Annotated in this window: 107 protein-coding genes, 1 tRNA gene, 3 pseudogenes and 1 riboswitch (2 of these 112 only partly in view); of the genes and pseudogenes, 30 read left to right on the forward strand and 81 right to left on the reverse strand. The window is 46.3% G+C overall.

What is annotated here, in order from left to right; translation table 11 throughout:
• The 8 genes from MKY48_RS25180 to MKY48_RS25215 all read right to left on the reverse strand — a co-directional run.
• A protein-coding gene (locus MKY48_RS25180; protein ID WP_339291504.1) for a TetR/AcrR family transcriptional regulator crosses the window boundary here: on the reverse strand, window positions 1–345 show its 5' portion. It extends 336 nt beyond the left edge of the window; the window shows 345 of its 681 coding nt (coding positions 1–345); its start codon is at window positions 343–345; its stop codon lies off the left edge, out of view.
• Window positions 346–595: 250 nt separating this feature from the next.
• A complete protein-coding gene (locus MKY48_RS25185) occupies window positions 596–2053 on the reverse strand; it encodes an ABC transporter substrate-binding protein (protein ID WP_339291506.1) in 1458 nt (485 codons plus the stop codon).
• 70 nt (window positions 2054–2123) lie between these two features.
• Window positions 2124–3020: a carbohydrate ABC transporter permease gene (locus MKY48_RS25190; protein ID WP_339291507.1), complete on the reverse strand. Its 897-nt coding sequence runs from the start codon at window positions 3018–3020 to the stop codon at window positions 2124–2126.
• The gene (locus MKY48_RS25195) at window positions 3020–3946 is read right to left on the reverse strand and encodes an ABC transporter permease subunit (RefSeq protein ID WP_339291509.1); all 927 of its coding nucleotides are present in this window, start codon (window positions 3944–3946) and stop codon (window positions 3020–3022) included. Before MKY48_RS25195 ends, MKY48_RS25190 begins: the two co-directional genes overlap by 1 nt.
• A gap of 30 nt (window positions 3947–3976) precedes the next feature.
• Window positions 3977–5236 (reverse strand): Gfo/Idh/MocA family oxidoreductase, encoded by a 1260-nt coding sequence (locus tag MKY48_RS25200; RefSeq protein ID WP_076324240.1) that lies wholly within the window; start codon window positions 5234–5236, stop codon window positions 3977–3979.
• Window positions 5237–5276: 40 nt separating this feature from the next.
• Window positions 5277–6368: a DUF4832 domain-containing protein gene (locus tag MKY48_RS25205; RefSeq protein ID WP_339291511.1), complete on the reverse strand. Its 1092-nt coding sequence runs from the start codon at window positions 6366–6368 to the stop codon at window positions 5277–5279.
• Window positions 6331–7674: an acyltransferase domain-containing protein gene (locus MKY48_RS25210; protein WP_339291513.1), complete on the reverse strand. Its 1344-nt coding sequence runs from the start codon at window positions 7672–7674 to the stop codon at window positions 6331–6333. The genes MKY48_RS25205 and MKY48_RS25210 overlap by 38 nt, the downstream gene beginning before the upstream one ends.
• Window positions 7652–9016: a DUF4832 domain-containing protein gene (locus tag MKY48_RS25215; RefSeq protein WP_339291515.1), complete on the reverse strand. Its 1365-nt coding sequence runs from the start codon at window positions 9014–9016 to the stop codon at window positions 7652–7654. Before MKY48_RS25215 ends, MKY48_RS25210 begins: the two co-directional genes overlap by 23 nt.
• A 350-nt stretch (window positions 9017–9366) precedes the next feature.
• On the opposite strand from MKY48_RS25215, the gene MKY48_RS25220 reads away from it, so the two are divergent.
• The 6 genes from MKY48_RS25220 (at window position 9367) to MKY48_RS25245 (ending at window position 18349) form a co-directional block, all read left to right on the forward strand.
• Complete coding sequence (locus tag MKY48_RS25220) at window positions 9367–10389, forward strand: LacI family DNA-binding transcriptional regulator (protein WP_339291517.1); 1023 nt, start codon at window positions 9367–9369, stop codon at window positions 10387–10389.
• Window positions 10390–10603: 214 nt separating this feature from the next.
• Complete coding sequence (locus MKY48_RS25225; RefSeq protein WP_339291518.1) at window positions 10604–12586, forward strand: DUF4832 domain-containing protein; 1983 nt, start codon at window positions 10604–10606, stop codon at window positions 12584–12586.
• 348 nt (window positions 12587–12934) lie between these two features.
• Complete coding sequence (locus MKY48_RS25230) at window positions 12935–13642, forward strand: response regulator transcription factor (RefSeq protein ID WP_339267130.1); 708 nt, start codon at window positions 12935–12937, stop codon at window positions 13640–13642.
• A gap of 5 nt (window positions 13643–13647) precedes the next feature.
• Window positions 13648–15096, forward strand: a complete 1449-nt coding sequence (locus tag MKY48_RS25235) for a HAMP domain-containing sensor histidine kinase (RefSeq protein WP_339291520.1) — start codon at window positions 13648–13650, stop codon at window positions 15094–15096.
• Window positions 15097–15196: 100 nt separating this feature from the next.
• On the forward strand, window positions 15197–15961 hold the full coding sequence (locus MKY48_RS25240; protein WP_339291522.1) for an ABC transporter ATP-binding protein: 765 nt from the start codon (window positions 15197–15199) through the stop codon (window positions 15959–15961).
• Between the two features lie 6 nt (window positions 15962–15967).
• A complete protein-coding gene (locus MKY48_RS25245) occupies window positions 15968–18349 on the forward strand; it encodes an FtsX-like permease family protein (protein ID WP_339291524.1) in 2382 nt (793 codons plus the stop codon).
• Between the two features lie 126 nt (window positions 18350–18475).
• On the opposite strand, the gene MKY48_RS25250 is transcribed toward MKY48_RS25245, so the two are convergent.
• From MKY48_RS25250 to MKY48_RS25270, 5 genes are all read right to left on the reverse strand, one after another.
• Window positions 18476–18667: a Spo0E family sporulation regulatory protein-aspartic acid phosphatase gene (locus MKY48_RS25250; protein WP_339267137.1), complete on the reverse strand. Its 192-nt coding sequence runs from the start codon at window positions 18665–18667 to the stop codon at window positions 18476–18478.
• 229 nt (window positions 18668–18896) lie between these two features.
• A complete protein-coding gene (locus MKY48_RS25255) occupies window positions 18897–19625 on the reverse strand; it encodes a LuxR C-terminal-related transcriptional regulator (RefSeq protein WP_339267139.1) in 729 nt (242 codons plus the stop codon).
• A 154-nt stretch (window positions 19626–19779) separates the two neighbouring features.
• Window positions 19780–19874: riboswitch (cyclic di-GMP riboswitch) on the reverse strand.
• A 148-nt stretch (window positions 19875–20022) separates the two neighbouring features.
• Window positions 20023–20664, reverse strand: coding sequence for a YitT family protein (locus MKY48_RS25260; RefSeq protein WP_339293558.1), 642 nt, complete (start codon window positions 20662–20664; stop codon window positions 20023–20025).
• 192 nt (window positions 20665–20856) lie between these two features.
• Window positions 20857–21723 (reverse strand): phosphosulfolactate synthase, encoded by an 867-nt coding sequence (locus MKY48_RS25265; RefSeq protein ID WP_339291526.1) that lies wholly within the window; start codon window positions 21721–21723, stop codon window positions 20857–20859.
• Between the two features lie 112 nt (window positions 21724–21835).
• Window positions 21836–23146: an MFS transporter gene (locus MKY48_RS25270; protein ID WP_339267141.1), complete on the reverse strand. Its 1311-nt coding sequence runs from the start codon at window positions 23144–23146 to the stop codon at window positions 21836–21838.
• A 195-nt stretch (window positions 23147–23341) separates the two neighbouring features.
• On the opposite strand from MKY48_RS25270, the gene MKY48_RS25275 reads away from it, so the two are divergent.
• The 11 genes from MKY48_RS25275 (at window position 23342) to MKY48_RS25325 (ending at window position 36002) form a co-directional block, all read left to right on the forward strand.
• On the forward strand, window positions 23342–24073 hold the full coding sequence (locus MKY48_RS25275) for a 2-phosphosulfolactate phosphatase (protein WP_339291527.1): 732 nt from the start codon (window positions 23342–23344) through the stop codon (window positions 24071–24073).
• A gap of 100 nt (window positions 24074–24173) precedes the next feature.
• Window positions 24174–24557: a hypothetical protein gene (locus tag MKY48_RS25280; protein ID WP_339291529.1), complete on the forward strand. Its 384-nt coding sequence runs from the start codon at window positions 24174–24176 to the stop codon at window positions 24555–24557.
• Window positions 24554–25822, forward strand: coding sequence for a DNA polymerase IV (locus MKY48_RS25285; protein ID WP_339291531.1), 1269 nt, complete (start codon window positions 24554–24556; stop codon window positions 25820–25822). The genes MKY48_RS25280 and MKY48_RS25285 overlap by 4 nt, the downstream gene beginning before the upstream one ends.
• Window positions 25819–26157: a YolD-like family protein gene (locus MKY48_RS25290; RefSeq protein WP_215159859.1), complete on the forward strand. Its 339-nt coding sequence runs from the start codon at window positions 25819–25821 to the stop codon at window positions 26155–26157. Before MKY48_RS25285 ends, MKY48_RS25290 begins: the two co-directional genes overlap by 4 nt.
• Before the next feature lie 440 nt (window positions 26158–26597).
• On the forward strand, window positions 26598–27713 hold the full coding sequence (locus MKY48_RS25295) for an IS110 family transposase (protein ID WP_339291533.1): 1116 nt from the start codon (window positions 26598–26600) through the stop codon (window positions 27711–27713).
• Between the two features lie 607 nt (window positions 27714–28320).
• A complete protein-coding gene (locus MKY48_RS25300; protein WP_339291534.1) occupies window positions 28321–29277 on the forward strand; it encodes an ABC transporter permease subunit in 957 nt (318 codons plus the stop codon).
• A 12-nt stretch (window positions 29278–29289) separates the two neighbouring features.
• Window positions 29290–30219: a carbohydrate ABC transporter permease gene (locus tag MKY48_RS25305; RefSeq protein ID WP_076324259.1), complete on the forward strand. Its 930-nt coding sequence runs from the start codon at window positions 29290–29292 to the stop codon at window positions 30217–30219.
• A gap of 91 nt (window positions 30220–30310) precedes the next feature.
• Window positions 30311–31807: an ABC transporter substrate-binding protein gene (locus tag MKY48_RS25310; protein ID WP_339291535.1), complete on the forward strand. Its 1497-nt coding sequence runs from the start codon at window positions 30311–30313 to the stop codon at window positions 31805–31807.
• Between the two features lie 138 nt (window positions 31808–31945).
• On the forward strand, window positions 31946–33709 hold the full coding sequence (locus MKY48_RS25315) for a histidine kinase (RefSeq protein WP_339291536.1): 1764 nt from the start codon (window positions 31946–31948) through the stop codon (window positions 33707–33709).
• Window positions 33684–34445: a response regulator gene (locus MKY48_RS25320; RefSeq protein WP_076324262.1), complete on the forward strand. Its 762-nt coding sequence runs from the start codon at window positions 33684–33686 to the stop codon at window positions 34443–34445. Before MKY48_RS25315 ends, MKY48_RS25320 begins: the two co-directional genes overlap by 26 nt.
• Window positions 34446–34475: 30 nt before the next feature.
• Window positions 34476–36002: an ABC transporter substrate-binding protein gene (locus tag MKY48_RS25325; protein ID WP_339291537.1), complete on the forward strand. Its 1527-nt coding sequence runs from the start codon at window positions 34476–34478 to the stop codon at window positions 36000–36002.
• 239 nt (window positions 36003–36241) lie between these two features.
• Here MKY48_RS25325 and MKY48_RS25330 read toward each other — a convergent pair whose 3' ends face one another.
• The 8 genes and pseudogenes from MKY48_RS25330 to MKY48_RS25365 all read right to left on the reverse strand — a co-directional run.
• Window positions 36242–37414: a DUF4179 domain-containing protein gene (locus tag MKY48_RS25330; RefSeq protein WP_339291538.1), complete on the reverse strand. Its 1173-nt coding sequence runs from the start codon at window positions 37412–37414 to the stop codon at window positions 36242–36244.
• Entirely contained in the window at window positions 37377–37979 is a 603-nt protein-coding gene (locus tag MKY48_RS25335) for a sigma-70 family RNA polymerase sigma factor (RefSeq protein WP_339291539.1), read from the reverse strand. The genes MKY48_RS25330 and MKY48_RS25335 overlap by 38 nt, the downstream gene beginning before the upstream one ends.
• A 313-nt stretch (window positions 37980–38292) precedes the next feature.
• Entirely contained in the window at window positions 38293–38724 is a 432-nt protein-coding gene (locus MKY48_RS25340) for a DnaJ family domain-containing protein (RefSeq protein WP_339291540.1), read from the reverse strand.
• A gap of 185 nt (window positions 38725–38909) precedes the next feature.
• Window positions 38910–39536 (reverse strand): ABC-2 transporter permease, encoded by a 627-nt coding sequence (locus MKY48_RS25345; protein ID WP_339291541.1) that lies wholly within the window; start codon window positions 39534–39536, stop codon window positions 38910–38912.
• A complete protein-coding gene (locus MKY48_RS25350; RefSeq protein WP_076324265.1) occupies window positions 39529–40395 on the reverse strand; it encodes an ABC transporter ATP-binding protein in 867 nt (288 codons plus the stop codon). The genes MKY48_RS25345 and MKY48_RS25350 overlap by 8 nt, the downstream gene beginning before the upstream one ends.
• Window positions 40392–40775: a GntR family transcriptional regulator gene (locus MKY48_RS25355; protein WP_076324490.1), complete on the reverse strand. Its 384-nt coding sequence runs from the start codon at window positions 40773–40775 to the stop codon at window positions 40392–40394. The genes MKY48_RS25350 and MKY48_RS25355 overlap by 4 nt, the downstream gene beginning before the upstream one ends.
• Before the next feature lie 208 nt (window positions 40776–40983).
• Window positions 40984–41208: a hypothetical protein gene (locus tag MKY48_RS25360; RefSeq protein ID WP_339291542.1), complete on the reverse strand. Its 225-nt coding sequence runs from the start codon at window positions 41206–41208 to the stop codon at window positions 40984–40986.
• A gap of 50 nt (window positions 41209–41258) precedes the next feature.
• Window positions 41259–41548, reverse strand: a pseudogene (locus MKY48_RS25365) (aldo/keto reductase); the annotation flags it as partial.
• Window positions 41549–41629: 81 nt separating this feature from the next.
• Between MKY48_RS25365 and MKY48_RS25370 the strand changes: the two are divergent.
• Together MKY48_RS25370 and MKY48_RS25375 are read left to right on the forward strand one after the other, a co-directional pair.
• Window positions 41630–42094 (forward strand): MarR family transcriptional regulator, encoded by a 465-nt coding sequence (locus MKY48_RS25370; protein ID WP_339291543.1) that lies wholly within the window; start codon window positions 41630–41632, stop codon window positions 42092–42094.
• Between the two features lie 58 nt (window positions 42095–42152).
• Window positions 42153–42980, forward strand: coding sequence for an NmrA family NAD(P)-binding protein (locus tag MKY48_RS25375; protein ID WP_339291544.1), 828 nt, complete (start codon window positions 42153–42155; stop codon window positions 42978–42980).
• On the opposite strand, the gene MKY48_RS25380 is transcribed toward MKY48_RS25375, so the two are convergent.
• Window positions 42950–43327, reverse strand: coding sequence for a spore germination protein (locus MKY48_RS25380; protein WP_339291545.1), 378 nt, complete (start codon window positions 43325–43327; stop codon window positions 42950–42952). The genes MKY48_RS25375 and MKY48_RS25380 overlap by 31 nt on opposite strands.
• 236 nt (window positions 43328–43563) lie before the next feature.
• Between MKY48_RS25380 and MKY48_RS25385 the strand changes: the two genes are divergently transcribed.
• Complete coding sequence (locus MKY48_RS25385) at window positions 43564–45174, forward strand: GMC family oxidoreductase (protein WP_339291546.1); 1611 nt, start codon at window positions 43564–43566, stop codon at window positions 45172–45174.
• A gap of 278 nt (window positions 45175–45452) precedes the next feature.
• Here MKY48_RS25385 and MKY48_RS25390 read toward each other — a convergent pair whose 3' ends face one another.
• From MKY48_RS25390 to MKY48_RS25465, 16 genes are all read right to left on the reverse strand, one after another.
• Window positions 45453–46931 (reverse strand): oligosaccharide flippase family protein, encoded by a 1479-nt coding sequence (locus MKY48_RS25390; RefSeq protein ID WP_339291547.1) that lies wholly within the window; start codon window positions 46929–46931, stop codon window positions 45453–45455.
• Window positions 46932–47032: 101 nt separating this feature from the next.
• Complete coding sequence (locus MKY48_RS25395) at window positions 47033–48136, reverse strand: amidase domain-containing protein (protein WP_339291548.1); 1104 nt, start codon at window positions 48134–48136, stop codon at window positions 47033–47035.
• Window positions 48137–48167: 31 nt separating this feature from the next.
• A complete protein-coding gene (locus MKY48_RS25400) occupies window positions 48168–48848 on the reverse strand; it encodes a class F sortase (protein WP_339291549.1) in 681 nt (226 codons plus the stop codon).
• A gap of 62 nt (window positions 48849–48910) precedes the next feature.
• Window positions 48911–49210 (reverse strand): hypothetical protein, encoded by a 300-nt coding sequence (locus MKY48_RS25405; RefSeq protein WP_339291550.1) that lies wholly within the window; start codon window positions 49208–49210, stop codon window positions 48911–48913.
• Window positions 49211–49448: 238 nt separating this feature from the next.
• On the reverse strand, window positions 49449–49784 hold the full coding sequence (locus tag MKY48_RS25410; protein WP_339291551.1) for a hypothetical protein: 336 nt from the start codon (window positions 49782–49784) through the stop codon (window positions 49449–49451).
• 58 nt (window positions 49785–49842) lie between these two features.
• Entirely contained in the window at window positions 49843–50379 is a 537-nt protein-coding gene (locus tag MKY48_RS25415; protein WP_339291552.1) for a GNAT family N-acetyltransferase, read from the reverse strand.
• A gap of 62 nt (window positions 50380–50441) precedes the next feature.
• The gene (locus MKY48_RS25420; RefSeq protein ID WP_339267178.1) at window positions 50442–51164 is read right to left on the reverse strand and encodes a tyrosine-protein phosphatase; all 723 of its coding nucleotides are present in this window, start codon (window positions 51162–51164) and stop codon (window positions 50442–50444) included.
• 223 nt (window positions 51165–51387) lie between these two features.
• Window positions 51388–51663, reverse strand: a complete 276-nt coding sequence (locus MKY48_RS25425) for a response regulator (RefSeq protein ID WP_339291553.1) — start codon at window positions 51661–51663, stop codon at window positions 51388–51390.
• A gap of 116 nt (window positions 51664–51779) precedes the next feature.
• Window positions 51780–52991 carry a PQQ-binding-like beta-propeller repeat protein gene (locus tag MKY48_RS25430; RefSeq protein WP_339291554.1) on the reverse strand — a complete coding sequence of 404 codons (1212 nt, stop codon included), beginning with the start codon at window positions 52989–52991 and terminating at the stop codon, window positions 51780–51782.
• A gap of 137 nt (window positions 52992–53128) precedes the next feature.
• Entirely contained in the window at window positions 53129–53521 is a 393-nt protein-coding gene (locus tag MKY48_RS25435; RefSeq protein ID WP_339291555.1) for an ASCH domain-containing protein, read from the reverse strand.
• 219 nt (window positions 53522–53740) lie between these two features.
• Complete coding sequence (locus MKY48_RS25440) at window positions 53741–54220, reverse strand: hypothetical protein (protein ID WP_339291556.1); 480 nt, start codon at window positions 54218–54220, stop codon at window positions 53741–53743.
• The gene (locus MKY48_RS25445; RefSeq protein WP_339291557.1) at window positions 54217–55014 is read right to left on the reverse strand and encodes a DUF3100 domain-containing protein; all 798 of its coding nucleotides are present in this window, start codon (window positions 55012–55014) and stop codon (window positions 54217–54219) included. Before MKY48_RS25445 ends, MKY48_RS25440 begins: the two co-directional genes overlap by 4 nt.
• 22 nt (window positions 55015–55036) lie before the next feature.
• Window positions 55037–56299 carry a M20/M25/M40 family metallo-hydrolase gene (locus MKY48_RS25450; protein WP_339291558.1) on the reverse strand — a complete coding sequence of 421 codons (1263 nt, stop codon included), beginning with the start codon at window positions 56297–56299 and terminating at the stop codon, window positions 55037–55039.
• A gap of 356 nt (window positions 56300–56655) precedes the next feature.
• A complete protein-coding gene (locus MKY48_RS25455) occupies window positions 56656–57513 on the reverse strand; it encodes a hypothetical protein (protein ID WP_339291559.1) in 858 nt (285 codons plus the stop codon).
• Between the two features lie 434 nt (window positions 57514–57947).
• The gene (locus MKY48_RS25460; RefSeq protein WP_339291560.1) at window positions 57948–58727 is read right to left on the reverse strand and encodes a MerR family transcriptional regulator; all 780 of its coding nucleotides are present in this window, start codon (window positions 58725–58727) and stop codon (window positions 57948–57950) included.
• Window positions 58728–59270: 543 nt separating this feature from the next.
• Entirely contained in the window at window positions 59271–59900 is a 630-nt protein-coding gene (locus MKY48_RS25465; RefSeq protein ID WP_339291561.1) for a hypothetical protein, read from the reverse strand.
• Window positions 59901–60098: 198 nt separating this feature from the next.
• On the opposite strand from MKY48_RS25465, the gene MKY48_RS25470 reads away from it, so the two are divergent.
• Complete coding sequence (locus MKY48_RS25470) at window positions 60099–60659, forward strand: sigma-70 family RNA polymerase sigma factor (protein WP_339291562.1); 561 nt, start codon at window positions 60099–60101, stop codon at window positions 60657–60659.
• Complete coding sequence (locus MKY48_RS25475; RefSeq protein WP_339291563.1) at window positions 60643–61881, forward strand: DUF4179 domain-containing protein; 1239 nt, start codon at window positions 60643–60645, stop codon at window positions 61879–61881. Before MKY48_RS25470 ends, MKY48_RS25475 begins: the two co-directional genes overlap by 17 nt.
• Before the next feature lie 90 nt (window positions 61882–61971).
• On the opposite strand, the pseudogene MKY48_RS25480 reads toward MKY48_RS25475, so the two are convergent.
• The 6 genes and pseudogenes from MKY48_RS25480 to MKY48_RS25505 form a co-directional block, all read right to left on the reverse strand.
• A pseudogene (locus tag MKY48_RS25480) lies at window positions 61972–62484 on the reverse strand (response regulator transcription factor); the annotation flags it as partial.
• Between the two features lie 137 nt (window positions 62485–62621).
• Window positions 62622–63014, reverse strand: coding sequence for an ASCH domain-containing protein (locus MKY48_RS25485; protein WP_339291564.1), 393 nt, complete (start codon window positions 63012–63014; stop codon window positions 62622–62624).
• Between the two features lie 454 nt (window positions 63015–63468).
• The gene (locus MKY48_RS25490; RefSeq protein WP_339291565.1) at window positions 63469–64440 is read right to left on the reverse strand and encodes a DUF5643 domain-containing protein; all 972 of its coding nucleotides are present in this window, start codon (window positions 64438–64440) and stop codon (window positions 63469–63471) included.
• A gap of 24 nt (window positions 64441–64464) precedes the next feature.
• The gene (locus MKY48_RS25495) at window positions 64465–65424 is read right to left on the reverse strand and encodes a DUF5643 domain-containing protein (RefSeq protein ID WP_339291566.1); all 960 of its coding nucleotides are present in this window, start codon (window positions 65422–65424) and stop codon (window positions 64465–64467) included.
• Between the two features lie 34 nt (window positions 65425–65458).
• Window positions 65459–66658, reverse strand: a complete 1200-nt coding sequence (locus tag MKY48_RS25500) for a DUF4179 domain-containing protein (protein ID WP_339291567.1) — start codon at window positions 66656–66658, stop codon at window positions 65459–65461.
• Entirely contained in the window at window positions 66645–67199 is a 555-nt protein-coding gene (locus MKY48_RS25505) for a sigma-70 family RNA polymerase sigma factor (RefSeq protein ID WP_339267195.1), read from the reverse strand. The genes MKY48_RS25500 and MKY48_RS25505 overlap by 14 nt, the downstream gene beginning before the upstream one ends.
• 253 nt (window positions 67200–67452) lie before the next feature.
• Here MKY48_RS25505 and MKY48_RS25510 point away from each other — a divergent pair, with 253 nt between their 5' ends.
• The 3 genes from MKY48_RS25510 to MKY48_RS25520 all read left to right on the forward strand — a co-directional run bounded on the left by MKY48_RS25510 (window position 67453) and on the right by MKY48_RS25520 (window position 71827).
• Entirely contained in the window at window positions 67453–68901 is a 1449-nt protein-coding gene (locus MKY48_RS25510; RefSeq protein WP_339267197.1) for an MDR family MFS transporter, read from the forward strand.
• A gap of 381 nt (window positions 68902–69282) precedes the next feature.
• Window positions 69283–70734: an alpha/beta fold hydrolase gene (locus MKY48_RS25515; RefSeq protein ID WP_339291568.1), complete on the forward strand. Its 1452-nt coding sequence runs from the start codon at window positions 69283–69285 to the stop codon at window positions 70732–70734.
• A 199-nt stretch (window positions 70735–70933) separates the two neighbouring features.
• On the forward strand, window positions 70934–71827 hold the full coding sequence (locus MKY48_RS25520) for a TetR/AcrR family transcriptional regulator (RefSeq protein WP_339291569.1): 894 nt from the start codon (window positions 70934–70936) through the stop codon (window positions 71825–71827).
• Between the two features lie 505 nt (window positions 71828–72332).
• On the opposite strand, the gene MKY48_RS25525 is transcribed toward MKY48_RS25520, so the two are convergent.
• Together MKY48_RS25525 and MKY48_RS25530 are read right to left on the reverse strand one after the other, a co-directional pair.
• Window positions 72333–73016, reverse strand: coding sequence for a hypothetical protein (locus MKY48_RS25525; RefSeq protein ID WP_339291570.1), 684 nt, complete (start codon window positions 73014–73016; stop codon window positions 72333–72335).
• An 869-nt stretch (window positions 73017–73885) separates the two neighbouring features.
• Complete coding sequence (locus MKY48_RS25530) at window positions 73886–74779, reverse strand: DMT family transporter (protein WP_339273665.1); 894 nt, start codon at window positions 74777–74779, stop codon at window positions 73886–73888.
• Between the two features lie 187 nt (window positions 74780–74966).
• On the opposite strand from MKY48_RS25530, the gene MKY48_RS25535 reads away from it, so the two are divergent.
• On the forward strand, window positions 74967–75857 hold the full coding sequence (locus tag MKY48_RS25535; protein ID WP_339267207.1) for a LysR family transcriptional regulator: 891 nt from the start codon (window positions 74967–74969) through the stop codon (window positions 75855–75857).
• A gap of 548 nt (window positions 75858–76405) precedes the next feature.
• Here MKY48_RS25535 and MKY48_RS25540 read toward each other — a convergent pair.
• The 4 genes and pseudogenes from MKY48_RS25540 to MKY48_RS25555 form a co-directional block, all read right to left on the reverse strand.
• Window positions 76406–76810, reverse strand: a complete 405-nt coding sequence (locus tag MKY48_RS25540) for a hypothetical protein (protein ID WP_339267208.1) — start codon at window positions 76808–76810, stop codon at window positions 76406–76408.
• Window positions 76811–76813: 3 nt separating this feature from the next.
• Window positions 76814–76948: pseudogene (locus tag MKY48_RS25545) on the reverse strand (TOPRIM nucleotidyl transferase/hydrolase domain-containing protein); the annotation flags it as partial.
• 100 nt (window positions 76949–77048) lie between these two features.
• Window positions 77049–78134, reverse strand: a complete 1086-nt coding sequence (locus MKY48_RS25550) for an AAA family ATPase (RefSeq protein ID WP_339267210.1) — start codon at window positions 78132–78134, stop codon at window positions 77049–77051.
• 93 nt (window positions 78135–78227) lie between these two features.
• Entirely contained in the window at window positions 78228–80189 is a 1962-nt protein-coding gene (locus tag MKY48_RS25555; protein WP_339267212.1) for a DUF4965 domain-containing protein, read from the reverse strand.
• Between the two features lie 82 nt (window positions 80190–80271).
• On the opposite strand from MKY48_RS25555, the gene MKY48_RS25560 reads away from it, so the two are divergent.
• Window positions 80272–81102 (forward strand): AraC family transcriptional regulator, encoded by an 831-nt coding sequence (locus MKY48_RS25560; RefSeq protein WP_339267214.1) that lies wholly within the window; start codon window positions 80272–80274, stop codon window positions 81100–81102.
• 325 nt (window positions 81103–81427) lie between these two features.
• Here MKY48_RS25560 and MKY48_RS25565 read toward each other — a convergent pair whose 3' ends face one another.
• From MKY48_RS25565 to MKY48_RS25605, 9 genes are all read right to left on the reverse strand, one after another.
• Window positions 81428–82270, reverse strand: a complete 843-nt coding sequence (locus MKY48_RS25565) for a carbohydrate ABC transporter permease (RefSeq protein WP_339267216.1) — start codon at window positions 82268–82270, stop codon at window positions 81428–81430.
• Window positions 82271–82282: 12 nt separating this feature from the next.
• A complete protein-coding gene (locus tag MKY48_RS25570; RefSeq protein WP_339291571.1) occupies window positions 82283–83218 on the reverse strand; it encodes a sugar ABC transporter permease in 936 nt (311 codons plus the stop codon).
• Window positions 83219–83280: 62 nt separating this feature from the next.
• Window positions 83281–84609, reverse strand: coding sequence for an ABC transporter substrate-binding protein (locus tag MKY48_RS25575; RefSeq protein WP_339291572.1), 1329 nt, complete (start codon window positions 84607–84609; stop codon window positions 83281–83283).
• Window positions 84610–84979: 370 nt separating this feature from the next.
• Window positions 84980–85897 (reverse strand): winged helix-turn-helix transcriptional regulator, encoded by a 918-nt coding sequence (locus MKY48_RS25580; protein ID WP_339291573.1) that lies wholly within the window; start codon window positions 85895–85897, stop codon window positions 84980–84982.
• 963 nt (window positions 85898–86860) lie between these two features.
• A complete protein-coding gene (locus MKY48_RS25585; RefSeq protein WP_339267223.1) occupies window positions 86861–87631 on the reverse strand; it encodes a dipeptide/oligopeptide/nickel ABC transporter ATP-binding protein in 771 nt (256 codons plus the stop codon).
• A gap of 4 nt (window positions 87632–87635) precedes the next feature.
• Window positions 87636–88430 (reverse strand): ABC transporter ATP-binding protein, encoded by a 795-nt coding sequence (locus MKY48_RS25590; protein WP_339267225.1) that lies wholly within the window; start codon window positions 88428–88430, stop codon window positions 87636–87638.
• Complete coding sequence (locus tag MKY48_RS25595; protein WP_339267227.1) at window positions 88431–89234, reverse strand: ABC transporter permease subunit; 804 nt, start codon at window positions 89232–89234, stop codon at window positions 88431–88433.
• The gene (locus MKY48_RS25600) at window positions 89231–90208 is read right to left on the reverse strand and encodes an ABC transporter permease (RefSeq protein ID WP_339291574.1); all 978 of its coding nucleotides are present in this window, start codon (window positions 90206–90208) and stop codon (window positions 89231–89233) included. Before MKY48_RS25600 ends, MKY48_RS25595 begins: the two co-directional genes overlap by 4 nt.
• On the reverse strand, window positions 90178–91773 hold the full coding sequence (locus MKY48_RS25605; protein ID WP_339291575.1) for an ABC transporter substrate-binding protein: 1596 nt from the start codon (window positions 91771–91773) through the stop codon (window positions 90178–90180). The genes MKY48_RS25600 and MKY48_RS25605 overlap by 31 nt, the downstream gene beginning before the upstream one ends.
• 146 nt (window positions 91774–91919) lie before the next feature.
• Between MKY48_RS25605 and MKY48_RS25610 the strand changes: the two genes are divergently transcribed.
• Window positions 91920–92675 carry a class I SAM-dependent methyltransferase gene (locus MKY48_RS25610; protein WP_339267231.1) on the forward strand — a complete coding sequence of 252 codons (756 nt, stop codon included), beginning with the start codon at window positions 91920–91922 and terminating at the stop codon, window positions 92673–92675.
• 346 nt (window positions 92676–93021) lie between these two features.
• Here the strand turns inward: MKY48_RS25610 and MKY48_RS25615 are convergent, their stop codons facing one another.
• From MKY48_RS25615 to nrdR, 3 genes are all read right to left on the reverse strand, one after another.
• On the reverse strand, window positions 93022–93402 hold the full coding sequence (locus tag MKY48_RS25615; protein WP_339291576.1) for a DsbA family protein: 381 nt from the start codon (window positions 93400–93402) through the stop codon (window positions 93022–93024).
• A 91-nt stretch (window positions 93403–93493) separates the two neighbouring features.
• Window positions 93494–93566: transfer RNA gene (locus MKY48_RS25620), tRNA-Ala, on the reverse strand.
• 176 nt (window positions 93567–93742) lie between these two features.
• Entirely contained in the window at window positions 93743–94216 is a 474-nt protein-coding gene (nrdR, locus tag MKY48_RS25625; protein WP_076324309.1) for a transcriptional regulator NrdR, read from the reverse strand.
• Window positions 94217–94364: 148 nt separating this feature from the next.
• Here nrdR and MKY48_RS25630 point away from each other — a divergent pair, with 148 nt between their 5' ends.
• On the forward strand, window positions 94365–94592 hold the full coding sequence (locus MKY48_RS25630; RefSeq protein WP_053492022.1) for an alpha/beta-type small acid-soluble spore protein: 228 nt from the start codon (window positions 94365–94367) through the stop codon (window positions 94590–94592).
• 67 nt (window positions 94593–94659) lie between these two features.
• On the opposite strand, the gene MKY48_RS25635 is transcribed toward MKY48_RS25630, so the two are convergent.
• From MKY48_RS25635 to MKY48_RS25705, 15 genes are all read right to left on the reverse strand, one after another.
• Window positions 94660–95226 carry a lytic transglycosylase domain-containing protein gene (locus MKY48_RS25635; protein ID WP_339291577.1) on the reverse strand — a complete coding sequence of 189 codons (567 nt, stop codon included), beginning with the start codon at window positions 95224–95226 and terminating at the stop codon, window positions 94660–94662.
• Entirely contained in the window at window positions 95223–95822 is a 600-nt protein-coding gene (gene coaE, locus MKY48_RS25640) for a dephospho-CoA kinase (protein WP_339267234.1), read from the reverse strand. Before coaE ends, MKY48_RS25635 begins: the two co-directional genes overlap by 4 nt.
• Before the next feature lie 9 nt (window positions 95823–95831).
• Window positions 95832–96572 (reverse strand): MntP/YtaF family protein, encoded by a 741-nt coding sequence (locus MKY48_RS25645; RefSeq protein ID WP_339291578.1) that lies wholly within the window; start codon window positions 96570–96572, stop codon window positions 95832–95834.
• A gap of 122 nt (window positions 96573–96694) precedes the next feature.
• Window positions 96695–97528 carry a DNA-formamidopyrimidine glycosylase gene (gene mutM / locus MKY48_RS25650; RefSeq protein ID WP_076324313.1) on the reverse strand — a complete coding sequence of 278 codons (834 nt, stop codon included), beginning with the start codon at window positions 97526–97528 and terminating at the stop codon, window positions 96695–96697.
• Window positions 97529–97673: 145 nt separating this feature from the next.
• The gene (polA, locus tag MKY48_RS25655) at window positions 97674–100334 is read right to left on the reverse strand and encodes a DNA polymerase I (RefSeq protein WP_339291579.1); all 2661 of its coding nucleotides are present in this window, start codon (window positions 100332–100334) and stop codon (window positions 97674–97676) included.
• Between the two features lie 266 nt (window positions 100335–100600).
• The gene (gene phoU / locus MKY48_RS25660; protein WP_076324315.1) at window positions 100601–101260 is read right to left on the reverse strand and encodes a phosphate signaling complex protein PhoU; all 660 of its coding nucleotides are present in this window, start codon (window positions 101258–101260) and stop codon (window positions 100601–100603) included.
• Between the two features lie 49 nt (window positions 101261–101309).
• Window positions 101310–102065: a phosphate ABC transporter ATP-binding protein PstB gene (gene pstB / locus MKY48_RS25665; protein WP_339267240.1), complete on the reverse strand. Its 756-nt coding sequence runs from the start codon at window positions 102063–102065 to the stop codon at window positions 101310–101312.
• Window positions 102066–102113: 48 nt separating this feature from the next.
• A complete protein-coding gene (pstA, locus tag MKY48_RS25670; protein WP_076324317.1) occupies window positions 102114–102989 on the reverse strand; it encodes a phosphate ABC transporter permease PstA in 876 nt (291 codons plus the stop codon).
• A complete protein-coding gene (gene pstC, locus MKY48_RS25675; RefSeq protein ID WP_076324318.1) occupies window positions 102990–103922 on the reverse strand; it encodes a phosphate ABC transporter permease subunit PstC in 933 nt (310 codons plus the stop codon). It lies immediately after the preceding gene.
• A gap of 59 nt (window positions 103923–103981) precedes the next feature.
• The gene (locus tag MKY48_RS25680) at window positions 103982–104983 is read right to left on the reverse strand and encodes a PstS family phosphate ABC transporter substrate-binding protein (RefSeq protein WP_339267241.1); all 1002 of its coding nucleotides are present in this window, start codon (window positions 104981–104983) and stop codon (window positions 103982–103984) included.
• A 128-nt stretch (window positions 104984–105111) separates the two neighbouring features.
• Window positions 105112–106302: a methyl-accepting chemotaxis protein gene (locus MKY48_RS25685; RefSeq protein WP_339291580.1), complete on the reverse strand. Its 1191-nt coding sequence runs from the start codon at window positions 106300–106302 to the stop codon at window positions 105112–105114.
• 175 nt (window positions 106303–106477) lie between these two features.
• Complete coding sequence (locus MKY48_RS25690) at window positions 106478–107209, reverse strand: response regulator transcription factor (protein WP_076324321.1); 732 nt, start codon at window positions 107207–107209, stop codon at window positions 106478–106480.
• A gap of 70 nt (window positions 107210–107279) precedes the next feature.
• Entirely contained in the window at window positions 107280–109094 is a 1815-nt protein-coding gene (locus MKY48_RS25695) for an ATP-binding protein (protein WP_339267245.1), read from the reverse strand.
• A 25-nt stretch (window positions 109095–109119) separates the two neighbouring features.
• Window positions 109120–110091: a bile acid:sodium symporter gene (locus MKY48_RS25700; protein ID WP_339291581.1), complete on the reverse strand. Its 972-nt coding sequence runs from the start codon at window positions 110089–110091 to the stop codon at window positions 109120–109122.
• Between the two features lie 162 nt (window positions 110092–110253).
• Entirely contained in the window at window positions 110254–111807 is a 1554-nt protein-coding gene (locus tag MKY48_RS25705) for a fumarate hydratase (protein WP_339291582.1), read from the reverse strand.
• A gap of 218 nt (window positions 111808–112025) precedes the next feature.
• On the opposite strand from MKY48_RS25705, the gene MKY48_RS25710 reads away from it, so the two are divergent.
• Complete coding sequence (locus MKY48_RS25710; protein WP_076324325.1) at window positions 112026–112397, forward strand: hypothetical protein; 372 nt, start codon at window positions 112026–112028, stop codon at window positions 112395–112397.
• Between the two features lie 121 nt (window positions 112398–112518).
• Here MKY48_RS25710 and MKY48_RS25715 read toward each other — a convergent pair whose 3' ends face one another.
• The 4 genes from MKY48_RS25715 to icd form a co-directional block, all read right to left on the reverse strand.
• Window positions 112519–113385: an SDR family oxidoreductase gene (locus MKY48_RS25715; RefSeq protein WP_339267251.1), complete on the reverse strand. Its 867-nt coding sequence runs from the start codon at window positions 113383–113385 to the stop codon at window positions 112519–112521.
• A gap of 290 nt (window positions 113386–113675) precedes the next feature.
• On the reverse strand, window positions 113676–114101 hold the full coding sequence (locus tag MKY48_RS25720; protein WP_076324327.1) for a hypothetical protein: 426 nt from the start codon (window positions 114099–114101) through the stop codon (window positions 113676–113678).
• Window positions 114102–114253: 152 nt separating this feature from the next.
• Window positions 114254–115195, reverse strand: a complete 942-nt coding sequence (gene mdh, locus MKY48_RS25725) for a malate dehydrogenase (RefSeq protein WP_339291583.1) — start codon at window positions 115193–115195, stop codon at window positions 114254–114256.
• Between the two features lie 14 nt (window positions 115196–115209).
• A protein-coding gene (gene icd / locus MKY48_RS25730; protein WP_339267254.1) for an NADP-dependent isocitrate dehydrogenase crosses the window boundary here: on the reverse strand, window positions 115210–115343 show its 3' portion. The gene runs 1159 nt beyond the window's last position; the window shows 134 of its 1293 coding nt (coding positions 1160–1293); the start codon falls outside the window, past its right edge; its stop codon occupies window positions 115210–115212.

Consider the following 115343-nt stretch of genomic DNA (forward strand, 5'->3'; position numbering starts at 1 on the left):
CTTCTCGACCCCATCCAGCTGTGACACATTAATCGTTTGACCCTTGTCATCGGTGAGCGGGGGAAGCATAAACTTCAGGGCAAGATCCATCATTTCCCCCGATGTCATGGTATGCTCAATGCCTGATTCGATCTTCAGTCCATAGTACGCCAAGAACGACTTGAAAGCTTCAATCGTCAGATGATCCTTATTCTTATAATAATAAGTGACAACTCCCTTGGAGCAGTTCGCATGATCGGCAACCTTATCCAGGGTCATGCCGTCAATCCCATACATGCTAATGCAGGTTAACGTGGCATTAATGACGTCTGCCCTGCGTTTTTGTTCCATCCCTAATTTGGGCATGATTTCTTCACCTGTATCTTTGATTTTATTTATACTGAACAGTCGGAATAAAAAGAGTGTACACAAGAATTACACTTATTGTCAATGAAGGCTTATTAAGCGAGATGGCATCCAATGCCAAAAACCCCCGGTCTTGTTCAAGACTGGGGGTTTGCTTCTTCTCAAAGTGACATTATCCCTTTCAGACGTTCTTCTTTCATGGACTGTATGTCGATCCTCCATGTGTTTCTATCCTTTTTTGAACACGCTTTTATTTCCCCGCCAAAAACTCATCTAACTGACGTTGTACCTCAGCTACATATTCATCAATGCCTGCCTTCTTTAGCTTCTGAATGGCCTTAGGATACGCTGTTTCAAAGTCCACAAAACCGGAACGTATAGCAGCTAAGTCCTTGCCAACGACTTCTTTCAGAGCTGTTTCGATAGATTTGACTTTCTCATTATTAAATCGGAAGCCCAATGAAGCGGATCGTACAGCCTGGTCATCCCAGCTCTTATACTTATCGATGGACTCTTGTGCCACATCCGGCCCGAACAATTGGTAATTTTGGTTTCTGAACATCCATTCATAGAAAAATTCGCTAGGGGTCAGCTTATTGATTCTTCCATCCACAATCTCGTAATCCTTGCCTTCGACGCCATAGAGGGCAAACTGGTAATTTTCCTGGGATTTATAAATCCAGTTCACAAACTTCATGGCTCCTTCCGGATTAGGAGCATTTACTGGTATGCCAAGAACTTCTCCGCCTGTGGCTGTCACATAGCGCGGTTTATCCTCGGCTAACAGGTACGTTTTAACTTTGGCATCCGGTGCATTGGCTTTGATTGTATTAATAATTTCCATTTCCTTGCCCAAAGAGCCTTCAACCCATAAATATAAGCCTGTCTGCATACGAGAGTCTCTCTCATTGTATTTAATGGTCAGATCCTCTGTATATAACCCTGCATCATACATTCCACGGTTAAATTTCGCTACTTGCTGGAAAGCCTCTGTTTCATAATAACTGTATGCTTTTTTACTGTCTTCCCCGAATACGACCAAATCTTCTACGGCGATCCAGTTATATTGTTCATCGGCAAAATATCGGGTTAAAGGTTTAAAGACGACATCGGCAGGTCCTTTCATTTCAGGAAACTTGGCTTTCGCCTTTGTTGCGAATTCTTTTAGATCATCGGCAGTCTTCAAGTCGGTCATCCCCACGGCTTCGAGAATATCCTGACGGACGGCAACCAACTGGTACATGGCCGAGGACGGTGCATATGCCGACGGAATGCCATGAATTTTCCCATCGATCGTTGCGCCTTGAAGCTGTTCCATCGGCAAAACTTTCAACATATCCTGACCATATTCCTGGATTAAATCATCCAATACCATGGCTTGTTTCTTGTTGACGATCGTCGAAAGGTCCGGGAGTCCGTCCCAATATAAATCGATCGGTTCATTTGCGGCCAGCATGATATCTTTTTGTTCCCAATACTGGGCCCACGGCACAAATGTGACTTCGACCTTCAGACCGAGATCGGCTGCCATTTTCTCTGCGAATTCGTTGTCTAGAAATTCGTTCATTCGGTCGCTTCGTTCCCCAGGGTACAAAATCGTGACGGTTTCGAGCGCGGCTGCCCCCTCTTTTTTGCCGCTGCATCCTGCCATTACCGAAACAGACGCAATCAATAAAACCAACAAGATCAGCATTTTCCTTGCTTTCATGAAAGACCCTCCCTAATAAAATGGTTAATCTATGTTAAAAGCCTGAATTGGCCAATAACCACGCAGGTGTCTATTCTTTTACCGCTCCGGCCATAATCCCGTGCACGAAGTATTTTTGGATGTAAGGATACAGGAAAATGATCGGACCGATCGTAATGACCGTAATGGCCATCTTCACGGTTTCCGCAGGCAATGTGATGTTGCCTGATGCCCCTGACGGAATCCGTCCGGAGCTTATCGCATTTACGTTCGACAGGATGTTGTAGAGGAAATATTGAAGCGGAAATAAATCGCGTTCGTTAATAAAGATCAGAGCATGCCACCAATCATTCCAATATTGAAGCGCATACATTAATCCAACCGTCAATAGTGCGGTCTTGCTTAATGGAAGAGCGATTCTTACGTAGATCGTAAAATAATTGGCGCCGTCCATCTCGGCCGCTTCATATAAAGATGGAGAGATGCTTGCAAAGTACGTTCGCATCAGAAACATATTCCATACGCTGAATATGGACGGCAGGATCAAGGCCAGAATGCTGTTCTTCAATCCGTAATAATTGACGCTGACCATATACCACGGAATCAAACCGGCTGAAAAGATAATCGTAAAGTTGCTAATGAAGGCGAGTACGTTGCGGTATTTTAGCTTTTTTATGGATAGGGAAAATGCAATCATGCTGGTAATCAACAGAGCCCCGAACGTCCCCACAGTGGTTACAAACAGGGTCACGCCATAGGATTTGAGCAATTTCATTCCACTATTAACAAAGATATATTTATAGGTATCCAAGCTGGGGCTCAGTGGGATGATCGAATATCCGTTTCTCGCAACGGCCTGTTCCGAAGAAAAGGACACGCTTAACGTTAATACAAGAGGATACAGACAAACGAGTGCGAATAAGCCAATGAATACATAGGCAAAGGCTATCACCAATTTATCACCAAGCAATCTATTCTTTTCCATCATCAAAATAGACCCTCTCCGTCGTTTATTTTCTTAGCGGATTTGTTAGCAGCCGTAATCAGGATCAAGCCCATCAAGGACTGGAATAACCCAATTGCCGTCGAGTAAGAAAAGCCCAGCGTACGCATCGACTGATAAACATAGGTATCGATGACCGTGACTTCTTCAGCCAGGACCGGGTTGTTGCCGACAATACCGTAAATCATCCCAAAGTCCCCGTAGAAGATTCGTCCGACGCTCAGCAAGCTCAAAACGATGATCGTCGGCTTCAGCATGGGCACGGTCAAGAAAAGAATCTGCTGCAATTTGTTGGCGCCATCCACCTTGGCCGCTTCGTATAAGCTCCCGTCAAAATTGGACATCGCCGCCATGTAGACAATGGAACTGTAGCCGCTCCATTTCCAGACGCTCGACAGAATGATGATCCACTTCCAATATTTTGGCTCCGAGTACCAGGAGATCGGCTCTGCACCGAAGAACTTCAAAATATGATTCGCTACGCCCACATCCGTGGAGAAAATTCCGTACAGAATCGCCCCGACGACAACCCATGATATGAAATACGGAAAAAACATCATGCTTTGAGCGATCTTTTTGTAGGCTTTATGCCGAATTTCATTGATCAGAATGGCAATGCTGACAGGAATGATAATGCCTAATATGAGACCGAAAAAGTTGATGTACAGCGTATTATAGGTTACCTTCCATCCCATGCTGTTTTCCGAGAAAAAGTATTTGAAGTTGTCCAGACCCACAAATTTGCTGCCGAAGATGCCGTCGACCACATTGAAATCGGTAAACGCCATCCATATCCCGGCAAACGGGATATAGGAGAACATGATCAGCACAATCAGCGCGGGCAAGCACATGAGGTACAGGATCCTGTGTTTTTTTATTTCATAGAGAAATCCCTTAACAGCCGAACTCATTCCATCACCCCTTTACATGTGATTACACGACTATACTGTAATGCCGTGTTGCAGCTTCATCTTTAGTTCATCCAGATCGATCACGGTACCGGTAATTCTCGCCTCTTCCGCGGCATAGGCCATCATATGGCTTTCAACGGACATGTCGATGGAGGATCTGCTGCTGAAGTCGGCATTCCCCAGATTCTCCAAAAAGTCGTTCATCAGACCAGTATCGCCGCCGTTATGTCCGCCGCTCACCGTTGCCGGCCGAATGACGGTTTGCTGAACAGGTTCTGCCATATTGGAGTTAAAGCGGGTGACTTCAATAACATTCAAACTGTCATCCCCGCGGATCTCCCCATGCTCGCACATGATTTTGAGCGTGCGGTACATTTTATTCGTAAATCCGCTCAAGTTAAACGTTGCCGTAACCCCGTTCTTAAACTCGATAATGGTCACCTGATGATCACACACATCATTGTCCATCCGATAAACGCAGCGTCCGTAAGGACTCGTTGCGAGCGCTTGGAGCAGTCCCTCTTCGCTTTGATCCGCCGAAATGACGGCAGCCGGCCATTGGCCCCTTACAGGCAAATAGGCTTTTCTTGCATCGAATCGGCAGTCCGCAGCTACCTTGCAGTCGAGGCATCGTTCCGCACTGCCTGCCGGTGCATTCTCCTCTTTGAAATACGTAAGGCTTCCGTACGAAGAGATTCGTTTCGCCCCGCTGTCCACAAGCCAGGATAGAATATCCATGTCGTGGCAGGACTTCTGCATGATGATCGGACTCGCCAGATCGCTTCTTCTCCAATTGCCTCTTACGAAAGAATGTGCCATATGGAAATTGCCGATGTTCTCGTTGTGCTGTATGGTCACGATCTTGCCGAGCTCATTGCTATCAATGATTTTCTTGATTTCCGCAAAGAAGTTCGTATATCTGAGCACATGGCATACAATCACTTTCCGGCCTGTTTCATTGGCTTTTCGTTGTATTCTCAAGCTTTCTTCAGGACTTGGTGAAATGGGCTTCTCGAGCAAAATATCATAACCAAGATCAAGCGCCTTCATTGTTTGCTCATAATGGTCCTTGTCCATGGAAGAGATGATGACGGCATCGCAAATTTTACCGAGTCGATAAAATTCATCTACGGATGCAAATTGTTTCTCCAGCGGAATCTGAAACTCATCCGCCGCTGCCTTTCTTCTGCCGACATCCGGCTCGATTACCGCCACAATTTCCTCACTTTGGTAAGCATGCCTTGAATAGATCATGCCTCTTTGTCCTGCACCAATTAATGCTAGTTTCAACTCCATAACCTCCAGCGAACTTGTATTTGTCCTAAACGATCTACTCCTGTTCTGGAACCACAGGATCTTCCAAGGGATAATACCCTTCCGGATAATAGGCATCCCAAATATTCATAAGCGGATCCTCATCGGATATTTCGACTTGTATCATGCCTGCCTCATAATACCCATCCTGCTGCGGATTCTGTATATGCAGGGGGATATACGACCGGTCTTCGAAATAGAGTGCTATACTCAGCGTATATTTACCCGGTGACATATCCATCAAGGGGACCATCTCGTTATGGACAAGGTCTCCGGTTAACCAGGAATGCGTGGCTGCGTGCAGGGGATACTCATAGGAAACCTCCCCCTGCTTTAACTGCACCCATAACTGAAACTCCCGATAAATTCTCGAACTGCCCGCGTTGACGAACCAGAATCGCAGCGGCAAGCTCCCACGGCTATATACCGTTTCCGGATAAGTCAGTCGGCGCAAAGTTAGATGATATCCAAGCCCTATATTCAGATTGGAGAGACCGGCGTGCCAGCGATACGCCTCGCGTCTTGTATGAGGACCGCAAACGTTATCAGTCACATGAAGGACCACCTGGTAACGCTTCCATACTTTCTGCAGCTTATGTATGGCAAAAGCTTCACAGCATTCGATCCAATTCTCCTCACCGCACTTCACCAGCAGGCCAAATCCGCGACTGCGTTCTCTTAAATGTTGAATCAATCTGTCATTCTGCAGTTCCGCTAGCAGCGTCTGCGTCTCAAACGACTCCATATAAGCGTTCCATTCTTCCTTACTGTCAGCTAAGGTTGATATCAGAACGGCTGTTAAGCGTCTGTCGGAGTCGATATAACTCCCGACTTTTCGGACCAAAGCCGCAAAACAATCAGGTGCGTAATCCGGAGCCCAGATCGGCAATTCCGGTACCAGGACTAGAATGGGGTTTTGGGCCGTACGCAGTGCTTCATGGATCGCTTCAAGTCTGTATTCTCCTCGAACCGGCTCAAGCGCTCTCCAGGAAAAGGAGACGTATTCGAATGGTCCCTGGCTTGCATCATGCTCGCTATTCGATAAGGGCTGCGGTCGGATTTTTACGGTTTTATACTTCTCGTAGTTTTCGAGCGAGTATTTCCCCATCCTCTTCTCTCCTTTGCAAATGGCTGTCAACGGTTCTATGGAATTGCTCGATATCTGCATCGGTTATATATGGCCGGCTGCCAATCTTATCGATATCTTCCCGCAATACAATCATGCTTAATGTGTTAAAACGGGCTCCCGTCTCCATGTACGCCGCTGCTGCTTTTTGCAGGGAGGTTGTATATTCGCCTGGGCTTCGGACCGGGTCTGCCTTCCAGTCCCCAAAGGCTTCAAAACGCAGCATGCCGTCCCCTTCCATGGTCGGATAATTATAGAATTGTCGTTGAACGAGGACGATATTGCTTTTTTCAGAGTCCAAGATAAGCGACAGCCTTGTATCATAGAGCCAGCTTGAGCTCCAGAAGCCCTTGATGAGTAACTCCGGAAAGTACTGGTCATAGAATGCAGCAGCCATCTCCATGGAACTCTTCAACCTGTCTGGTGTGTACCCGGGGCCAGATGGAATGTGAAGCGCTAACAACGTATCCCCTTTTTGAAGTACCGTCTCCCATTCCTTCTTAAGGATCGGCGTCGTTTCTCTTTCTACGAATCCCATGGGATTTATTCGATTAGCTATAACAAACTCGGCATTCTCGTGCCATTCTGAGGTGAAGTTTCCTTGAAGATCATATACATCATTGATGCCGTTCCGTTGTCCATCACTGCGGAATTCTTCGCCTGCGTGCCGAAGGGCAATAACCTCCTGCGTGTCCACATGACGGAACATGGTGAAAGGATCCTCAAATCGGTAGGGGATAAAATAAAACCGGTCTAACAGAAAGATGGAGCAGGTATAAAAATTCATCACCCATGGAAAATCATGAACCTTGGCATCGCCGTGCTCCACCAATTTTTCCAACTGAAGCTTCAGGGGCTGTTGAGGGATCTGCTCGTAGTAGGCTTTAGGTACGGAACGCGCCTCCAGTTTGTTCATGGAAGGAACAACGCAGGCCAGCAGCAAAAGAAAGGAGTATAATTCTCCGTATTGCTCCATGCATCCTGGTGTCATATTCGTATAATGAGTCTCATCACAGCGATTGCGCAAAGTGCACATATCATCTACCAAAAATTGGGTAAAATGAAATAGTACGGCATCCTTTTCTATCGCCTCAACCCCATGAACGAGCCATTGGCGGGTAGGTTCGGGAATTTGATACTGCTCAAAGATTCCAGACAAGAACTCCCTCGGAATGAGATGGGGCTTGCTATCCGGTTTATATCGATGATATTTAGCCTCCAACCCTTCAGGCAGGTAATCAAAGTTGCAGATTGCGATACACTCGTTAAATTTCAACAGACTCTCCACTTCCTTTTCTCCCCCGTTCAACTGTTAACTTGCCCATCGGATAATAGCCGTCCTTGTTCCCCTCGATCGCCAGCTGGATATTCCCGATTTCCTTAACTCCGGTTTCGATGCCGATCTCCAAATCATATTCGCCTTCGGACATATTACCGGGTAAACCGAAACATTCTTCCCAAACAATGTCTTCGTCCGGCAGCCACTCCCTAATATCCTCTCTGCTGCGCAGTGTATAGGTTTGATCATGGCCGGCAAGCCTCACGACTAGCGGATAGGGATTATAGATCGGGGCCACTCCTACATTAGCCCACAACGCACTGATTGTTAGCTGACCTCCCGCATTCACCATCGAATCGTACGTGAACTTCCTCAATTCAAAGCGGTATCCCATCTTGTTCAGCCAAGCCTTGACCTTCTCTTTCCATGGTTCGGGGACTACCGTTCCTTTGTTGTTAAAGGAAGAAATGTGCCACTTCAGCGTTTCTTGAATGATATAATCCATATCCCAGCCCTGAAGATACCAATCATTCATGTGCCAGCATGCTTCAAATAGAATCGGAGCCTTCTCCCAGGCATCTCCCATGTTGAAATTCTGAATATTCTGGGGATAGAAATCCGTCATATGAGACCACTGTTTTCCATGAAAACCGCCCATATCACCCAAGCAATCGACGCGAAAGCCCACTTTGGCTTTGCGCTCCTTCATGATGCTGATCGACAGGGGATCATGCAGCAGAGCTTGGAGAGGGGTTATTTTAAACCCATCCAAGTAAGCATCTGTAATGCGCTTAATGGCCTCCGGCTTTAAAAACTCCGTTCCGCCGCCTTCTCCCCAGGCCCCTACAATCGTCAAATCAATCGAGCTTATGACCGGGTGTCCGTCAAACCGTGCGGCAAACGCCTTGATAAAGTCAGACCAATACAACACATAGGGTGTGGTCTCAGGGTCTACCCTCCAGAACGGAAAGTCGGGCTCCTCCGGATGTTCCGCACGATACCAAGCTGGTATATCATCTTCTTCGCTTAACGCGTATGGGGAACAGCGAACCACGGCCGTACAGCCTAGCGATTTGGCGTAGTCCAGCTTTTCCTCAAGAACTTCCCAGCTGTACTCCCCTTGGCGAACTTCCAAGTCCCGCCAGCGCGTGCTGCAGAAATACACTTTACTGTCGGGATGATTGTACGTTCTGCTGTCTTCCGTGAACTTATACTTCTTCTGCTCTTCCCCTCGGTTGTCACAGATCCGATCCGGGTCCCCCATTAACCCCGGTGCTGCTATAAAACCAATGCCTGGGTTGTTTAGGATGTCTTCTAAAATCTTGGGGTAAACCGTTACAGCTTTGTTCATGTTCTAATCAGCCCCCCGCCGCCTGCTCAAACGGTTATTTTGTTACGTTAATGTTACGTAACAAAACAGTGTAAACACATGTGTTGTTTCGTGACTTCATGTTATATCATCCATGCATATCCTTGCAATAATAATTTTAGATTTTTAAAAAAATTCTAGTAACATTGCACGACAGGAACATGTTATGATTGATTTTAATCATGAATGACTGTAAACTTAGAACGTAACGGAATAACGCAACAAACTAACGCAACAAAACAACCAACAGGTCCATCATTGTTTACCATGTGACATTCCTATAAACTCTAAATGGTGACTATTCGTAACTAAAAAGGAGAATGTGTTTATTTATGAGTACCATTCGGGATGTTGCTAAATTAGCAAATGTATCTACTGCCACCGTATCCAGAGTGTTAAACAATGATACGAAATATAAAATTACGGACGAAACCCGGGAACGAGTTTGGCAGGCGGTTACGCAGCTGAACTATAAAATCACTTCAAGTCCCAAGCGAAAAGTTTCAACCAAGGATCATTCCGAGAGCAAGTCGCATATCAAAATCGGTTGTGTACTAAGCGTAACAAAAGATAAATACAACGATCCTTATTTCATGTCGATCTTATCCGGTGTGGAAGAGCGATTGCTGAGTGCGGGATATAACATTTCCTTCATCCGGACTGGAATCGAGCTGGATGATAGCAAGATCTTATTCAATACATTCAGCGAACCGATTACCGGTCTGATTCTTATGGAATCGTTGAACAGTGAAACCTATGAGTATATACGCAAGCAGGTCCCTTATATCGTGGGGATTGATACCGAGCGCGGGGATATCGATAATGTCGGCTATGATCATTACAATGTTGCTTCGATGGCCGTCAGCCACCTCATTGAAAAAGGCCACACCCAGATTGGTTACATCGGGGGAAGCGGATTAACGAATAACCTGAAAGACAGCCGCCGTTACCGAGGCTACTACGCCACCATGCATGCTGCCGGAATGTCGGTGAATCCCGATTGGGTTATTGATTGCATGTGGGATGAAGCGGTCTGCATTGAACAAATAAATCATTTATGTAAGACCAAAAATTGCCCGACCGCCTTCTTTGCAGGCAGCGATCTAATGGCCATGGCTGCCCTCAACGGCTTGTATAACAACGGCATTGCCGTTCCTACTGAAGTGGCTGTCATGGGTCTATCCAATATCGAGGTGTCCAAGTATTCCAATCCGCCTCTATCAACGATCGATGTACCGACAAAAGAAATCGGTATGGTTGCCGTCGACAACCTGATTGACAGAATGAACGGAAATCAACTACTGCCCAAGAAGGTGATTTTGCCTACCCGTTTGGTCGTACGCAGTTCCACTTAAAGGGACTATGAAGTTGAAATGAATATATTCATCAACGCATTACACATGAAGGCACCTGACACGGTGCTCTTTTTTTCATGGTGGATGTTGGAAGTAAGGAAATTACATAGGAAAGGAGGTGAGAGGTTCAGATTCGGTAGAGTGAATCCATTGTTACAAAGACGTTTGGACTTGCTACTCTATGATACCAATCATTCTGTGAGGAGGTTTTGACATGAAAGCATGGGGTATTAACATGAAAATGACGTTCGCTATTTTTATTATGACGGCTGTTCTCCTTACCTTGCTCCCTTATCCCCTCTTTATTTCGACTGCTGAAGCGGCTTCTATCGTTGTGGATGGTAATCCGAGTGACTGGGAAGGGATTCCGGCGCTTGCCACGAATTCGGGAACCGCTGGTGTCTTAAAGGCTTCCCACGATGACAAGAATCTTTATCTGCTTGTGGAAGGCTCAAGCCTTAGCACTACCATGGGAAGCTTCTGGCTGAATACGGACAAGAATGCTTCGACCGGGTATCAAGCCTACGGATGGGGGGCGACCGGAATTGAATGGCTCCTCGAAAATCAATCGCTTTACCGCTACGCCGGAAATGGAAGCAGCTGGAATTGGGATTGGTCTTCCTCCCTCCCTTCTTCTCAATACGTGCGTTCCTCATCTGTGATCGAAGCAGCGATCCCTCTTTCTACGCTTGGACTTGCTGCAGGCAGCAGCGTGAGCATTGGTTATCTGGATAACAATTCGGATATCCATCGCCTGCCAGCGCAGAACCAGCCGCTTCCCATTTATACCTTACAAGCACAAAATCCGGGAGGAAACATGATCGAATTTTACCCAGCCGAGCTGAATGATCCGCTCAATAACCCGTTTAAGGGTTGGGCTCCTTCAGCGAAATCAACCAATTACCCGCAGGACCACCGTCTCGTGTATGCCGGTGTCACCTGGAAGGAGTTAGAGCCAACCAAAGGCAACTATGATTTCAGTGCAATTGAAGCATCCAATCATTTCGACGATTGGCAGAGCCGCGGAGTCAAGGTGGTGCTGCGCTTTATTCTGGACAGTCCTTCCGGCGTGCCTCACCGGGATATTCCCGATTGGCTGTACAACGACATGGCCAGTTTGGGACAATCTCCAGGTAAAGCCTACCAAGATGAAACCGGTGGTATGGGAGCCGGCAACAACACGGGCTTCTCCCCGAATTACAGTTCCGAGTATTTGATCGCCAGACACAAGCTTGCCATTGAGGCGATTGCGGAGCATTACAACACGGCCGATAGCCCGATTGCTTTTGTGCAAATCGGTTCGCTGGGCCATTGGGCGGAATTCCACACCTGGCCTTACATCGGACCGAACGGGGAAAGCAACTATACAGGCGCGTTTCCTCCGAACCCAATATCCAACCAATACATTCAGCACTATATTGATGCTTTTGCCGATCAGGAGCATCATACGCAGCTATTGATCAGACGGAGCGTGGAATTGGCCAAGAATAATAACAAGGGTCTGATTCTAGGAATGTATAATGACGTGTTCGGAGATCAGCCGAGCTTCGATTCCGAATGGGGATGGTATACTGGCACACAGAACGGTTATTGGGATGATATCGGCCAGCAGCAGCCAAACCATGCCAACTTCTGGGACACTCGCGTCTCTGGCGGCGAATTTTACGGGGGTGCCTATGGTATGAATGCTGCGCTCACGACAGGCAGCGGCTTTAATGAGACGCTGCGGCAGACCGAGCTTAGCAAACCGAGCTGGCTTGGACCGAATTCTCCAGCTTCCTTGGCGCTAGGCACTCCGTTGCAAGGCAATATGGATACGCTGAAGAAACGAATGGGCTATCACTTTGTATTGAAGAAAGTTGCATATCCACAAGAAAATAGCGGAAGTGCGTTAAATGTATCCGTCGCTGTGGAAAATAAGGGAGTTCAACACTTCCCGTTCAATTGGCCTGTTGAAGTGCAGCTGCGCAGCGGAGGCCATGTCGTGGCACGTCAATCCACATCGGCGGACTTAAGAACCTGGAGGACTGGTTTGCATACAGTCTCAGGCTCTATCTCCACAAACACGCTGCCAAACGGTACCTATGAGCTGGCCATAGCGATTCTTAATCCGTCCACGAACCAACCCGGGGTTGATTTTGCTAATACGGAGCGCCTTTCGGACGGAGCTTATAAGATCGGTACATGGACTAAATAATGAAAGCCGCGGGCTGATCCGAAACGATGAACAACAGCTATCGGGAATATCCCGATAGCTGTTGTTCACCTAAGATGCCAATAAAATCATCCCCTAGCTGAGTTTTCGACAGGTCAGGTAACCGCATTTCGATTGTGCAGCTTTGTTGTGGAAGAGTCGGCGAGGCAATTTCCGCTAAGCCTCATACTCCAAAGCCTCATAATCCCCCTCTTCTTTCAATTCCGTCCGTTTCTCCGCATATTCCGTCACCATTCACCACCCTAACTGGTAATACTCCCCTTTGTTTTCCTCGGCCCATGCTATAATGGACTCACCATTTAAAGCATACGGAACAGGGGCGACTTTTTAATGAATTCTCCTAAAACAGTACTGATCATTGAAGATGAACAGGATATCTCGCGCATTGTGAATGACTATTTGCGTGTTCAGGGATTCAGCGCGTTCATCACGGAAAATGCCGGCGACGGATTGCAGGCGGTCCGCCAACGGCAGCCGGATTTTATCATTCTCGATCTGACGTTGCCTGACGCTGACGGGATTGAAGTGTGCCGCAAGCTCCGTACATTGACGGCTGCGCCCATTCTAATTTTGAGCGCCCGCAGCAGCGACACGGACAAAGTGCTTGCCCTGGGTTTTGGCGCCGATGATTACATGACCAAGCCCTTCTCGCTCAGTGAACTGGTCGCTCGCGTCCAGGCACATTTGCGCAGAATGGCAGATCCGAAACTCCCGGTATCCCCACAGCAGCGCTTGCAATTTGGCGCCCTGTCGATTGATAAAAATGCCCGCAAGGTCATGGCCGGACAGCTGGAAATTTCTTTATCCGCCAAAGAATTTGATTTGCTATACTTTTTGGCCTCCAACCCTAATCAAGTGTTTACCAAATCGCAGCTGCTGGATCATGTGTGGGGGTATTCGGCTTATGTCGAGGATAATACGATCACGGTCTACATTCGGCGGCTCCGTGAGAAATTGGAACGAACCGAAATCAAGTCCTCCTATATTAAAACCGTGTGGGGCGTCGGATATAAATTCAACCCCGATGAAACGGAGTAGCCTCTATGGACTGGAAAACTTGGTATGCTAGACGACTCTGGGCAGCTGGTCTATCCATCATTACAGTGATACTATCTGTCGTTTGGCTTACTCTTATTGGACCTTCGAACCAGCTGGCTCCGTCAACTATTGTGAAGCAAATTCGCGTACTGACGAATCCGATCGTCCATACCTTGGAAAATGAGCATGCGGAATTACTGCTCACCGACGCTCCGATCCGGCGGCAATTAACCGTCTGGAGTCAGGAGACGCGGGGCGGCCTCAAGGTTGTGCTTCCTGATGGAACGTTGATCTATGATAGCGAAAATTCATCGAAGCGCCCAATCAATCCGCGCTTTGAACTAGACTATACGCTGCGAATTTCTGACAGCGAACCGCCCCACTATCATCTCGCTTTTCCGCTGCGGGATGCGGGCACCAAAGCCTTTGTAGGTTACGCTCAATTTGCGGTCCCGGCATCTGCCTTGGCCGCAGTAATGCCCTCCTCCGACTCCTTTATTTATGTGCCATGGATCATGCTTTCTCTGGCACTTTTGACGCTGCTTTATTTATTCTTCTCCATCGGACGCCGGGTGCAGCATGACCTGGTGCAGCCTGTTGCCGGACTCAAGCCTTATGCGGAAGCTATATTGAGAGGTGACTATGAGCAGCGTGCCGAATGGACAAGCAATAATGAGGTCGGGGAGCTCTATGCCGTATTTGATCTCATGCGTGAAGAGATTCGTAATTTACATATCCAGCAAGCTGCACACAGCCAGTCGCATAAAGAACTCATATCCAATCTGTCTCATGACTTGAAAACTCCGCTGGCGACAATCAAAGCGTATATTGAAGCAATTCGCGAAGGGATTTGCCCTGATCTGCCAAGTGTGATGACTTATCTTGAAGTTGTGCACGCAAATACGAGTAAGATGGCCGTGCTCGTAGACGATTTGCTGCTGCACGCACTGCGTGATCTGGAACAGATTGCTGTACATCCGATTGAGCAGTACAGCGCTCCAACGCTGGAGCCTATCTTCAACGTGATGGGCCATTATATCCGAACAATGGGCGTACGCTGCGAAGAGCCTGCTGTGATTCCTAACGTGCTTGTCCGAATCGATGCTGTACGGATCGAGCAAGTCATTGCCAATCTCGTCACGAACGCACTGAAGCATACCAAAACCGGGGATACAATTCGCCTCGCTGTCGAAGAACACTCGGAAACATCCTGCCTGCAGATCATCGTCTCCGATACAGGCAGCGGGATTTCCCCGCGTGATATGCCTTTTATTTTTGAACGGTACTACCAGGGTAACGTTTTACAACGAACTGCCGGCCAACTGGCCGAGGGCCACGGGGTCGGACTGGGATTGTCGATTTGCAAATATATTATGGAAGCGCATGGCGGTACGATCTCTTTTCACAGTCAACAGCAGCAGGGAACGACCTTCTGCTTAATTCTGCCCCTTTAGCTGACTCCTGTCATACTTTATTTATAATTTGATAACAAATGCGCAAGATTCGTCCTCTATACTTTGATGGCAGTGGGAGATAAAGAGAGGAGATCACAATATGCCTTCAAGCAACACCGTCATGCTGCAAGCCAGTAATTTATGCAAAACATACACCACCGGCAAGGAGCAATACCATGCCATCCGCAATGTCGATCTGTCCATTTATGAAGGAGACTTTACCGTCATCATGGGCGATTCGGGGTCGGGTAAGTCCACCTTGCTGTACTTGCTCAGCGGACTTGATGATGTGACAGCCGGAGAAGTCTGTCTGCAGGGACAGCGCCTTGATCAATTTTCAGCCAAGGAGCTTGCACGCTTTCGGGCGAATCAGATCGGCTTTATCTATCAAAACAGCAACCTTGTACCGGATCTGTCGCTATTTGATAACATTGCCCTCCCTGGATATATCGCTAATCAGGACAAGGAGCAAGTACGACAACGGGCACATGACTTAATGGTCAATCTGTCCCTCGATAAACAGAGCAACCGGCTGCCTTCCCAAGTATCCGGAGGACAGCAGCAGCGGGCGGCAATCGCCAGGGCGCTCATCAATAACCCGGACATCATCTTCGCCGATGAGCCTACCGGCAGCCTGAACTACGAGCAAGGCGTTACGGTGCTTGATATATTGAGCCAGATGCACGCGGAAGGTCAATCGATTGTCATGGTCACCCACGACATGAAGGCAGCCTGCCGCGGCAATCGCCTCATCTATATTCGAGATGGCAAGATCGGGGGCACGCTGGATATGGGACCCTACAGTCCAGAGCAAGCCTCCGAGCGGGAAGCGATGATCTTTGCTTATGTCACCGGGAGGAGGTAGTCTGGGATGCGAGCCATATTAACACTCTGCTGGGGCAACCTGCGCAAAAGAAAAATGCAAAACACGCTGATCGCATTGCTTATTGCCCTATCTGCCCTACTAGTCAGCACCGCATTTACGGTCTTGATGAATACGGAAAATGTATTCAACGATCGCCATACGGCTGCTCAGGGTGCCCATGAAGTCATCAATATGACCCGCGGGTTGCATGACAAACAAATGGTAGCCGATTGGTGGTCAAGCCAAGACGGAGTAACCGCATCCAGCTTAGTCCCTTATAAGCCATGGACGGGACTGGTCTATAACGGAAAAGAATTGCCCAATCTTTATCTGTATATGATCAATACGCCTCCGATGCCGCATGGGGTCAACAATCCTCTTCCCGGTACAGGCCCTGAGCATCTGACCGTTCCGGAAGCCGGCGAGATCTGGATACCCACCTCGCTTGCCTACAAATACAACATGCACATCGGTGATGAATTGACGTTCACCTCAGGGACTGCACCAGTACATTTCACGATTGGCGCCATTGTCATCGACTTATCCCATGGCGGTCCTTTCTCGACCACTGCCCGCATCTGGATGAACGATGCCGACTACCGGTCAACCATCGGTAGCTTGTCCACTCCGGAGCAATACATGTTATCGCTTCGCTATGCGTATCCCGAACAAAGCGGGGAGTACTGGCAGCGCTTTGAGCAGGCGCTCGGATCGCCGTTTTTGGAGGAACGCGTTTCGTTTGCCGAATTGTCGGCCTTTTACTTTATCATGAACAAGGTGATCGGCTTTGTCATGAGTTTCCTCGGGCTGATCATGATCCTCGTCGCTTTGCTTACGATCGGCTTTACGATCACGGACACGATCCTTGCCAATTATCGCACCATCGGCATTCTCAAATCGATCGGCATGACTTCCGAACGCATCATCGGTACCTACTTGCTGCAATACGGTTTAATGGCGATTGTCGCCTTGGTCCCAGCACTGATTGCAAGTCGTCTCCTTTCAGATGTCATCATCCAGAATTCCCTGTCTTTTCTCAAATCCGATACAGCACCTGTTCCCGTACAAGCAGCAGATGTTGCGATCTGGACCGGCTGCGGCCTGCTGCTCATCATCCTTCTATGCGTCCTTGTTTATGCTGCTAAGACACGCCATATTGAGCCCATTCAAGCGATCCGTTACGGCATGTCGGAATCCTCGCATAGTCGTACCCATCTGCATGGTGCCCGCATAAGACTACTGGACCGATGGTCCGTACCCACGGTCATCGGCTGGAAGCATGTGAGCGGCAACAAAAAAAGCGCAGCACTGATCTTTCTGCTAATGAGCATCACGGTGGCTGTGCTCGTCTTTGGCGCCGTGCTAGTAACCAGTGTCTATCGCATTGGTGAAACGTCGGCCCAGTGGGGTTATGACGATGCGGATATCGCCATTATGGTTATCCATGCGGAAGGTATGGATCGGGGAGAAATGCAAGCCTATATCCAAAACGACCCTCGGGTTCTCAGTCTAAACTGGTCTGGGGCCGCCACCGGCGTCATCGCGGATGTCGAAGGGGATAGCGATCATCAACAGACGTTTAGCCTCCCTTTGACGGTCGTGGAAGGCAGCATGGACGAGATGGGATTTGCCTCGCTTGCGGGCCGTAATCCTGCACTGCCTAATGAAGTTTCTATCGGAATCAATATTGCGCGTAAGTTGGACAAAGATATCGGCGACATACTCACGATCTACATTGAAGGAAAACCGCAGCAATTGCTGATCACCGGCACCTTTCAGTCTATTTCCAATTTGTCGAACGTCGCCAGGGTCACCTCGGACCTTGTGGAGCAGTTGCATCCGGACGCCGGGTTTATTCAGCTGAAGAGCAAAACCGATAGCGATGCGCTTGTACAGCAGTTGAACGAGCGTTACGGCCCTTCCATCCAAGCGCTGAAGCAGGAAGTGCTGCTCGATTCCGTATTCAAAGAAGCTGCGGCGGTTTTGCTCATTCCGATGAGTATGCTGGCTCTTCTGTTCATGGCTGTCACTTGTCTTATTGTTTATACGACTTGCCGTCTGCATATTCGTAAGGAAACGAAAACATATGGCATCTATGCCTCGCTCGGCCTGACAGCAACCGATATCCGTCGTGCCTTGACAAGTGGCATTGCCGGACTGGCTGCGCTTGGTGCACTTGTTGGCATCGCTTGCGGTGTCTACGCATTGCCAGCCGTGCTGCGCGGTCTGCTCTCTACCTACGGTATTGTCAAGCTGCCACTCATCATGGAATGGCCGCTGGCCATTGGGCTGGCTCTGATCGCGCTTGCTATTGCCGTCAGCGGCTGCTGGTTGGCTTCACGAATCCTCCGCCGCACCTCCCTTCGGGTGTTGGTAATGGATTCATGAGGACAGTCCACGAGCAAAAAAAGATGACCTCCAAATTTCGGAGGTCATCTTTTTTTGTTTCTTGCCTTAGTAAATCTTAATCCGTTTGTTTCACCGCCCAAGTAGATATCTTCTTATGAAGAAGATCTACTTTCTTTTGATATATTCCTCTTGGTTTTTTAATTGCATGTAACGAACAATCAGCTTGTCCAACGACTGTGAAATGGCGACAACATCTTGATGCACCAATTCGAAACTGCTGGCCACTCGCTCAAGTTCTCTTCGTAGAAGTTCGAGTTTTTTTGCTACTTGTTCGAGCTCACTCTCGATAGAAATCATCTTGTTCACCCACCCCCGTCGTAACAAGTGATTGATGACCGTTGCCACAGTTCCTCGGACAAACTTTTTCAAACCATAAGAATTGAAGCTCTCATCTTATCGATAACGCGAATCAGCTTAAAGCTACAGCTACAGCTACAGCTACAGCTACTTATCATTATAAAATTCGACGTAAATAAAAAAAATACCCAGAATTGGGTAATCTTTGTCTTAAGAATTTTTATGACGGTTATGTAAATTTTTTAAGAAATGCTCCTTTATGGTTGACTCTCGTTTTTGCATATATCTTTTTAATAAAAGTACGAACCGTACTTTGACTAATACCATAAATATCAGCAATTTCAGGTACATTTTTATTCTCCAGCCACCCATATGCTATTTCTTTCTCTCGATTCGTTAATTCATATTGGTGAAAGTGAGAATAGATCAGCTCCCTTTGCAGAATGGGATCCTTTTGAGGTAACTTTTCTTCAATATTCTTGGCCAAGTGTTCAATGAGTGGTATGGCAAATGTAACCTCGTGTAAATAATGAAAACTAAGGCCAAGGTAGCCTATGATCACATTTTCTATTCGAAGGGGAGTACAAACACACGCCAATTCTGAAAACAAGCGATTACTATGCTCGGCCCCAACTACGACAGAAAGCGTTTGTTGTTCCATGGATAATGAAATGGCATTATTTCCTGCGTCTTCCCTTGCCAATGAGGTCCCACTTTTCATATTATTTCTCTCGAGAAAACTTTTTAACGAACCTGTTCCGCAATAATCGATGACGGTTCCATCCATATCTGTTATAACAAATAAATAGGGTATAGACAGCAAATCGTTCATATTCCTTGTTTCCTCTTGGAGCAAATAAAGAATTTCTTTCCGTTCAATCAACCTTTCTTTTATTTCAGTCATACTGAGGATATTAGGAAAATGATTGTTTGCTTCTACCAGTGTTCTTTGACCCATTATTTTCCCTTCTTCCCTTGTAAGAATAAGCGATTAATAATGGAATCGATCTCCTGTTCATCGCCGCGGCTGCATTCGGCAGCTCCTAGCGAAAAATAAAAAAACCCCATCCATTATGATAACCACAACAAAACAGACGGAGGCTTCCGTCGTATTCGGTAACTGGCTGGCATCGCGGTCTTAAGTAGCTCCACATTAGCCCCTGTAGCTTTGCGTCGCCACTTTTCAGTGGGTTTGCTATTATCGTACTACGAAGTGTGAATTTGTCGAATATTCAAACATGATATGACATATTCAAACTATAACTTACATTGTTTTTCATTTAATATAGGCCGCACGACCCAAATTTCCATATTTCTGTTATATTTGTCAATCACTCTTATGTCCGTACACAGAATCACTTTTTGCGCCAAGCAGGTTCATAGATCGACTTAGGAGGAGGAAACTGATGAATCCAGTTAATGATCCGGGTCGATATCCACTGGCATACAACTGCAAGGATAATAATTTTCCAATCGATCACATAGGCAGTGAAGGCGAATATGATTCCATTCATCCAGAACAATGAGGTACCGGGGTTGATTCTTTTATACTTATAAATGGCTAAGGCAACATAACCGATTCCCCCGTTCGATACCCTCTGCTTTATGAGGATGGCGACACCTGTTCCGAGAATAACCGAGCCGAATAAAAGATCGATCCATAGGTTGCCAAACGGGGGTTCTAAGAACACCTCGAAGAAATTAACGGAAACGGACGTCACCGTAATAACAAATACGGTCCCGAAGGCACTGACACCGTCAAGATAAGGGACTGTAAAGGCGAGGAAAATAAAATTGGCTAACCACAGTCCGAGACTCATTGGGAGCTCAAACACATGGTTCAGAAGAACCGCGATCCCTGCTCCTCCCCCCGAAGGAATGGCGTGAGGAAACAAGAACATTGCCATGGCAAAACCTTGAATGATGGAGCCGGCGGTAATGAAGAAGAGTTTCTTGGAAATACGACGAAAGAAAAAGGGGCTCTTTCGCCCGGGCATGATCTGTAAATTCACACGGAATCATCCTTCATAGATTAGAGTAACAAGCCAGTCCTGCTTGTTTAGTGTATGCTTGTTCCCTGAAGGGGATTACCGGGATCGGTCTCTTCAACGAAAATATGTATAGGCTGACTCTGGAGATATCCATAGACAGCCTTCTAGTAATTATCATTCTCTTGGTTTGGTCTATGTTTAAATCACGTAACAAAATCCATCCGTATGTTTCTCTCTCACTCCGAGTTCAAACGTATCTTGACGAAGTCCCCGGCGCATCGTTTCAAGGGAAAGCACTTCGGTGGGTTGGATATTCCCCAAATGTACATTAGATCCCAATTTGCGGAGAAGCATCGCTTGCTGCTCCTTAAGAGGTGCCTCCCAAATCAGCTTTCTTGCATCCGACACGTAGTCGACGATAGTATTTATCATTTCTTCCTGGCACTCGCCATGCTTATCGAAAATACCGATACCCCGTCCTGACTCGCGCGCTTCAACGATGATATACTCGGCACCTACGTCTAAATCCGCTTCCATCGTATACGCGAGCATTTCGGCTTCGATGCGGGAACCGGATTGCTTTTTACCATACTCCGTAAAAACCCGAAGTCCGCGTTGTTTACCTTCCCGGATGAGCTCCGTTCGTTTTTTTCGCGACATCTCAATCGTGCCGTCAGATACTTCTATAGCGTTAAATCCAAGACGGCAAACGGTATTAAAAAATGCGGGGACGACATCTTGCTGCACGGCTATCTCAAGCAAGGTTCCGCCGGGCATGACGGTGATTCCATGTTGTTTGGCTAGATTGATCTTATATAGCAGCATTTCCGTTTTATACAGCGGAGCCGTCCCAAAACCGAATTTGACGCAATCGATGTAATCCGAGGCTGTCTCGATCACATCTGAAAACATGTTTCTACCCAAGCCTTTATCAATAACCATCGTCATCCCGCGTTCCATGACCCCGTAGGTGTCGTGGTCTTTTTTGCCATGCTCGGGATTTTCGCGCAGCCCGCTCGGATCACATATCTCCATGGGCCAAACTGTTCGCAGGGAACTGTTCATTTTAGGATCTCCTCAATTCTTTTTGATGTAGTCGTTTAATCCAATGACATTGGCATAATATGCTCATGCCCATTGACAGGTGCTCATCTTTTACAATAAGCGATTTGTCTGGTCATCCGATCTGCCGAGGCGGCTTAATCAAAAAGAAGACGAATCCTAAAGCAACCAAAGATAGTGAAGACACGGTTATGAAAACAACATGATCCGATTTGTCCATCATCCACCCGAATAAGGGAGGCCCTGCTGCAACCCCCAAAAATCGCAAGCTATTGTAAAGGGACGTAATCATTCCCCGCTCGCTTTTCTCAACAGCGCCGGTGATCATTGTATTTAAGCAAGGAAGAAGCATTCCGGTTCCAATGCAGCTGACTGTCAGCAACCCGATAAACACATAAATGTTGTTAAAAAAGAAAAGCGTAGCCGCCAGAGAAAGGGTCATGGCAATCAGCCCGATATTCATCAGCCAACGGATCAGCAGGCCCTTTTTCTTGATCAAGCTTCCAGTTGTATAGGAGGTGATCACCATCCCGAGTAATGGAATGGCCAATATCAAGCCCTTCTTGACCCCGTCGATGTGGTACGGCTTGTCTTCAAGAATGTTGGATAAATAGAATAGTACGCCAAACAAAATGAACAACCCCAGTGATCCGGCAAAAAAAGCAGTGATGAGCCAGCGGCCTTTTTCTTTGAAGATGCCTTTGATTTTCCCAAGGTATTTCCCTAGTTCTTGCTTTGAAGATTGTTTCGATTCTTTGATCATAAAAATGACGGCCAACAACGATAACGCACAGAACACGGGAAATGCGAAAAAGGAAGCATACCACACGATCAGCATAAGCAGGGAACCGATGATCGGGCTGAGTACCTTCCCTGCGCCATTGGAGGCTTCGATTAAGCCCAGTGCTTTGCTTTCGGTCCCGCCATCGTATAAATCGCCAACGAGCGCCATGGCAATCGGTGCTGTTCCGGCGGCCGCTAGCCCCTGAATCGCCCTCGCAGAGATAATCACCGCAAATGAGTTCCAAATGGCGCCGAATCCTGCCAGAATACCGGCAGCTCCATATATGATCAAGGCGGGTATAATAATAATTTTTCGTCCATATCGATCGGACAAATAACCAATAATCGGAATAAACAAGCCTGCTGCCAAGGAGAAAATTGTGATGATCAAGCTGCTTTGAAATTTACTGATACCAAGCTCCCTTTGCATTTCTGGAAGCCCCGGGACTAGCATGGAATTGCCGAAAACGAGTACGATCGGGATCGTCGCTAGTGCGATAAATTCCCACAATTGACCCTTTGAGCTGTTAGAAGACTTTGATTTTCCGGAAGATTCGCTGTCTTTTGTCTCCGCGGAGTCGGTCTGCAGGTCGATATCGCTATTAAAGCTAATATTCAGTTTTCGCTTTTTGGTCTTTTCCATGGTATCGCTCCTCGGACTTGAAGTTCGTTTATAGTAGGCCATTTATTAGTACATGCTTCCTAATTATCACCACATCCGAATTTAATATTCCTTCATTGCTGCGGAATCCTTGGAGGATTTGAGCACTCCTTGGATTTGGGTAAATATACTGTTACTAAAATAGCCCAAGTATGACGGGTGAAAGGGGTTTGCTGCATGCCGATACGGATTATCCAAGGACATCATCATACATTGGAAGCATCACACATCAATGTTGTAATTGATGTTATAAGGGCTTTTACCGTAGCGCACTATGCCTTTATCAATGGGGTTCAGGGTATCATTCTGGCAGGAACTCTGGACGATGCCTTGCGTCTAAAGAAAATCGATCCTGACTTTTTATTAGCGGGAGAGATACAGGGGCTGCCGATTCCGGGGTTTGAACTGGACAATTCGCCTGTACGTTTACACAACCTGGATCTTCGGGAGAAATTTCTGATCCAGAAAACAACCAATGGGGTTACAGCAACCCTAAACGCATTGAGTACCGAGCACCTATTCGTTACCGGGTTCACCAATGCAAGAACAACAGCAGAGTTTATAAAGAGGAACTTATTAAAAAAAGACGACGACATGATTATTAATTTAATTGCTTCGCATCCGTCAGGGGATGATGATCTGGCCTGCGCACAATATATATCGGAGATTCTCCAAGACACTAACCGTATATCTGCCGAGGAAACCATTGAACGGATTCGAAAGTCAGAAGCGGCCGAGAAATTTTACGATAATGAAAAACCGGAATTTTTACAGGAGGATATTTCGTTTTGCATCCAAGAGCTCCCTTCCGATTTTGTAATGAAAGTGAATCTTAATAAAAGTAATCCGTTGATTGAAAGGTTCCAGGTGGGGGCTTTAATCCCTGATCATGAGGGGTATCACTTGTGAATTTCTGATCCGTCATCATAAGGGTATAATTTACATTGATAAAAGAACGAATGTTCGCATATAATACAAACAAACGTTCCCGTCAATGAGGTGGTTAATGATGTTGAGTATTGGGTTGAAACCAGATGAAACCCAACTGGTGAAGGATTATATTTTATTACCCCTTTTACTTGATGTGTTAGAGCATGATCGTTCGATCCTATGCAGAGCAGATTTAAAGACCCCCGAGCTAACGAATGCGATCATCGACCATTTGCAGGCAGCCGCATTATCCGATTTAGCTCAGGCTCGTAAAAAAATGCGTGAATATGCCATTAAGGTGTACGAGGATCGAAAAACAAAGCTGGGCATTGAGGTTGAATTCATCTGTAGAGGGTATCATCACAAGCTGTCCATACTATGGGGGCTAATTGAGGCGGAGATCGAGCAAAGATCGTACACCTACCTTGGGCTACAAATTGCAGATAAGGGGAGTCTGTTGTGAAATCATCTAGCCGAGTCATCATGTTAGGGGATTGCCAGTCCTTTTATGCATCTGTTGAGAAAGCTGACCATCCCGAGTATACAGGCCGCCCTTTGGTAGTTGCAGGGGATCCGGAAAGACGTTCAGGCATCGTGCTGGCTGCTTGTCCGCTTGCTAAAGAAAAAGGAATAACGACGGCAGAGAGATTAGGGGAAGCACTGTCAAAGTGCCCGGATCTCGTCGTCATTAAACCTAGGATGCAGAAGTATATTGACGTTTCGATGCAAATCACGGAGATATACAAGAGTTATACCGATTTGGTTGAGCCTTACAGTATCGATGAGCAATTTTTAGACGTTACCGGTTCACTGCATCTGTTCGGCACACCCGATGAGTTAGCCACAACCATTCAGCGTCATGTCCTGGATGCTACGGGTGTTTACGCTCGCTTCGGCATCGGTGAAACCAAAATCCTGGCTAAAACCGCCTGTGACAACTACGCCAAGAAAAATCCGTCCGGCATCTACACATTGTCCAAGGACTCGCTTGCGGATACCCTTTGGAAACTGCCCGTTAGCTGTATGTTTATGGCCGGCAGCAAGATGACCCGCCACTTTAACGTCATGGGGCTGCCCACGATCGGCAGCTTGGCTCAGACGCCTCTTGCTAAATTGAAGCAGATGATGCGCCGTAAATTCGGTAAAAATTCCGATATCTCCGCCGAGATGTACTGGCGAATTGCCAACGGAATCGATGATAGCCCGGTAAGACCAGGCACTCACCAAGTTGACCCTAAATCGGTTGGACACATGATGACCCTCCCTCGGGATTATACCAAGCTGGAAGAAATCAAGGTCGTGCTGCTTGAGCTGACCGAGTTGGTTTGCCAGCGATGCCGCGGTCTTGGTTTTATGGGGCATGTTGTGTCGGTCGGTTGTATGGGAGCAGACTTTGACCGCCCTACGGGATTTAGCCGACAGATGAAGATGGAGGATCCATCGAATATTACGAATCAGGTTTACCGCTGGGCATGCCGGCTGCTTGAAACGTATTGGGACGGCCTGCCGATTCGGCGGGTCGGTATTAGCTTGTCTCAGTTTTCCCCGGATACGGAATACCAAATGTCATTGTTTGATACCGGACGGGAGCGGTCGATGGCACTTGAACGGGTGACCGATGCCCTAAAAAATAAATACGGGAATTCGATTGTGATTAGAGCCGTATCCAAAACAGACGCAGGCCAAGCGCTGGATCGATCAGCCAAGATAGGAGGACACTATAAATGACAACACGAAAAAAGCTTGAGGGTAACGGACTGTGGGAATCCAGTCGGATGATGCTGCCGGAACACAAAGAAACCATCATTCGCAGGCAACTGGAAGAAGGCAGAAAAGACCGGCCGACGCTGGATCCCCAAGAAATGGAATTAATCGAGAGCGCGCTCGCCGAGTCATTTCATGAACACCGCATGATTACCGTGAGGCTGTTCGATGAATATGAGAACACGGAATTGACAGGAATTGTCGTGCTGATCCACACGTTTAGACGGGAAATCAAACTCTCCATGGCCGAAGAGGAATCGCGTTGGATTAAAATTGACGAGATCCTTTCAGCAGGATAAAGGCGGATAATAAAGCGGCCGTCCCATAAGTAGATTTAGTTGCTTGACGTACGGCTCTCATAAACAGAAAGTGTGTCAAATAAAGCCATGGCGGTGCTCAGGATGTTACTCCACACCGTTATGGCTTCTGTTTTGATCATTGGCCGCCTTCTTGAGCAAATTGGGATACTTCCTCCAAATCCATTGGCAGATAAAGTTGGTCGACCTGCACGGCATAGCGGAGAGGACGAATCGATTCTGGACAAGCGTCAGCGCTCGCCTTTGCCCCCACATTTCGTCCTTACTCAAAACCATTCCAAGAAATGTGGGGGCAACAGTTATCATGAACGAGACAGACTCCCCGTAATTGCAACATCTTAGGTTAATTTTGGGAATAATGGTGTAGTAGAAGCTAAACCAAAACCAAAATCAGAGCTAAATTGCAAAGGAGAGTCTGTACTATGAAGGATACCATAAAATACGTAGGCTTAGACGTGTCGAAGGAAAATATTGCTGTATCTGTAGCTGATCCAGGAAGAGAAGGCGCTCGGTATTTGGGCACGATTCCTCATACCGAGTATCACATCTTGAAAGTATTGAGGAAGTTAGGCCAACCCAATGAATTAAGCGTTTGTTACGAGGCAGGTCCAACAGGATATCCTTTAGTTCGTTTGCTAACTGCACATGGATATGACTGCATTGTTATCGCCCCATCACTTATGCCTAGTCGTCCAGGAGAACGGGTAAAAACGGATCGTAGGGATTCGATGCGTCTGGCACAATTACTTCGAGCAGGTGAATTAACACGTGTGCATGTACCTACTCCAGAGGAAGAAGCGCTTCGTGATTTGGTACGAATGCGTGAAGATGTTAAGGAAGATCGAGCTCGAATCCGGCAGCGGATCGGGAAGTTTCTCCTTCGTCATCAGATTGCACCTAAAGAGCCACTTCGCCGTTGGACGGCTAAATACCGGTTATGGTTAGGACGTATTCCATTCGAGTCCGCTTCTCAACGTTTGGTTCTGCAGGAAATGCTGCATCAGATGGATGAAAATGAAGAACGTCTGAAGCGTATGGAAGCAGCCATTCACGAAGAAGCCACGGAAGGGCACCACGCCCCCTTAATACAAGCCCTTCAAACCTTACGTGGAGTAGCTGAAACGACAGCAACAGGAATCGTAGCGGAAGTGTGTTCATTTACCCGGTTTGGTAATGCGAAGGCTTTCATGGGGTACACAGGTTTGGTGCCGAGGGAATACTCAAGTGGCCAAAGCCGATGGCAGGGAAACATTACGAAATCGGGGAATACCCACCTTCGTCGTTTATTGGTCGAATCCGCTTGGAGTTACCGCTATAAACCTGCGCTACAAGGAGAGTTAAAGAAACGTCAACAAGGAAAATCTCCTGAAATTCAGGCCATATCCTGGAAGGCACAGCATCGACTACATCGAAAATACACGAAAATGCTGTCAAAGGGTAAGCCTAGTGGCAAAGCAGTTGTGGCCGTGGCGCGTGAACTAAGTGGATTTATTTGGTCGATTGCCCGAGAACTTGAAGAGAAAGGGATAAATAGGTGATCACCATTCCTATTGGAATCTAGTCGTATTGTGAGAATTGTTGATTCAAGGTGATCCCGTTCCCCCAAAAACAGGTGGAAGATGAAAAACTGAGTTAGAAGGCAAAGGGAAAAGCCGTAAGAGAGAATCCACGTCCATCGCTATGTGCCATCCCTCCAAAGGAAACGACGCACGACAACAGTTCGTGGTGCACTCTCTGCAGACGGAGAGAAAACATGCGGTATACAAAACCCGCGGATATCAGACTGCTCACCGTTGATAGCTTTTGCCTTCTAGTTCAGTTTTTACACCCTCTCTTGTATAAAGGGGGATTGGGAAAACAAGGGAGTTACAAACTGCTATTTGACAGGTCTCGTTCATATCAGCGATGGGAGGAATGATTCGTACATGGAGCGTCTTCTAACAGCAAGAAGGGGGCCTGCCGCAAGATCTAAGATCTTTTGGGACAGCCCCTTTTTCTTTTGCCTACAGCCAATAAAATCTATCGAATCTAACGTTTGTTGACTATAGTATCAAGTTTGTTATCTGGAAGCAGCGAATCTTCCTCTTATACAATGAAACTACCAGGTGCACGACAAGCGAGATTACACCGTAAGGAGTGACAAACATGAGCTCGAAAGCCGAATCAGAAGATAAACGAAAGCGCTTACGAATACGCTGGCACAAGCAGGATACAGAACTTACCCTCTTGGCGCTGCCGACCACGATTTGGTACATCCTGTTTAGTTTCTTACCGATGTTCGGGATCATTATCGCCTTCAAAAATTTCAAGATTAGCGGCGGCTTCTTGAGCAATGTGTTTAACAGTCCATGGGTCGGCCTCAAAAACTTCGAATTTTTATTCAAATCGAATGACGCTTGGATCATTATTCGCAACACCATTGGATACAACATTGTGTTTATCGTACTGGGGATTGTTCTGCCCGTGCTATTCGCGATTATGATCGGACTCCTCCACAGCCGCAAAGCGAGCAAGGTCTACCAGACGATGATGTTCCTCCCCTATTTCCTATCCTGGGTAGTCGTATCTGCGGTAGGCTGGGCATTCTTAAGCTTCGATAAAGGGATTGTCAATCAAATGCTCGTCAATATGGGCAGCGATCCAATTAACTGGTATATGGAGCCGAAATATTGGCCATTGTTCTTGATTCTCTTAAATGTCTGGAAGGGCCTGGGCTATGGTATGGTCATTTATTTGGCAACCATCACGAGCATTGACAGCACCTATTATGAAGCAGCTGTTATTGATGGCGCATCGATTTGGCAGCAGACCAGATTTATTACACTGCCCATGCTCAAGCTGGTAATCGTCATGATGTTCATACTGGCCGTCGGGCGGATATTTTACACTGATTTCGGCTTGTTCTATCAGGTCACGCGAGATTCCAATTCGCTGTTCAACGTGGCAACCACCATCGATGTCATGGTGTATAAACAACTGAAAACCGCCACCGTAGGGATGGCATCCGCAGCCGCATTCGTACAGTCTGTTCTGGGATGCGCAACGATTCTGATCGCTAACTGGATTGTTCGCAGAATCGATCCGGATAGCGCGATGATGTAAGGAGGCAAGACGATGACACCGAAAACCACTTACGAGACAGGCCTTGAGAAGTTTAACCGCACAAACAAAGCCGTCAATCTGTTCTTCAACTTGATATTTATCATCTTGGCTCTGCTCTGCGTCATACCCGTAGTTGTTGTTCTGTCCATTTCCTTCTCCAGTGAGGAGTCCATCCGTGAGACCGGTTATCACCTGCTCCCGGTCGCTCTGTCGGCTGAGGCATACGTCTATATCGTTAAGCAGGGAACGATGATTCTGCGAGCGCTCGGGGTATCCGCCCTCGTTACCGTGGCCGGTACCGTGCTCGGCGTATTGCTTACCGCCTCCATGGGTTATGTGCTGTCTCGCCCAAACTACAAGCTCAGGGGCTTTCTGACCTGGGTGGTATTCATCCCCATGGTATTCAACGGCGGCTTGGTGTCCAGCTACTTCATTAATACCAATTTATTAGGACTTAAGGATAGCATCTGGGCACTTATTCTACCGCTGGCTGTTTCATCGTTCAACGTGATTATATGTAAAACCTTCTTCAAGAGCACGATTCCCGATGGGCTGATCGAATCTGCTGAAATCGATGGTGCCAGCCAGCTGCGAATCTTCTTCTCTATCATCCTGCCGATCTCGCTGCCGGTCATCGCAACCATCGGACTGTTTCTCTGCTTTGCTTACTGGAATGACTGGTTCCAATCGATGCTGTATATCGACAACCAGAACCTGTATTCCCTGCAAGCACTGCTCAACAGCTTAATGAGTAATGTAGACGCACTCGCGAAAAATGCAGCAAGTATGGGCGTCAGCTACGCCATGCTCGTTGCCACGATGCCGAAGGAATCAGCCCGTATGGCTGTCGCCATTCTCATCGTGCTGCCGGTAGCATTTGCCTACCCTTTCTTCCAGAAGTATTTTATTTCCGGATTGACGGTCGGCGCCGTGAAAGGCTAAAGACGAAATAAGCCAAGATAAAACCTTGGTTTATGATAGATCACACTGTACAACTCTTAAGCGATTTAACTTCAATGAGGGGGAATTTGGAATGAAGAGAGCTTTTAAGTTCATCTCTACACTGTGCGTACTGGCACTCATGTTGACCGTTTTAGCAGCCTGCGGCGGCTCGAAGTCTCCAGCTGCGACGGATGGATCTAAAGCGACAACAGACACACCGAAGGACAACACCGAAACAAGCAAGGATATTCCGACATTGACCTGGTGGACCATCGGGGGCCAAGTGCCGAACAATTTCAGCAAAGCGGTTGATGCCATGAATGCCTATACGGCCGAGAAGATTGGCGTGAAGGTTGACATCAAGGTAGCCAGCTGGGGAGAATGGGATACCAAAATGAACACCATCGTGAATACCGGCGAACCCTTCGACATCATGTTCACGAACAGCGGTAAATACAGCAAGCAAGTAGCTATGGGCGCATTTGCCGATATTACGGATCTGGTTCAGAGCGAAACGCCCGACTTGTACAAACTGATTCCCGAAAAGGTATGGGAAGGCACAAAAATCGGCGGCAAGTTTTATTCCGTTCCGACGTACAAAGATTCAGCGCTAACGCAGTACTGGGTATTCGATGATAAGTATGTGCAAAAGTACGGCATCGACATGAATAATATCAAAACGCTGCAGGATCTGGATAAACCTCTCCATGACATGAAGGCTGGCGAAGGCAAAAGCTTCTATCCGCTGCCAATGACGCAAGGCGAAGGCTTGAACGGTTTCTTTAACGAATATGACGATTTAACGCTAGGCTTCCCTCCTATCGGCGTGAAAGCGGACGATGCAGCACGCACGGTGGTCTCTGTTCTCGAGCAGCCGGATGTCATGGCTAATCTGAAGCTCCTGCACCAGTGGTATCAGGATGGTATCATCAACCCGGATGCTCCGACGAAAACGGAGAACGACAAAGGCAGACCGTTCTTTGCAGCCCAGGCATTCCCGGGAGCCGAGGTCAGCTGGCAAATCAATGACGCCGTTGAAAAGTATAATATGGTTCAGCATTATGGTCCTATCTATACCACCAGTACAATCCAAGGCTCGCTCAATGCGATTTCGGCAAATTCGAAATATCAGAAGGAAGCTTTGAAATATCTTGAATTAGTGAACACGGATCCCAAACTTCGCAATATGCTGGCATTCGGCGAGATAGGCGTAGACTACAACAATGTTGATGGCGAAAAGGTGATTGAGCGTACATCCGATACTTGGCCGCTGGCTGCCTACACACAAGGCACATTCTTTAATTTGGCGGTGACCAAAGGCGCTCCTGAAGATCAATGGGAACAGGTTAAAAAGCTGAACGATGCAGCGACCTCCTCTACGATCCTAGGCTTTGCGCTGGACATCACCGATCTTCAGACCGAAGTGGCGAATTGCCAAGCGGTATGGGATAAATACAAATATGAGCTGATCACGGGCGCATCCGATCCGGAGAAAATGGTGCCGAAGATTACGGCTGAATTAAAATCAGCCGGCATGGACACGATTATGCAAGCTGCCCAAGAGCAAATCAACAATTACTTCAAGTAAGATTACATTCAAGCGCATCCCTTAATGAGGCTCTCTTAAGGGGTGCTTTTTCCTTACGATCTATGAAGCTAGGCGTTAATCGTGTTAAATTGAGATATAGCAACTTGTTTCAACGACCTGCTGCAATCGAGGTGTCATATGGGCTCTTTTTTGCAAATCAAAATTTATCGTCACAAGTTTATTGCCTATGTCATCTTCGTCGTCGCCATCGGAATCACGCTTGGTACGCTGACCTGTGCCATGCTGCTGAATCAATGGGTTGGCAACTCCCGGATCGAGGCGGCTAATGCCTTCTCGCGTGTAGAGAATGAGCTGCAGTATGATGCTGACCGCATTGAGGCTTACATGCAGCGTATTTACTCCAATACAGGTCTGATGGATGATGCGCGCAGCTTTTTAAGCAGCAGTGCTGAGGGATACTTAACCAGCAGGCTGCAGAACAGCCAATTCTCACAGCCGCTGGTTTCTTTTCCGGAGGATGTTAAGACCTATCTGTACAGCTGGGCGCAAGGTGAAATCACGCAGATAAGCACGCATACCGACAAGTATGGCAATGTCGTCCGTTTTAATGATAACGGAATTGCAAGCTTTACCTTCGGGCTTCCGAATACGGATGAAGCTTTTCGCGACACCCTGATGAAGGGATTCGTATATCGCAAGAAACTGTCGGATCCCACGTCAGGTCCCCAGGAATTCGGTGAGCTGCGCTTCTTGGTCAGCAGTGAGCAAATCTTTAAATCCGTTCAAAGCTTCCGATTGGGTAATGCGGCTGCAGTCAGCCCTTCCGGTGAAATATATCTGATCGGTAGCGGACAGGACAGGGACCTAGAAGAACTATCCCGACTAGCAGCGGCGAATGGACGCAGTCACGGTATTATTTCTAGGGGTGTTTTGAAACATATCTTTTTTGTCTCCTTTCCATCCACCAAGTTTAATTTCAAATTCGTGAGCATCATCGATTTATCCATGCTCATCCGTCAGCATGCCGGGATGCTGATCACCATCTTTCTGATCGTATTGACGGCCATGATTAGTGTGCTTCTACTCATTGCATACAATATGCGGGATGATGCCCTTTTCCTGCGCCGCATCATTCAATCGATTGGACGTGTGAAAATGGCCAATTTCACGCCTAACCGCCCTGCCCGTTACCGTCGGAATGAATACGGCATGATCGCCCGGGAATTGGACGATATGATTCAGCAGCTGGATAAGCATATCCGGAATGAATATCTGTTAAAGATCAAACAGCAGGAAACTGAAATGAAAGCGCTTCAACACCAAATCAACCCTCATTTTTTATACAACACGTTAGAGGTTATCCGCTCCACTGCTCTTGTCAATCAGGACAGGGACACCGCTGACGCCATTGCAACGCTGGGGACGCTCTATCGCGAAATCGTCAAAAAGGAAAATATCATTTCGATTGCAAGCGAGCTGGAATTGCTGCAGAAGTACTTGGAGATTATGGAGTTTAAGTATCCCGAGCGCTTTTATTATCAAGTCAATGTAGAGCCGGCACTGCTCCTCATCCCTACCGTGAAATTCTGGATGCAGCCTTTGGCTGAGAACTTTTTCATCCATGGCTTTAACGCGAATCATGAGTTTAATTTGTATGTCGTTAATGGCTTTGAAGCCGAAGACTGTTATGTACTGGAATTCGTGGACAACGGATGCGGTATTCCTCCGGAGCGTTTACGTACCGTTCGAAGCACAATGTCTAACCATGATGAACCATCTTCCAATAGTATCGGGCTGCGCAACGTATATACGCGCCTTCACTTTTTCTACGGGGACGGCTTTTCGATCGAGATTGCGAATAATGAGGAATCTGGAGTCAACATTTCCGTGCGGATTTCAAAAGAGGTGATTGAACATGTACAAACTGATGATTGTGGATGACGAACCTCAGATTTTGGAGGGAATGAAGCGAATCCTGGATTGGAAACAATACGGTTTTGGTCGGATCGAAACCTGCGAATCCACGGAGGAGGCCATGTCCAAAATGGTCGACCTGCTGCCGGATGTCGCCATATTCGATGTTTGCATTGGCAAGGAGCTTGGATATGAAGCGATCCGCAGATTGAACGAATTTCAAATTCCTACGAAATATATCATTATGAGCGGCTATAGTGAATTTACATATGCCCAGGAAGCCATTCGCTGTGGCGTCAAAGACTATCTGCTCAAGCCTATAGAACGCACCAAGCTGCAGCAAGTGATTGAGAAGATCATCGTTGAGGATCTGGGCGGTTCGATAGGTAACAGGAATGGCGAAAGCCTGAACACGGACCCGGTATTAGGTGTAAGCTATGACAGCTTATCCAAGCTGGTCAACCGTATTCTGCTGATGATTAGGACAGAGTATGCTCAGAATATAACCTTGAAGTCCGTAGCGGAGCGTTTTCAGATGAACAGCACCTACCTTGGACAATTGTTTCTTAAAGAAACCGCGATGAAGTTTTCCGAATATCTCATGGCTTACCGAATGCTTCTTGCACAAGAGCGAATTCAATCGACAGATGAGAAGATTTCCTATATCGCATTTTCCGTCGGCTACAACAATCTCAACTACTTCTATACGCACTTTCACAGCTTTTTCGAAAAATCTCCTTCTGAACTGCGGGGAAAAGGGTAACAACAAACGCGGCGAATAAGGAGGATACCGATGATGTTTAAGCACCCAAGAAGGCCCAAACGCATCTTCATGATCATCAGTCTCATATTGCTGCTCACATCCTATACAACCGGCTGCTTCCGGCAGCCTGGATACAACAACGAAACATATGATGGGGACACGGTAAACCTGATCTATTATACGATCGGAGAGCCTGACAAGGATCTGCAACTCGTCAATGATAAAATCAATGAAATCATGGCTCGTAAAATCGGTGTGACGATCACCTATGTCAAGGTAAGCTGGCAGGAGTATGAAGATCGGCTGAACACGCTGATATCCGCCGGAAGTCCATTTGATATTGCTTTTGCACCCGATTATGCAACCACCGCTATGCGCGGCGCCTGGCTGAAGCTGGATGACTATCTTGCCGGCCTTGGCAAGGAAATGTACGATGCCATTGACCCCACCTTTTGGCAAGGGGTACGTATGAACGATGGCAGCATTTACGGTGTGCCGACCAATAAAGAGTTAGCCGTGCTTGATCAGTGGATGTATCCCGCTTCCATCGTGAGTAAATATAATATCGATATTACCAAGTACAATACGCTGGAATCGCTTGAACCGCTGCTTCGGATGATTCATCGGGAAGAGCCGACATACATCCCCATGGAATTGGATCGGGATTCCCACAATTTCTTCGCTCTCCATGGATACGAATATATTATGAACCATAAATTGCCCTTGATGATCAAATCACTGGACCCGAGCGCTCAGGTGGTGAATATCTTCGAAACCAAGGAAGCGCGGCAGGTGCTAGATACGTTGCGGCGTTATTACAAGGAAGGCTTCATTAATGAGGATGCCGCACTGCGAGAGCCTGGAGGACTTAAACGAGGGGCCAAAGTGTTCTGGAAGTCTTCAGGCGGCGGTCCGCTCTCGGAGACGACTTGGAGTAAGGATCGCGGCTACAAGATTGTAGCGAATCCCGTAACCCCAAGCACTGTCACAACGGAATCCGTCCGGGGCGGCATCATGACCGTGAACGCCAATACGAAGCATCCGGTGGAATGCATTAAATTCCTGAATTTGCTCAATACGGACCCGGAAATACGAAACTTATTTAACTATGGGATTGAAGGCGTGCACTATACACTGGATAAACAAGGGCAAGTCGTTCTAACTACAGACAAGGACAGCGATGGCAACCCGATTCCGGATGCGCCTGCAAGCCGCTATTCAGGAGTACAGTACACGCAGGGGAATTGGTTTATCCTGAAAACCATGGGCGGCGATAACCCGGACCCCCTCGACAAATGGGATCAATTTCGCAAATACAACGCAGGCGTCGTCAAGTCCAACGTGCTCGGCTTTACACCCGATCTATCCCAGCTGACCGCCCAAACCGATAACATCGAGATGGTCTGGCATAAATATTATCCGAGCCTCATGACAGGCTCCGTCGATGTGGATACAATCCTCCCCAAGTTTAACGAGGAGCTGAAACAAGCAGGCATAGACGATGTACGGCAGGAAGTGCAGAAGCAGTTGGATGCTTGGCGGGGTGAGATGAAGTGAGTATTGACAACTTTAGCTTCACTGAACGGATCGGGGCCCTTAAGTCAAAATGTTAATCCTATCCCAAAGAGACCCTGAAGCGGATTGGCTCAGGGTCTCTTCGCCGTGCAAACTCAAACAGCGCGCGCCGATTGAGTATCGGTGCGCGCTGGCTGCATAGCCTTTTTCATCTGTCTACTTGACAGGGCAAGACCACGCCTATATAAGGGCCGAGCCTTTGTGAATAATAGGATTTTCCGTTATTTTACATCCACGTGGAATTCCAGCTCGCTGATGTATTTCTTTTCGCTGGATTTACCGGAAGATTTGTCTTGCTTCAACACATAAGGCTTTATTGTAACCGACTTCGGTGTCTCTTTAAACGGCGTGAAATTATAGTCGATCACATATTGCCCGTTAATAAAATTCATATTGTTGCCTGGGAGTTCCTTCAGCAGGTTGTTGTTTTCATCGTAGATATCGAATCCAAATAAATGCTTGCCGGCATATAAATCTGCAGCCGGAAGTTTATATTTATCCCCGAGGCTGGCGAGCTCCCCGCTGCCGGTCATGGTCAAACGCGTCGTGATCGGCGTCAATTCCAGCTTGTCCAGAGCAAAGCGGAATCCGTCATGTGATTTAACCGATTCCGGCTTCAAAACAAGGTTTTCGGTGTTTTTCTTCACCGGGAAAGTCAAGACATAGGGCTGGTCAGAGCCGGTTAAGATCGCTTCAAGCTTCAATTCGAAGGAATCGCCCAGCGGTTCAGGCCGTCTCACCTTATCCGGATCAGCGTTAGGCAAAATGATAGGAGGGGAGTCGTTAAATTCCAGAATGGCCGTATCCCGGGAATCTCCGTCCTTCAAGGTATAGCTTCCAGTAAAGTACTCCTTGCCGTTAATGTACATACGGATGTTTTCAAGGACGCCTTTGCCGCTGGTGTCCGTGTCACCGTTATCCAAGCGCTCGCCAAGCAGTTTGGCATCCGCCTGACCGTCTCTCTTTAGGGCAACCGATATACGGGTTCCATCATAGATATAACCGGTGCTTTCAAGAGTTATATCATTGTGGCTGTCTTTAGCTTGGACGGGTTGATACAATCCGTTGGCTACACTTGCCTGCAGCCCTGCATCACCATATTGCTGAAAGATGTTGCCGATGAGCGGAACCTGGCTCAGTGCGCTGGCCATGACTGGCGATACGAACCCGCTGCCGATGACCCCAAAACCCAAGGCTGCGGCTATGCCCGAGGCAGCCACCACTCTTTTCATCCGTTTGTTTTTGCTGCGATTGCGCTGGTTCAACTCTGTATTTGTATTGTTCATTTGTTCAACAATCCTTTCTCCCAAGTTTAACTCCGGAACTTCCGTATTTTGAATCATATATTCCAGGTTGTCAGTAACCTGCTTTGCTGGATCGGATATTTGCTTCAATTTGCGGTCCTCCCTTATCCCGTTTGTATTGGACTAGTTTGTTGCGGATGCGCTCATATTGTTTCCGTAATGTGGCCGGTTTGCAGTCCATAATCTGCCCGATTTCCTCGAAAGTGTACTGTTCCACCGCTTTTAACAGCACAAGGTTTCGCTCGCTGGCAGTCAGTGGATCCAGCAATTCCATTACGGTGGATTCCCGTTCGGAATAGGTGTATAATGCGGCTTCGTTCTGGTATCTGTCTGCAATTCGTTGATACTGTTTTTTCTTTTTCAGCACATTCATGCTGTGATTGTAGGCGATTTTGTACAGCCATGCCGAAAATGGGGAATCCCCGCGGTAATCACCTATATTCTGATAGGCCCGGATAAAAATATCCTGAAGCGCATCCTTGGTTTCCTCGCGATCTCTAATCAGATAAAAACAATAGATATACAGCTCTCTTTCGAAGTGGCGGGCGATCTCGATAAACGCTTCCTGTGAACCCGCTTGCGCCTGGCGGGCCCATTCATCGACCATAGCTCTTCGCTCTGCCTTGTTTATCGAAGTCGCTGTTTTGCTATCCAATCCATCACCTCCCTGTGTTTTGTCTTCGCTTATATGACAACCGTTTCTTCACGATTTGTGACAAGAAAGTTAAAAAAAGAGCAGGTTATTTATGGATACATGCCCTGGCCTTACTTTCGCAGCTCTTCCTCCAAAGGCCATCCATTCCTGCTGTGCAGGCTTGCAAAGCAGCTTCAACGTTTCCAGATGAACAGCACCTACCTCGGACAATCATATCTAAAAGAGACCCTGAAGCTGATAGCTCAGGGTCTCTTGGCCTTTTATTTCGAATGGCCCCTTAAATTGTAACGGGGAGAGCATTTGAGTTAATCAGCTACTCCCATTTATCGTAGGCTGCGTGTAAATTGACTTCAGATAGGAGTCCTTTTTGCAGCTGTGGATTCGGAACCATTCGGTTGTACTTTATAATCTTTTGATTAATGGCCTCGAACGCTGTCTCCGGAATCGCAGTCGACTCCGGGTGCTCCAAGAGCCGCTTGATGTCGGCGGCGATTTCTTTTCTCAGCTCCACCCATGCTGGCTGGTAATTCGCGTTCTTCATGATCCCGGTTAGAACATCCCCGTCTTCGATCTTAATCGGCTTTCCCTTTAACGGTGAATCGTCAAAGCCGCCTTCTCTGGCAAATTTGTCGACGGCCGATTCCAGAAGCCCGCTGCTGGTCGACATGTAGCGTCGTTCCTTTTCTTCACTTTGATCTTCTTCGGGAGCAAGAGCTGATTCTTTTGGGTCATCGTTCAAATCCATTCAGTCACCTCCGTCTTACATATCAGGGAAATAGATTCTGTTCTTTGATGAAATGTTAACAAAATATTGAATTACCCAAAATATAACATACTGCGTCTGAAGTTAACAATTCCCTTGAGCGTGTATGATTACATCATTTGGGCTCGCCAGTAACGGCAAAAATCATTATGCATCCGCGGGGACTCTTATAAGTCTTTTCTAGTAAAGAGGCTTATCGTTAAGAAATAGGAAGCGATGAATACAACTACGATACCGATTAGGATAAGAAGTAATGTTTGATCGTTAATGAGACCTTTCTCACTCACCATATTCATTAGCACCGCTGCAGGTTGTGCCAGGATAATTAGGGAGACCATGAATACTGCATTGATAATTCCGGCTCCTTTTTTACTAAGTGCGTAAAAAAGAGGCATATAGATAGAAATGAGAACAAGCAGCATTCCTACTGATACCAATATGGGCAATAGCGTATAGTCTGGCTTTTCAAGCTGTGGGAATGAAAGCTTAATGAGTCGGTGAATCCCGTAAGAAGCAATGACTCCAAACAATGTATAGATGATGGCTGTTATATATTTGGCTTGCACAATATGTTTGCGACTAATCGGCAGCGTGACCAGAAATTTATGATTATGGTTTTTGATATCGATCATCGTAGCTAGAATGATGGAGCCGAAAGCCGTATAGATTCCTACAAAATAAATGGACATATCACTTTTGGGTATAAAAGCGAAACTGAATACAGCGAGATAAAGAAGAATCGTCCAAAGTGAGCTTTTTAAAGCGATAAAGTCTTTACGAAGCAAATTAAGCATGAACTCGTCCTCCCTTGGCCGTGAAATACATGATGTCTTCTAAGGATGGTTTTTCTAAAATAGCATTATTACCGAACAGCTTCGCGGCCTTGCGTCTATTATCTACTAAGCCCTCAAAACCAAGCGCCGTCTCACGAATCCCGATAAATTCCTTTCGAATATCCGAATCAATCAGTTGTAAGTCGCCCTTCACGATCGCGTATCTCTCCAGCACATCATCTTTTGCTTCATTGAATACGAGTTTTCCGTCATTGACGAAAGTAATATAGTCAGCAATGCGATCCAAATCCGCTGTAATATGTGTCGAGAAGATAATCGTATTTTTTTCGTCCTGCATCATATCCGCCAGTAGATCAAGCATTTCCCTTCTGAACACAGGATCGAGTCCGGAAGTCGGCTCATCCATGACCAGGAGCTCAGCCTCATGGGATAAGGCAATGGCAAGGGAGAGTTTGATCTTCATTCCCTTAGATAAATCTTCAACCTTCTTCTTAGGAGACAATTCGAATTGTTCGAGGTGGCGGTTAAACTTCTTTTCATTCCAATGGCTGTAAAAAGGTGCGATCATTCTCTTCGTATCACGAATCGTAAGATGCTCATAATAGAAGCAATCATCCGAGACGATGCCGATGCGCTCTTTAATTTCGACTTCATGTTTAGGCATATCAAGGCCGAGTATTTTTACACTGCCGGAATCGGGACGGATCATGCCAAGCATCATCTTGATTAAGGTACTTTTACCAACACCATTCGGACCAATGAGTCCGGTAATGTAGCCTTGTTTCACATCCAGTGAAACATGATCTACTTTAAAAAGAGGGTATGTTTTTGTTAAATTTCGTAATTCGATTGCATTCATGGCGTTTGTTCCTCCTCGAACAGTAAAGTCAGATGATCGATTACATCTTGTTGGCTCATGTTTAATTCCTTGCTTTCTCGAATGATATTCATCATTTTCTCTTCTAATCGCTTCATGCGCTGCTCCCTGATGAAATCTTTATTCGCCCCTGATACGAAACACCCCTTACCTACGACCGAATCGATTAGTTTTTCGTTCTCCAATTCTTCATAGGCACGCTTAGTCGTAATAACACTAACCTGCAAATCCTTAGCAAGCTGCCTTATAGAAGGGAGACTGTCACCTGCGCTCAATTCTCCGCTCAGAATACTCTGTCTAATCTGGTCCATAATCTGTATGTAAATCGGATCACTCGATGCGTTGGATAATATGATTTTTATGCCGTTCACCTCACTGCTGTTAATTAAGTGTATAGTGTATATATATAATATATACACTATTCTCTCTTGTGTCAATTCATCCATCTGGGCAGTCACTCTTGTCTACTTCGATTAAAAATAAAAAAGCCGCGGGTTACGCGACTTTGTATGGGTGTATGTTCTTGTCTCCGACAGGGCCATCTTATGGCATACTCAACTTCATTTATTGTTACTGGAGTGCCGATGCATCCCGAATCAAATAGGCTGCTGCTTCAGCTGAAATATGCTTCCCCGTTTGGGCGCGGACTTGATTTATAAATGCTGTGATATTCCCTTTTGCGGCCTTCGTAGCAAGGCTGTTCGCAATACCATGATTGTCAATCCATCCCTGTTCAGCAAATCGATATACAAGCTCTTCCAGGCTGTTGAAACTAGTGACGATTTTGAAATTCACCTCTTGAAGGGATTCGTTATGACGTTTAACATGGCCGGCTTTCCATTCACCGTGGTATAGAATTGCACGGCTAGTTTCGCAATATCCATTCCAGCTTTAGCGCAATACTCGGCCCTCTGGGACCGAGAAGACCCATGGATAAGGGAGATACGTTCATGAGCCTCATCCCCTCTTCGTCAAGCAGCGGCAACAAACCGATAAGCGTCTGATCGTTCAAAGAATAATGGCAGTAAGATATGATGGCGTCTACTTCTAGTTGGGGGAACAGTTTCTCCAACAATTGCAGAGGCAGGCCGCAAATCCCTCCAAAGCGGATTTCCCCTTTTTCTTGTAAGAGCTGGAACGAACGGATTAGGGAATTTCGTCGATTGACAATTGCCCCAGTTAGAATTACATTGAATATTGTTAAGCACTTAACTATATGGAAGGCGTGATCACTTTGAATGACCTGCAACAATACGTGCTGGATTTGCCGCTGCCTACCCTGGCTTTCTTCACACTGGTGGAAACAACGGCAAAACTGGTCGACGTATCCGAAAGCTACTGGAAAGCGCAAGGGCTGAACGGAGCCAGAATACGGATTTTAGTTGAACTTATGAAAGAAGGAGGGACCATGCTTCCCTCCAAGCTGGCACAAAAAATCGGTGTAACCAAACCCAATATCAGTCTGCTGCTTACCCCCTTGGAACATGAAGGCTTCATTCGTCGGGATAACCATCCCCAGGACGGTCGAAAGTTGGTCATCAGCATTACAAGTGAAGGTCAGCGTCTATTGATCCAAAACCTGCCCGCGAACAGGCAGCGGATTTCCGATAAAATGAACGTGCTGAATGATCATGAATTAAAGCAGCTCCTAGACCTTCTCCAAAAATTAAAAGAAGCGTAGCGGTCTTTTACGCCCATTTAGTTAAGCAGTTAACCCAATATGGAAAGGATGACATTCGATGTCTACCGTAATTACAGGAGCCAATGGCCGGCTCGGTCGTTTCATTATCAAAGGGCTTCTTCACCGTGTTCAGCCCGATCAAATCGTTGCTTGCGTTCGCCATATGGAGTCCGGAAAATCATTGGAGGAGCTGGGAATTGCTGTCCGTTTCTGCGATTACGACGAACCTGCCTCCTTGGAGGAGGCATTCGCCGGCGCCTCGCGGCTGTTGTTCATTTCTAGCCCCCATCCCGATGATACCGTTCGTTTGCGGCAGCATGCCCATGTGGTTGAAGCTGCAAAAAAAGCGAACGTTGGCCATTTTTTATACACCGGTTTCGCCTTTCCTGAACATAGCGACATTTCAATGACCCATTTGCATTTGGCTACCGAGCATGCTATTCGCACAACCGGAATTCCTTATACTTTTCTTCGCAGTGGTTTGTACATGGACTTTATTGAAGCGCTGGATTTGAATACAGTCATGTCAACAGGGATTCTTCGCATCCCTCCAGGATCGTGGAAATTCAACGCTGTTACGCGCTACGATCTGGCGGCCGCCATAGCGGGGGTAATATCCGGTGAGGACCATTGGAATAAGACTTATGAGCTTGTTGCGCCAGCCGCTTGGAGTTTCAACGATTTGGTCTCCACTCTTTCAGAGCTAACGTGCAAACCGATATCCCTATGTCCCACCTACGAGGTGCAACATTGGATATTTAGCTTTTTAAGAAAAATCGATACGGCTTCAACTTCTGGCGATCTGGAGAATTTGTTGGGACGTCCGGTAACAACGCTTAAAGAAATCCTCAAATCTTATATCGGGACAGAGGTCAGATCTGACTGATGATAAAATCGGGACGAAAGTTGCTGGTAGCATCGCCGACCTACCAGGATTAGCTGAAATACATTAAAACGGCACACCGTTAGAGCCTTAGGCTTTAACTCTTTATCTTCGGAAGGGTTCCCCGACTCAAGCTGAATCGGAGCGAGAACATCATGATTGAGGCATGTCTTATCGGTTAATTCGTCCATGTATACGAGAGCCGCTTCTTCTCCGGTTTGTTTAATATGTAGCTTACGTATGATCAAGTCGGGAGTATCCGTGAAAGCTTCTTCAATTCTGCCTAAAGATTCTTTTAGATGTGTGGTAATGTGTTCCTTTTGCTCGTAATTGGCAGATCGCTCCTTCACTATCCTCTGCTCCCTTCGTCCCCGCAATGCTTTTTCCTTATTATGACAATCATGGACGTTGATATGTATATCCTTTGGGTTCTATTCCAGTTACAAACTCCGAGAAGAAATTTTATACGCTGGATCTCCATTTCATTTACTATTAGCCCTTCACCATCGGACCGATACAGTATTAGTCACATTTGTCAGAACAAATTAATATTCTGAATTAGTTCATTTCCAGAAGGAGTGCGTTAATGAAGAAAAAATTAACCTATGATTACATTGTGGTAGGCACAGGTCCGGCAGGAGCCGTCATCGCAAAGTCACTCACTGATGACATGCGAACTTCCGTGCTTGTATTAGAATCCGGTGGAAATCATGACAAAGACAAACCGATCAAAGATTCAACCTTTGCACTTGAGCTTGAAGAAAGTTTCTTTCCGAATTACTTCTGGCAGGGAGAAGGCATTCCCCAAGAAGAACTTGACGGACGCGCATTCGAATGGACGACGGGGCGACTCTCGGGTGGCGGTTCTTCAATCAATGGAGAGCAGTATGTACGACCGACAGCTGCCGTGCTCCTAAAGTGGGAACGACTGCTTGGACCTCAATGGTCACCTGAAAAAGCCACGCAACGATTCAAAGCATTGGAGAATTATAACGGTGAAACCACAAATATCAATGCGCATGGGTATCGAGGAAGAATTAACATCAGGCAAGCACCCGAAACTCCGACACCGATGGCTCACAAGCTGACATCTGCGATCGAGCGGGCAACAGGTTACCCTATTATTCTTGACTACAATGATCCGGATACTCCCATGGGACCGTTCACCCGTTGGCAATTATACCAACAACCTGATGGTCGTAGGGAAAGCTCATCCACAGCCTTCCTGTCTCCCGATATTATGACGCCAACAGGTCGGGGAGTTCATAACCGAAAATTAACTGTAATGTTTCGGACAACGGCTCTCCGTATTCTCTTCTCCGGTAAACGTGCTGTTGGTGTTGAATATTTGAAGGATGGCAAATGCATCCGTGCGTATTCCCGTAAAAAAGTTATTATATCTGCAGGAATAAATAGCCCTCAGTTGTTAATGTTGTCTGGAATTGGATCCGCTAAAATATTGAAAAAGGCTGGAATCCCTGTCATCTTCGATAACCCAAACGTAGGGCAAAGGTTAAAAAACCATACGCTAAATTCCGCTGTATTTGCTACCAATTCAGAAGATCGTCCCCTCCCTCCCCTAGATCCAAATGCACTTTATACGGGAGGAGCTTTCTTGCCAGATCCATCGGGTATCGATCCGGATGAACGGGCGGTGCAACTCATTGGCATCGGATCTGAAGAAGAATTGACAATAGCGATTTTGTACTTGCGGCCAAAGAGCAATGGGACGATTCGCATACAAAGCAAAGATCCGCTAAATATCGTATTGGCAGACGAAGGATTTCTCTCGAATCCAGACGACATGGAGGCTGTAAAAAGAATTTATCGAACGTATATCAGAGATATTGCCCTAGAGTTGGAAAAGATTGATTCTTCGTATCAGCTCCTATCCCCAACATTCGATGTGATTGATGATGATGACAGGCTTGAAGAATTTATTAAGGAAAATTTCGATCATAATCACCATCAGCAAGGCTTTCTGCGTATGGCTCCTTTATCGAAAGGAGGAGTCGTTGACCGTAGAGGAAATGTGCATGGGGTTCAAGATTTGATCGTTGCAGATGCGTCCATAGTTCCATTTACAGTCGATGGAAACACCTCTTCTGCTGCATATCTTATCGGCTATACCATAGCGAAGCAATTAGGTAAACGCAAAAAAAATCAACGTGGTTATAAGGAAGTGGGGGATGAATAAAAGCAAGCTCTTTCGCAACCAACTTCACCCATGAGTGCCCCTCCTTTTCAACGTTATGATTCAAATTATTCAAAATTTTATAAAGTTGACACGGCGATTTGTTATTTAGACACACCGGAAAACAAAGACCCTCTAACCGAATATAACGGGGGCTCTATGCAAAGAACCCTGCAGAATAATACCGCAGGGTTTCTTTGCACATATCCAATCAGAACCATGTGAAAGTGAAGAGCCGGACAAACTGGACTATTTCAACTTCGAAATCATGCAAATACCAGTTATGTATCAGACTTTAAACGAATGACAGCATAAATTAAACTGCAGCCGATATAAATGATCATTCCGATAACGATCTGTATTATTTCGGATTCTGAATGATGAGTATAATGATTAACAAGAAACATTATGGATATTAGGACTAGCGCATCTATTATCAATCGACTCCATTTAATCCTCTTCATCATAGGGATCATAGCAAGTAAATTGCAGCATACTGCAATGAACTCCAAAGTGAGAATACCGACTGTTGCCCCCCTGTAATTTAACCCAGGTTTTGCTACAAGAAAGTAATGAACGATTAATGAAATACTTATTCCACTAATTAGACCAATTAACGGTACTTTTTTATACTCTTGGACCCAAAGTATGCTTGTGCTTACTTCACGTAAACCCACAAGCAATGGAACGATAAATAAAAATTGAATCGGTCTTGCCGCCTCAACTGTGCCAAATAAAATAAGTGAAATTTCCTTATTATAGACATAAAGAAACAGACTCGATATCCAGCCCCATATCCAGGATACCTTCAGTGCTATTCTGGTACGGAGATGAAAACGTTCATAGTTTCTTGCCTGCCAATCTGCTACCATTCTCATTGTTAATGTATGTGAAAGCGCAGCAGTGACCAGGGTGGGCATATAGGCTACAAGTGCAGCCATACCTGTAAGAACTCCAAACATTGCTGTTGCTTCTGCAGATGAATAACCCGCAGTTTGAAGTCTGTTAGGGATTATAATAGCGTCCAAAACATCAGAAAGCGGGATCAGCAATCTGGTCATGGATATAATGAAAGAACTGTGTATAAACCACTTTAATCTCTTTTGAAATTTAATGTCTGAATAACGGATTGGGGCTTGATTACCTTGTCGATTCACATATAGGTAATATGAAATTAATACTAAAAAAGCAGAAATCGCACCAAGCGATGTACTCAACATGCTGTTACCGGTTGCAATTGCAGGACCTTGAGGCAGGAAAAGAAAAACGATAGCTAGCATGAACAACACTCGGACTGCTTGTTCAATAATTTCGGAGACAGCAATTACATTGTATAATTCGATGCCTTGTAAATAACCACGAAGTAGACTTAACAATGGAACTGTAAAGAAGGCCGGGGCCAGAAAGTGAATGAAATAATAAAGCTGCTCGTTACCAAGCATCCTTGCTACCGTATCTGAATAATAAAAAGTAAGAGTAGTTGCGCATCCCCCTATAATGATTAAATAAACAGAAAAAATCTTGAACCATATCCAGCCTTGTGAGGGATGCTTCGCAGTGTACAAGGCTAATGCAGTTGGTAATCCGCCGGTTAGCAACATTAATCCTAACCCAAAATAGGAGTAAGCAATCTGAAAAAGCCCAATCCCCTCCGCACCAATAAGTCTTGTTAGTGAGACTCTGCCGATTAAGCCGATTGCTTTTACCATCAAAATTGCACATATTCGGAATACCGTTTGTTTGATGAAAGAAGAGCTCATCATTTTCCTCCACTGCATAAGACTTGTCCGTATCATCCTATGACCATGGAGAATGCGATATGAATAGTGCAAACTTTTTATCTAGAATGCCAATACATGTACTAGTCGTTGATGTGAATCAAAATATATTTGGTATGTTTATCCCAGCCCAAATCAAAAGGCGCTCGGTAACGATCTGCAGTATGCGAATTAACCAGAGGATAACCGTTGGCATCAAATCCGGTTACTACTGAAAAGTGGTCTACGTCATTGTCTACAACATGAGCAATTAAATCACCCGGTAACAGTTTTGCAAAAGCGGTATCCGGATGTTTGCTTGTTGATTTTATAAGTTCGGAGAAATATCCGGTTGCAATGACTTTTCCATAACCGGAGTGCACAATAAAGTTCTTAAAGGCATCCGTCTGAACCCAAGTTCGGGTCCCGCCTCCAGCATAGCGATAACGCCAAGGTCCCTTCATCTTGAGACCTCCACCCTCCTCCTGATCACCAACCACCTGAGAAGCAAAATTTGTGCAATCTCCACCTTTAACGTTATAATTCAAATATTTTGGATTGTACCGCCCATTATTGCCTGCACCCCAAGCAGTACCAGCATATTTATTGGCATATTCAACGGCTTTCTTTCTTTTGTAATTTTTCCCATCCCTTATAATTTCATTGTGAAGAGGAAAATACACAGTGCCTCCTGAAGTCCCTCCAATTAGTTTGGGGTTTTCTTCTATAGGATCAAGATACCACTCTTTAAACACAATCCAATTTCCATTCTTTTTTTTCAAAGTAATAGCATGCCAAGTACCAATACCAAAAGATTGGGTAGGCAAGATTTTATCTACATATATGTAGCTTAATTTTTGGGAATGAGCTAACGATACTTTCGCTGTATCCCCTTCCATTTGAATTCGGGTAACACGAATATCACTTTGAGAATCCGTAAAATGAATTCCTCTATAATTTCCCCATGTATTTAGATAGGTCTTTCTTTTTTCCTCTACTCGATATGCATTACGACTTGAATTATAAGCTTGATCGTAGTAACTCGTCATATTCGATGTTTTATTCACTAAAAAATTTGAACGAACAGCGAATAACTCGTTTAAATACTTTTTTATCTCATCCTCTGAAGGATTAGTGTTTGTGATGTGTGAACTTCCAAAAAGCAGCACTATTGTTGTGTATATACTGAAATAAACAGTTTTCGTCATTTTTTTCTCCCGTTTTCTCTACGTAGTATTGTTATTTTAACAACCGCGTATAAACGACTAGCCTCTTTTCATGCTCACCCTTTATTCGATCGTACTTTCCTGTACAAGTAATTAAATTTAACTGCTCTATATCGGTATCGCCGAATATTTTTTCGATAGGTGCTTGAGCTGTAGGGTAAGATTCTACAGCCACGACTTTGAAGACGAGATAATTCCCCTCATTGTCTGATAACACTACAGGTTCCCCAGGCTTTATCTTTTTAAGTGGGTAAAAAACAGCGGGGCCTGTATAATTGTCAACATGCCCTGCCAAAATAGCATTTCCCTTTTGTCCAGGCAAAATGCCATCTACAAACACGCCAGCTACCTTGCTTGATACGGGAGCATCCATCTGCCCATTCTCTAACAGTCCTACTGGTTCAACAGGGGCCTTTATACCAACCGATGGAACCCACACTTGGTTTGGTTTTATAAATACAGATTCTTCATCTTCATTTATTATGTTCTCTTCGTCTTGCTGCTTTGAATTTTTTACGGTTACACTTGGTTCTGCTTTCCCCTCGGAAATTTCTTTAGAGTAAGGCGACCCGGTTTGACGCAGGGGGGGAGGCGCTTTTTCAGAAGACTGCGATGCATGATAATGACAACCTGATAATAACAAAACAGGAAGAGTCATAAATACTATGAGTGTTAATTTGCGTTTATCATTCATTAGTATCATCCTTCGTTAAAAGAAAAGAGGAAAACCAAATTTTCCTCTTTTCGATCTTGATCTTACTCGCTCACGCCACCATAACCTGTTTTCGGTAATGCTTTTGGCTTAATGCTCTTGGTGTGCACTTTATGTGCTTTGCTTTTAGCTCGCATTTTGTGCTCTTTTGCTTTGTGTTCTTTCGTTTTGTGTTCTTTCGCATGCAGTTTGTGTTCTTTCGCATGCAGTTTGTGTTCTTTAGCTTCGTGTTCTTTAACATGCATTTTGTGCTGATGACTTTCCACTGGTGCTGCAGATGCGGTGATTGCCGAAGCTGAAAGGAACAAACAAGTTGACAAGGCAAAAATTGCTGCTATTTTCATGTAAAGTTTTTCCCCAATTTAGTTATCTACACAGTGGGTTCAAGTTATTGATGGTAATTTCGACCTGTTAAATAATCCGTCAAAATGAGGTGCTTTTGTGTCATTAGACATGAGCATGGTCATCGATCGATTGAGGATGGATAAAAAGAATCCCCTTAAAGCAGCGTTAATGCGCCTACTTCAAGGGGATTCTTTTTCGAATCTTCAGATGTTTTATCATATTCAACCACACGCTTTATTACATGATCAGGATACCGTTCAAGTCAACCAGACCCAATTGATAAGCCCTCATAATCGCCTCATACCGTTGGCGAGCGATCATACTCTGACCATTCTGTTGTTGATAAATGCGGTTATACTCTTCTTCATCAGACGGCGTCTGACGTGCAAAACCTGGATTAATCACGCGTTGATTATCAAGCGCTGTCATAAACTCTTCAAAAGTCATTGAACTGGAAGATTGAGGTTGTGAGCTGCCATTCAATTCATTTTGTAGACGGTTGACCAAAGTCAACTTGGTATAGGCCGCAAACTCTGGTGTGAACTTTCCGTTTATTACCGCTGGGCTTGTCATCTCATTTTCAGCTCCTTCGTTATAATCATGGCTGTACCCCTCATTAGAAAATAAGGTTTCAATCCGTTATCAACAATGAATACAGATCAAGATCGATCCATTGTCCCTTCGATTTTTCGGACTCTCGTAATGTTCCTTCAAGGGTAAACTTCAATTTTTTCAGGACCTTGGCGGAATTAATATTTTCGGGTTGGACTTTTGCCTCTAATCTATGAAGCTTCAAATAATGAAAAGCGTTATCAATTAAACAAGAGATCGCCTCGGGAGCATACCCTTTACCCCAATAATCGAAATGGATGTCATAGCCGATTTCTGCTTTGGCATGATCTAAGTCCAGGGAATTAAATCCACATGAACCAATAATATCATTGGATTCAGTTTCAATGATCGAGTAGCGAATGGCTTTATGTTCCTCCGCCAGGTTGTTAAGCAATACGATCATGTCCCTTGCCTCAGTTTGATCCGTGAAATGATCGATATTCATAAACTTGGTCACTTCCGGATTCGACCAAATTTGAAATAGCATAGCTGCATCTGCTAATTCCATTTTCCTTAATGTCAAACGCTCCGTGCTTAACTGTGTTGTCCATTTCATTTTTTTCGTTCCTTCTCCTTCATCATCTAGGTTTATAGCGCCTAGGTCTGCTGATTACACATTCAATGCTCTAGTCCATCAAGTAGATTTTGCTTTAAGGACTCGAGGCAGCTAAGAGGAATGCAACATCCCTTTAACAAATATTGTTCAATACTACCATACTGTTTCATAATCTCGTTTAGTACTTCTTCCAAATAGTCACGGCGCACTTCCAACATAGGCTTAATGCGTTCTGGTGGAATTCGGTACAGGCTCATTAATCGAATGAATTTCTCTATTTTTTTCATTTTAGGACCCATTCGTTCGTTGGAATACAAGTAGTCCATCATTACGGACTCATAATGTACCCCCAGAAATAATTGAATTATAGCCGTGACAAAACCAGTACGGTCCTTCCCTCCAGTACAATGGATCAAGGCGGGGACATTCCCCGCATCGGACAGCAGGCAAAAGATCTCCTTCATTTTATCCTTGCTACTGAAAGCCATATGATGATACATATCTTTCATCATTTGTTCAAAGTCCAAATTCTCAGAGTTGCTAACAAGAAGTTTCATGAATTCAAAATGGGTGAATTCCTGGCTCTTATCCTGAATGGATAGAGATTTAATCTCAATCCCCCGATTAAGCATTCGACTCTTTTTAGACTCTTGTTCTCTTACTGTTCTCAAATCACATATTAACTTCAGACGCAATTCATTCACGAGTTCGATATCACGTGTGGTCATACGTGATAACTCATCGGAACGAAATAGGATTCCGGTTTTTATTCGTTTTCCATCCATTGTGTGATGCCCTCCGATGTCCCGAAAATTAGTTAGGGCATCGAAAGATATGATGTTATTAGTTACTTCCACGTTTTTAGTTTTCCTTCCGCATTCGTTTTATTGTGATGTTATTATCAGACCGTGCTGCAATGAAACGTTTTGGTTGACAGCGATCCACTTCACTTTATCATAGTAATATGACCAAATAGTTTTGTAAAGAACCAATGATTCAAATCAGCTTTTAGTGTTGATCTTTTTGCATCCAAACGCCCATAATGTCTCTTTTATTATTTACACTTAATGTAAACTTTGGGTCTTTCGTTTTCAAACCGGTCATATAGTTCAAAATCCTGTGCGGCATCATGACATCTAAAATGATCAGATCCACCTTTTGAACCCTAATAATTTCTAGAGCCTCTTGGCCGCTATGCGTAAAGCCTTCATTTTTCACATGGATTTCCATCAGTTTAATGATCGCGATTTCATCGTCCACCATAAGGATGGTTACTTCCGACATGGTTCCTCCTAAAAAAAGTGCTCCTAAACGTTATAGATCAAACGCCGGTCCCTTCACCTATCGAGAAGAAACCGGCGCTTGCTTGATATTATTAGATGAAATGGAGCCTATTCGCATTACCGGGAAGCGGCTGCTTTCTTCACACCGCTGATGCGTCCGCCATGCTGAACGGCAAGCACGTCTTGGCCAATGAGGGTCGGCAATGGAACGCCTTTGTAATGAACGGAGGCCAGTGTTCGTCCGGTGTCCGTCTCCAATGTTAACAGATTGCCATTCTCCAGCCTTATATAGGCGATGCCATTATCCCCGAGGGACCATTCGGACACCCCCGATTCAAACACGTAGGTTTTGTCCGGCTCGGACTTGGATCGGCTATCCATCGGAAAGCGGGAAACAACGGCTTTCTTTTGATTCTCATCATACTTTTCAATCACATAGAAGTAGTTTCCATCTGAAACGACATCGGATGCACTCTGAGCTTCCACGAAATCCACGGGTATGTAGGAATGGGTAGCCATTATTTTTCCGTTGTTCAGATTAATTTCATCGATATTGGCTGCATATCCGGCATCGATGCCTTCGGTTACATCACGCGTATAGAACGACTTGCCATTTGAGAAGAGAATGTCCCGATGGTCTCCATCGGTCAGTGTCCATTTTACTTTGCCTGTCTTGGCGTCGATCCCTTGTAATCCACTAGTAGTCAGGGCGCCATTGATGGTGGTGGATGCGACAAGGATATTTCCCGTTTGGAGTAGATCGTACCCATAGTTGCTGCCCTTCAATTTCCACTTCACCTTACCGCTTGATGCGTTGTAAGCCGTCAGCCCATATTCATCCCCAACATAGATAACCCCGTCGGCTGCATGCAAGCTGAGGCTCACGTAGCTTTCTTTCTTTCCTGGCTGGGATTGTGTTTTAACTTTCCACTGCAGCTTACCGGTAGCGGCATTCAGCTTAATTAGCCGGCCTGTCGCATCTGTAAACCATACCGACTTATCATCCGTTACGGTCTGTGAGACGGCTGCGGCGGGATACGTCCAACGGGTTTTGCCTGCCAACGCGTCAAAGGCAACATATTTTTTACCCACTGTATAGTATAAATTATTCTTAATTAATGTTGCTTGGGTGTTGAGCCGACTTGGTTCTCCCAACGTCTTCGTCCAAATCGGTTTCAGGTTCAAAGTAGACTTGTCCACAACAGGCGCAGCGGCTGCGACATGCTCGGGCCCACCCGACAGAATGGAAGAGACTGGCGATGCGAGAAGAGCCACTGCCATACTTGTTGCGACGAGACGAGAGGCGGTTTTCTTTTGAATAATATACATGGATGTATTCCTCCTATGTCTAAACATACATATAAGACGATTAAACAAGGTTAAAGTTGCATTAAAATGATAAAAAAACCAAAAAATATATGATTAACTCAAAATGGTTATTCGTTTGTTTCTTCTATACCTCAAAATCAAGTGACTAACTCGAACAATTCAACTATAAGTATCGTATCATCGTTCAACTCATGAATGCCGTGCCAATCAGACTTATGATTTTCCTGAAATTGCTTAACGTTCTCTCCATTACCTTCGCCTCGTACCAGTCTTAAGTCCGGGTTCCCGAAAGTGGTTTCAAAAACTTCTATCACCTTAACCTTACATCGGGCATTCCCTTCTTTATCATAGACTCTCAATGTTTTCTTGACGGATTCGTACGTTTCATTTAGCTCCTCTGAAGAATATTCATCTTTTGGAGCGCAGGTCGCTGTTTTTTCGCCTCGCAATATTTGCTGAATCAACGTTTCGCCTAGGCCATTATCATCTTCCCAGCCAAAAATCATCTTATATTCCCTAGAATCAGACATTGTTAACTCTCCTTAAAACTTGTAATTTAAAACTCAATTGAAATGTGATAGTTATATTTTAATTTTAATTTGACCTACAAGTTTTTTCAAGAACTATTAAGTATAGACAGATAATCTCCCCATAGGTCTACAGCATTTCAGCATTGAATAAATATGATATAAAAACAAATAGAAACCCGCCAGTCAACAAGGACAGGCGGGTTTCTAAAGAAATAGCATTCATTTACTTAAATAGAGGCCGAGCTCTGATAACAGTGCACTTCCCACGTACGTTCCCGTGAACACGAAGACCGCAACGATTGCGACGCGCCACGATGTTTTGCGAAGATCAACCAGCCTGTCGGCAACGGAAATGCCGGCAAACGCCAAAATCGGGGTCGTAATGGACAAGAAATTGACGTTGGCGATGGCTTCCACGAACACATCCGAAATCAGGCAGCAGATAAGCGACACGATCGATACCCAGCCGAGAACCGGGAAGTCCTGCAAGAATTTCAGCGGAGCTTTTTTCATGAGTGTCGAGATCAGAACGCCGATGAAGGAAAAAAGCCACAGCACGGCCAAACCCGCTATCGTCCCTAACGTAATATGTCCTTCGCCGTTTTTAATGAATTTCATTTGCTCCGTAAATAAAATAAGACCAACGCTAAGCAGCAGGACGAGGGCGTATTTAGCGTATTTATTCAAACCGGTGCTCATTTCTTCTCACCTCTGACCATTAATTTGTACATAAACCGCTGCAGCGGCACCGCGAGAAATACCATCGTATACGTTCCGAGAAAGCTGGTAAGCAGCTGGCTCGCAGCAGCGTATCCGTTAATGGTCTCCGTCATCTCAGGAGAATGCGCGACTAGCGCGGAAGAAGAGCCTGTCATCATACTGGCCGAGCCGACGCCAGAGGACATGGCTAACGCTTCGATCGAGAAGCCGGCAGCAAGCATGACCGGCGCAAGAATGCTGAAGAACAGCGTGCCGAAGAGGGTGCCTATAATATAGAGGGACAGCACCCCACGGCCTTCATCGGAGTCGAGCGTATATTTCTCGGATATGTAGGCAAGTTCCCCTTCCCTCCCAAGTCCGAGCGTAGCGCCGATGGCTTCCCTTCTCAGACCGAGCAGAATGGCAATTGGAAGTCCGAGCAGAATCGTACCCAAGTTACCGATTTCCTGAATGATGAACACCCAGCCTACTTTTAATATATCTTCAATTCTGGGCGCAACGTCAGCGCCGTATCTCGCCATAAGCGGCAGCATAATGAAGATCAGATACTTGCTGGAGAAACCGACATTCTCCTTGCTGTAAATCTTCCTCATAAAACCTTTCCGGAATATCGACAAGCCGAGCACCATCGTGATCACAATGGCAAATACGAGCGGGAGCAGGCTTATTTTCACGGAGCCAACCTGGATCGACTGAATGCCGATAAATTCGGCAACCGCAATTACAATGAGCACGAATGCAAGCAAATATATATACTGTAGTTTTAACTTCATGCCATGTCCTCTTTTCTGTTTCTTAGTTAGAGCCAACAATCGACGCAAGGAGCTGCTCGTATTCAGCGAATGTACGGCGGTACAGCTTCGATCGGTCGATACGTCCGCTCATTCGCTCCAGAACCTGGGTTAAGAATCTCGGAAACACTTCGTAAATAAACTCGGGATCGATATCTTTAAAATCGTCGCCGTGAATCGTTCCTGTAAAGCCGCTGTATCCGATTTGAATACAAGGCATCATGAAGGCTAGGTCGCCAATGTCTCCTGCTGCGCTGATGGCGTTGTTGTTCCAAACCTTAGAGATCTCCTCGTTATCTTGGAACGCCTCCAGGACGAATTCGGACAAATACCGGTCCTGAACGAACGGCAAATATCCCATCTGCGTCTTAATCTCGACCTCGCCTTGAAGGGCCAGCGCGCTGCCCTTGGCCGCATCATCCATCTTGGAGGCCGCTTCCTTCATGTAGTCGACCGACTGAGTGCGCAAATCGCTGCCCACCGTAATCCGATTGGGAATGACGTTTGTCGACATGTCGGACTCCAGGACGATCGGATTCATCCGGACCTTCTCACTGTCCTTCATTTGCTGCCTGCTCAGGCCTAACGCCACATTGAACAGGGTCGACATGCTGTAGGCATTTTTGGCGGAGAAAGGATCGAAACCCGCATGGGTTGCTTTTCCAGTAAACGTATAATGCTTATATAGGAATCCAGCCAGGTCGCAGTTGATTTCTATCGTCCGTTCCGCAAACTCTCCGCCCATGGCGTGTACGCATAGTCCAATGTCAATATCGTCGAACACGCCGAGTTTCATCGCTTCGGGTTTCCCTCCATAATAGGAGATCTTACCGCTGGCGAGCAGCTCGTCCCTATAGGCGAGATCCAAATACTCCTCAGCGGGAATGAAAATAAACGTTATTCTATAATCAAGGACTTCGTACGCCTTAGATTCAAAATAATGTTTGTATAAAGCCAGTGCGATCGCCACCTGCGTATAATGACCGCAATTGTGTGCCGCTCCCGTCGCCTTGTCTGATCGCCAATGAGTTGGAGCGTATACGGCGTCCAACTCCGCAATAAAAGCGATGTTCAGCGGCTTGCCGCTGCCGAGGGTTGTCCGAAGCCCGGTTGTGCTGAATGATTGCAGCTCGATATCCGGATTAACCTTCTTCAGAAAATCCGACACCGTTTTATTGGTTTTAAATTCCTTGTAGCCAAGCTCAGGGTTATCGAATATGGTTCGTGCTACATCTGCAATTTCTTCGTACTGTTCTTTAAAGTTCATAGCTGCCTCCTTCTTGGTGAAAATAATTCTTATGTTATTTTAGTTTCCTTAGTTATGTCAATAAAAATCACTTTATATTATTTTCCTATAGAAGTGATCATAATTTAATATAACTCTATCCTCCGCTTCATCTTCAATTCAACGGGTTGTTGACTCTTGCTGCCAAAGCAAAAACACCTCCAAGGTTGTCTCCATATCTCATGACATGGTTGCAATCTCTTGAAGGTGTTTTAATTTGTCTCACCTTATGGGGTCAGTCCCAGGGAACCCTTCACGCATTTTTTTTATATATTTCATTCGCTGTATGCCATCGGTCCATGATGCACACATGGGCGAGTTGTTGAAGGATTTCAGTATTACAGGTACTGCACGGCGATGAAGAAGAACATACCGTCCGAATTGAAGTTACCTATAATAGTAGGGGCTCCTTTTTTCTCAAAAACAACGCGGTCAGATGGGAAAGCATCCTTCGTTGCTTCGTATCCGGTCAGATCAAGACCAAGCCAAGCTTCAGCCTGCTCTGTTGCTTGTGCCAACAGCTGCTTTTCGGTGAGCGCTTTGATGCTTTCTTCATATTTATCAATAACATCCTGATCCTTGCCATACAGATCATCTGCTAGGGCTCTAGCGTTCACACTCAGTACATCAAGAGTGTTTTTGTCGATCCCTATCCACGTTCCGAAACCACCGTCCACAAACATGAACTCATACACTTGTTTAGTCCCTTTTTTAATAAGAGAGACATTGGCCAGCTCTCCTTGCTCTACACCTTCCAGTTTGTCGAAAACAGCTTCAGCAGCTTGTTGTACAGAAGAGTCTATCGCATCCAGTTGGATTGACTCGGAGATGTGACTGAGCTTGTCCGCATTGATGTGGTAAGTCAGATTGTCAGTGCTGATGCTAGCTCTGCTAATTTTTCCTTTTGCATCCAAGATAACTTGGCTAAAAGGGTAATTTTTAACGGAATAGGACCATTCCTTCGTGCCGAAGGACTCACCCTTGTTAAGTTTATAGGCAGTGCCTGTTATTTTCTTTAATGTTTCCTCGGCTTTCTTGACTGCCGCAGCAGGTGCAGTTGTTGCAGCTTTTTCAGTTGCAGTAACCGTTGTTCCGAAACTGGCTGCACTTGCCTGTGTTTGATAATATACCATAGAAGTGGCACCCATGATTCCTGCCAGCGCTACGGAGCTGAGTACTTTGTAAACCTTTTTCATAATGGTTCCTCCATATTGTGTGATTTGTTTTACACCTATATGACAATCAAGAACCTGTCGATTGTGACACGGATTATTTTTTTTCTTAAATTTATGCTTTTTGGAACGTTATAGATCCCGATTGCGGGCCCGATGACGGCATCAGCGGCCAAAAAGGGATGCCGGCTTAACGATATCTACTATACGATATATCGTACAGGTTCACTCATTCAGCTCAGTTAGATGAAAAAAACGTATGGTTAGAGGAGACGAAGCACATGGAGCCATGGTGAAACGGTGTAACGACTTATGGACTCATCTAAACATCCTTCGTTAAAAAAAATTCCATTTTCAGGCGATTGTTACGTGTGACTTGTTAGCCTCTTCTTTTCTCTCTAATTGCTTGATATCATCTATAATCATTTCAACTTCGAGATTAACATCTCGATCCCAGCCTAATGCGGATGGTCTGTATCGAGCATTTCATTTTGCTTCATATAATATTCCATAGTCGAGTTTAACCAGTCCTCCTCTTCCCTTGTATATGGTGAAGGAAACTGGGATGCCAGTTCTTCGGCTTCGCTTGTTTCCATTCCGCCGAACGCATACATAGCCTCTTCGCCTACAAATTCCAGCGTTGATTTCATAAAATCCTCAATCAGCTTTTGAACTTCCGGATCGCTTGGTGGTCTTCCGGCCAATCGTTTGACATCCTTAGATAACTGGATATACATGATGTCCAGCTCGATTTGTTCTTCCTCCGATTTATTAAACAAATGATCCACGATTTCCTTGGCGGTTTTGGTTTCCAGCCATTCGCGCTGCACGTCTTCCGTTTGCATGTTGTTGATTAAACTCATGAGAACGTTACTGTCAACCGATCCTTCCTTTTCAAGCAGCTCAATCGTACGATCAATGGCTTGTATAGATTGCTCTATGCGCTCTTTTTCTTCTGCCAGCGCTGTTTTCTGTGCCAGCAGCGTCTCGTTCAAACTGACACCAAATTCGGAATGCTCCATCAGCTCCTTGATCTGCTCAAGGCTGCATCCTAAAAATTTCAAGCTGACAATTTTATGAAGAGCCAGCACATCCTCCTGCCTATACTGACGATGTTTGGAAACCGGATGCTTTATCGGCTTAAGCAGCCCGACTTCATCGTAATAATGCAGCGTACGAACCGGAATCCCCGTTTTTTTCGAAAATTCCCCGATCGAATATGTTCTTACTTCATTCATACCCTCATTTAACCTCCCGGGAACCATTTTATAACAATCGAGATTGTTATACCCATCATAAAACCTACAGTAGGTGGAGGTGCAAGGGGAATGTTCAAATAACAGATGCAGATTCTACCCAGACTGCAGTTAACAGCAGATGACCCCTGTATACCAGGAGTCACCTTATATGGGTTGTCATAGTAATCTTAACAAGGCGACATTAAAATCAGGACATGGTTTCATTTAAAATCGTTTAATCTCGGAATACTCCTTAAATTCATAAATGCCCAGGAATGATGATGCCGACAATAAAAAATAAACGCACCTTGGATGACATGGATCCAACAATGCGTTCGCGCAAATCGAGCAAGAGCAATTCAAGACTTCATCTCTGGGTATTCCTCCATCATATCTATTTCTGATAAACTAATACACAAGTGACCCACAAGAGAATCACTTTTCATAGTGTTCTTCTTGTGGGTCACAACTGTTCAAGATCAATATGACCGATAAGGCTTTAGCTTTAGCATCAACTAGTTACCTAAAGACGACTGATTTCAGCTATTTACTTAACCATGGAAGAGATGAATAGGATGGCAAATCAACTGACCAATCCACATCGGTGAATTTCTTATCTACAATAACCCGTTTTAAAGTCAACTGAGATATGTTGTCGGGTACATCTGTAATTACAAAACCCAAATCATCCCATACACTTCCCCCATCAGCGTTACTACTCCCGCTTCCCTCCGTCCTCACGGTATATGTTTTTCCATTATCATCCAATGCGATCCACTCATCTCTGGTTGCTTGGTTTTTATAAGTTCCTTTGCCGCTGAATCGTAGTGATGTTTTACCCGTGGATGATTCTTGTTCAAATTGATGTTCTTCGATCGTTATCGTATCTCCTTCATCTTCAAAGACAACAGGTGTTTTAGCCAGCTTGCTTAGATCAATTTCAACGGCTGCTTCTTTGTTTATAGGCAGGCTGTATTCATCCACCACAAATCGGATGTTCTTCAACTCTGGAGAAACGGTAGATGTAAACCACGTGTTGGACCAGCTTACATTGCCATTTTCTTCAACCACGTCTTGCAATTGAATTTTAGTTGCATATGAACCGTCCTTTTGGCCAAAGTATTTATTGCTCTCTTTTCGGTCATCTGTTTCAAGATGATACCAGATATTCATATAGTCTCCCCAATTTTGTACAGCCATTTTATCTAGTTCGTCGTTTAAGCTTAGGTTTATGTCGATGCGCATGCCATTGGGAATCGTTCTAAAACATTTTTACGTAACGAAACAACCAATACGGATATTTCTCCATCTAATAGAATGAAAGTCAACATTAAGAGGCTTCTCAGCCTCGAATACAAAGGAGTCCTTGAAGTGATTACAGAAACATTGGTCAACCAGGCGAGAGATGGTGATAAAGATTCATTTATTCGATTGTTCGAGAGCATGGAGCTAGATATGTATAAGATGGCTCGATCGATGCTTCTACGAGATCAGGATTGTCAAGATGTTATGCAAGAGACGACTCTTAAAGCTTATCGGTCCATCGATTCCCTTCAAAAGCCGGAGTATTTCAAAACCTGGGTGTTCCGGATTTTAATTAACGAATGTAATGCCTTGCTCCGCAAGCAGCAGAGAAGGAACGAGACCATTACAGATGATCATGAAAATAATGCGGTCGAATGTGCAACATTGGCCCAAGAGTATGAACACATAGAATTGTATGAAGCCATTGAAGAGCTGGATGTCTCATTGCGGATGGTTGTTTCACTTTATTATTTCCAGGACATCCCTGTAAAAGAAACAGCCTCCATTCTTAACTTGTCGGAGACAGCCGTTAAATCCCGGCTTTATCGTGCACGCAATCTATTAGCTCAAGCACTCTATATTACCCCTAATAGAGAAAGGAAAATGAACTATGGAACAATTAGCTGAATTGGAAAAATCATTAAAAAAAGAGTCCAAACTGTTGGATAAGATTACAGAGGTACCTAAAAATATTCGTGACAACCAGCAGCAAACGTATGCTCAGCTCGAAAAAAAGTCTCTCACATCCCCCACTCTTCATATCCGCCGCAAAAAAATCCGCTATACAGCTGGAACTGCTACCGCTGCTTTAACTTTGGGGGTAATCGTTTTTTGTAGCGGGTTTGTCTCCCCCGTTATGGCCGACAAACTCAGCCAGATCCCTGTAATCGGCAGTATTTTTGAACGCAGCAACGATCAAGGACTTCGAGCAGCAAGCCACCTGGGGTTAGTACAGGATACCAACAGCCAGGATACTCACGATGGAGTAACTGTACGAGCGAGTGATGTTATCTATGACGGCATCCGATTAAGTTTAGGTTTACAACGGGAAGGACGCTCATTTGAAGGTTCCTTTCAGGGCGTCCAACTGGACGCAGACGGTCAACCTCTAGAGAATGGAAAGGGTGGTGTCGTATGGAATCCTGAAAACACGATGGGTCAAGGGCGCATTGCCGAAGTGCTTATAGACGGCAAACCTATGAATCCGGATAAAAGTGACCCCGATGCATTTAAACGAAGTATCGGATATACGATGAGCACCGGTCCCGACCAGGATTCAATGATATTAACTTTTGCGAATAACAACGCTGTGGAACATGGTGTGGCACTGCCCGACGAGTTCATGATGTCTTTGACAATGGAAATCACAGGGATTCATGAACCTTTCCAGATCGATGTTCCTGTCAAAAAAGATACAAGCCATACTTCCGTATACAATCCAGGATTGACCAAATTGCATGAACACCTTGCAATTACCGTTAACAAAGTTACCGTATCTCCGGCAACTACACTCATTCAAATCACTACTCAGAATGAAGGCACAATTTCGTATGCATACCTTAACGACCAAAAAGCACTGGCCTTGGATCATGAATTTTATGATGACCAAGGGAATGAGCTGGAATTTGTAGGTGCCCAGGGCTGGGTTGATGATGACTCATCGCCAACCCATTACAAACAAGTTCAGGATTATCTGAATGGACCGATTTCTGAGAATGTAAAGTATTTGGTCGTGAAAACGTTGAAGTACAAAGTGGATGCCAACGGCAACAGTGTAGTGGATGAGCAAGGGGATTTTGTTAAAGAGAATATTCCGGAATTGGAATTTAAGATCCCTCTTCAGAAGTAGATTATAATTCAAGATATATGGAGGAAGGAGCAGATAGTATTTTGACGCGCACCTATTCCTCCTCCTTCTCCTCCCTCCAGCCGGATGAATTACGGCCAAAGTGTGCAGCAAGGCGAATTCCCTTGGCGTCAACTTAATCTCGTCTTCCGCAACCGTGACCCGATGGGAAGCCGCATTGATGATCAATTCATTGATCCTGATCTCGTTCTCGTCCTGAAGCATCCTCTTGTTAAGATGCTTATATCTTCGAAGCTGAGATTTAACGCGGGCGATCAGCTCAAGTGGGCTGAAGGGCTTGGTGACGTAGTCGTCCGCTCCAATGCTGAGACCGGTGATCTTATCAATTTCTTGGCTTTTGGCCGACAGCATGATGATCGGCGTGTTGTTCTCTTCCCGGATTTTCATGCACGTCTGAATCCCGTCCAACTGCGGCATCATGACATCTAAAATGATCAGATCCACCTTATGTATCCTTATAATTTCAAGAGCCTGGTGGCCGCTATGGGCGTAGAGTAGCGTATAGCCTTCATTTTTCACATAGATTTCCATCAGTTTAATGATCGCGATTTCATCGTCCACCATCAGTATGGTTACTTCCGACATGGCTCCTCCTTAAAGAACTGTTACTAAACGCTATAGATAAACGCCGTTCCCTTCATCAATCGAATGGGAACGGCGCTTGCTAGATATTGATGTTTGAAATGGAGCCTCTTGACGTTACCGGGAAGCGACACTTCAGCTCATGTTACTAACTCGAACAATTCTACTACAAGTATCGAATCGTCACTCAACTCATAGATGCCATGCCAATCCGACATATGATTTTCCTGGAACTGCTTTACATTCTCTCCATTTCCCTCGCCTCGTACCAGTCTCAAATCCGGGTTCCCAAATGTGGTTTCAAAAACTTCTTTTACCCTGACCTTGCATCGGGCATTTCCTTCTTTATCATAGACCGTCAGTGTTTTCTTGACGGATTGATAGGTTTCTTTTAGTTCCTCTGCAGAATATTCCTCTTTTGGAGCGCAGGTCGCTGTCTTCTCACCACGTAATATTTGCTGGATCAACATTTCACCTAGGTCATTATCGTCTTCCCAGCCAAAAATCATCTTATATTCTTTAGAATCGGACATTATTAACTCTCCTCACAATCCATTTCATGCGATTTTGAAACTTGCGATTTAAATCTTCACGGAGAAACCACGAACATGTTGAAGTCCAGCACCAAAATGTTAATGATTTAAACATGATCATATGTTATTTTAGTATGACTGATTAGTTTTTTCAAGAACTATTAAGTATTAATCAACACTCTCTGGTAGGTATCTTCATTACAAACATTCTTCAAAGTCAGTTAAAAAACAACAGGCAACCTAATAAGGACTGCCTGTTGTTTCTCTATTAAAGGAACTAACTTAACCTTCAAGTGTTATTGTGGCATTAAACTTGAATTTGTCAGGAAAGGCTTTACTATTACTCCAGCCTGTTGATGGCTAGAGTCCTTTCAGAGCCGTGAAACCAAGGGTGCCCCGCGATTCATAGATTGCGGGGCACCCTCTTTTTTAGGCAATAAGTTTCAGTATAGAATTACTTCACAGGAACGGTCATTTCGAGTTCTTGAATATAGTTTTTGACAATCTCACCATTGCTGTCTAATTTGAATTCGCCGTGTGTTGCATTTGGCTCCTTAAATTCAGGTGTGAACGTTTTGATTGTAATCGACTTCGCGTCTTTATCCAGAGCATCAAGAATGAAGTCGTAATAGTAATCGCCGTTGGTGTTATTCTCGTCGGTACCTTTTCCAGAAATCAGGTCAAGCTTGTTTCCTTTGTCATCAACAAAATCATGGAGGATCGTTGAATTTTTTTCTTGTCCTGTCAGGACGAGCTGAAGTCTTGAAGAAGTAGACGTTGCATGGACTTGTTTTAGCGTCATGCTCAGGTTACCTGATTTTTTGGTCAAGTTAGGCTTCATAACAACCGGATTGCCCGCGCTTTTTTGGATCGGAATCTCCAGCGTATATGGTTTGTCTACACCTTCCAGGCTGATTTTGGCCGTGACCTTAAACTTGTCCGGGAAAGCTTCGAGGTTGCCGCCAAGCTGGGAAGCATCCGAGATAATCATAAACGCTGAATCCGCATTTGCACCCGGTTTTGTGCCTAAGCTCGGTCTCTTGGCTAATTCTCCTCCACCATACTCGTAAATGGATTTACCGTCGATGAAGACTTCCATATTATTGATGGCGCCTTTCTCCTGGACATACTCTTTAGTCTTTTCATCCCATTTCCCACCGGTAATACTGCCGGTAAGTTCTTTACCGCTTCGTTGAAGCGCAATGCTGACATAGTTCCCGTCATATAACGCCTCAGACACTCCCAGTGTGATGCCACCTTCGGTAACGCTGGCTATGGTTTTGGATACGTTCTGTGTTGAGCTGCTCGTGGATACTTGGGCTTTAGTCGCGGTTTGGCTCGCGGCTTGAACGGTCCCCCAAGCTGCACCGCCTAAAATCATACTAGCCAACGCCACAGAACTCATCACTTTATACATTGTTTTCATTGTTAATTCCTCCTCATAAATGTTCTATTTCACAGAAACTGTCATTTCAAAGTTTTTCATGTAATTTTTAACGATCTCGCCATTACTGTCCACTTTATAACGACCGGAATCATCATCCATGTACTCCGCTTTGTACGGTTTAATTGTAAATGACTTTGCATTTTTGCCGAATCCATCAAGGAGAAAGTCGTAGTAGAAATCACCATTCTTGTTGTTCTCGTCCGAACCATTACCGGAGATCATGTTAAGTTGGTTGCCTTGATTATCGACAAAATCATAATTAATGTTCGAGTTCTTATCTTGACCCTTCAGTATGAGTTGCAGTCTTGTGGAAGAAGATGTGAGGCTAACTCTGTTCAATATCATGCTTAGGTTACCTGATTTTTTGGTTAAGTTAGGCTTCAGGACAACTGGCTTGGTTGCGCTTTTTTGGATCGGAATATCCAGACTGTACGGCTTGCTTACACCCTCCAGGGTGATTTTGGCCGTGACCTTGAATTTGTCCGGGAAGGCTGCTATATTTCCTCCAAGCTGGGAGGCATCCGTTAAGGTAATGAGCGCAGTGTCCGAATTGGCGCCTGCTCTCCATTGTACGCTTGGTCTTGTTCCCATGCTATTACCAAACGTTTTTGTGGATTTACCGTCAATCAAGATATCTAAATTACTGATGGCGCCCTTCGGTTGAATATACTCGTTGGTCTTACTGTCATATTTCCCATCGGTAATCCCGCCGGTAAGTCCTTTGGCGCTCCGTTTGACAGTAATGCTGACATAGTTGCCGTCATATATCGCCTTTGATAATCCAAGCGTAATGCCGGATTGGGTCACACTGGCTGAGTTGGATGCTTTTTGTGCGGAACTGCTCAATGCCGTGTTCTTCACCGTTGTTTTTGCGGTGGCCGCTTCAGCGTTACCCCAGGCAGCACCGCCTAGCAGCATGGCTGCTAGTGTCGCAGAAGACATGACTTTATATATTTTTTTCATAGTGATCTCCTTGGATATTTCCTTTTATGGTTAGTTATTGGTGACTGTCATACAGCTTTTCTAGGCTTGTGCGGTCTACCGGAATGGTGATCTCCAGATCCTTAAGGTACTTCTTGACAATTTCTCCATTGCTGTCGACTGCAAATAATCCGGAATTGGCCGATGGGTCTTGAAATACAGGCATGAACGGCTTGAGCGTAATGGTATCTGGTGCATCTTCAAATCGGTCAAACATCATTTCCGTATGATATTGTCCATCCTTGTTGTAGATACCCATGCCAGCTACCAATCCCAGCACCCTCCCACGATCATCCCATACCTCGTACGACAAATTTTTATGGTCTATTTTTTCCGATTTGCTGCTTGGCTCAATATTAATGATAAGGTCTGTCGTTAATGGAGTGAGTTTAAGCTGCTCGAGAGTCAATTTAAGACCGCCCCACTCCCTTGTCTCTTCAGATGGTACAACGATCTGGTCTGTGCTTTTATGAACAGGAAGATCGATGATAAATGGCTCTTCAATTCCTTCAAGCGTGATTTTGGCTGTTAAAAGGAATTGATCCGGCATGGTTAGAGCCCCTTCGCCCAGATGGGAAAAGGCAGTTAATTGGTATAGCATCGCATTAGGATCCGAGGTTGGGTTCCCCATTAAACCGGGTCTTTTACCTCCGCTATAGTCATAAAGTGAGGTACCGTCTACAAACATCTCGATATTCGTTATGGCACCTCTTTGATATAAATGCTTGATATTTTCGCCTTCCTGTACGATCTCATAGTCCGATATGCCACCAATAAGTCCATTGCCCTCCCGCTTAACTGCCAGGGACAAACGGGATCCGTCATACACAACCTGAGGTATTCGGATGGTCACCCCTTCATGGGTAACGCTGGCGTTCGGGTCTGCTACCAGCCCGCGTTCCTCCGCTGTCTGAAGTCCCAGGTCACTTGCAAGCTTAAAGATGCTGCCGACAAGTGGAATATTCTTTAATGACTCCGCCATAATCGGGGATACAAACGCGCTGCTCATCACCCCAATGATGGCTGCGGCCGCTGTTGCTCCCACAAATCTGCGTATCTTTTTGGAGTGGTATTGATGATCGGTTCTGGTTTGCATCGGAAGGTCGGCCAAGGAAGCATAGACCTCATCCTGATGACGGCGAATGATATCCGGAACCTCACGCCGTAGCTCCTTCCCGGTCTCCCGAAGTTCTTTATCCAAGTCAAAAGGATTCATAGGCCAGCTTCCCCTTCCGATTTTGTTTTACTTGATCAGACAGAATTCCCCGTGCTCTGTGAAGACGTGCCCTTACGGCTCCATCCGAAATATCTAGCACACTTGAGATTTCCTTAATGGGCAAATCTTGAAAATAAAATAAATGGATGACGATTCGAAGCGATTCATCTAATTTTTCTACCGCTTCACGAAGATCAAACTTGTGGCTGTCTTCGTAATAGTTGGATGCTCGTGTGTGCTCCGGCACTTCAGCCATGACCACGATTCGTTCTCTGCTCCGAAGCAACTGATTGCATTCATTAATTAGAATCCGAATCACCCAAGTTTTAAAATACTTCGGTTTTTGTAATGTAGATAAAGATTTATATGCTTTAAGTGTTGTTTCCTGAAAAGCATCCGCACAATCTTCATCGCGTTTCAGAATGGACTTCGCCAAGCCGTACAGTTCGGGTTCCAGCCTCCGGAAGAGCTGGATAAACGCTTCACGATCTCCTCGCTGTGCTCTCTTGACTTCATGCTCCAATTCTTGCACGATATTCATCTCCTTTTGAGGGCCCTCTATAAGATTAGATGGACGAGTATACTGAAATGTTATATTTCTCGATAAGAAACTTGATGGATACCCGTTTGACACAGAATACGTTCATCGTTACTATTATAAATGACTTATTGGTTTTATTAAAAACCATTAGTTTAAGGGGCGGAATATCGCGGCAAATTTACGATATTGGAGAGAGCAATACTCCGCTCCGCAAATCTTCTTGCAAAATTTTAAAGAAAGTAGGTTCACCATCATGTCAGATCCATCAACTATTATCCGTAACGCCTCAGAAGAAAGACCTTTTACGATCAAAGACATTATTGCTCCACTACTTGCCGTCATCATCGGTACCTTCATGGTCCTGTTGGACAGCACGGTCGTTAATGTCGCCGTACCTACGCTAGTTCAATATTTTGATAGCCCCTTACACACCATTCAATGGTCGATAGCCGCCTATACGCTTGCTTTGTCAGCGGTTATCCCTCTCGCCGGGTGGATGTCAGACAAATTTCAGCCCAAGCGGGTGTTTCTAATGTCCATTGGATTGTTTACGCTCGGATCGGTGTTATGTGCTTTTGCCCAGACAGCCGAGCAATTAATCGCCTTCCGGGTTATTCAGGGAATGGGTGGCGGCATGGTATCGCCGATTGGTATGGCGATGGTGTATCGCCTAGCACCTCCGGATAAAAGAGGTTCTATTATAGGAATGTTTGGAATTCCTTTACTGCTCGCGCCAGCGCTTGGCCCCGTCATTTCCGGATGGTTGATTGAGTTTGTCAGCTGGCAGTGGATATTTCTGATCAATCTCCCCATTGGAGTAATCGGGTTATTCGTGGGGTTAAAACATCTACCTTCCTTTCCAGAAAAGGAAGCTCCGTCTCTGGACATTGTCGGCATGATTCTTGGACCATTAGCCTTTGCGATGATCACCTTTGGAGTCAGTGAAGGAGGGGTAGACTGGACTTCTGCCAAGACTTTATCCGGTCTTATCATTGGTGCGATAGCGCTTGTTCTTTTCATATGGTCTTGCTTGAGACAAGAACAACCTTTGCTTGAGCTGCGTGCATTCAAATCCGTTGATTTTACACGAGGTATTATCATTTCCTGGATCATGCAAACCGCCATGTACGGCTCGGCACTTCTCTTCCCGCTGCTTCTTCAACAGATTAGAGACTTTACACCGCTGACGACAGGGCTTATCCTGCTTCCTCAGGCGGTCGGTTCCATGATCTTTATGCCTATGGCAGGCAAATTATTTGATAGAGTTGGAGCGCGTCCCCCACTTCTGGCCGGGATGACATTAATGACGGTAGCCTTGTTTACGATGTCCTTTGTTCGAACCGACACTTCGTTAGCACTCATTATGGGCGTATTATTTTTAATGGGTTCCGGTATGGGATTATCGATGATGTCTTTGAACACGCATGTATTAAATGCAACACCAAAGAACCTTGTAAGTAGAGTTACTCCACTCACAAGCGCTTCACAGCAGGTAATCGCTTCATTTGCCGTAGCCGGCTTCACGGGGTACTTGTCCTCTCAGATGACATCAAACCTGCCGAGTAACCCTGTTGGAACCAACGCTCTGGAATCCCATGCAGCATCCTTTGCGGACACCTTTTTCCTGGCTGCTTGCATTGCATGTATAGGTCTAGTTCTTAGTTTTTTTCTTAGAAAACCAAAACAAACAACTAACAACTAATGCACCATTAAAAGGAGGTACTGAATTGAAACTCTATCTTCATCCTAAAATGCTGCTGTCAGTCACTGTCCTCTCGGTCCTTGCCTCATGTATTGTTAGTTTTTATTGTTCTCCAGACATTCCGATCCATTTTAGCGGAGGACACGCGGACCAGTTTGTGAACAAATATATTGGACTATTTATTATACCGGCAATAATGCTCATTACGCTTTTCATCCACAGGATTTATAACCAGGCTGCCTGGCTGATCTACTTTTTGACTTGCCTGCATCTTTTTATCTTGTACAGCGCTTTGGTTTATTAAAGTTACCTTGAGCAGCTAGCAGATTTCAAACTATTAAACAAAAACAATAATAACCGTTAAACATAGGAGGAACTTTCTTGAGATTCGGAGAAATGGTTATCATTATTTTCATTATCGTATTAGCATTAGCCACCATTTGGGGACAAAAGACAAAAAAAAGCTGGCTGATTTACTCGTTAATCGCTTTATACGCGGTAACGCTTGTACAGATTATTGTAGGAGATTGCCGTTGGCAAATGATTCCTTGTTATGCGGCTTCGGTTATCCTTACGATTTGTATCATTTTTAGAAAAAACAACAGAAAACAACGCCCCAGAAACAGGAGATATTTCATAGCCTCGTTGTGGACCACAATGTTGATCCTCTACACGTCAGTCATGGTCGCACTCCCTGTCCTACTGCCTGTGTTTAGCTTCAATCAACCCCAGGGGCCCTATTCTATAGGAACCACAGTATACCACTTTATTGACAAGGAACGGCCTGATGAATACTCAGCCAATCCAACGGACAACCGGGAGCTGATGGTACAGCTCTGGTATCCTTCCGACCATGGAGCAACGGAAGCAACCGAATCTTACATTCGCGATGTATCAGCTATTACGCAAGGTCTCGAACATGCGTTGTCATTCCCGGCTTGGACGCTAAACCATCTAGGTCTCGTTAAGACTCATGCTTATAACCATATCCATCTGTCTTCAGCCGAGCAGAAATATCCCATCTTGATTTTCTCGCATGGTATGACGGGTTTCCGTAATCAGAATACCTTCCAAGTTGAAGAGCTGGCCAGCTATGGTTATATCGTCGTAGGGATCGACCATCCCTATGATGCAGCTGCAACGGTATATCCAGACGGCCGAGAGATTTTGATACAAATGAATAATCTCTCAGGTTTTGAAAAGCTTGACGCGCACATGCCATTATGGACCGAGGATGTATCCTTTATTTTGGATCGACTCGAACAATTGAATAAACAGGATGAACAGAACCTTTTTACCGGCCGTCTTGATTTAGACCGAATCGGCATGTTCGGACATTCTTACGGCGGGGCCACCGCTGCCCAGATGTTAATGAAGGATGCCCGGATTAAAGCTGCGATCAATATGGATGGAACCTTATATGGAGACCCTATGCCTGTCACTGGACTAACGAAGCCATATTTACAGATGAATGGTGAAAAGAGCATCGATAAGGCCGTATTCGACAATAAACTGGATCAAGCAATAGCCCAGAGTGATAAAACTAAAGAGGAATACGAAGAATTTTGGGAAGAGACCGTGAGACGGCGCACGAATGCGCTGCAGGGAGGCGGATATACGATGACGATACCGCATACTTCCCATATGAGTTATACGGATTTCCATCTATTTTCCCCGTTATTGCCTAACCCGGGAGAAGATCCGAGATTGGTTCATCGCATCATTAATGAGGTAAGCGTTACTTTTTTTGATCAGTATCTAAAAGGTACCCCGAATAGCGATATGGATCGACTCGCGGAGAAATATCCCGATATCGAATGGGTTCATGATTAAGTACTTGTTCAAAGTGTCTGGATTAGTTCCTAAAATCACGATATGATCAATATGTATTGTCGAAAGAATATGATCGCCGAGGAAATCGGTAAGTGCTTTCTGGCATGGGTGTGTATAATATCCATGTATCCATAAATATGACCTGATTCGGTGTTGTTTTGAATCCGGCTTATGTGTATATCGTTAAGGGGGCTGCTCTATGAGCTTGTTAAAGGAAAAAATATTGCAATCGGCCATTCGTTTTTTTGCTGAAAAAGGATACCAGGCTACGTCGATTCAAGATATCGCGGATGATTGCAGCATTGCAAAAGGCTCAATCTATAAATTCTATGGCTCCAAAGAAGAACTGTATATCAGTATTCTGCATAAACGCCAGCAAGATATGATTGATGCTGTCGAAAGAATCCGCAAAAGAGAATTGCCCAAAAGGGAAACATTTCTTGAGGAGATCGCTTACCAGTTCGATTTTTTCATCGAGCATGGTTATTATATTTCGCGTGATCATAACGAGCTTCCACCGACGAACAGTGATAAGATAGGTTCTGTCATCCATCAGCTCCAAATGAATATGTTTCGGTATTACCAAGATATTTTGCTCCGTCATTATGGGAATGCGATATCCGAATGGAAATGGGATGTCACGGCCATATTCAATGGGCTGATCCGTGAGTATACCTTTCATGTATTGTTTGGGTTCAAGCCACTAGTTCAAAAAGAGTTAGCTGCTTTTATTGCCGAACGAATGGATGATCTCGTGCAGGGACTAGCACAACGTTCTCCCCGTCCCTTGCTCACCGATGAACTCATGAAGGAATATTCCATGATTAATTTAGAAGCACTTACTTATACACAAGAGATACGAAGAACCGCATTGATGGATATGATCGAGTCCATAATCCCGGATCTGTCAATTACGAACTCCAGAAAAAAAGATTTGTCTGAGGTAGCGGCAATGCTGCGGGAAGAATTCATCAAAGAACATCCAAGGAGCTTCCTAATCCAAGCGCTGCTGCGGGATCTATCCTCAGAGATTGAGCTTGGCTTTTACACCAGTCAGCTGCAGCAATTAATTCGGGACAACAAAATAGATTAGTGTTTGACCAACTGATACTATCCCCTCAAAGTAGACGCTCGAAAAAAGTCTTATGTTATCATGAGAAGCGAGCAACTTGGAGGGGATATTTTTATGGCTAAGAAGGGCCCCGTTTTTCAAGCCCTGATCCGAATGGAGCACGGGCTCTGAGACGTCTCTTTTTCGTCCATAGCTCGGCGGTGTCGACGTTGGAATGGGGCCGATCTCGAATATGCGCACCGTCGACGTTCGAATGGAGAACCGAACTCGTATATGCGCACCGTCGACGTTCGAATGGAGAACCGAACTCGTATATGCGCACCGTCGACGTTCGAATGAAAAACCGAACTCGAATATACGCACCGTCGACGTTCGAATGAAAAACCGAACTCGAATATACGCACCGTCGACGTTGGAATGGGGGCGCCGATCTCGAATATGCGCACCGTCACGTCTGCATCGTGTGGTAACAGACATTGGACAGATCGAGCGTTGGTCTACCTCATTCACAGGCCTCTGATGTTGTTTACAAAAGATCGGGACTTTGAATCGATCCGATGTACTCGTATCGATATATCTTGCCAGCAGTACCTGTCGGTATTGCTCGGAACTTGCCTTGTTCCACCAGTTTACGGCAATACTTGATGACCGTTTGCTTGTGAATCTCCAGTTCTTTCGCTGCTTGCGGAGGGCAAATGATACGATCATGCCGGATGGCCATTCGCATCAGTTGACGCTCGATTTTTCCGAATCTTCGATAGACGGTTCCGCTCTCATCTTGGATTGCCGCAAGATAAGGGGCTAAAATGCTCCGTACCATGGCCAGCACGAACGATGGATTTTCTTTCATCTCATCCAATGAAATGGAGATTACGTAACATTCTTGCGATTGCAGGAACAACCCTCGATTTAAATCCAATCGATATTTCGAACGATCTTTGCCATGCGAACCATAATCCATGATTTCAAATACGAACCGGAGCCCACCCACGATCCAAATAAAGTCCACAAAATATGACCGTCCTCTCCAGTCCTTCACCTCATATTCCGGATGCAAACCCGTAAAATGTCCCATGAGCGTCCACCATATTTTTTCTGCAAACATGCGATTACCGTACCCATGCCCCCTTCTCAGTGCATCTTTCCGCTCCCCGCGGCGGTTCGACAAGTGTTTCTTTATCCATTTTTCATGTTCGATTTCAAAACTCAATTCCAATGCCCCTCTCTAAAGGCAGAACAAAAACGCCCCGACTTCGCTTCCGCTCTGGAAGAAAGTACGGGGCGTGCTTCGCCGCGCTGATTATAATTATGTATATCTTAACTAAATCGCTCCCAGGTTGCAAGGAAATGAGCCAAACACGCCATCATTGAATTTTGGAAGATTTTTCGTGCAAGTTTCCTTCGGTGATCGCTTCACGATGGTTTTTTGAACGATTTTTCGTGCAAATTTCCTACTAGTATCGCTTCATGCTCGTTTTTAGATGATTTTTCGTACAAAATTCCTTCCAGGATCGCTTCACTCTCGTTGTTGAACGATTTTTCGTGCAATTTCCCTTCTAGAATCGCTTCACTCTCGTTTTTGTACGATTTTTCGTACAAAATTCCTTCTAGGATCGCTCCATAATCGTTTTCGAACGATTTTTCGTACAAGTTTCCTACTAGGAATCGCTCCACGCTCATTTTTGTACGATTTTTCGTTCAAAACTTCTTCCAGGATCCCTTCACGCTCATTTTTGTACGATTTTTCGTACAAAATTCCTTCCAGGATCGCTTCATGCTCATTTTTATACGATTTTTCGTACAAATTTCTGAAATTGTATCCTCGGGTATTCGTTTTTGTACGTTTTTTCGTACAACTCTCTTACAACAAATGACTGTGTACATGCTTTTGTACGATTTTTCATACAAATCAGGTATCCGATATTACGGTCGGGTAGCGCGTCTAGGTAACAATCTTGCTTCGGATCACAATAACCATAGGTACTATACAATTCCATTTCCGCACTACCACCTAACTCAAAAAAACGGCGAACCTCCCCCCAGCTATAACTGCCGGTTCGTGAAAGTCCACCGCACGCTTTATATTTTCGCCACCTTGCTGCCTTTCACCTTAACGTTCACGAGCAGAATACTGGCTACAATCATGACCAGACCTGCAATCAGATTGATTGTCACCGACTCCCCAAGGAACAGCACGCTGCACAGCAGGGCAATCAGCGGAATCAGAAACGTGAATGATCCCACCTTGCTCGCTTCACCAGAACTAACCAGTTTGAAGAACGCAAGCCATCCCAGTGCAATGACAAACACTGAAATAAACAGCATATCCAATATAAATGGAAGCACCCACTGCACGTCAACCCAGCTCTCTGTAGCGGTACCCGTCAATGTCAGTACAACCCCACCAATCAAAATTGGGATGGCAGTCATCCAGATCCCGTCGACCTTCGCAGAAGTCCTCTTCATGTATACCGTTCCGATCGCCCAGCTTATCGCACTGAACAACCCGAGCACAACCCCTTCGGGTGATACCATGCCTGTCATGCCGCCAATACTGATGGTAGCGACGCCTGCAAAACCGAGGACTAATCCAGCAATTTTCAATCCATACATCGACTCGCCCAACCACAACCAGGCCCCGATTCCGAGCAGCACGGGCTGTAGGAACACGATGGAGGAAAATAACCCTGCCGGTACTTCCGTCAATCCCATGGTCTGAAAGCCATAGAAGAAAATAATGTTGAGCACTGCAGAGATGACATAGATATGCCAGGTTTCCCGGAGCCGTAGCGTTTTGTACCGTGGAAAAGCATATAGTCCAAGCACCAAACCTCCAATTAATAGACGCATGCCTGCAAATAAAAGCGGTGGTGTGTAATTTAATGCGTATTTGGTCAGGGGCCAGTTCACTCCCCACATGAGTACCAGAAAAGCTAGGACCCAGCCTGCTTTTGAACGTGATAAAGCCATTATGTTTGTCTCCTATCCGGCACATGTCGAACTCGAACCCTTTCACTCGTGCTCTGTGCCTGCGTATGCATTTGGACTTCGATCCGAATCGGGCTAGAGCAGCCCGTTGATCGTTCCGTGTCTCCATGATACAATAATCATCGAAATAATAGAAATGCATGTTATTCATAAGGAGCATACCATATTTGTTATGAACAATTCACAACTGCAGTTATTCGTAAAAATTGCCGAGACAGGAAGTTTTACGCGCGCAGGTCAGGAACTGAATATGACGCAGCCCGCAGTCAGCCGGGCCATCTCTTCCCTGGAGAATGAACTGGATGTCACCCTAATCATTCGGGATCGGCGGAACGGCATTGCGCTCACGGATGTGGGACAGCGAATTCTGGTCATTTTCCGCCGGATTTTGCAGCAGTATGATAAAATCCAACAGGTCGTTGCCGCCGAAAAAGGATTGGAGATTGGTACGATTCGTGTCGGCTCTTTCCCCATGTCCTCCGCCCATCTGCTGCCGAAGATTATCCGTTCCATCCGGGACCGCTACCCTCAGATTCAGTTTGAACTGCACGAGGGAAATATCCATGAGATTCAGGAGTGGCTCAATTCAAGGACCATCGATGTGGCTCTCATCATCGTCACGGACAAAGAACCAATAGATATAGCCTATGAGACGCTTCCGCTGTATAACGAAGAGATGCTAGCGGTGTTCCGTGACGATGAACCGTTTGCGGATCAGGAGGTATTGCCTGTACGGATGCTGGACCAGCATCCGATGATCATATGCAACGGTGGGTATGAAGTACCGATTGTCGACCTGTTCAAACGTGCAGGAGCCGAGCTGCAATTCGGGTTTGTTGTGCATAATGTCAACACTTGCCTCAGCATGATCGAGCAGGGGCTTGGTACAGCCTTATTACCCGCGATCTCCTTGTCCTGGCTGCCTCCCGGTGTAAAAGCAGTCCCTACCAACCCGAAGGCCTATCGCAACATCGAGATTGCCGTCCCTTCCCTGATGGAAGCTTCCCCCGCAGCCCGTTTGTTTATCGAAACGGCGCAGCAATTGTTTGGACACCTTAGCTGATTAGAAGATTTAGATTGGCAGTCTTCAGCCCTGCAGCTCTCTGAGCGCCTTAATATCGCGGTCAAAAAACATTCTGCAGTTATCGTAAGTACGGCTAAAGCTGTATCCGGCAACCTCCAGCTTATAAAGTAACCAAAGCATGGACGAGTCATAATGGCTTTTACTAAAGCAAAAAACCCTTGATAATATATCATCAAGGGTTTTCTTTATATGGAGCCTAGGGGGATCGAACCCCTGACCTCATCGCTGCCAGCGATGGATATAGGGTAGGAGCTAATGGGCATTTCCGAATTTGCTTATGCCACAATTGGTGGCTTAATGACTATTGGAGACGAATTTGTTCCCCAATCCGTCCCCAACGTCCGTCAGACGCCTCCCTAGTTTTGTAATAAACATCCAACATTTTTGAACAACTTAATCGTTTGCTGTTACTTTCCAATTTTATCTCTTGGATTCTGTATTTGTTACGTTATTAAAGTCTACGTAGTTGTTACTTCCGGCACTTCATCCCACAATCGTATTAAGAAATCTGTTTCTTTTAGTTTATTTCATTGTTCTTTAGCTTCTCTCATCTCACTCCAATCGTACTGCTGTACTAAAATTTCGTTCCTATGGTCTGGTACAATTTCAGCCACTCCATAAGAAGCCTTTACTATGTCTAGAAGTCCGATCGGCAACTCATCGAGTTCTTTTGTGTTTAGATACTCATATGCCGAGAAAGACTTTGATGACCCCTTTTCATAATCATGTGGCATCTCAGCCTCAAATGTATGACGGAGAACAAACTTTTTATTTCCTCGGGCAAATGCTAGTTTTTCTAATTTGTGATTCAAAGTCAAGGTCGACTTTAATGAAACACTACTTCTTCTGCTACCTTTTCTATCTAGTTCAGTTATGTCGTAATCATGAATAATCGTATAGGTAATACCAAAATTATTCAAGATGTTCAACAAAACATACATTGTTCCTTTTCCGTTACAGTTAACTACACTAGTTTTATAATAATCTTCTGAGTTTAGCTGACCGTTTTCAACTAACTTTTCCCCTATGACTTTTAGAGCGATTACTTCCGTATCCCCCTCAACTAATATTACTCTATCAGCAAAAAAGACTTCGTTTACATAAGGATTAAACCTTAGAAGAGCTTGAAGCCTCTCTTTTTCGTGTCCTGGTAAGCCATAAACGTCTGAATTAACTTGATTTTAGACCAACTTCATTCTCCTGATTTATATAAACTTTTGATAATGTTCTATTTGGCTTTGATAAATCCACAAAATTAGGAGAATGTGAGGTAGCAATTACTTGAAAAAAACCATCATCTGCTAAGCTATACAGAGTATCTTTAAATACTCTTGCCAAATGTGGATGTAAGTATAATTCTGGTTCTTCAAGTGCAATAATTAAATGTCTACTGTTTTCAATATTGTCTGATTCAAACCGTCGTTTGTATTTCCTAAACCCTTTGAAAACGGACAAAATAAACGTCCTTTGTACGCCATTCCCTTGATGGTTTAACTCTGTATCTAAACCATTATAATTAAAATTTGTTGAGAGGGAAGTGCTTACTATTTCATCTAAAGGACTAACATTCACTTTAAACTTAACATCTGTTGAAGTAACTTCATTTAGAAATTCCCTCACTTCAGTTTCAAAGTACCTTATCTTTTCATCATTATGTTCATTGATTTTTTGCTGGAGCAACTGAGTTTTCTCATATGCTTCAATGTACTCTGGCAACCCTGCTACAACATTTTTATATAGACTATACAGCGTTTTCATGTGAGCAGACTTATTGGTTAGCTCATCATTGGCATCCTTAACTGCAGGTATGTATATAACTTCTGGAAAAACATTTAGGAAGTGAGTTCCGTTTCTACCACCTCCAAGTCTTCCTTCCCAGCCTTCTTGTCCTAAGTCATGGGTTAGAGGTCCAGAAATTTTGGCAGCACGTTCAACATTTGAACCTTCCTTATATATAGCTCTTACAATGAAATTACCTGATTCTCTATGTATAGAGTTTCGAATTCCGTGCATCTCGATCTCGTCTTCTGTCAAATTTGAGAAGGTAGCATGAAAACTAATAGGCTGAGACATATCATGTTTATGATAAAAATTTTTACTTAGCTGAAGTTCTTTACTTCCAAATTGATTCAGCGCTTGCAGAATGGTACTTTTACTGCAATTGTTTGGCCCAATAATGACAGAGATATTCTCTATGTCAATTGAAAGTTCTTTTATACCTTTATAATTCCGAATAGTAAATTTCCTTAATTTCATTTTCATTCCCTCCTTGTTACGTGATTCTTTACTCTTCCTAAAATACCTCCCAAGTATATCAAGCAAATTTCGACATTAAACGGGGCTGCAAATTTAGATCGATTTCACTTCTTTTTCATCCTCGAATTTACGCTTGAAACTACATATTTCCTTATCCATTAGCATCTTGATAAACACCCCGCCTTGTACCGATCTGTTCTGGAAACCAACCATCTTAGCATCGGTCGTCGAATACCAGTCAGTCATTGGAACACGGCTCTGCGACTGGTCGTAAGCAAGCCATAAGAGATCAATAATGGCATTGAAATCCTCCTTGCTCTCACACAATGCGGCGCTCCACACAAGCCAATCGGATTTGGTATACGTGTCGCGGTTATCGAGCATCAGGCCGTAGGGTCCCGAATGCTTTTCGATATAGGCCTGCGTCTCTGCCTTAAACGTATCATCAGGGAATAAGTTCAGACCGAAGATTCGAGCCCAAATGGCATTATACTTCATACTAAAAGTGCCGGGACGGTCGAATGCCAGGCGGAACGTACCGTCATCATTTGCAGCCATGGACATCCATTGTTCCGCCATTGATTGGGCGATCTCCATGAGTTCCTCCGCCTTCTCCCCGTTTCCTGCCATGTGGTTCAAGATGGAGAAGCTGGCTATCCCCATGATCGCTTTGAGCGACAAGTTACAGTTATGAGCCAAATGACCTGCAAAATCGTCTGTACACAGCTGATTATCCGGATCGATGCCGTTTTTGATCAAGTAATTGCACCATGTTTCAAGATATCCCCAGTTCTCTTGGGCAAACGATACATCCTGCTCCGCAATCGCGACGGCAGTGACGCAAATCAGCATGTTTCCGCATTCTTCAACCGGCATTTGCCAGTTGGGCGTAGTTCCATTGCTATATACCTGTCCGTTCAGAAGAGGGTAGGTACCCACATCGTGGGGAGCAAAGTCATAGTACCAAATATCGGTTGAAGCGTACTTGAAAATCGGTCGTAGCATCCCCTTCACCAACTCGGGATTATAAAGCAGGAATTGAGGGATGGACGGGTAAGTTACATCGAGCGTGGCGGCGCAACCATTACTGAAATTTTCCTTGGAGACGAACAACACTTCTCCTTCAGGACCCGCAACAATTTTATGTGCGGCAATAGCTTGCCGGTAGGCCAAGGATACCAGGTCTGCATACTTTTCACTTCCGGATTCCGCGGCGTCTTGATACAATTTCTTTGCAAACTGCTCACATTTCTCATGCAACGTATCGTATTCGCACAGAGCCTGCTTAATCGCCTCTTCGATCGTTTCTCCGTCTTTCTTCCAATAGGCATCAAGCGGTTGGTGAAAATACTCGATCGATTTTATATCGTCATATGCGACTGCAAATAGTCCTTCTACGTCCTGATCCGTATCCAGGTCAATAGACAGCCGCATAGTATGGTTTATTGTCCCGTAGACGTTTACATCCTCGGCAGCGGTTACTGCAGCTCGACTATGGTTTGATGCCAGATATACGTAACCCCAGTTAATTCTGAGGTCGTCCCCGCTTCTAGTTAACATATGCTGAATTCTGCTGCCCACCTTACCGCAAGTAAAACCGGGTTCACTGATATCCGAGTACACAGTAGGAAACTCGTATTTCATGTTTTGGCATAGTTCCCCATCTACCGTAATGGTAACCGTCACGTCATGTTTCATCTTGTCATTCGATTCGGTTTGCACGTGAATATAGGATACCGGTCTGGACGTCAGCTTCAAATCATTTAGCAATAGCGGAGTCGTGAACGTAACGGTTAAACAAATTTCATTGCAGACAAACTGGTATTGGCTTGAGAGCGCATGAATATCTAGCTTTGTCTGTTCCATGATCAGGCTGTCCGGGTTAACCCCCATGAATGTATACTCTTTCCCATCAACCAGCGCGGTGCCTGTCATCCGGTGAGGTTTACCCGTCCAATGCTTGGTGTCCGATTCATTGAGCTTATCCGCCATCGACCAGACAGAAAAGTACGGATCTACGGTTATCAGCGGAACAGCTGGAGCACGTAAAATCATATTATTCCCTCCCTTTAAATGTTGTTTCATACAAGATATAATTTATCATGCACCTAGGCGCTTTATAATAGGATAAATCATCATGAATGTGAGGATTATCATCATGCACGAAACCATATTCAATTTCTGGCATTTGAATGACCCTAAGCTTCCACTCAATGTTCTCATGTCGGGTATCTCTTATTGCGACAAAAATTACCGGATTGAACGACACGGCGAGAACCTGTTTTCGTTCGAATATATCATCGACGGCAGCGGCGTCCTAGAGATCAATTCACAAACGTTGTATCCTCAGAAAAACGACGTTTACATACTGACCAAACACAGCGATCACACCTATTATTCCAGCGAAGAGCACCCATGGAATAAAATTTGGATCATCTTTAATGGTGACTTCGCCGAATCTTTGTTCAAACAATATATCCCCGAAAATACGTATCTTATCAAGGACTGCAACATTCTTTCCTATATGAAAGAATTGATCAACCTTTCGTCTGCCAGGCAGATTGACTATTCCGGTTTTATTGACGAAGTGACTGTTATTCTACTGAAAATCGTATTGCGCTTAAAGAACCAATTGGAACATAAGGAGGCACCCACCGTAGCTGAGCAGATCAAGTTTTGTCTGGACGGTAACATCGAGAATAGAATAGATTTAGACGACCTTTGCGTACAACTCGGCTATTCGAAAAATCACTTGATCAAGCTGTTTCGGGAAAAGTACGGAATTACGCCATACGCCTATTTTCGAAAACACAAAATTGAAGCGGCCGAGCGATATTTGCTGAACACACATCTTAGCATCAATGAAATCTCCTCCAAACTGAACTTCGCAGACCAGCACTATTTCTCTTCAGTCTTCAAAGCCATCGTCGGCGTTTCCCCTTCAGAGTACCGACAGAATAAGAAATAAGGAAAAACGGTAACCATCAGACGTGTCCTCCGATCATTCATAGGTAGTTGAACAAATGCAGCCGATCACTTTGACCGGCTGCATTCTTGTCTTTATAGGGCTTATCCTAGATGGGATTTTTTAGATCTTAATGTTCATACAAAAAGCCATTAGCTTCACATACAGCGAGTTTACCATGTAGCCGGTCGGGTCCACCAAATATCTTGTCCCTGTGTCCAACCGTTGGATGCGCCCCATTTCTTCATTAGTCAGTTCAAAGTCGAAAATGCTCACCTCCATTTGGACACAGCAACTCATCCCTCTGATCATATTCGTAATTTCTTATTTAACCCTTAATTCCTGATAACGTTACACCCTTGACGATATACTTTTGGAAAATGATAAAGATGATAATGATCGGGATCGAAGCATACGCATTCACCGCCATTGGCAAGGTTTCATCCTGGTTATACGAGCTCATGAAAAACGGGATACCGATGGGAAGCGTAAACAAGACTTCCGATTGAATCGCCAGAAATGGCCACAAGAAATCGTTCCAGGTGCCTAGGAAAGAAAAGATCATCAAGGTAGCCAGCACCGGTTTGGATAATGGAATAAAAATGTTCCACCACACCCGAAATAAACTGCAACCGTCTATTTTCGCAGCTTCCACCAGCTCATTCGGCATCCCGTCGAAAAATTGCTTCATGATTAGTACACCAAGCGGTCCTGCGAGCCCCGGCAAAATGAGGGCTGCATAGGAATCCAGAATCCCCAAGCTGTTAGCTACCATATACAAGGAAACAATCGTCGCTTCGCCGGGAATCATCATTCCACTGAGAATGAGCCAGAAAGCTAACTTCCTATAACTGAAATCGATCCGCGATAAAGCAAATGCGGCGAGTGAAGCCATGGTCAAGCTGAGTACAGGCACAATAACAGCGATGGTTAAGCTGTTCATGGTCCATTTGATCACCGGCGCATTCTCAAAAATATAAGCGTAGTTTTCGAACGAAAACGGCGGCAGGAAACGGTCCATCAGATCGCCCATCGCACTACCCTGCGGTTTTAGAGATGTGAATATCATGTAGATCACCGGAACGACAAAGATCGTTGCCAAACCGTAAGCTATGATGTGCAGCAGTATTTTTGGACCCGTCCACCGTTTAGAGCCAGCGAAATCACCCATTTCCTCATCACCTCATTCACTTTTTTTACCGAAAATTTTAAACTGCAAGAATGAAAGTACCGTCAGAAAGACAAAGAAAATAAATGACATCGAGGTTGATAATCCAAGATCGTTGGCGGTAAAGCCGGTTTCATAAATGTATTGAATCATCGTCCGGGTTTCATTCCCTGGCCCGCCGCGGGTAACGAGCCATACCTGGCCGAATACTTTAAAGGACGCTATCACTTGAAGCACAGTAATCAGTACGAGAAGGCCTCGCATCGCAGGCAATGTGATAAATTTGAGTCTTTGCCAAGCATTGGCTCCATCCAGTGTCGCTGCCTCGTAATGTTCAGCAGGAATATCCTGCAGCCCCGCGAGTAGCACGATCATGTTAAAGCCCTGTGTCCACCAAAGCGTAATCATCACGATGGAAATCCAGGCAAGCTGCGGTTCATTCAACCAGAAAATTTCGGATTCCGGACTGAGAATCCCGAGATTATGCAGCACCGTGTTCACTAAGCCTGAGTAAGGCGCAAGAAGAAATATCCAGACAAAGCTAACCACCGCTACGGACAATACATTTGGCATGAAAAACACGGTTCTCAGAAAGGTCTTTCCTTTTACCTTTGAATCAAGAATTAAGGCAAGCAGGAAAGGCGTTACGATCATAAATGGTGTGGAGATTAAGGCGAAGTAGGTCGTATTCCAAAGAGAAGCCCAGAAATCCGAATCTTTCAGTGCATAGAGGTAATTTTGAAGGCCGACAAAGCCTTCTTTGCCAATCAGCGTCCAATCATGAAAGCTGACGAACAGTCCGTAGAAAATCGGCACAAACGAAAAGAGAATAAAGAAAAAGAAATACGGGGCAAGAAAACCGGTTGCCAGCAATTCGTTCTGCAGCTTTCTTTTCCGCTTGCCTATGGACATATCAACCAGACTAGGATCTTTTACCGTTACTGGATTCATGATTCACCTCCCAAAGTGCCTCGGAGTTACATCCTCGGTAACTCCGATGCAAATGCAACAGCCTATCGTTTCAGAAGCTTTTCCATGCTTTGTACCGCTGCGTCCAATCCTTTATCGACAGGTGCTTTACCAGACCAGATCGTATCTAATGCCTGCACAAGCTGGTCTTTTGCCGGCCACATTTTTGGCGATCTTGGCAAATACACACCATCGTTGCCAGCCTGCAAATAATCCTGGCGATAAGGCATATTTTTGAACGCTTCTGACTCGACAGCCGTTGTGGAAGGTGGAATATGTCCGGCCTTGGACCATTCAGCCGCATTGTCTGTCACCCATTTTGCAAACGTGATCGACGCTTTTACCTTGTTTTCGTCCTGCCCTTTTTTCTGGACCGGCAAAATGAAGTTGTGTGAATCAATCCAGGTTGCAGGCTTATCATAAATTTGCGGGAAAGGAATGGCTCCGAATTCCAGTCCTTTTGTTCCTTCCAGTGTGCTCGTAAACCAGACCCCTGTTGGCATCACAGCACCCTTCCCCGCTTGGAATGTCTCGCCGATTTTAGGAAGGTTTCTTGGTATCAAGCCGCTCTCAAACCAGCCGCTAATATATTCTGCAGCCTGTTTGCCCTGCGGATTATTTAACGTCACCTTTTGGCCGGATTCATCAAACAGGCCCTCTCCTCCAAGCTGGTTGTAAAGCGCCCACCAGATCCGGTATGGATCCTCGCCTGTGGAGCCGAGCAGCATATTCACATTACCTTTGGGAACACCGTCTTTGATTTTTTGCAGAAAGCTGTTGAAGCCTTCCGGACCAGGTTCAATGATTGGCTTTTCATTTTCGTCCAGCAAATTCAACTCACGCAATATTTTTTTGTTGTAATACAGGATGAGCGGATGAGCATCCAGCGGCAAGGCATATTGCTGATCGTTAAATAACGTTGCGTTTACCATGTTTTCATTGAATCCGCTTAGATCAATACCCATCGAATCGATATATGGATCCAATGGCTCGATGATTTTCAGTTCTACCAGCTCGCTTAATTTGGACGTGTGGGATACCGCAAGATCAGGCGCATTGCCGCCTGCGACAGCGGTTTGCAGCTTGGTATAAAACTGGCCCCAATCCTGCGTCAATGCCTTCACTTCGATTTTACCTTTATGTTCATCGTTAAATTTTTTCACCAGTTCGTTCATAATGGCGCCGTCACCTCCGCCGAACATGTTCCAGTAGGTGATGGTGACTTTCTCACCGGGAGCGGTTCCCCGCCCTTTTGAAGCGTTTTCATTTCCGTTATCGGTTTTACCTTCATTGCCTAATGAGCATGCACTTAACACGAATGACATAACAAGCAGCATCCCTAATGCGACTTTATAGAGCTTGGAAGTTTTCATAAAAATCCCCCTTATAAAGTGATAAAACTAAACAAAACTCCGCTTAAATTCTTCGTTGGTTAAGTGTTCTCGTTACCGCTCTCCTCTCCCTCTTAATAATTGGATATAGCAAGAACCGGTAAAGATAAACCAAACATTAAACAATCTAAATCCATTCGTCAATACTTTTTTATCGTTTTTTTAATTAAAACAAAATACTTGCAATGAATAAATTTATAACCATCAAGCCTAAATCTAATTCATAAAAAAGAGGCTTCCCTGTACAGGAAAAGCCCCTGATCCGACCCGTTTCGACTGTTTTACAAACATCAGCACCATTTTTCAAATCCGACTTTATATCTCGATTCTACAATCCTTGCGATGCTATGATTCAGTAGATGATTCTCATTATGATATCTTGATCATAATCACCAAACTGCTTGCCGAAAATATTGATGCCTCCAATATGCTCTGCATCCGGCTTGATCCCGATTCGTAAACTAATCAACTTATTCTCGAGCAGACGGAGATCATCTAGATTCACCTCAGAAACAGCAACGTCGTCGAGGAAGCTCCCTGAGTTATCAACTTTCCAGGTTTTCAGCAGCCCGTATTGCGTATGACTATCGGGTAGCCACGGCGGGTTCAGCTTTCCCCTGCGGTCCCCAAAGTCACCAGGAGAAGTCCATGTTCCGATTTCTACATCATTGATCCAAATCGTAATATCAGACGGCCAGTTATGATCGTAAAGAAATGCTTCTGAACATAGCTCCATCGAAAACTGAATGGATTTAATGTCTACGTCTCTCTCTGAAAACAGAGGAAATTTATATTCTACATATCCGCGGGAAAACCAGATCAGCTGTGCAGAAATTCGGCTCGGATGAAAAAAGTAGGCCGGCTCGTCCGGCGGTTGAACCATTCCGGATTCAGTAATCAAGCCGCATGTCGGATGGATTTCGCAATCCGTATAACAGCCAACAGGCATCTCAATCTGGTGCAGATTGGTCGGACTGTAGATTCCGTTGGTTAATTTCAAACTCATACGTAAATCATCAAACGTTCGTGTGCAAACCTTCATTGTGCCTCTGGATGCGGGCAGTACCTCCGTCGCGATAATGCCCGCATTTTCCAGCACCCGAACATTGAAGGCGACCGTCGATACAGGCAGATTTAATTTTTCAGCAATATCGACAATATTTTCTCGGCTGTGATTCAAAAGCTTTAAAATGTTTATCCGGACTTCCGAAGCCAATGCATGTGCCACTTTTCTCAGTCGTTCCGATTCATCGATTGACAACTCCAACATTTTCCCCTTTTCCCCCTATTGCGAGTTTTATCTGCATAGCTGGTTATCATTATACGTTACAACAACCATATCTCCGCAACTCCCTAAGAGCACCAGATGTGATAACACATAGGGCCCTTAACTGCAGCTGTTATATTGGGCATCGGCGTTGAATTGGCGCTTAAGCCTGTGCTGCCTGCAGAGTTCACGAATCTTCTCTACCATGTGATTTGTATTTGCTCCCGTAGGCGTCTTTCCAGCGATAGTAGGTGGCACGAGGAAGCCCGATCCATGCACTTGCTTGGGTTACACTGACTTCCCCTCGAATGGACTCCATCCACTCCACTACAATCGTTGGAATTGACTTCGCTCACAGGAATACCCGTTAATTTCATTTCAATGGCTTTTCTCTTCACTTCTACAGGGTAGCTTACTCTTGTTGCCAACGCAAAAACACCTCCAAGCTTGTCTCCATATCTTACGATATGGTTGCATTCTCTTGAAGGTGTTTAAATTACCGAACGATGGCTCAAGGATGAAATCTCTCTTGCCTTCCTGTGCCGCTTAAACCAGTCTACCTACTATAATGACCGGTTAATATTGCAGCAGCCATCATTACACCGCGTGCTAGGAGAGGCTCGAAGCGTTCGCATTGGACAAGCCTGTATTGAACTCCGCTCCGGCTTCGACGCCCTACTGCTTCGATCACTTGTTGCCTTGGTAGTCTACACTGCCCCTAACTTGCCAGCCATGTGTTATAAACACTGACTTCATAATAGATTCTTCCTCATCTTCTATTGAGCAGTAGCGAACTCACGAGTGATGTTCCTATACTTTGTAGGTGAAATTCCTTTTTAGCTTTAAATTGCTTAATAAAGTAAGTGTCATACTCAAATTCGGTATCACGTGCAATTTCATCAAGGTTCATACTGCGGCCAGTTTTGTTCCGATATAGACAAACTCTCAATGAGTCATTGCTTCGTCTTATACATACTGCTTCCACGCAGTTTCAAGCATTTCGGTTGATTTAACCAAATTCATGGTGTAGCTGTCTCGCTCTCTCTCATGACGGAGGGAAGAAGAACGGAACTCCTCGACCATCTTCCCCTCTTTCATAACCAGAATATCCGTACACAATCCGGGTACAAGCGAGAGATCATGCGTAATGAACAGAAGAGACAACCCCTCTTCCTTCTGAAAGGACATAAGCAGTTCGATGATCTGCTGTTGTAATATCATATCAAGGTTGGAGACGATTTCATCGCAAATCAATAGTTTGGGATGAATGATCAATGCTTTTGCCAGGCAAGCCCTTTGATATTGTCCTCCGCTTAGCCTGCCTGGCCGATTTCTGAGCAGGCCCTCATGAAGGCCGACCTTGCATGAATATTCCATAACCCTCTCTTTACGCTCCTTCTTTTTCAAATCTGTAAAGTTAATTAATGGCTCTTCCAGGCACTGAAACAAGCTCATCGAAGGATTCAACGTTGAGGCTGAATTCTGAAAAACAATCTGAATATCGCGATACCATTCTTTATACGATTTAATTCCTTTGCTAGGTAACCCTCGCCCATTGAATAGAATTTGACCTGATGTCGGCTGCTTCAATGCCATAATCAGTTGGGTCAGCGTAGATTTTCCACTGCCGCTCTCACCTACAATGGCCAGAGAGCCTCCATCTTTTATAGTAAATTGGATGTCTTTCAGAATCTCCCTTCCATTGATTTCTTTATGCAACTGATGCACTTGAAGCATGAGCTCATACGCCTCCTTTGCTAAGAAACCTCTGCGATCGATGCATGCATAACCGTTGGGTATATTCATGCTCAGGTTGCCCCAGGACTTTATCCGGGCTTCCCTGCTCGATGATTTCGCCGGCACGCATGACACCAATCCGATCCGCAAGATAAGCGGCAAGGAGTAAGTCATGCGTAATAAACAACATACTCATGTCCAGTTCTTGTACTAGAGAACTCATAAGAGATATGATTTCTGCTTGTGTTGTGACATCGAGTGCACTCGTGGGCTCATCGGCTATGATGACTTCAGGTTTTAACAGCAGCGCCATCGCGATCATGACACGTTGATTCATTCCGCCGCTCAGCTCATGAGCATAACGTTTCATCACATGTGCCGGTTCTTTCAAGAGCACTTGAGATAGCATCTGCTCCGCTTGCTTCTCAGCCTCATATCTCGAAACGGGCAAGTGGCTCCGCATCAAATCACTCAATTGCTTTCCGATAGGAATAGAAGGGTGCAAGGCTTGTTCAGGATGCTGAAAAATGGCACCTATATGTCTCCCCCTGATTTTCCGCCAGTTCCGCTTGGATAAACGATTCAGTTTTTGGCCGCGTAACAGGACATCACCAGACATTTGCAGATTAGCAGGAAGCAACCCTAACATGGCTTTGCTTGTTAACGTTTTACCGCTCCCGCTCTCTCCGATTAAACAGTACGTCTTCCCCGATTCCAAAGAAAAGCTGCTGTTATTCACCAGAGTTAGACCCTCCGCATTTCGAATGTTCAGATGATTTACTTCGACTATGACCTCCATTTACTTCTCCCTCCTTAGCCGTTCGCCTACAATCTGGAAGGAACAGGCTGTCAGAAAAATCATGAACCCCGGAAAGAAACCCATCCACGATGCAACCTGCAAGTAATTTATCCCATCCAGCAACATAACCCCCCATTCAGGTGACGGAGGCTGCGCGCCAATCCCTAGAAAGGATAGACCCGATAATGTCAATATCACCTTGCTTACATCAAGGATCAGCATGGTTCCAATCTGAGGCGCGATATTCGGTATCATATGCCTTATCATCGTTCTCATTCCAAAGGATCCGCTTACCCTGCTAGCAATGATATACGGTTCCTTCTTAACGTCATGGATCAAACCCCGTATTAATCTCACGTACTTGGCCCACCAGGACAGTATCACAGCAAAATAGACATGTTCCATGCCGAAACCAAGAAAACCGACAATCACGATCGTGAGCAGGATATTCGGCAATGCCGTAAATGTATCCGTCACGCTCATCATGAACATATCAAGTTTTTTTCCAAAAAAAGCGCTCGCCGTACCAACAAAAAGCCCGATCAGCATGACAACGCCGAGAACGATGAAAACAGGGAACACCGATTCACTGATGCCGTGGATCACGCGACTGAACAAGTCCCTTCCTAAATAATCCGTTCCAAAGGGATGAGCAAGGCTTGGAGGAAGAAGCTTTTGCTCATGATTCGTATGGAGCGGGTCATAGGGTGAAACCCATGGGGCGGTGAGTCCTGTAATCATAAGAATCGCGATAAACAGCAACGCTGCTGCCGGAAGTTTATTGACCCGGATGAGACGAATCATAGTTCCCACCTCTGCTTGTCCAGATGAATGCGTGGATCGGCTAAGAAGTACAGCATATCGGTCACAAAATGAAACACAAAGATAAACGCAGCCACTAGAAGCGCGCTCCCTTGAATGACTGGAAAATCACGGCGATATATAGCCTCAAGCATATATTTACTGAACCCAGGGAAACTAAAGATCGTTTCCGTTATGATCGAAGCCCCGAAAAAACTTGGCAGACTCGTCGTGATTAACGTCAGGACCGGTACGAGCATTGAGCGAAATAAATAGGATGGATATAAGATCGAGTTACGCAAACCTCTGGCCCTTGCAGCCTCGATATACGAGAATTTGCTGTACTGAACGGTATAGGAACGTACCATTCGAATGAAATAAACGCTTTGTACCAGCGAAATGGCCGTCACCGGAAGTACATAATGCAGCAAGGTAGAACTGCCAATAACCGGAAGGACGGGCCATATGACGCCAAACGCATACATTAGAAGAATAGCGAGCCAATATAAAGGAACGGACAATCCCAAGATGGTTAACGAGTATACGACTCGATCAGGAATCGAACCCTCATTTAGCCCCAGCCATATCCCGACCGGTATGGAAATGATGATCGTTAGTACAAAAGAGCCTGCAATGAGTCTATACGTCGGCTCTAAACGACTTATAATTTCATGTAACACCGGTTCCCCCGACATGAAGGAATGTCCCAGTTCTCCTTGAACAATCTGAAACACCCAGGCCATGTATTGCTGAAGGAACGATTGGTCGAGTCCCCATTGTTCCTGTAGATCAGCCACCAGCGACTGCTCCGGTACCGCTCCGATCTCTAACAGCATCATGGACGCCGGATCGCCCGGCGCCAGACGCATCAATGCGAACACGAACAACGAAAACAGGACAAAGGTAATCATCAGCATCAGCAGGCGATGGATCATGGAACGCAGCATTACTGGTCTTCTTTCTTCAAGCGATGCCATTTCAACGGATCGTCCTCGATTGCATTGAATGCAAAGCCAATCACATCGCTCGTATGAACAAAGGTTTGCTTGGTATAGTATATGGGTACCGACATAGCTTCCTCATGCATTCGAAGAAACACTTGGTCGAACAGGGCTTGCTGTTTCTCGACGGAAACCGTAGCCGCAATTTGATCCAGCAAATCCGACAAAGGACGATCTTGAAAGGCAACCCCCGGCGTAGATGGCGAGCTGTGGAATAACGAGGATAAGAATCGATACGGCAGTTGAGCATCCGTATAGGTCCGGTACATCAGCAGGTCATAATCCTTGCTGCCCCACAGCGTATCGTAGTATGCCGCCCTTTCCTGATTCACAATGTGGATTTGGATTCCGATCTGCTTCATGTTGTCTTGGAAAATCTCCGCCATCTCTTTCCATTCTGGATATTCTTCCGTTTGAATGACCAACCGCAACTGCAGGACTTGCCCGCCTTTCTCGTAAAGACGCTTCTTTTCGTTCCATTCGTAGCCCGAGGCTTCGATCAGTTGTTTGGCCTTCTCGGGATTGTAAGGATAGGAAGGCTGATTATCATCGGTTACAAACGCAACTTTCTCTTGAAACAATCCTCTGACGGCATCGCCGGTGCCATCGGCATATTTGCTCGTATCGTTTCCGTAATTGACGGCCTGGCGAATGTTCTTGTCCGATAGAAACGCCTGGTTTTGGTTGATGACCAAAAAGTAGGACATCGTACTCGCCCCGGTCTCCACCATGTACTTATCGTTATTTAGGAAAACACTTAGACTTTCTGCTGGAACATTACCAAGTTCCCCGCCTGCAAGATCGACCTCTCCGGATTGCAGCGCCATCACCCTTGCCTGAGGATCTGTAATCACTCTAAAAACGAGTGAATACGCTGACGGTTCCTCTAACCAATAATGTTCATTTGCTATCAGTATGGTCTCCACCCCTTGTCGGTAACTGCCTATTTTCCAAGGGCCCGTGCCGATCGCTTGCTGAAAGGTTCCGTTCGCGTCTCCCGCTGGAGTTACCGAGTTTGGACTCATAATCCGAAACGGCCTTGCCTGGCTGAGCTCATACAGCACTTGAGTTGCGGTATGTTTAAAAGAAAGCACGACAGTGTCATCATCCGGTGTTTCTATGTTTGCAATCAAACGGGATATTTCCAGCGTGGCATTCTCTTCCCTGCTGACCGCCCTCTCCAAGGAAAACTTAACCGCCGTTGAATTCAATGGGCTGCCGTCTGAGAATTGCACCTGATTCCTTAAATGAAAAGTGTACATCTTACCGTCTTCGGAGACCTGCCAGAATTCAGCCAGGCTGGGAACAAGCTCCCCTTCTCCTTCATATTCCACAAGCGCGTCATATACAGCGGCATGCGTATGTCTTGATCCATTGTAGGTCGAAGCATCGAGCTTATCTCCCTCAGCGTCCTGCGTTACGGCAACAACGATTTGCTTGTCTTCTGCTTCGCCAGGGACCGGGTCTGTTTCTTTCGAACACCCCATAAGCAAAGATAATGCGACAAGTCCTGCAACTCCGAATCTAAATCTCCCCAACATCCATGCTCCTCCTAATTTTCTTCTAGTTGTTTGTGATTAAACAGCCGCTATGATCTTGACCGCTTGCATACTGAGTAATCTTTGTATATTATTAATCGTAATCATTACGATTTGCAACATTTTTTTAAAAAAAGGAGATCTGAATAATGACCGAGCATAAACTTGCGCAGCAATATCGTGACTATTGGGACAAAGGAGCTGCTGTCTATGATGAAATTGTAGATACGGAATTTGCAACCGACTCCTATGATCAATGGAAAGCGATCTTGAATCATCAGTTATCCGGAAAACAAAATTTGAAAATCCTAGATGTGGGAACAGGTCCCGGCTTCTTCGGGGTTTTGCTTAGTTGGATGGGGCATGAGGTTACCGCCATTGACTCCTCGTCTGAAATGGTGGCTAGAGCTAATAAAAATGCGAAAAAGCACAACTGCAATTTCAAAGTAATAGAAACCGATATTATCGATTACAAGACGGAAGAAAGATATGATATCATCATTTCCAGAAACGTCACCTGGTTCCTATATAATCCTGTTGCCGCATATCAAAATTGGCATGGCATGCTGAACGACGGCGGACAAGTGATGATCTTCGATGCCAACTGGAATTTGTTTTTGAGTAATCCCCAAGAGGCGGAGCTGTTCAGAAAAGCTAAAGAAGAGGCAATTGATCAAGGTTACTTGCCTTATCGCGAAGAGAAGGATATCGAAGAAGGGGATCAATTGGCGCTTACCTTGCCATTGACCTACGTAAGAAGGCCGGGATGGGACGCCGAAATGCTGCGATATATCGGATTTGCCAAAATCCAAGTCCATGAAGGTTTCGATGCCGATTTTTATCGCGCAGGAGAAAAAATTCTCAATCGCCATAGGCCCATGTTTGCCATCGTTGCTGAAAAATAAGTATACATCCTAAAAAAGACGTCCAGCCAACCTTGATGAGAAAGCTGGCTGGACGTCTCTGTTTTACAGCCGGGTAAATTCTGCCCGGTCAAAGTTTCCGATATATTTATAGGTGGAATCGGTTGACCTATCAAAACAAAATACACATCGTGAACGCCGATGAGTCCTCCGTCAGCTGTCCGGTGGCGATTTTGTAGAGGCGCACCCGCTTGCCGTTGGAGGCACCGGTATCGTTCCGATCAAGGTGCCGTCCACTCCGCCTAGCCGAACCTCTACGGCGGAATACGGGGCACAGTTCGTGCTGTTGCCGGAATACTCGATGGACAGCTGGTTACGACAATTAGGGTCACACGGGTGTTTTCCTCCCCCAATGGTCCCCTCTGAAAATCGTCCCAGGAATCGTATTAGTACGGTGGAAACCTTGGAGCACCTGGTTACCAATGATATAAGTGGGTACGGCTCGAACTCCGCTTTCATAGTATGCATGATGCAGCGCTTTCTGATGAGCTTCTTGGTAACGTCTTGTCTCCAATGCTTGCTTGAACTCCATTTCATCCAGACCAAGTTCAGCGGCCAAAGATGTTAGTACGGAGACTTTACCGATGTCTTTTTCCTCCTGATAGTAAGCGCTAAAGACACGTTGAATATATGCTCCTCCCTTGCGCTGCATGTTCTCATGACCTAATGAATGGCCATGCATGTTTCTCCATATTAATTTCGTCCCCAATTCGTCCCCAAATCCATTTAAATATGTATTTAAAACCGTCCTAATAAAGCAAAAAACCCTTGATGATATATCATCAAGGGTTTTCTTATTATGGAGCCTAGGGGGATCGAACCCCTGACCTCATCGCTGCCAGCGATGCGCTCTCCCAGCTGAGCTAAGGCCCCGTAAGCGACTTCTATATCATATAAAAAATCAGCAGGCATGTCAACATGTTTTTCACATTTTTTGATGACGTGCTGTATCCCTTTTACTTCTCTATATAATGTCACTTAGCGATGATGATAATGGGCCCTATGAGAGCACCAGAAGAGCACCTGGATCGTGCGGAACCATGGCGCTCTTACAACTCCGAAACGTCCGTACCCTTGGACAGCAGGCTTTTCAGTTCCTTCATAAACATATTGATATCCTTGAATTGGCGATACACGGATGCAAAGCGGACGTAAGCTACCTCGTCGACCGGATATAACCGCTCCATCAGAAGCTCCCCGATCTGGCGGCTCTCCACCTCTGCTGCTGCGGTATTGCGCAGTGCCTTCTCTACATCCGATACGATCATATCCAGCTGGTCCACGGATACCGGACGCTTCTCGCATGCCCGGATCAAACCGCGGAGCACCTTCTCCCGGCTGAATTCTTCGCGGCTTCCGTCCTTTTTCACGACGATCAGCGGCGTTTCCTCCACCATCTCAAAGGTTGTGAATCTCTTGCTGCACTGCTCGCATTCCCTGCGGCGGCGGATGGATTTATTCTCGTTGGCCGGCCTGGAATCAAGCACTTTCGTTCCGGCATAACTGCAATATGGACATTTCATAAAGTCATCTTCACTTCCTTCGTTTCAGCTTATTTTGCCTTGAATGGCGCTACAGAAAAATTTACCAGCAAAACTTTGTTCTTTTATGTTATGAAAATGCGAAACCCGAGACATAATACTTTTACCAACCCAAGGAGGTGAACTTAACATGGCACAAAGCAACAACAACTCCAACAACCTGGTTGTTCCTCGCGCAAACGCTGCTCTTGAGCAATTGAAGTACGAGGTAGCTCAAGAACTTGGTATCTCCATTCCACAAGACGGATACCAAGGTAACATGACTTCCTACGAGAACGGTTCGATCGGGGGATACATCACAAAGCGTCTTGTAACCCTGGCCGAGCAACAATTGGCTGGTCAATTCTCCGGTCAATAATCGATTCTTCCTTAAAAAAGGAGTGTTGGACGGCTCGATGTAAGAGCCTGTCCAGCGCTCTTTTTTGTTAAAAGCCGTCCTTATACACATCTGTATACTGATTATAATAATAAATCACGCGCTGTACATAGTGACGGGTTTCCCCGATAGGAATACTCTTCACATTCTCGTAGGTTCCATCCCACATGCCCTTGTTGATCCAATTCTTCACGTTCCCGGGGCCTGCATTGTAAGCGGCGATGGCGGCAATCGGGTTGCCGTCCATTTCCTTGTGCAGATTCTGAATATACCAGGTGCCCAACTGGATATTCGCATCCACTTCATTCTTCACGTTCAGCAGGTTCACCGATGGCAGCTTGGCCATTTCCATCGCCCAATTCGCCGTATCCGGCATCAACTGCATAATGCCCAGCGCGCCTTTCTTGGATTCCTTGCCTGGCTTGAAATTCGTCTCCACTCGAATGATGGAAGCCACCAGGAAGGGATCGACCTCATAGTAAGCAGCATGCTTCCGGATTTCATCCTTATAATGAATCGGATACAGCAAGGTCATCCAGTTCGAGCTCAGAAACAGCAGCGCTACAAAAGAGACAAACAGCAGAAGCAGCACTCTTTTTTTACGGAGCCAACTCATAACCGAACCAGCCTGCCCCACAGGTTGTCCACCTGCTGCTGTGTTTCGGCCAATGTTCCGCTGTTATCAATAAGGATATCCGCGAGACGCTTCTTCTCCTCGATATCCATCTGGCTGTTTAAACGCGCTTCTGCCGCTTCCCTGTTAAGATCATCGCGCACCATCAGACGCTCTAGCTGCAGCTCTCGCGGTACATAAACGACAGCGATCTGGTCAAGATAAGAATAATGCTCCTTAGCCTCAAGCAGCAGCGGTATATCCGCTACCACGAGCCGGTCCGGATACTGCCGCTCATACGCTTCCGTCCGTTCCCGGATTTCCTGCCGGATCGCCGGATGCGTGATCTCATTCAACACCGTTCTCTGCTCGGGATGATGGAAGATCATCTCCCCGAGTTTTTTTCGATTCAACGTACCGTCCTCAAACAGGATCGCTTGTCCAAAATGTTCGGTCACTTTACCCAGCACCGGATGACCCGGGAGCATCACTTCCCGGGCGATGAGATCCGCATCGACGAGAAGTGCTCCCTTCATGGTCAACATGGAGGACACGGTGCTCTTGCCTGTTGCAATTCCTCCGGTTAAACCGATATTCATGACTTCACCTCATAACAGCTTCATTATACCCATGACGATTAACAAAAAAGCAGGCAAATAAGAGATAAAACGCATGCCGCCTTTGGACGCAAAGCGTAAACCAACCCTCATGCCCAGCACCAGGAATGTCCCGCTAAACAAGGAGACAACCGTTGCGGTACCTAGCGGTGAGAAGCCCAGCATGGCTGCGCCAAGTCCTGCCCCGAACGCATCGAGCGATAGCGCGATCCCGAGCCACATCGCCTCCCATGGAGAGATGCTGCCAGAGTCGTCCAGATCCGCCTTCGAGGGACTGCGGAGAATTTGAATGACAACGCCGATCTTCGGAATCTCAAGAGAGAATACCGCCCGCTGAAGATGCTCTTGACCTGCCGTGTTAACCTCACGTCGTAATTTTACTTGATGGTCAGCCCCCTGCGTTTCTATAAGAGACTTTGTAATAACCCTATTAGAAACCGGCTGCACATCAGACTCGTTTTTTCTGCGAACTTGCTGGCATAGAGACCACAAGCCCAGCAGAATCAAAATGGCGGCTCCGATCACGGACGCCACAGATGGGGATAAGAACCGCTGTAACAGCGCGCCTGCCTGCATGGAGGCGCCAAGCACCAAGCCGGAACATAGCGAGATGATCAATACAGACAGCAGCGGTATCCTGGTTTTGCGCAGACCGTATGTAACCCCCGCCCCAAATCCGTCCAGGCTTAATGCCATAGCCAGCAGCACAGACGAGAAAATATGACTGAGCACCCTTTTCCCTCCTCGTAAGCTCCACATCAAGCGGCTCATTCATGAAGAAGAGCAGCTCCATGCGCTCCACATATGTTCCACATTATATGTGTGAGGAAAGGAATGGGTGCACGCCTATTGGATTACTTCCTTAACGGCTGACACTTCGGGCAGAAGTGGGTCCCCCGTCCGCCAACCACGATCTTATGAATCGGTCCTCCGCATGTATTACACGGCTCGTCCTTCCGTCCGTAAATCTGATGACTGTGCTGGAACATCCCCATTTCACCCTGTCCATTGACATAGGATTTAATGGAAGAACCACCCGCGTCAACGGCTTCGGACAGTGTATCCACAATCGCATGAAACAATCGCTTGAGCTCGGCATCCTTCAGGCTGTTAGCATTGCGCTCCGGATGAATCCCGGCTCGAAACAATGCCTCATCGACATATATATTGCCGATACCGACCACATATGCCTGATTCAGTAGCACCGCCTTGATCTTCGTTTTCTTGCTGCCGATGACTTCCTTAAAGGTTCCGAACGTAAACGTCTCATCCAGCGGCTCATAACCCAGCTTGGCAAGAGGAGCGTGCTGGAACTCTTCCCCCGTTGCAAAAAGATGCATCGTTCCGAATTGGCGTACGTCCTTATAGCGCAGCTCCGTGCCATCCGAGAAATGAAAGATGACATGGGTATGCTTCTCCACCGGCTCCTCGGCAGGGTACACCCCGTAACGCCCTTCCATCCGAAGATGCGAGACGAGCACTAGCCCATCCAGCAATATCCGTAAAAATTTCCCGCGGCGCTCTACACCTTCCACGGTATGATCCTTCAGCATAAACGCAAAGGCCTCAATATCGTCAGGACGCTGAATGATCCGCGGCAGATGTACGGATACGTGATCTATATGCTTACCTTTAATCAATTGGTTCAGTGTTCGTTTCACGGTTTCTACTTCCGGCAATTCCGGCATAATGACTTCACCTCATTTCCCATTATACCGGAAGTTGGGACAGAGCGGGACCATGGTTTTGTGGAAAGGTATGGTGCATATCGCGCCCCTCTTCACGCCATGATCCCTATAAAAGATCTTCTATTAACTGACACAATGTGCAGCTTTACTTCGCTTCGTACCAGTTCTCGCCATAGCTGACTTCCGACTTCAGCGGTACCGACAGCTTTAGTGCCTGGCTCATCACTTCCGGAACCAGTTCCTTCATGATCTCCAGTTCATCCTCCGGCACCTCAAACACCAATTCATCATGCACTTGAAGCAGCATGCGGCTCTTCAATTGACGATCATACAATGCCTTGTCCATATGGACCATGGCCAGCTTGATAATGTCGGCGGCCGTTCCCTGAATCGGCGTATTCATCGCCGTCCGCTCCGCAAAGGACCGCAGATTAAAGTTGCTGGCATTAATCTCCGGCAGATACCGTCTGCGTTCAAGCAACGTTTTCACATAGCCATCTTGCTTCGCCTGCTTGACGATCACGTCCATATAACGCCGCACACCTTGGAACACCTCGAAATACTGGTCAATGAATGCCGCGGCTTCCTTCCGGGTAATGTTCAGGTTCTGGGACAAGCCATAATCGCTGATTCCATACACGATGCCGAAGTTAACCGCCTTGGCGGACCGCCGCATATTGGAGTCCACCTCATCCACGCCGACCCCAAACACATCCATCGCGGTCTTGGTGTGGATGTCCATATCGTGAACAAAAGCTTCCTTCAGCCGTTCATCATCCGAGATATGCGCAAGCACACGCAGCTCGATCTGGGAGTAGTCCGCTGCCAAAATGCTCCAGCCTGGCTCGGACGGAACGAAAACCTTACGCAGCTTGCGACCTTCCTCCAGACGGATCGGAATGTTCTGCAAATTCGGAAATTGGCTGCTCAGACGTCCCGTTGCGGCAATCGTCTGGCGATAATAGGTGTGCACTTTGCCAGTCTGTGACGAAATCTCCTTCAGAAGACCTTCCACATAAGTGGATTGCAGCTTGGCCAAGGTACGGTACTTCAGGATCAGACGGACAATATCATGATAAGGAGCGAGCTTCTCCAGCACCTCGGCATCGGTAGAATAACCGGTTTTGGTCTTCTTGATGACCGGAAGTTCCAGTTTCACAAACAGAATCTCGCCCAGCTGTTTAGGGGAATTGAGATTGAATTCCGTTCCAGCGATCTCATAAATCTCATGAACCAGCTTCGCGATCTGACCTTCAAACTCGCGACCCAGCTCTTTCAGATCCTCCGCATTCACGGCAATTCCCTGTTTCTCCATATCGGCCAAAATGCGGGACAGCGGCATCTCCAGCTCATGGAACAGCGGCAGCATTTCATTAGCAGCCAGCTCCTTCTCCTGAACGGGAACCAGTTCGGATACAGCCAGACATTTTCTGGCCATGTGCTCGCTGAGCTTCTCCACATCGGGAACCTTGTATTTGGCCCCTTTACCGAACACATCCTCATCGGCTTGAAGATACGCAAGCCCGTATTTGGAGGCCAGCCCGCTAAGGCTTTGATTCGCTTCCGTCGGGTCGAGCAGGTATGCAGCCAGATGAACGTCGAATGCTGCGCCGGCAAAAGCGATACCCTCCCAGTGGAGAGCCAGATCAATGCGGTGCAGATCATACCCGCGTTTCGGGATCCCGCTATCGGCAAGCCAAGTACGGACAGGCTCGGCCTCTTCCGACTTCAGAACCTCAAACGGAATGAAGTACTGTCGTTCCTCTGTAGCGAGTGCAAGCCCGATCACCTCAGCATGATGAGGGTTTTCCCCATGCGTCTCAACATGGAGCACGTGCACCTGGGCCAGGTTATCCGCAACCTCCGCAAGTTCCTTCGTGTCCACAAGGGTCACTTCAATCTTCGCTTCGGGCTTCGACTCAGCCGGATCTCCGCCCATTCCGCTTGTGCTCAGGTTTAACCGTTCAATCAGCGATTTAAACTCCAGCTTCGCCAGTGCAGGTCCTGCCGTCTCTTCATTCAGGCCTGTAAACGCCATGTCATCCAGCGACTGCTCCAGTGGTACTTCGCGGAAGATCGTGGCCAGCTTCTTGCTGAGTATGGCGGAATCGGCATGCTCTTCGATCTTCTCTTTCATCTTGCCCTTCAGCTCATCTGTACGTGACACCACGGCCTCTACGGATCCAAATTCATGAAGCAGCTTCAGAGCCGTCTTCTCACCCACTCCTGGAACGCCGGGAATGTTATCGGAAGCATCGCCCATCAGCCCCTTAAGATCGATAATCTGATCAGGCGTCAGGTTATAACGTTCCTTAATCTGTTCAGGTCCGTAATACTCAATATCAGTAACGCCCTTGCGGACCATCGCGATCGTGGTATGTTCCGAAGCCAACTGCAGCATATCCTTATCCCCGGATACGACCATCACCTTGCGGCCAGCTTCGTCAGCTTGACGGGTAATGGTCCCGATAATGTCATCGGCCTCATAACCGCCAATTTCGAACTGGGAGACGCCAAGGCCCTTCAGCAGCTCTTTCAGCAGCGGGAATTGTCCGGAGAGCTCAGGAGGAGTCTTTTGACGGCCACCTTTGTAATCCTGAAAATCCGCATGCCGGAACGTTTCCTTGCCGGCATCGAATGCCACCATCATATGGGTCGGTTTATGCTCCTCAATTAAGCGAAGCAGCATGGTCGTAAAACCGTAAACTGCATTCGTCTGCTGTCCGCTGGCATTGGTCAACGGCGGCATCGCAAAGAATGCGCGGTAAATGATATTATTTCCATCAATCAAAATCAGCTTGTCCATAGAACACCTCGCACCAATATTACTTCCTTTCCACATGATAACATAGGTTACTCCCAATTCCGAACAATCCGTTCGATTAACGATGAATTCTTGATGAAACGCAAAATAACCCCACAAAGTGGAGCCTGTGCTTCGATGCTATTCCAAATACTTTGCGGGGACCCCAAATATATAAATGCGATTAAAGAATTGTTTCCGCTTCGCTGGAGTTTTCTAAATTCTCGCAAAAAAACGCCAGCTTTCGCCAGCGTTAGACTGTCATGATGCTATTGATTGAGGTCGGGACGGTGACCTGTTACGAGGTACACGGTGCTCTCGCCAATGTTCGTGGCATGGTCGGCGATCCGTTCAATGTAACGGCCCACCATGATCAGCAGCATCGCTTGATTGGCCGAGTCCGGATCAGAGGTCAGATGCGAATACAGATCCTGCAGAATGACGCTGTACAAATGATCGACCTGATCGTCATCCTGGGCCATTTTATAAGCCAGATCCGTGTTTTCCATCAGATAGGATTCGATGGATTCCGAGACCATCGCACGCACCAAATCCGACATCCGCGGAAGATCCACTAAGGGCTTGATCAGCTTCTGGCCTTGCAGACGGATCGTGACTTTAGCGACATCACGAGCCAAGTCGCCCATCCGCTCCAAATCGCTGGCAATTCGGAAAGCAACCAATATCCGGCGCAAATCCTTCGCCACAGGCTGCTGGGTTACGATCAAGCGGGAGCCGATCTCCATGATCTGCTCTTCCATTGTGTTTAACTGCACATCGTTCTTGATAACCGCCTGCGCTTTCTCCGCATCCAGGGTCTGGAGAGACTCTACACTGCTCGCCAGTGCCTCCTCCATATGCTTGCCCATATCCTGCAGCAAGGTTTTCAGCTCATTAAGCTGCTGATCAAACTCAATTCTCCGGATCATGTGTGATGTTCCTCCTATCTACTTTTAAGAAAGATCATATGAGTGTGGGTTAACCAAATCGACCCGAGATATAGTCCTCGGTACGTGCATCCGACGGCGTCGAGAACAGCGTATCGGTGCTTGCCGATTCAACCACTTCGCCATTCAGGAAAAATACCGTCTGCCCGGATACGCGGGCGGCCTGATGCATATTGTGCGTTACCATAACGATGGTGTATTTGCTCTTCAGCTCTTGTACCAGCTCTTCGATTTTCAGGGTTGAAATCGGGTCCAGCGCGGAAGTAGCTTCGTCCATAAGCAGAATATCCGGCTGTACGGCAAGTGCCCGGGCAATACACAGACGCTGCTGTTGACCCCCGGACAAGCTCAGCGCGGACCGCTTGAGATAATCCTTGACTTCATCCCACAGCACGGCCTGCTTCAAACTCTGTTCCACAATTTGGTCAAGCTCCGCTTTACTGCGGATACCGTGGAGTCGCGGACCGTAGGCGATATTATCATAAATCGATTTAGGAAACGGATTCGGCTGCTGGAACACCATCCCTACCTGCTTGCGCAGGGCTTCAACGTGGACTTCCTCGCTGTAGATTTCCGTCCCGCCGATTTGCACGCTGCCTTCAATCCGGGTGGAAGGAATCATGTCATTCATCCGATTCAGCGTACGCAGCAGTGTGGATTTACCGCAGCCCGACGGACCGATGAACGCCGTCACCGTTTTTTCCGGAATGTCCAGATCCACGTTTTTAAGCGCATGATACGTATCATAGTAAAGGTTTAATTTCTTAATCTGTATGATGGAATCCATATCTTATTCATGTCTCCTTTTTCACGATTAGATCTGCTTAAGCGTCTCTTAGATGTTCTTCGAATACTTGTTCCGGATCCACACGGCGATGATGTTCATGATGAACAGCATGATGAGCAACAGAATAATACCCGAAGCCGCCAGCTCGTGGAAAGCCTCACTTGGTCTTGATATCCAGTTAAAGATCTGGATCGGCATGACAGTAAACGAATCGAGCAGATTTTCCGGCAAGAAGGCCACGTACGTTAAGGCACCGATCATGATCAGCGGTGCGGTTTCGCCAATCGCACGAGACAAGGCCAGGATAACCCCGGTCATGATTCCTGGAATCGCTGAAGGCAGTACAGCGCTGGATACCGTTTGCCATTTTGTTGCGCCCAGCGCATAAGAAGCATCGCGCCGGTTCTTAGGCACGGCGCGAAGCGCCTCCTGAGCGGCAACGATAATAATTGGCAGCACCAGCAGCGTCATCGTTAATACCCCGGAGAGCAGACTGCGGCCCAGATTCATCCCACGTACGAAAATAGCGAGCCCCAGGATACCATATATAATAGAAGGAACCCCTGCAAGCGTACTGATATTCAGCTGAATCAGCCGAACCCAGCGGCTGCGGCCCGCATACTCTTCAAGAAAGATCGCTGCGCCAACGCCTAGTATGAAGGACAGCGGAGCCATGAGCAGAAGCAAGTAAATCGTGCCGACAATCGGCGACTTCAGTCCTGCTTTATCCGCGATACGTGACGGATAGTTGGTGAACAGATCAGGCGATAGTCTGAAAATGCCATCCGTCACAATCGTAACAATCAAAGCCATCAAGGCAAGAATACCGATACTGGTACAAGCCAGAAATATAATGTGCAGCGTCTGGTCACTACGGCGTCTCCGGTTGATTCCTTTGCTATCTCCCAGATTCAATTGTTCCATCTAGTATTCCTCCCTGAAGCGGCGAGCGACCCACTGCGCCAATATATTAAGCAAGAAGGTGATGACAAACAAGGTCAGACCTACCGCAAAAATCGTGCCGTATTCAATCGTTCCGCGCGGAACATCACCCATACTTACCTGAACGATATAAGAAGTCATGGTCTGGATGCTTTCCAGCGGATTCAGCGTCAGCTGCGGCGTAGCACCAGCAGCCACCGTTACGATCATCGTCTCGCCAATCGCACGCGAGAATGCCAATACGAAGGACGACACGACCCCCGACAGAGCGGCAGGCAGCACAATTTTCAGTGCAACCTCAAATCGGGTAGCACCGAGCGCGTAGGCACCGTGACGAAGACTCTTGGGTACTGCACGCATCGCGTCTTCACTTAAAGATGAAATCATCGGCAGGACCATGATCCCTACCACGATACCCGCGCTAAGCGCATTGAATATACCCATGTTGGGAAAAATCTTTTGAAGGAATGGCGTTACAGTTTCAAGCGCAAAATATCCATAAACAATCGTTGGTACACCAGCCAATACTTCAAGCACTGGCTTTACAACCCCCCGAACCCGGGCAGGAGCGTATTCATTGAGATAAATAGCGCATGCCAAGCCGATAGGCACTGCGAATAGAATCGCAATGCCTGTAATCAGCAATGTGCCGCCCAGCAGGGGCAGCACGCCGAATTCTTTTGGAGGGAGAATCGGACTCCATGTCGTTCCAGTCAGAAAGGACCATACCGGTACTTCCTTGAAGAAGATCACGGATTCCTGCAGAAGCGTATATACAATACCGATGGTAGTAAACACCGAAAGCAGGGCACACAAGCCGAGTAAGATTGGAATGATTTTGTCTGAGATGCGTGTTTTGCTTCGACGGAATGTCATGCTTTTTGTGTTTACCGCCACGGGTGAAGTTTTGTTCATTCTCCTCTTCCCTTTCTATGGGTCACCCGGAGGATTCCCTCCGGGCATCTAGTCTTTAATTATTTTGCCAACTTGTCTTTTTCTGCTTTGTACTGATCATCTTGAAGCGGGACGAATCCGACTTCGCCAGCAAGACTAGCGGCATTCTCAAGGTAGAAGTTCATGAATGCACTCACTTCTGGACGCTCAAGCTCTTTATCGTTAACATAGAGCAGCAGCGGACGGGACAATGGAGCGTAGCTGTTATCCTTGATCGTTTCCATGCTTGGAGCTACTGTAGCCGTACCGTTATCAATCGGAACCAGCTTCAACTTGTCTTGGTTCTCTTCATAGAAGGAGAATCCGAAGTATCCGATGGAGTTCTTGTCACCAGCTACCCCTTGTACGACTGCGTTTGTATCGGCACTGAACGTAATTTGGCTATCGTTTCTGCTTGCTTGTGCTTCACCGTTAATTGCTTCTGTGAAGTAATCAAATGTACCGTGGTCAGTACCTGGCGAGTAAATCTTGATTTCCTCTGCCGGCCATCCTTCACGAACGTCAGCCCATGTTTTTACGGTGCTGTTTGGCTCGTAAATTTTCTTGAGCTCATCCACGGTCAATTTATCTACGAATTCATTGCTTGGATTAACAACGACGGACAGTCCGTCATAAGCTACCAGAACCTCATGATAGGTAATGCCATTGGCTTTTGCTTCCTCAGCTTCGCTGTCTTTAATTGGACGGGAAGCATTGGACACTGCGATCTCGCTGTTGTTAAAACGTTTGAAGCCAGCGCCTGTTCCGCCTGTTCCGATTGGAATACGGACATCAGGGTTAGCTGCACCGAACTCTTCAGCAACCGCTTCGGTTAATGGATGCAGTGTACTTGAACCATCAATTTCAATTGTTCCTGTCAAAGCTGTTGAGGTATTTTCCTCTGTTTGCTGTGCTGAACCATTCTCTTTATTTTCTCCTGAAGCACCTCCGGAAGTTCCTCCTCCGCATGCTGCCAAAAGTGTGCTCAGCATTAACACCAATACGAGAATACCTGCTGGTTTACGACCCCTTCTTCTAAACAAACGAATCCACTCCTTCAAAATGGTTGTTGTCTCTACTTCCTGCTTACAATATTGATAATAATCCCGGAATGTAATAGCAGTTTCTTAGAAATGTAAACGCAGTGTAAAATATTTTAATAAAAGTAGAGTTATAGATTCGATCTTTCTTCCTTGATCGAAGATTCGCCGGTGTTCATTCCAGCAAGCTCATCCTTAACCCGCTCCACACGCCTAACGGTTTCCTCGGCCAGTTGATAAACCTGGCTCCCGGATTTCTCCACCTCTTGAACGGCGTTGTCCATTTCATTAAACATCTGGGCACCTTCCGTTACATACCCCTCGCAGGATTGAATTTCCTTCAGCGATGATACGGCCCCCTTGGCTGTATCTGCTGCCAGCCGCTGGATTTGCTCCAGCAGCTGCGATATATCCCCTGAGAGCTTGCGTGTTTGTTTAGCCAGCGATTGTACCTCTGCCGCAACCACTTGAAATCCCCGCCCATGCTCGCCGGCATGTGCGGCTTCAATCGAGGCATTCATTGCCAGCAGACTGCTTTGGTTCGCAAGCTCGGTAATCATGCCGGTTATGGAAAAAATGCGGCTGGCATCCGCCGCGAGCTCGGAGGCCTGGCCTTCACGCTTCGTCATATCCTCCACAAGGCCAAGGTACGAGGTTCGGACAAGATCCAGTTTCTCCTTCCCGGTTTGAGACCACTCCCTCATCCGTATACATTCCGAGTTCGTTCTCGCTGCTGCCGTTCGGACGTCGGTTAATGAGGATTGAATGTTCCGGGTATGCCGGTAGCTTTCCTGCAGGATCAGTTCCCGCTTCTCTTCCGCCTCCGCTTGGAGCCCGCTGGACAGACTCATCAGATCCCGGACGGTAAGCACACCTTGCAGTTGGTTTGAATCCGTGATCAGGACACAATCATAGAATTTTGAATCCGGGCGCTGTAGGGACAATTCCAGCAGCGTTCCGACCTTCTCGGATATATCGACACGCATCGGTTGATGGTCCGCAAACTGGAAGGCGGGCTTGGAATAATACAGGTCAACGGCAAACCTGCCCATCATTCGCTGGTAAAACACATCCCGCATGATCAGTCCTGCTGGTGTGTCTGCCTCATCGCAATAAATAACACACGGAATACGCGAGTCCTTCGCAAAAACATTCAACACATCAAGGCAGGATTCAGTCTTTCCTATAACAGGGACCCTTCTTATGTATTGCCGATATAAATCACCTGCTTCAGGCTCGTTTGCTACTTGTCCATCAAGTTCCGGCTCTACCTCCATCTTCATTCTCTCTGTCTGATTTGGTTTGGTTTGAAGCAGTGTCATGCGCCTTCACCCCTTCTTCATCTGGTCCTTTAGACGCATCTTACCGAACAAGTATTATGGGAATATACTCGAATGATTAAGGGAGCGTAAACTACGGAAGGATAATCGCGGGGATATGAGACATTAGACACATCAGGATCTGACCAAAGACCCAAAAAAAAGACTCCTCATCATTTCAAACGGAATGATGGGAGCCTTTTTTCGGATTTACTACAAGTTTATAACCAACCCCGCGAATGGAGTCAATGTGTACAGATTCAGGATCAAGCTCAAGCTTCTTGCGCAGGGAACTCACATGAACGTCCACGGTTCGCTGTCCGCCGATATAATCGAAGCCCCAGACCACGTTCATCAGATCATCCCTTGTTAACACAACGCCCGGTTTTTTGGCCAGGTAGAGCAGCACTTCAAATTCTTTCGGCCTAAGATTAATGCTCTGGCCGCCAAGACGAACCTCGTATTTCTCAGGATAGATTTCCAGTTGTCCAAGTGAGATGACATTTCCTTGATTATCTGTCGTCTTCACTTCATCGGCGTGACCGGAAACCCGGCGCATAACGGCCGATACGCGGGCCAGCAGCTCAGATACGCCAAATGGCTTGGTAATATAGTCATCCGCCCCCATCTTCAAACCTTGAACAACTTCTTCCTCGGCGTTCTTCGCGGTCAGAATGATGATCGGCGTGGTAATTCCGTTACTGCGAAGCTTCTCTAAAATCTGAAAGCCGTTCATGCCAGGCAGCATGACATCCAGCAGGATCAGATCATATTCATGATGCGACGCTTTCTCGTAACCTGCGGTACCGTGTTCCTCTACCTCGACTTGAAAACCTTCCTGCGTCAGATTGTAAGACAACAGCCGCGAAAGTGTCGGCTCATCTTCGATAACCAGCATGCGTTGCGTCAATGTTACCCCCGCCCTTACCTTGATAATTGGACTGCTTATGCAAGTATATCAACAGAATGTTAACGGAGTGTTAACTCCCTGTCTCCTGGGTTTCCTGCAATATCGGAAGCTCAATAATGAAGGAGCTGCCGATTCCGAGCTCGCTCTCCACCTTGATGGTTCCGTGATGAAGATCCACCAGATGCTTCACGATTGATAGTCCAAGCCCCGTTCCGCCTGATCCGCGCGAACGCGCTTTATCCACCCGATAGAATCGTTCAAATATACGGGGAAGATCTTTCTTCGGAATGCCAATCCCCGAATCCTTAACGATGAATTCCACAATATCCTCGGCGTTCCCATGACTATGCTTTTCAAGAGCCGTTAATTTTACTCGTCCGCCTTCTTGCGTGTAACTGATCGCGTTCGAGAGCAGATTCATAAATATCTGGCGGAGCTTGTCCTCGTCTCCCTCCATAAACAGCTCTTCCGGAATGTCGAGCTCCAGGCTGATCCGCTTCTTCTCTGCGACCGTGCGCATCATTTCGGATATCGTATCAAAGAACGCCGACAGATGAATCGGCGAATAATCCATCTGAATCCGCTTGGATTCGATCTTGGACAGCTCTAGAATGTCACCGATCAGCCGGTTCAGCCGCTCGGACTCGTCATAAATAATCTGGAGGAAGGAACGCGATGTCTTCTCATCGGTAACCCCGCCACCAAGCAGCGTTTCGGCAAACCCTTTAACCGCAGCGAGCGGAGTCTTCAGCTCGTGAGACACGTTGGCTACAAATTCGCTCCGCATGCGTTCAAGTCTGCGGATATCACTTACATCCTGCAGGAGGAACAGCATGCCTCTATATGACTCCTGCTCTTCCTCCTGCATCATCGCAACCCCATCCAGGCGGATGATCGATTCCACCGGATAATAAATGTTGCGCTCTTCATGGAAGCCTTCCTTGCTCTCCAAGCCTTGCTCCATCAGTTTGGTCAATTCATAATGCTGCTTGAGCTCACGGTACGATTTGCCTGTTATCACTTCGGCATTAATGCCGAGCATTCGCTCGGCAGCCCGGTTCACAAGAATAATCTGACCTGCTCCGTTCACCATGACGATACCGCCTGTCATATTGTTTAGAACGCTTTGCAGCAAATCCTCATTATCCCGTATCGTCCGCAGTTGGGTCTGCAGGCTGTCGGCCATTCCGTTAATCGCTTGCGCCAATTGACCGATCTCGTCCTTACGGTGAATCTTCACCCTCGCATCATATTCAAGGCTCGATATCCGTCTGGCAACGCGCGTGATTTTCTCTAGCGGTGACGTCAATCCTTTAGCGACACGATAACTCACCAGGGCAGCAATCAGGAACAACACCAGCAGGCCAATCCCCATGACGGTCCAGCCTTGCCTGACTCCCTGGTCCACTGCTTTCAGGCTAACCGACAATCTGACGAATCCGTCAAAATTCTCTCCGGACTTGACCGGAAGAGCAACGTAGAGCATGTCCTGCTCAAGCGTATCGCTCCGGCGAATGGTACTCCCGCGGCCTTCTTTAACCGCCTGAAGCATCTCTTCGCGATAAGCGTGGTTATCCATAGTTAACGGATCACTTTCCGAATCCCCGATGACCTTGCCATCCTTCAATATAAATGTCACTCTCGACTCGGACAGCTCCTCAAGCTGTATGGATCTGTTGGTATAATACGTGATAGCATCCGCGCTGTCCGCATCCGGAAACTCCATCATCGTCTGCAGAAGCCGAATCTCCCGGACCATATTGTCCTCCAGCAGCTGAACATGGGACTGCTTGAATACCGTCACCATAGCCAGTCCTGCCGCGAGCATAGATAACCCAATTAAAGTAAGCATAATCAGAGTCAAACGATTGCGATACTGCCTCATGGTCTCTCCTCTTTCTGCCGCGTGATCATTTTGGATAACTTACCGCCCGTGTGCGTCTTCGGTGAAATAACGCATGAATGATGGTCGCCGCTGGCTGCTGGAACATAATGCCAAGCACCACCGGGATGGAAGCCTGGGGTGAGAAATACGTTGTAGCCAGCACCATCCCGAGTGATATATTACGCATTCCGGACGCGTATGTAAATGTAATTTGCATTTCCCGTGTCGGTCCCGGCATCGCATACGAGCCAAAATAACCAAGCAAATAACAGATCACAATCAACGTGAAAACAACCGGGATAACCACCAGCATCTCATCCTTCATGCCTGCTGCATGGGGAGCGATGGCAGCTGCATTCAGCATAACCACGAGCATAAAAAACACCTTCGAGATCGGCTGGGCTACGGGAGCCGACCAGTCTTTAATCCGTCCTTTGGAGCCTTCATACAGCATCACCCCGATCACAGTGGGAAATACCACCATGGTCAGCAAATCGAGAATCAGCTCAGACGCATTCCAGGTAACCAAAGCATCCCCGATAAACATATCCATCAAAGCCGGTACGACTAGTGGACTGAGTATGGTATCCAGCACGACCACCGCTAAGATGAATGGAACGCTGCCGCCGGAGCTCCCGACCCACATCACCGAGGATATCCCCAGCGGAATGATCGCGAACAGCAGCAAGCCGATCGTATAATCCGAGTGCGCACCAAACACAGCCGAGCCCAGTGCATAAGCAAGCACCGGTGCGGCCGCATGGGCAAGAAACAGCGTCAACATAACGGCAAAGGGGCGTTTTAGAACTCCTTGCAGATGACGGATCCCACAGCCAAGCGCCATAACCAGTGTAATATAACCGAATAAATAAGGAATCCAGTGAACAAAGCCCAGCAAGACATCCGAGAGTAGCCAGCCTAGCACCAGCGAGCCGGGAATCAAGAGAAAGGTGTACTTTTCAAACCAAGATGCAAAGGCTAGTCCAAAACTTCTCACCTGTTTCCTCCCATGTCTGAATTGACGTATTTGACTTTCATCATAAACCGGAGTGTGCGAAAACCGCAACGAAAATTCGAAATAAGGGCCTACCTCCCCTGCTCAACAAAAAACATCGACCGGCACATAATGGCCAATCGATGCTTCTTCAGATGCTCTGGATTAGGAGAACACCGGCTCTTTAAACATGGCCAGCTTCTCTGCCGAATCCTTGCTCACATCGGCATGCAGGCTATTTCCGTGTGAATCCATCGTGACGATAGCGGCAAAGCCATCAACCTCCAAATGCCACATCGCTTCCGGAATGCCAAACTCCATGAAATCCACGCCGTTTACTTTTTTAATGCATCTTGCGTAATACTGAGCGGCCCCGCCGATTGCATTCAAATACACGCCGCCATGCTCCTGCAGGGCTTGCAGCGTCTTCGAACCCATGCCGCCTTTTCCGATGACCGCGCGAATGCCGAATTTTTTCAAAATATCGCCCTGGTACGGCTCCTCGCGAATGCTGGTTGTTGGGCCTGCAGCCTTGACATGCCATCCCTCTTCATCCTGCATCATAACCGGACCGCAGTGATAAATCACGGATCCGTTCAGATCGATAGGAGCATCGTGATCCATCAGGTATTTATGAAGCGCATCCCGTCCGGTATGCATCTCGCCTCGGATAACCACCACGTCCCCAACGCGCAAAGAACGAATTTGCTCCTCGCTGATCGGGGTCTGCAGCACCACTTCGCGGCCCTTGGAATCACTTGGACCGGCGTCTTCGGCTTGGGACACAGCCGTTTCGGAATTTGCGTTCATCTGCACCTCGCTGCCCGCTTCATACAGCCAGTCCGTGATCTCCCCGGTTTCCGGCTCAATCAATACGCCCTGACGGCGGAATGCCCAGCAGTTATAAGCAACCGATACAAAAAAACTTGCCGGCAAACGGTTCATCGCACCGATCTTGCAGCCGAGCAGCGTGACTTCTCCGCCAAAACCCATTGTCCCGATCCCCAGCTTATTTGCATTTTCCAATATGTAATCTTCGAGCTTCGCCAAATCTTCATTCGGGTTCACATCTTCCACATGACGGAACAGCTGATGCTTCGCAAGCTCATAACCGGTCGTCCGGTCGCCTCCGATGCCTACGCCGATAAATCCAGCGCTGCAGCCCTGACCTTGTGCTTGATACACGGCATGCATGATGCATTTGCGGATCCCGTCCAGATCACGACCCGCTTTCCCCAATCCTTCAAGGTCTGCAGGAAGACTGTACTGGATATTTTTGTTCTCGCAGCCGCCCCCTTTCAGGATGAGACGGACGTCCACCTTATCCTGCTCCCATTGCTCGAAATGGATGACGGGCGTGCCAGGACCGAGATTATCCCCGCTGTTAGCGCCAGTCAACGAATCCACCGAGTTTGGACGCAGCTTGCCATCCTTCGTCGCGTGAATCACTGCGGAGTAAATCGCCTTCTTCATCTCGATTTGGTTCGCACCCACCGGTGTATGCACGATGAATGTTGGCATGCCGGTATCCTGGCAGATCGGCGATACTTCCTGCTCGGCCATCTCAATATTTTGAGCGATTGTTGCCAGCGCCAGCCCCGCTCGCGTTGCCGCATCCTCAGACGCTCGCCCGCGGTTGACTGCTCTTCGCACATCTCCGGGCAAATTCGTGGAGGTTTCTACAATCAATCGATACATGCTTTCTTCAAATAATTTCATAACGTTGGTAAACTCCTCTCTTTCATAACCCAGTCATGATAGCAAAAAAAGAATCATTATAAACTGCCAATATTGTTATCATATCATATCATTTCGCACATGAAAGGGTTTACTTCAAAAAATGAAAGAGTAGAGAAAATGTGTTGATACACCCGTTTGATCGACCATACCAATCTATGAATTTCACATATATTGGTTAAGGAAAGGAGGTGATAGTTATGACGAAAGCCTCAATCTCCCAAGTTGTCTTTCCAAGACTTGCCCTGTTTAGAAACGAGTTTTACAGAGGACGCCGATTTGTGGTACGTGGAAATGTAGGTATCCGCAATCTCGAGAGAACTTTCGGTGACATTGAAAGCTTGAGATTCTTCTCCACCAACCCCAATGCAACCCTGGTCCTGTTCTCGGAAACGAATTTCAGGGGCAGATTCAGAGTATTCCGCGGCAACACCAACATCGCCGATCTTGATGATATTATTCGTGGCGAAGAGCCGGAATCCATTATCAGCTCCAACCGTCGTTTGACGCTGGCTCAAATCCGGGCGATCCGCGATACCGGTACACTTCCAAACGGTTTTAGAACCATCTGATTCTCCGTAATCTCTCCTAATTCACCTATGATAAAATAGCGGACATCCGGGCTGGAGCCCCGGATGTCCGCTCTATTTTATTCATTGAGTATGTCTTCACAACGTAAGTGAAACAAACACCTTAACCGTTAATCACTTCGCCGCCATTCACGTGAATGACTTGACCGCTCACGTAGGAGGAGTCCGTCGAGGCCAGATATACATAGGCAGGAGCTAGCTCTTCCGGTTGACCCGGACGTTTCATCGGCTGGGTCGCCCCAAACTCGGCTACCTGATCCGGTGGGAACGTCGAAGGAATCAGCGGCGTCCAGATCGGTCCCGGCGCAACGGCGTTCACCCGGATCCCTTGCCCGACTACGTTCATCGATAACGAGCGCGTAAAGGCAACGATGGCCCCCTTGGTTGATGCGTAATCCAGCAGCTGCGGACTTCCCCGGTAAGCCGTAATGGAGGTTGTATTAATAATCGAGCTTCCTTTCGACAGATGCGGCATTGCCGCCTGCGTCAGATAGAACATACCGAAAATATTCGTACGGAACGTCCGCTCCAATTGTTCTTTGGTAATATCCTCAATCTTCTTCTGCGGATGCTGTTCGGCTGCATTGTTAACGAGAATATCGAGCTTTCCGAGCTTCTCCACGGTTTCGGTAACCGCATTTCGGCAAAACGCATCGTCGCCGACGTCACCGGCGATCAGCAAGCATTTACGGCCTTCCTGCTCCACCTGACGCTTGGTCTCTTCCGCATCCTTATGCTCATTCAGGTACACAATAGATACGTCCGCGCCTTCCTTGGCATAGTGGACCGCTACCGCACGGCCAATACCGCTGTCACCTCCGGTAATCAGCGCAACCTTTCCCTTCAACTTACCGGCTGCTTTGTAAGCACTGCTCTCAAACTCCGGCTTCGGACTCATCTCCGATTCCGTTCCGGGTCTGTGATCCTGATGCTGGGGCGGCAAGGTTTGTTTCTGTTGATCTTGTGGCATATGAACATTTCTCCTTTCGGGTCAGTATCTCAAACTACCACTCATAGGATGCGTACGACACGCCTCTTTATACTCATAAAAAGCCCTTCGCTATAGTTTTTACCCAGATTGAACGGGATCAAACGTAAGTAAAGCCCTTCTCTCCCCATAAATTCCTCCCACAAAGTGGGGCATTGCTCCGAAGTCTATTCAGATCCTTTGCGGGGGACGCCGGTAATTTATATGAATGCAATAATATCAAAAAAAGCCGCCCGATAAACGGACGGCTTCTCTTTCGTATGTAGCTGTTCTTAGATGATATGGTTGAATACCATGAAGAAGATCATAACCAGGAGCAGCAAGGAGAGGAGTGCGCTAAGCGTACCCAACTTGCTTGTTTCTTCCTTCACTTCACGCTTCTCGCGGATTCCTGCAAGCGCATTCTTCAATGGCTTGCTCATGATGCCTCCAATAGCAAACATCGCCAGCAGCAATACCGTTACAATGATCATCCAAGGAACCGAATACTCGCCTTGGGACATCATGTATCCGCCAGTCAACAACTGAATAACCAAGCCATACTGAGCAAACCGGTTCGCTACACGAATCGTATTAACGGCTCCTTCTTGTGCGCCGAGGGACAGCTTCTGAATACCGCCAACAACAAACGGCAGAATCAAGTAAAATCCTAGCGCCGCCGTACCGACCATATGCAGAAAAAATGTTACGTTCCACATAAACAATTCCTCCAAAGTCGTTAGTGTGATTTTTGTTACATCAAGTTCATCGTCTCTTATTATACTGGAGAGATCCTTCAAAGAAAAGCAATCCCGCCCCGAATCACGGGACGGGATTGCATTATTAGACGATTTTGTGAATCCTGATTCAATTACAGGGTCACGACCGCGGTTACATTACGTACGGATTCCGCAGACTTATCGAGAGCAACTTTCTCTTCGGCCGTCAGCTCAAGCTCGAAAATTCGCTCGATGCCGTCTCCGCCGAGAATTGCCGGTACGCCCATGAACAGATTGTCATAGCCATACTCGCCTTCCAGCAGAGCAATAATCGGAATGATCCGTTTCTTGTCCTTCAGAATCGCTTCCGTCATTTGTACCAGGGACGCAGCCGGCGCATAGTATGCACTACCGTTACCCAGCAGGTTCACAATTTCGCCGCCGCCAACCCGGGTACGCTGCACAATGGCTTCAATGCGCTCAGCCGGAATCAGCGTGTCGATCGGAATGCCGCCAACACTGGAGTAGCGAACGAGCGGAACCATGTCATCACCATGGCCGCCAAGTACGAATCCGCGGACATCCTCAACCGATACGTTCAACTCTTGCGCGATGAAAGTGCAATAGCGAGCCGTATCCAGTACGCCAGATTGGCCGATGACGCGGTTCTTGGGAAATCCGAGCGTGTTATATGCCACGTAAGTCATGGCATCGACCGGGTTGCTCAAGATGATCACCGTGGCGTTCGGTGCGTGACTCTTCACGTTCTCACATACGGATTTCACGATCCCTGCATTGGTATTAACGAGATCATCGCGGCTCATGCCCGGCTTGCGGGCTACACCTGCTGTAATGATTACGATATCGGAATTAGCTGCATCCTCATAGTTGGATGTACCAACTATGTTGCTGTCAAATCCTTGAACGGGACTTGCTTCGAGCATATCCAGCGCTTTACCTTTCGTTGGGTTCTCGAGCTGCGGGATATCCAGCAGCACCACGTCACCCAATTCTTTTTGAGCAAGCATCAGGGCGGTAGTCGCACCTGTAAAGCCAGCACCTACTACCGTAATCTTTTTACGAGTAATTGCCACGATGAATCTCCTCCTTACAGGTTTTTAATGATTTCGTCTGCGAACTGGGAGCATTTCACTTCGGTAGCGCCTTCCATCAGACGGGCAAAGTCATACGTCACAGTTTTGTTGTTGATCGATGTTTCCATCCCTTTGTAGATCAGGTCAG

This window comes from Paenibacillus sp. FSL W8-0187 (genome assembly GCF_037969755.1).
Classification (GTDB): Bacteria; Bacillota; Bacilli; order Paenibacillales; family Paenibacillaceae; genus Paenibacillus_AQ.

Excerpts from the sequence above, each read along its gene's own strand:
- MKY48_RS25685 (WP_339291580.1), bottom strand. The coding sequence starts at position 106,302 with ATGACACTGCTTCAAACCAAACCAAATCAGACAGAGAGAATGAAGATG.
- MKY48_RS25270 (WP_339267141.1), bottom strand. The coding sequence starts at position 23,146 with ATGGAAAAGACCAAAAAGCGAAAACTGAATATTAGCTTTAATAGCGAT.
- MKY48_RS25370 (WP_339291543.1), top strand. The coding sequence starts at position 41,630 with ATGGAAGGCGTGATCACTTTGAATGACCTGCAACAATACGTGCTGGAT.
- MKY48_RS25415 (WP_339291552.1), bottom strand. The coding sequence starts at position 50,379 with ATGAAATGGACAACACAGTTAAGCACGGAGCGTTTGACATTAAGGAAA.
- MKY48_RS25350 (WP_076324265.1), bottom strand. The coding sequence starts at position 40,395 with ATGAATGCAATCGAATTACGAAATTTAACAAAAACATACCCTCTTTTT.
- MKY48_RS25495 (WP_339291566.1), bottom strand. The coding sequence starts at position 65,424 with ATGAAAAAAATATATAAAGTCATGTCTTCTGCGACACTAGCAGCCATG.
- MKY48_RS25555 (WP_339267212.1), bottom strand. The coding sequence starts at position 80,189 with ATGATTTTACGTGCTCCAGCTGTTCCGCTGATAACCGTAGATCCGTAC.
- MKY48_RS25695 (WP_339267245.1), bottom strand. The coding sequence starts at position 109,094 with ATGAGGCAGTATCGCAATCGTTTGACTCTGATTATGCTTACTTTAATT.
- MKY48_RS25585 (WP_339267223.1), bottom strand. The coding sequence starts at position 87,631 with ATGCTTCAAGTGCATCAGTTGCATAAAGAAATCAATGGAAGGGAGATT.
- MKY48_RS25425 (WP_339291553.1), bottom strand. The coding sequence starts at position 51,663 with ATGTCGGAAGTAACCATCCTTATGGTGGACGATGAAATCGCGATCATT.
- MKY48_RS25400 (WP_339291549.1), bottom strand. The coding sequence starts at position 48,848 with ATGAATGATAAACGCAAATTAACACTCATAGTATTTATGACTCTTCCT.
- MKY48_RS25255 (WP_339267139.1), bottom strand. The coding sequence starts at position 19,625 with ATGGGTCAAAGAACACTGGTAGAAGCAAACAATCATTTTCCTAATATC.
- MKY48_RS25635 (WP_339291577.1), bottom strand. The coding sequence starts at position 95,226 with ATGAGTTGGCTCCGTAAAAAAAGAGTGCTGCTTCTGCTGTTTGTCTCT.
- MKY48_RS25395 (WP_339291548.1), bottom strand. The coding sequence starts at position 48,136 with ATGACGAAAACTGTTTATTTCAGTATATACACAACAATAGTGCTGCTT.
- pstB (WP_339267240.1), bottom strand. The coding sequence starts at position 102,065 with ATGGATTCCATCATACAGATTAAGAAATTAAACCTTTACTATGATACG.
- MKY48_RS25430 (WP_339291554.1), bottom strand. The coding sequence starts at position 52,991 with ATGTATATTATTCAAAAGAAAACCGCCTCTCGTCTCGTCGCAACAAGT.
- MKY48_RS25550 (WP_339267210.1), bottom strand. The coding sequence starts at position 78,134 with ATGAAATTAAGGAAATTTACTATTCGGAATTATAAAGGTATAAAAGAA.
- MKY48_RS25320 (WP_076324262.1), top strand. The coding sequence starts at position 33,684 with ATGTACAAACTGATGATTGTGGATGACGAACCTCAGATTTTGGAGGGA.
- MKY48_RS25300 (WP_339291534.1), top strand. The coding sequence starts at position 28,321 with ATGAGCTCGAAAGCCGAATCAGAAGATAAACGAAAGCGCTTACGAATA.
- MKY48_RS25220 (WP_339291517.1), top strand. The coding sequence starts at position 9,367 with ATGAGTACCATTCGGGATGTTGCTAAATTAGCAAATGTATCTACTGCC.
- MKY48_RS25520 (WP_339291569.1), top strand. The coding sequence starts at position 70,934 with ATGAGCTTGTTAAAGGAAAAAATATTGCAATCGGCCATTCGTTTTTTT.
- MKY48_RS25605 (WP_339291575.1), bottom strand. The coding sequence starts at position 91,773 with ATGTTGGGGAGATTTAGATTCGGAGTTGCAGGACTTGTCGCATTATCT.
- MKY48_RS25390 (WP_339291547.1), bottom strand. The coding sequence starts at position 46,931 with ATGAGCTCTTCTTTCATCAAACAAACGGTATTCCGAATATGTGCAATT.
- MKY48_RS25190 (WP_339291507.1), bottom strand. The coding sequence starts at position 3,020 with ATGATGGAAAAGAATAGATTGCTTGGTGATAAATTGGTGATAGCCTTT.
- MKY48_RS25450 (WP_339291558.1), bottom strand. The coding sequence starts at position 56,299 with ATGAACTTTAAAGAACAGTACGAAGAAATTGCAGATGTAGCACGAACC.
- MKY48_RS25385 (WP_339291546.1), top strand. The coding sequence starts at position 43,564 with ATGAAGAAAAAATTAACCTATGATTACATTGTGGTAGGCACAGGTCCG.
- MKY48_RS25505 (WP_339267195.1), bottom strand. The coding sequence starts at position 67,199 with ATGAATATCGTGCAAGAATTGGAGCATGAAGTCAAGAGAGCACAGCGA.
- MKY48_RS25280 (WP_339291529.1), top strand. The coding sequence starts at position 24,174 with ATGTTGAGTATTGGGTTGAAACCAGATGAAACCCAACTGGTGAAGGAT.
- MKY48_RS25290 (WP_215159859.1), top strand. The coding sequence starts at position 25,819 with ATGACAACACGAAAAAAGCTTGAGGGTAACGGACTGTGGGAATCCAGT.
- MKY48_RS25720 (WP_076324327.1), bottom strand. The coding sequence starts at position 114,101 with ATGTGGAACGTAACATTTTTTCTGCATATGGTCGGTACGGCGGCGCTA.
- MKY48_RS25475 (WP_339291563.1), top strand. The coding sequence starts at position 60,643 with ATGGAACAATTAGCTGAATTGGAAAAATCATTAAAAAAAGAGTCCAAA.
- MKY48_RS25295 (WP_339291533.1), top strand. The coding sequence starts at position 26,598 with ATGAAGGATACCATAAAATACGTAGGCTTAGACGTGTCGAAGGAAAAT.
- mutM (WP_076324313.1), bottom strand. The coding sequence starts at position 97,528 with ATGCCGGAATTGCCGGAAGTAGAAACCGTGAAACGAACACTGAACCAA.
- MKY48_RS25420 (WP_339267178.1), bottom strand. The coding sequence starts at position 51,164 with ATGGATGGAAAACGAATAAAAACCGGAATCCTATTTCGTTCCGATGAG.
- nrdR (WP_076324309.1), bottom strand. The coding sequence starts at position 94,216 with ATGAAATGTCCATATTGCAGTTATGCCGGAACGAAAGTGCTTGATTCC.
- MKY48_RS25240 (WP_339291522.1), top strand. The coding sequence starts at position 15,197 with ATGCCTTCAAGCAACACCGTCATGCTGCAAGCCAGTAATTTATGCAAA.
- MKY48_RS25580 (WP_339291573.1), bottom strand. The coding sequence starts at position 85,897 with ATGTTGGAGTTGTCAATCGATGAATCGGAACGACTGAGAAAAGTGGCA.
- MKY48_RS25325 (WP_339291537.1), top strand. The coding sequence starts at position 34,476 with ATGATGTTTAAGCACCCAAGAAGGCCCAAACGCATCTTCATGATCATC.
- MKY48_RS25315 (WP_339291536.1), top strand. The coding sequence starts at position 31,946 with ATGGGCTCTTTTTTGCAAATCAAAATTTATCGTCACAAGTTTATTGCC.
- MKY48_RS25195 (WP_339291509.1), bottom strand. The coding sequence starts at position 3,946 with ATGAGTTCGGCTGTTAAGGGATTTCTCTATGAAATAAAAAAACACAGG.
- MKY48_RS25405 (WP_339291550.1), bottom strand. The coding sequence starts at position 49,210 with ATGAAAATAGCAGCAATTTTTGCCTTGTCAACTTGTTTGTTCCTTTCA.
- MKY48_RS25445 (WP_339291557.1), bottom strand. The coding sequence starts at position 55,014 with ATGAAGTTAAAACTACAGTATATATATTTGCTTGCATTCGTGCTCATT.
- MKY48_RS25310 (WP_339291535.1), top strand. The coding sequence starts at position 30,311 with ATGAAGAGAGCTTTTAAGTTCATCTCTACACTGTGCGTACTGGCACTC.
- MKY48_RS25225 (WP_339291518.1), top strand. The coding sequence starts at position 10,604 with ATGAAAGCATGGGGTATTAACATGAAAATGACGTTCGCTATTTTTATT.
- MKY48_RS25715 (WP_339267251.1), bottom strand. The coding sequence starts at position 113,385 with ATGCCACAAGATCAACAGAAACAAACCTTGCCGCCCCAGCATCAGGAT.
- pstC (WP_076324318.1), bottom strand. The coding sequence starts at position 103,922 with ATGAACAAAACTTCACCCGTGGCGGTAAACACAAAAAGCATGACATTC.
- MKY48_RS25705 (WP_339291582.1), bottom strand. The coding sequence starts at position 111,807 with ATGAAATTATTTGAAGAAAGCATGTATCGATTGATTGTAGAAACCTCC.
- MKY48_RS25215 (WP_339291515.1), bottom strand. The coding sequence starts at position 9,016 with ATGAACAAAGCTGTAACGGTTTACCCCAAGATTTTAGAAGACATCCTA.
- MKY48_RS25570 (WP_339291571.1), bottom strand. The coding sequence starts at position 83,218 with ATGAATCCAGTAACGGTAAAAGATCCTAGTCTGGTTGATATGTCCATA.
- MKY48_RS25610 (WP_339267231.1), top strand. The coding sequence starts at position 91,920 with ATGACCGAGCATAAACTTGCGCAGCAATATCGTGACTATTGGGACAAA.
- MKY48_RS25435 (WP_339291555.1), bottom strand. The coding sequence starts at position 53,521 with ATGTCTGATTCTAGGGAATATAAGATGATTTTTGGCTGGGAAGATGAT.
- MKY48_RS25560 (WP_339267214.1), top strand. The coding sequence starts at position 80,272 with ATGAATGTGAGGATTATCATCATGCACGAAACCATATTCAATTTCTGG.
- MKY48_RS25500 (WP_339291567.1), bottom strand. The coding sequence starts at position 66,658 with ATGAATCCTTTTGACTTGGATAAAGAACTTCGGGAGACCGGGAAGGAG.
- MKY48_RS25630 (WP_053492022.1), top strand. The coding sequence starts at position 94,365 with ATGGCACAAAGCAACAACAACTCCAACAACCTGGTTGTTCCTCGCGCA.
- MKY48_RS25710 (WP_076324325.1), top strand. The coding sequence starts at position 112,026 with ATGACGAAAGCCTCAATCTCCCAAGTTGTCTTTCCAAGACTTGCCCTG.
- MKY48_RS25410 (WP_339291551.1), bottom strand. The coding sequence starts at position 49,784 with ATGACAAGCCCAGCGGTAATAAACGGAAAGTTCACACCAGAGTTTGCG.
- MKY48_RS25490 (WP_339291565.1), bottom strand. The coding sequence starts at position 64,440 with ATGAAAACAATGTATAAAGTGATGAGTTCTGTGGCGTTGGCTAGTATG.
- polA (WP_339291579.1), bottom strand. The coding sequence starts at position 100,334 with ATGGACAAGCTGATTTTGATTGATGGAAATAATATCATTTACCGCGCA.
- MKY48_RS25260 (WP_339293558.1), bottom strand. The coding sequence starts at position 20,664 with ATGCCCGGGCGAAAGAGCCCCTTTTTCTTTCGTCGTATTTCCAAGAAA.
- MKY48_RS25485 (WP_339291564.1), bottom strand. The coding sequence starts at position 63,014 with ATGTCCGATTCTAAAGAATATAAGATGATTTTTGGCTGGGAAGACGAT.
- MKY48_RS25575 (WP_339291572.1), bottom strand. The coding sequence starts at position 84,609 with ATGAAAACTTCCAAGCTCTATAAAGTCGCATTAGGGATGCTGCTTGTT.
- phoU (WP_076324315.1), bottom strand. The coding sequence starts at position 101,260 with ATGATCCGGAGAATTGAGTTTGATCAGCAGCTTAATGAGCTGAAAACC.
- MKY48_RS25205 (WP_339291511.1), bottom strand. The coding sequence starts at position 6,368 with ATGGGGAAATACTCGCTCGAAAACTACGAGAAGTATAAAACCGTAAAA.
- MKY48_RS25510 (WP_339267197.1), top strand. The coding sequence starts at position 67,453 with ATGTCAGATCCATCAACTATTATCCGTAACGCCTCAGAAGAAAGACCT.
- MKY48_RS25590 (WP_339267225.1), bottom strand. The coding sequence starts at position 88,430 with ATGGAGGTCATAGTCGAAGTAAATCATCTGAACATTCGAAATGCGGAG.
- MKY48_RS25245 (WP_339291524.1), top strand. The coding sequence starts at position 15,968 with ATGCGAGCCATATTAACACTCTGCTGGGGCAACCTGCGCAAAAGAAAA.
- MKY48_RS25440 (WP_339291556.1), bottom strand. The coding sequence starts at position 54,220 with ATGAGCACCGGTTTGAATAAATACGCTAAATACGCCCTCGTCCTGCTG.
- MKY48_RS25305 (WP_076324259.1), top strand. The coding sequence starts at position 29,290 with ATGACACCGAAAACCACTTACGAGACAGGCCTTGAGAAGTTTAACCGC.
- coaE (WP_339267234.1), bottom strand. The coding sequence starts at position 95,822 with ATGAATATCGGTTTAACCGGAGGAATTGCAACAGGCAAGAGCACCGTG.
- MKY48_RS25460 (WP_339291560.1), bottom strand. The coding sequence starts at position 58,727 with ATGAATGAAGTAAGAACATATTCGATCGGGGAATTTTCGAAAAAAACG.
- MKY48_RS25455 (WP_339291559.1), bottom strand. The coding sequence starts at position 57,513 with ATGAAAAAGGTTTACAAAGTACTCAGCTCCGTAGCGCTGGCAGGAATC.
- MKY48_RS25265 (WP_339291526.1), bottom strand. The coding sequence starts at position 21,723 with ATGAACAGTTCCCTGCGAACAGTTTGGCCCATGGAGATATGTGATCCG.
- MKY48_RS25275 (WP_339291527.1), top strand. The coding sequence starts at position 23,342 with ATGCCGATACGGATTATCCAAGGACATCATCATACATTGGAAGCATCA.
- MKY48_RS25345 (WP_339291541.1), bottom strand. The coding sequence starts at position 39,536 with ATGCTTAATTTGCTTCGTAAAGACTTTATCGCTTTAAAAAGCTCACTT.
- MKY48_RS25375 (WP_339291544.1), top strand. The coding sequence starts at position 42,153 with ATGTCTACCGTAATTACAGGAGCCAATGGCCGGCTCGGTCGTTTCATT.
- MKY48_RS25595 (WP_339267227.1), bottom strand. The coding sequence starts at position 89,234 with ATGATTCGTCTCATCCGGGTCAATAAACTTCCGGCAGCAGCGTTGCTG.
- MKY48_RS25565 (WP_339267216.1), bottom strand. The coding sequence starts at position 82,270 with ATGGGTGATTTCGCTGGCTCTAAACGGTGGACGGGTCCAAAAATACTG.
- MKY48_RS25230 (WP_339267130.1), top strand. The coding sequence starts at position 12,935 with ATGAATTCTCCTAAAACAGTACTGATCATTGAAGATGAACAGGATATC.
- MKY48_RS25535 (WP_339267207.1), top strand. The coding sequence starts at position 74,967 with ATGAACAATTCACAACTGCAGTTATTCGTAAAAATTGCCGAGACAGGA.
- MKY48_RS25340 (WP_339291540.1), bottom strand. The coding sequence starts at position 38,724 with ATGGATTTGAACGATGACCCAAAAGAATCAGCTCTTGCTCCCGAAGAA.
- MKY48_RS25465 (WP_339291561.1), bottom strand. The coding sequence starts at position 59,900 with ATGAATATCTGGTATCATCTTGAAACAGATGACCGAAAAGAGAGCAAT.
- MKY48_RS25235 (WP_339291520.1), top strand. The coding sequence starts at position 13,648 with ATGGACTGGAAAACTTGGTATGCTAGACGACTCTGGGCAGCTGGTCTA.
- MKY48_RS25600 (WP_339291574.1), bottom strand. The coding sequence starts at position 90,208 with ATGGCATCGCTTGAAGAAAGAAGACCAGTAATGCTGCGTTCCATGATC.
- pstA (WP_076324317.1), bottom strand. The coding sequence starts at position 102,989 with ATGGAACAATTGAATCTGGGAGATAGCAAAGGAATCAACCGGAGACGC.
- MKY48_RS25185 (WP_339291506.1), bottom strand. The coding sequence starts at position 2,053 with ATGAAAGCAAGGAAAATGCTGATCTTGTTGGTTTTATTGATTGCGTCT.
- MKY48_RS25250 (WP_339267137.1), bottom strand. The coding sequence starts at position 18,667 with ATGATTTCTATCGAGAGTGAGCTCGAACAAGTAGCAAAAAAACTCGAA.